The sequence below is a fragment of the Xanthomarina sp. F1114 genome, assembly GCF_026410255.1.
Lineage (GTDB): Bacteria > Bacteroidota > Bacteroidia > Flavobacteriales > Flavobacteriaceae > Xanthomarina.
Genome location: NZ_JAPMLL010000003.1, coordinates 57,672 through 173,014, shown reverse-complemented (window position 1 = coordinate 173,014; position 115,343 = coordinate 57,672). Strand labels below are relative to the sequence as shown.

Sequence of the window (115,343 nt, the reverse complement as noted above, 5' to 3'; positions counted from 1 at the left end):
TATAATGGATATGTCCATCTGCACCAGTTCCAGGATTTCCAACTACAAAGTTTTGAACGCTAAGTTCTACATCAACATCAGAACTAGGAATAATTGCTCCGTTTGCTGGAGATGTTACACCTAAAGTTGGTACAGCACCAGCTTCTTGGAATAAAGAAAAATCATCCCAATAAACTACAGCACCTGAATAAGTTCTAACTTCAAAATAAAACTCGTTAGCAGTGGCTGGGGCAGTAACTGTTACCGAATATTCGGTCCAAACATTTCCATTATTATCGAAATAACCTCCAGGTCCTACGCCTTGGAGTACATCAGCGTCAGTTGTATGATCATTAGAGCCGTCAGTAGCCCATTTAGACCATATTCTAGCGTCTGTTCCGTCACCAGACTCCACTTTATACCATACCGTTACAGTATAAGAGTTTCCAGGAACAATACCAGTAACTCTTTGTCCCAAGTCTTTAGTTCCACCAGTACTAGATTGTTTTACAGAATAGCTGCCAGAATGTACCTCAGTAGCTTCTTGCTCTACATTTTCTACATGCGTCCAGCCTGTAGGAGTCGTTGCATCATCCCAAGACTCAAAGGTTCCATTAACTAGTAGCTCTTGTCCAAAAGAGAACGAAACTGTTAAAAAAGTGAATAATAATAAGTAAATTTTTTTCATAATTAATTATTTAAATAAGATTAATAGGATAACAAATATAGGGATTTATTGACAAATAAAAGTCCTAAATAACGATTAGTCAGCTAATTTACAATATGATAACTTTTAGGATATAATTACCTAATAACAAGCTTTCTAGTTGAGGAAATATTGTTTTCGGTAATCTTTATAATATAAACACCTGCATTGAGTTTAGAAACATTCAATTCGTTTTCTAATAGAGTAGCGCTTAGAATGTTCTTACCTAAAACATTGTAGATTTCAATGTGCTTTTCTGCATTGTGTTTAGAGGTAATATATAGTTTGCCTTGGCTTACAGGGTTCGGGAAAATAGAAAGTTCTTCTATGTCTGAAGTGTTTTGTAGTACTAAGTTGTTAGTTTGACTAAAACCATTTAAGCTAAAAAACAAACCTACAGCTAGTGAAAGTATTAATAAGTATTGCTTTTTCATAAAATTGAGTTTAAATAAAGTTACTAAATTTAATTCAAAAAACGTACCAAAAATTGTTAAACATGGTGTTTTAAATGTTAAACTAATGTAAGCACTTTATTATCTAATTGTTATTTGTTTTTTTGAATAAGCTATCTAATAATGAATAATAGTATCTTTACATTTAATATGGAAAAACATATGGTATGAATGAAAAGGATATTAAAATTCTTTTAGTAGACGATGAGCCTGATATTTTAGAAATTGTTGGATATAATTTGTCTAATGAAGGTTATCAAATAATTACAGCTAATAATGGAGTGAAAGCTGTTAAAAAAGCAAAAAAAGAAAAGCCCCAATTGATTATTCTAGATGTTATGATGCCAGAAATGGATGGCATTGAAGCCTGCGAAAACATCCGGAAAATTCCAGAATTAAATAATACTATTATTACCTTCTTAACCGCTCGAGGTGAAGACTACTCGCAAGTTGCCGGATTTGATGCTGGTGCAGACGACTATATTACGAAACCCATTAAACCTAAATTATTAATTAGTAAAGTAAAATCCTTACTAAGACGCTTAAAAGAAGAGGAAGTAGAAGAGCCTGTTGTAAAAATTGGGCATTTAGTTATTGACAGAGAAGCCTATAAAGTAACCTTAAATAATGAGGATATAGTTCTTCCAAGAAAAGAATTTGAATTATTATCTTTATTAACATCCAAACCAGGAAAAGTTTTTAAACGAGAAGAAATTTTAGATAAAGTTTGGGGTAACGAAGTTGTTGTAGGTGGTAGAACAATAGATGTACATATAAGAAAACTGCGTGAAAAAATTGGAAACCATTCTTTTAAAACAGTAAAAGGAGTTGGTTACAAGTTTAAAGACTAATGCGAAATATTAAAAAAACATATAAATTCGCCATTAAAACGGCGTTCTATATTACGTTTTCAACAACACTCCTTTTGGGTGTTTTTTTGTTCTTTGTGGGAGATTTAACCGCATATATTCTTTTGTATAGTATTGTTTGTTATGCAATTTGTTTTTTTATTATTCAATACCGTGCAGAACGATTTATCTACAGACGCGTAAAAAAAATCTATGACGACTTAACCTTGCTGGAGTCTGCATCCCTAGGGTCTAAACCTATTACCACAGATATGGCAACACTTACAAGAGAAATAGATAAGTATGCTAGAGATAAGAAACTGGAAATAGAAAGCCTTAAAATAATTGAAGAATACAGAAAAGAATTTATTGGCAATGTCTCACACGAATTAAAAACACCTTTATTTACCGTGCAAGGTTATTTGTTAACCTTAGCTGATGGTGCAATAAACGATGAGAATATTCGAGAAAAATATTTACAAAGAGCAAATAAAGGGGTGGAAAGGCTTATTTATATTGTAAAAGATTTGGATATGATTACCAAATTAGAGGTAGGAGATTTAAGGCTAAGTATTACAACCTTCGATATTGTAGAGGTAATTAAAAATGTTTTCGATTTATTAGAAATGAAGGCTGCCAAGAAAAAGATAACCTTAATTTTCGATGTAGATTATAAACAACCTATCATGGTAAATGCAGATATAGAGCGCATTCAGCAGGTGTTAACTAATTTGGTGGTTAACTCTATTAAATACGGAAGAGAAAAAGGAACGACGGAAATTAGTATTGAAAACTTAATTAAAAATAAGGTAATTGTTCGTGTAACAGATAATGGAGAAGGTATTTCGGGAAGTAATTTATCTCGGGTTTTTGAACGCTTTTATAGAGTAGATAAAAGTGGCTCTAGAAAGGAAGGGGGATCGGGATTGGGCTTGTCTATAGTAAAACACATTATAGAGGCTCACGACGAAAAAATTTATATAGAAAGCGAGCTGGGTGTAGGAAGTGAATTCTCATTTAGTATGGAAAAGGCTGAATAGATCGTTAAAATTTGTAGTTTCTTCAAATTTCCTCAATCCTTTATATTCTTTGGTTTTTTCTAGTTTAGCTAGGCTAAATTCATCTTGTTTGCAACTTGGTACTAATCTGGCATTATCCAGTCTTTCAGCTAAATATTCTTGCTCAAACTGCCCGGGAGTAGGAATAAAAAATGCTGATTTTTCCAATTTTGCCAAATCCATAATAGTCGTATATCCAGATCTAGAAATAATAAGCTTACTTTCGTTTAACGCTTTTTCTAAGCGTTTGCTTGTCATAAAATTATATACAGTTAAATTCTCTGTTTCTTGAATCGATTCGAGCTCTTCAACCACTCCTCTCACAAATAGGACGTTTCCGGAAAAATATTTTAATTCTTTTAGCAATTTTTCTTCAAGCATACTTCGTTGAGGCTCAGGACCAGAAAGCAAAACCATAATGTCGTTTTTGATGTCACTTTCTCTTTTTGAAAACCGACTTAAAACTCCCGTATATTTAATAGGAATATCTTTAAAATATATGTGACCAAGCTTTCCACTAAGATTTGGTGTGTTTTCTAAATCTGGCACCCAGCATTCGTCAAAATTCCTAATAAAACTCTCATGCAGTTTGCTACTTAACCATGTGCTATTTCCACTTAAAACTTGTAACTGATGTGTTATAAAAACAGAGGGAATATCTTTATGATAAACACCAAATCTGTTGTCTGAGATAATTCCATCAATATCATTATTTTTAACCAACTTTTCAACAAGTTTTTTTTCAGTACTAATAGCTTTAAGAATTTTTGGAGTTTGTTGAAGTAGTTTTAGTTTTAAAAGATGCTTGTTTTTAGGGTAGCTAATATCATACGAAGGAAGACTTATAAACTTTAAATTCTGAAATTCTTTTTTTAAGAGATCAAGTGCCATGCCATCGCTAGCAATTATTGGAGTAAAATTGTGTTCAATTAAGGCGTGAATAATAGGGATACACCTTGTGGCGTGACCCAATCCCCAATTTAAAGGCGCTACTAAAATTTGTTTGCTCATGTATATAAAAACAAAGATAAGAATATTCCCCTTGCATATATTTCCGTAATTTTGTCGAATTATATTTTAATAGAAAAAAAATCAGTGGGAAGTAAAAATAAATTAAAACGTTTTAACGAAAATGAAACCTTTGCTAATGTGTTTCAGCCATCAAGAGATGAATTAGTAAATGGTCAATTCAATTTAAAAGGTAATTGGAATCAGGCTTTTTTTAAAAATAATAACCCTTTGATTTTAGAGTTAGGTTGTGGAAAGGGTGAATATTCTGTGGCTTTAGCTAGAAAATATCCGAACAAGAATTTTGTTGGAATCGATATTAAAGGTGCTAGATTTTGGAGAGGTGCAAAAACCGCTCTCGAAGAAAACCTACCAAACGTAGCTTTTTTACGTACGCAAATTGAATTAATCGATCATGCTTTTGCAGCTAATGAGGTGGACGAAATTTGGATAACTTTCCCAGATCCTCAAATAAAATATAAGCGTACTAAACACAGAATGACCAATTCAGAGTTCTTAAAACGCTACAAAACTATTTTAAAAGAAGATGGCGTTGTTAATCTTAAAACCGACAGCGAGTTTATGCATGGTTATACCTTGGGTTTACTTCATGGTGCGGGTCACGAAGTGCTTTATGCTAACCATAATGTATATAAGCAAGAGGGAAGTCCAGAAGATGTAACTAGTATTCAAACCTTTTATGAAAACCAATACTTAGAACAAAACAAACCAATTACGTATATTCGGTTTAAAATAAAAAATTAGTGGATTTAGCTCTTGTATTATTTCTCGGTTTTTTGGCGACTTTTACAGCTACCATGCCTCCAGGTTTGATAAACATAACAGCTGCAAAAATTAGCCTTAAAGAAGGTCTTAACAGAGGAGTTATGTTTGCCTTAGGAGCCTGTACTATCGTTGTCTTTCAATCGTTAATTGCCACTATTTTTGCACGTTATTTAAGCAATCACCCAGATGTTATTGGGGTTTTACGTACTGTGGCTTTAGTTATTTTTGCGTTGCTTAGTATTTACTTTTTATTTATAGCTAAAAGTTCCGATGTAAAAAATCAAGAGGTTGACTCTAGAAGTAAGACCAAACGCTTTTTTCATGGTATGTTTCTTTCAGCAATCAATTTTTTTCCAATTCCGTACCAGGCTTATATAGCTGTTACAATAGCCTCTTTTGGAATTTTAGAATTCGATAATTTCGGTATTGGAGCCTTTGTAATTGGTTGTACTTTAGGTACTTTTTTTGCTTTGTATTTATATATTCGTTTTTTCGAAAAGATAAAAGATCACAAAATAGCATCGCAAAAAAGCATGAATTATTTAATAGGTATTATTACAGGTGTAGTGGCAATAATTACTCTTATTAATATTTTAAAAGATCTATATGAAGCCTGAAACGTTAAGTTTTTTTGACAAGGTATATGCTGTTGCACGTCAAATACCTTTTGGCCGTGTTACAAGTTATGGGGCAATAGCTATATATCTTGGAGCAGCAAAAAGTGCTAGAATGGTTGGATATGCTATGAATGGGTCTCATAGTAAAGATGTTCCAGCACATCGGGTAGTTAATAGAAAAGGCTTATTAACTGGGAAATATCATTTTGAGGGTACAAACTTAATGCTGCAATTGCTGGAAAATGAAGGTATTGAAGTTATAGATAACCAAATTCAGAATTTTGAAGCTAAATTCTGGGATCCATCTAAAGAACTGTAAGTTCTTTTAAACTTTCCAAGAATTTCATTTTCACTGTTACTAACCAAAATTCAATGACAATTCTTTAAATTGTGAAAACAATTTCTAATTGTGGCTTCTAAAAATTTAGAGTTTTTTCTTATGTTAATTAGAAGTCAAGAACGAGGTGTTTCGTTCTAATATTTTAATTATCATTTTCAATTAATCTATTTCAAATTCTAAACAATTCGCTGTATATTTGCATTTTAGAATGATTCTTAATAACTAGAAGAAAGCTAAATTGAAATAGGATAAAAATGTCTAGCTTAAAAACATTTATTTCGTTTGTCTTCTTCTAATATCTTAAAAAACATGAAACTTAATAAACAAGACATATTAAAAGCTCTTGAAACAATTTCTGCTCCAGGAGAAGGACAGAATATGGTAGAAAGTGGTGCTGTAAAAAACGTAGTTACTTTTGCCGATGAGGTAGTTGTAGATATTGTAATAAATAATCCTGCATTACAGGCAAAAAAGAAAACAGAAGTGGAGATCATGAAAACCATTCATGATTTGGTATACGAAAAAGCAAAAATTACAGTCAATGTAAAAGTGGAAGCAAGTACCCAACCAAAAAACGAAATTAAAGGAAAACAGATTCCTGGAATCCAAAATATAATTGCCGTTGCTTCTGGTAAAGGTGGAGTAGGAAAATCTACAGTAACCTCTAATTTAGCTGTTTCTTTAGCAAAAATGGGCTTTAAAGTTGGAATTCTGGATGCCGATATTTATGGACCATCAATACCTATGATGTTTCAGGTAGAGAATGAAAAACCTTTAGCTGTAAATATTGAAGGGAAATCTAAAATGAAACCTGTAGAAAATTATGGGGTTAAGATTTTATCTATTGGATTTTTTACCCAACCAGGTCAAGCTGTAGTGTGGAGAGGTCCTATGGCTTCAAAAGCATTAAATCAAATGATTTTCGATGCTCATTGGGCAGAACTAGATTTTATGTTAATCGATTTACCACCGGGAACAGGAGATATTCATTTAAGTATTATGCAAGCTTTGCCAATTACAGGAGCAGTTGTGGTTAGTACACCTCAAAATGTGGCTTTAGCAGATGCCAAAAAAGGAGTAGCAATGTTTCAGCAAGAAAGTATTAATGTTCCTGTTTTAGGAATTATTGAAAACATGGCATATTTTACACCAGAAGAATTACCTGAAAATAAATATTATATCTTTGGAAAAGAAGGTGCTAAGCATTTGTCTGAAGATTTAAATGTACCGTTTTTAGGTGAGATTCCTTTAGTACAGAGCATTCGTGAAGCTGGAGATGTTGGTCGCCCAGCCGCTTTACAAACAGCAACACCTTTAGAGGAAGCTTTTGAAAAAATAACGCAGAATGTGGCCCAAGAAGTGGTAAGAAGAAATACAAATTTACCGCCAACCGAAGCTATAAAAATTACAACCATGGCTGGATGTTCAGCAGTTAAAAAATAACATATTACTTTATGTGCTTTCATAGTTTCAGGCAGGTTGCGGTTAAACTAAGAGAGCCTTAGAGAAAAATAAATAGAAGATGACTACAGAAGAATTAAGAATTAATGTTGAAAAAGCATTAGACGAAATACGTCCATTTTTACAAAGTGATGGTGGAGATATTTCTTTATTATCCATTGAAGGTGATAAACTTGTTAGAGTGCAATTAGAAGGTGCTTGTGTAGGTTGTAGTGTCAATCAAATGACCTTGAGATCCGGTGTGGAAATGACCATTAAAAAATACGCGCCTCAAATTGAGGAAGTCATTAATGTTGAAGCCTGATTTCTGCATTCCGGTACTTGTTCCGACATAATTTTATCTAGATCTGATATGTTGGATAAAACTTCGCTTAAAATGATAAAAATCATAAATATTTTAAAAGAATTATCGGAATTTTGCCACTTAAAATCAAAGTTAAATTAAAGATTTTCCCACTGTTGTGGGCTATTATATGATTAAAACAGATATACTTATTATTGGAGCTGGTCCAACAGGATTGTTTGCCGTATTCGAGGCAGGATTATTAAAATTAAAATGTCATTTAATAGACGCTTTACCACAACCTGGCGGACAGTGTTCAGAAATATATCCTAAAAAACCTATTTACGATATTCCAGGTTTTCCAGAGATTCTTGCAGACGATTTAACCCAGAATTTATTAGAGCAATGTAAGCAGTTTGAGCCGGGGTTTACTTTGGGAGAACGTGCAGAAACTATTGATAAACAAGAGGACGGAACTTTTATTGTAACTACCAACAAAGGGACTAAACATCACGCTCCTATAGTTGCAATTGCTGGAGGTTTAGGAAGTTTTGAGCCTAGAAAGCCTCTAATTCACAATATTAATTTTTTTGAAGATAAGGGCGTGGAGTATTTTATAAAGAATCCAGAAAAATACCGAAACAAACGTGTAGTTATTTCTGGAGGAGGAGACTCTGCCTTAGATTGGAGTATTTTTTTAGCAGATATAGCTTCAGAAGTGACTTTAATTCATAGAAGAAATGAATTTAGAGGAGCATTAGATTCTGTTGAAAAAGTACAAGAATTAAAAAATTCAGGTAAAATAAACCTAATTACCCCTGCCGAGGTTACCAGTATTGTTGGAGATCGTCATGTAAAAGCAGTGGTTGTTACCCAGGCAGAACATATAGAACGTGAGTTTGAGATAGAATGTGATCATTTTATTCCATTATTCGGACTTTCTCCAAAGCTAGGTCCTATCGCAAATTGGGGATTAGAAATAGAAAAGAATGCTATTAAGGTAAATAACGCTTTAGATTACCAAACTAACATTCCAGGTATTTTTGCTATTGGAGACATAAATACTTATCCAGGAAAATTAAAGTTAATTCTATGTGGGTTCCATGAAGCGACTTTAATGTGCCAGGCAGCTTATCAAATTCTTAATCCTGGTAAAAAATACGTGCTAAAATATACAACAGTTAGTGGAATAGATGGCTTTGATGGTTCTAGAAAAGAAGCGCCTAAAGCAGTTGTTAAAGCTATAGAATAAGGTTATTGAAACCAGAATAATAAGACGGAAGAATTAAATGTATTTCAAACTTAGATTAAAGTAAATTATACTTTTCTTGTTTTAAATAATATCAACATATGAATCAGCAGGATGTAAATTTAAAAATAACGGATAGAGATGGGGTTTTGCACGAAATTGTTGCTCCAACCGATATGGCTATGAACTTAATGGAGGTGGTTAGAAGTTATGAGTTAGCTCCAGAAGGCACCATAGGTATTTGTGGCGGTATGGCAATGTGCGCATCTTGTCAATGTTATGTGCTAAGTGAAACAGAATTACCAGAAAAGCAAGATGACGAAGAAGCCATGTTAAGTGAAGCTTTTTATGTTAAAGATAATTCTCGTCTAGGTTGTCAAATACAAATAACACCCGAAATGGAAGGCTTGGAAGTGGAGTTAGCTCCAGAAAGTTGATTTGTTTCTGCGAATTCAGGAATTACAAAGTCGGAAAAAACTATATAAATCCTATCAAGTTGTAAAACCTGATAGGTTTTTTTATGCCTTTCAAAAACGAGTCTAAGTAATTCCTAACTGTATGTTTAAGCTACTGAAATGCATAATGATTTATTACGAATCCAATACAGGTTATTTTGAAATTATACCAAATTTTGGTATATTTGAGTAAATTGTATAAACATGAGTAAAAACACATCCATCTCCCTTGGTGTTTATTTTGATCAATTTATTCATAGTCGGATTAGCGAAGGGAGGTATAAAAATGTAAGTGAAGTTATTCGAGCTGGATTACGACTTTTGGAGAAGGAGGAAACTAAGGTTACTGTATTGAAAAATGCTATTCAAGAAGGTATTGATAGTGGAATTAATCATAACTTTAATTCAAAGGAGCACCTTAAGTCTCTAAAATTAAAGAAAGATTCTAATGGCTAATTTAAATATAACTACAAAAGCCATTGAAGATTTATCCAATATTTGGAAAGATACTTTTTATAAATCATCAGAATATCAAGCTGATATTTATTACAATCTGTTAATTCATACTTGCCAAGAAATAACACAAAACTTTTCTTTAAGTAAAAAACACACTGAAATTGCTCCAAGCATATTTAAATTAAATAACTTTCACCATATAATTTTCTTCAGAATTACTGAAGATAGTAATGCCATTATTCTTAGAATTTTACATAACAACATGAGGTTTAAAAATATAGAAATAGAAATCTAAATATGTTTTTTTATCTAATAAAGTATCTTTAATAACTAGATTTGGCGCAAAAGATTAGATAACTACAGAATGAATATAACAACAGAAAACATACTTTTAATTGGTTCTATATTACTTTTTATAAGTGTAGTAGCCGGAAAATCTTCTTATAAATTTGGAGTTCCAACCTTATTACTTTTCCTAGGAATAGGTATGCTGGCAGGAACAGATGGAATTGGAGGTATTTATTTTGATAATCCAAAAATTGCTCAATTTATTGGAATTGTTTCTCTTAATTTTATTCTGTTTTCAGGAGGGCTGGAAACTCAGTGGAAATCTGTAAAACCCATTCTTAAAGAAGGTATTGTATTGTCAACTCTGGGAGTGTTGCTCACGGCAATAACATTAGGAACATTTGTTTGGTCTGTTACAGATTTTACTATTTATGAAAGTATGCTTTTGGGCTCAATTGTCTCCTCTACAGATGCTGCAGCTGTCTTTTCAATTTTACGTTCTAAAAGTCTGGCTCTAAAAAAAAATATTAGACCTACCTTAGAGTTAGAAAGTGGAAGTAACGACCCCATGGCTTATGTACTAACTATTGCATGTTTGTCTTTAGTAGTTAATCAAGATAAAAGTCTAGCCTCTGTTGTGCCGTTATTTTTTCAACAGATGTTAATTGGTAGTGTTTGCGGGTTTGCATTTGGAAAACTGAGTAAGTTAATTATTAATAAAATTAAATTAGGTATTGATGGGCTTTATCCCGTTTTAGTAATTTCGCTTATGTTTATCACTTTTTCAGCCACAGATTTTATTGGAGGAAATGGATTTCTAGCAATTTATATTTGTGCGGTTTTCTTAGGAAATCAAGACCTTATAAATAAAAAAACAATCTTGAAAATGTTTGATGGCTTAGCTTGGCTCATGCAAATTGTCCTGTTCCTTACTCTAGGGCTACTTGTGTTTCCTTCAGAAATAATTCCATATATGGGTATTGGGTTGCTTATTTCTTTGTTCCTAATTTTAATAGCAAGACCAGTAAGTGTTTTTATTAGTTTGATGTTTTTTAAGATGAAACTAAGGCGAAGGTTTTATATTTCATGGGTAGGATTACGTGGAGCAGTACCTATTGTATTTGCAACTTATCCACTTTTAGCAGGAATTGATAAAGCAAATATGATTTTTAATATTGTATTTTTTATTTCGGTAACTTCTGTACTTATTCAAGGAACAACCTTGTCTGTAGTAGCAAAATGGTTAAATGTAGCTCTACCTGAAGAAAAAAAGCGAATAACAGAGATTGATAAGCTTATTTTAAATATGCCTAAATCTTTTTTAGAGGAAGTTAAAATTCCACCAGATTCTTTTTCAGTAGATAAACGTATAGTAGATTTGAACTTTCCAAGTTCTGCTTTTATAGCTATGATAAAACGAAACGGAGAATTTATTCGACCCGGAGGGTCAACAGAAATTAAAACAAATGATATTTTAGTGGTGCTAGCAGACAAAGAAACAGATTTTTCGGAGGTAAACGACTGTTTGAACAAACCAATTAAAGCAATAAAAATGTAAAGACATGAGAAAACGATTTATTTTATTAATTGACTTTTCAGAATATTCTAGAAATCTGATAAAATACGCATACGAGTGGAGTATAGAAGCCAATGCTAGAATTTTATTGCTTCATCAATCAAACGCACTAGTGCCTACTCTTGCAGATAGCGAAACAAAAGAACAAATAATACAACAAACCAATAACGACGCTCTTCGAGAATTAAAAACATTGGCACAATCTATTATTCCAAATACAGCTAACTTTTCTTATTCTGTTTCAGAAAATCATTTTCAAATATCTCTTTCAAAGTTACTTTCAGAGCCCTTTGACAACCTGGTTTTTGTTGGTTTAAAAGGCACTGGAATGTTTAAAAAATTATTTCTTGGGAGTGTTGCATTAGAAATTATTAGAAATACAGAGAATATTGTTGTTGCCATGCCTAAGGAGATTGATAGCTATACCCATGAGAAAATATATATTGCAGTAAATGAAAAAAAACCATTAAATATTATAGAATTGAATAATTTTTTAAGGTTTATAGATAGTGAAAACACTCATATTACATTTTTTTACTTGGCGTACCCAGATGAAGAAACAAAGCAAATAGAGAACCAATTGAGGGAGCTGTCAGAAAAATTTGCAAACAGATTTAATACAGATTTTGCTATTTACGAAGGGAAAAACAGATTGGAAGATATCAAGAAAGTAATTAATAATAAAATTGACGAAATTCTAATTGTTCAAAGAGGATCACGTTTTCTAACCGATCAGATTTTTAGACGATTTTTAATTAACGATTTAGTTCACGAAGGACAAACACCTTTAATTGTTTTGCCATAATCGCGCTAAATCTTGAACCTGCTCGCCCGTCTCTAGCATAACGAAAACAAGAGGGTGAAGTAGAAAGCGTAGAGCCTTTATGAATAGAATTGCCGTTTTTTTTTTTTTTGAGTATATATTCTATTCTCTCAGTTCTATTTTACTACCCACTATCCACTACCCACTACTTTACTCCGTCTTATAGTCCATCAGCTTTCTTGGTCCTTCTAGTAAAACTCTAACAATTTGAAGCATGCCAGTTTTAGTAGTGTCTATATACCATTTTATTAAAGATATTTCACCGTTTTCTATTTCTATTCCAGTTATACTTCTAGGGTGTACACAGCTACCATCGTTAAAATAAGCAATCTCTCCAGGATTGGGAAACCTTGGTCTGTGTGTATGTCCAACTATAGTAATTAAGTTATTATTATCTGTTATCCAGTTTTTAGTTCGACGTTCAATTTTAATTAATTCCTTATAGTTTTTGGCAGGACTTGTAGGGTCTGCAATTCCCATAACGTTTAATGGTTTCCATAATGCACGAACCATAAAACGACTGATTTTCCAAAACGTATAATTCCACGAGTCTGCTTGATGGCCATGCGTTAAAAATAATTCTTGCTGCGTGTCTTTATGTTTTAAAATAATGCCTTCATAATACTTGACATTGCAAAATAAATCGACATCTTCTCCTAATTTAGGATCGAAATAAGTGGATAGGTTTTTGTCAATATATTCCTGATTTCTATAAACCATATCATGATTTCCCCAAATTAAATGTAGTCTTTCTTGCTCGTGAAACAGTTTCATAAGTAAGTAAACATTCTTATGAGCTTCAAATATTGGTTGAAAGGATAGGTTTTCCCAGAGCTCATCACCATCACCAATTTCACAGTATTGAAATCCTTGAGAATAATAATGTTGTAGAGCATGAAAATAAATATTTCGATTATTAGCAAAATCATCTGCAAAACTATTATCTCCCCGATGGCAATCGCTAAAAAGAATAAACTTACTAGAATCGTCAAAAGGAATGATTTTAGCGTTTTTGAAAGCTCTGTCTAATCGTTTTTTACTGGAAAGCATATAGTAAAAGTAAACAAATTTCAATAAAAAATGCTCCTCAATTATGAAGAGCATTTTAGGTTTTTGTTTTATAAATCTGATGGCATTTGAATTGTACCAAGAGATTCCCACTTTCGTGGGAGTTTTATTTGAAGGCATTTAATCCTGTAACATCCAATCCAGTAATTAATAAGTGTATATCGTGAGTTCCTTCGTAAGTAATTACACTTTCTAAGTTCATAGAATGACGCATAATCGAATATTCTCCAGTAATCCCCATACCGCCTAACATTTGTCTAGCTTCTCGGGCAATATTAATTGCCATATCCACATTGTTACGTTTAGCCATAGAAATTTGCGCAGAGGTTGCTGTGCCGTTTTCACGCATTACACCAAGTCTCCAGGCTAATAATTGTGCTTTCGTTATTTCAGTAATCATTTCAGCTAGTTTCTTTTGTTGTAGTTGAAATTGTCCAATTGGTTTTCCAAATTGCATACGTTCTTTACTGTAGCGTAAAGCTGTATCGTAACAGTCCATGGCAGCACCAATAGCTCCCCAGGCAATTCCAAAACGTGCAGAATCTAAGCATCCAAGTGGAGCACCAAGTCCAGATTTGTTTGGTAATAAGTTTTCTTTTGGAACTTTTACATTATCAAATATTAGTTCGCCAGTAGCTGAAGCTCTTAAAGACCATTTGTTATGTGTTTCAGGAGTTGAAAAGCCTTCCATGCCACGTTCTACTACTAAACCATGAATTCTACCCTCTTCATTTTTAGCCCAAACAACTGCTATTTCACAAAATGGAGCATTAGAAATCCACATTTTAGCACCATTTAAAAGATAATGGTCGCCCATATCTTTAAAATTTGTGGTCATGCCTCCAGGATTAGATCCATGGTCAGGTTCTGTTAATCCAAAAGAACCTATCCATTCGCCAGATGCTAATTTTGGTAAGTATTTTTTTCGTTGTTCTTCGTTTCCGTATTTCCAGATTGGATACATTACTAAAGACGATTGGACAGAAGCCGTACTACGAACTCCAGAATCTCCTCGTTCAATTTCTTGCATGATTAAACCATAAGATATTTGGTCTAATCCAGCCCCACCATATTCGTGTGGAATATATGGGCCAAAAGCACCAATCTCGGCTAATCCATTGATAATTTGTTTTGGGAATTCTGCTTTTTGTGCATACTCTTCTATAATAGGAGATACATCACGCTTTACCCATTCTCTAGCCGCATCACGTACTAATTTATGTTCGTCGGTTAATAATTCGTCTAAGTTATAATAATCAGGAGCTTCAAATAAATCAGGTTTCATCTGTTCGTTTTTATTGTTTTAGAGGACAGATGTTTTTCGCAAACTTGCTCGGTTCATCTGTTCGTTTTTATTGTTTTAGAAGTTTAGTTGAACTTTGCATAAGTGCTCATTTCATTCATCCTTCAACATAATTTTAAAAATAAATAATTAAAATATGAATATAAAAGCAAATGTAACAATTTGTTACATCTTAAGATAAAAATCTTTTGTCAAATTTATATAGTCTGAAGTGTATTGATGCCTTGAGGTTTCTATAATAAGCTCCTCCGTGTTTATTTCTGTTTTATAAAATGAAAACTCTATAAGGCTTCGCTTAATTTTTGAATTGGGTGTTCCTTTTATGTGTAAGACACTATTTGGGAATAATCCAGTTTTTAAAGCTAAAGTAATAAAATGCTCCTCCTCTTTAAAGGGAATAATAACAGAAAACAAACCGTTCTCCGATAATAGTTTTGAAACCCCATCAATAAGATGATTAAAAGGTAGAGCATCTGTAAAACGCGCTAGATCACGTTGACTGTTTTCAGTTTTGTAATCTTCAGAATAAAATGGAGGGTTAGAAATAATTAGCTCGTATTTATCATCAATATCAAGAACAAATTCCTCTAAAGAAGCATGATAACAAAAAAGCCTATCTCCCCAGGGAGAGTTTTCAAAATTATCAACACATTGTTCGTATGCTTCGTCGTCAATTTCTAGTGCATCAATAAGTTCTGCATTACTTCTTTGCGCTAACATTAAGGCTAAAACTCCCGTGCCAGCACCAATATCTAAAATAGAAAATGGTTGTTTTTTTATAGAAGTCCAAGCTCCAAGTAATACAGAGTCTGTGCCAATTTTCATGGCGCAACGTTCTTGATTTACTGAAAACTCTTTAAATTGAAAAGGACCCATTGATATAGATGTTTAAAAATTAAATAATTTGATTGCTAAATTATTCTTAATATAGAAATATGCGAAACTTTATTGCGTAAATTTAAACACTCAAAATTTATTTATGAAAGTTCCTGCTTTACCGGAAAATGAAAAATTAAGACAAAATGCTGTCAACCAATATCAACTATTAGATACTTTACCTGAACAGAGTTATAATGAAATAACCGCTTTGGTGTCTTTAATTACAGATGCGCCTATTTCTTTAATTACCTTGCTGGACCAAGACAGAAACTTTCTTAAGTCGCATCATGGAGTTCCATTTAATCAATCTCCAAGAGATATTTCATTTTGTGGACACGCCATTATTTCCGATGATCCAATAACTATTATTGAAGATGCTAGAACGGATGAACGGTTTAAAGATAACCCCTTGGTTACAGAGCAAAATGCGGTGTTTTACGCCGGAGTTCCTTTAGTAAATCCAGACGGATATAGACTTGGAACCTTGTGCGTTTTTGATGTTAAACCTAATTCTTTAAACGAAAAACAAATTCAAACTATAAGAGTTTTGGCTAATCAAGTTGTCAGTTTATTTGAACAAAGATTAGTTAATTTGGAGCTTATTAAATTGCAAGAAGAATTACTGTTGCGCAATGAAAATCTTAAGAAATTTGCCAATGTAGTGAGTCACGATTTAAAGTCGCCATTAGCAAATATTACTTCTTTAATCGATTTGGTTGAAAAAGATTTAAAAAATCAACTTACCTCAGAGTCTTTAGAATATTTGGAATATTTAAAAGGATCATCAGATTCTCTTCGTGAGTATATTGACGGATTATTAGTTTTTTACATGAATTCTGAGTTGGTAGAAAGCAGTAAAGAGCTGGTTAGTTTTAAAGAATTCATGGAGCATATTAAAAAACTCTGCCTAACTAAAGGGGAAGAAGTTGTATTTAACTACACAAAAAATGTAGGTGATGTTTTTATTAATAAATCGGCTTTGTCACAAATTTTAGTAAATCTAATTACGAATGCCATTAAATATAATGATAAAGACAAAGTTGTTTTAGATATAGTTTTTTCGGAGAATGACAGCGATTATATTTTTGAAGTGAATGATAATGGTCCGGGAATTTCACAAGATAAATTAGAATATATTTTTGAATTATTCTCATCTTTTGGAGAGGATAGAAATAACAATAAAGGTACAGGAATAGGTCTGGCTACAGTAAAAAAGCTAATTGTAAATTTAGGAGGTCAAGTAGAAGTGAAAACTTCGGAAAACGGAGGAGCTAGTTTTGTGTTTAATTTGAAAAAATAATAGAATCTTAACTTAGAGAAGAGTTTCAATACCTATTAAAAAGATAGAACTTTAAACCGTTTGTTTAACTAGGTAATCTAATTTCTCCTATAAATACAGATCTATAAGTCCTTCAGGAGTTTCAACAAAAAGTGTTTTGTTCGGTTTATCTAATTTGTTTATAAACTCGTCATTTACAGGGATTAATATTTCAGTTCCATCTCTATCTATTTCAAAAAGAGCTTGAGCCGTAGCGTCGTTTATAGATACAATAGTTCCAACTAGTCCGTAATTGATATCTTCTACTTTATACCCTATAATTTCATGAAAATAGAACTTGTCTCCTTCAAGTTTAGGTAGGAATTCTAATGGGAGATAAATATCGCATTTCATTAAGGCATCAGCATCAGCTTCTGTATCTACGTCTTCAAATCTAACACGAAGTAAATCGGATTTATGCAATTGCGAAGATTCAATAAAAAACGGTACCAGGTTATTTTTTAAGTCAATAAACAAAGCATCTAGGTTTTCATATAAATTGGGTTCGTCTGTATCCAGTTTAATAAGGAGTTCTCCTTTAAAACTATATTTTGAAACAATTTTACCTAAATAAAAGCAGTCTTCTTTTTTCATGTCTATTTTCCCATAAGAAAGGGAATATAATTAAAATTTATAATAAATATATGAGCTTCCCATCTAGGTGAGAATTATAACCTAATACTTTTCAGGCTTTATAAAATAAAAAAACCCAGATGGATAGCATCTGGGTTCAAAAGTATAAAAAATTTGATTTTTATTCTTCTTCTTTAGAAGCTTCTTCCGTAGTAGCTTCTGCTTCTGTTGTTTCTTCAACAGCTTCTTCTGCTACTTCCTCTTCTACTGGTGCATTTGCAGCAATACGAGCTTCGTTAGCAGCTTTTTCAGCTTCAAAAGCTTTTTCTTTTGCTTCAGCGTCAGCTTTTGCTAAATCTTGAGATTTTGCATCTACTTTTTGCGCTTTTTCTTCTAACCAAGCAGTGAATTTTGCTTCAGCTTGCTCTTCTGTTAAAGCACCTTTTCTAACACCACCGGCAAGGTGATTTTTAAGTAAAGCACCTTTGTAAGATAAAATACCTCTTACAGTGTCTGTAGGTTGTGCTCCATTTTGAAGCCATTTTACAGCACTATCAACATCTAATTCAATAGTTGCTGGGTTTGTGTTTGGATTGTAAGCACCTATTTGTTCTAAGTATTTACCATCTCTTTTAGACCTTGCATCTGCTGCAATAATCCAATAGTAAGGTTTCCCTTTCTTTCCTCGTCTTTGTAATCTAAGTTTAACTGACATATAAATTAATTAGTAAGGTTCTCGACCTCTGTTATTAATAAGGGTGCAAAGATACTATATTTTTTTAAATATCAACTTTTTATATAAAAACTAATTCGTTGTTTTTTTTTATCCTATTTTTGATTTCTTATTATAAGTTATTAAAATAAAATATGAAATGTCTACGTTTCTTTTATAATTAGAAAGAAAATATGTTGTAGAGTTTCATGCGACAAATAAAAAACATAATATAAACACATGAAAAAGTTATTTGTATTTGCAATTACTATGCTGATTATGTCAAGCTGTGCAGACGATATTGAATTTAACAATCCAGCCATGCTAGGTAAAAAGGACGGTAATTCATGGAAAGCCGTTTTATATAGTGGGTATTTTGACGAAAATGGAAAAGCCATCATCTCTGGAAATAATAATTATGACGTTATTAATTTACAGATATCGTCTTTTTCTGTTGGAACTTATTTGTTAGGAGAAAACAATATTAACGAAGCCATTTTAATAGATGCTAGTGATGAGGTGTATTCGACTAATAATTTGCCAGATATGGATGCCGAGTTGTATCCGCCAGATGGAATTGTAGAAATTACAGAGTACAATCAAGAAAGAAGTACTGTTTCTGGAAAGTTTTGGTTTAATGCCTATTCGGATAGCGGAAGCAAAACGGTTAATTTTAGCCAAGGTGTTTTTTACGAAATCCCTGTACCATTTAATGCTGGTCCACCTATAGTGTCTTGCGATGAGGCTGTAGCTGCAACAGCAACAGCAGCCCAATTGTATGAGGAAACAGACCCAACAGATACAAATTATACCACAGTTTGTAATGCATACAGAGCAGCATTGATAGAGCAGCAAATAGCTTGTGGAGATGAAGCAGGTGTTTTACAAGATATAATTGATGGTTTAAATTGTGAAAGTGTAGAATCTGATTATTGGCCAAGAGCTATTAATAATTCATGGACTTATAACACCACAACTAGCGGGGAGCAGACATATACTATTACTGGAACTGAAACATTTGATAGTTTAGAATATTATGCTTTCGACGATTTATATGGAGCACCATCGTGGTTAAGAAAGAGTGGTCCAAATTATTATGTAAGAACCGAAATGTCGGGTTCTGTTCCTGGATATCAATTTTCTGCAACGCCCTACACGGTTAATATGTTAAAAGATGATGCAATTGTTGGAGAAACATGGGAATCTAATGTGGCTTATACTATTTCTTATACTCCAGAACCAGGGCAGCCAAGTATTCCAGATACAGATGTGGTGGCAGATTATACATTTGAAATGAAAGGGCGCGATTTGTCAAGAGCGGTAGAAGGTGTAAATTATGATAATGTTCTTCATATTGAATTAATAACAACAGGAGCAGGAGTTACAGTAGTTACTCAGTATTATTACGCTAAAGATGTTGGTCTTATTGAATATATAACAGAAGAAGGTGCTAATACACTGTCTAATTATGTGTTGAATTAAGTTATTTTAAAATAAAATTATAGGAAACCAGAGAAGCTAACTTCTCTGGTTTTTTGTTTACAACTGTTTGTGATTTTAACATTCTGAAAGAGCATTTTTTCATATTTTTATCATTCTTATTTACTCTCAAGAAAACACCATATGTATTTAATTTTCGATACCGAAACCACAGGATTACCAAAACGTTGGGATGCACCAATTACAGATACAGATAACTGGCCAAGATGTATTCAAATTGCATGGCAGTTGCATGACGACATGGGTGCATGTATAGAGCATCAAGATTATTTAATCCAACCTGAAGGTTTTAATATTCCTTACGATGCTGAGAAAATTCATGGAATTTCTACAGAGCTAGCTCAGGAACAAGGTGTGCCTTTAAGAGAAATGTTAGAGAAATTTAACGAAGCTCTGTCTAAAGCAAAATTTGTTGTTGGACAAAATGTTAAATTCGACCTGAATATAATGGGAGCCGAATTTGTTCGGGAAAACATAGAAAACCCTTTACAAGAATTACCGGTTTTAGATACGTGTACAGAGCATACGGCTAGCCTTTGTCAGCTGCCAGGTGGGCGTTATGGAAAGTTTAAACTGCCAACTTTAACAGAGTTGCATCAATATTTATTTAATCAACCTTTTGCTGAAGCGCATAATGCAACAGCCGATGTAGAGGCAACCACACGTTGTTTTTTAGAATTAATCCGAAGGCAAGAATATACTAAGGAAGCTTTAGATGTTCAGCCAGATTATTTTAAGAACTTCTCTGAAGCCAATCCGCAAGAAATTAAGCTCATTGGTTTAAAGCATATCAACCTAAAACAGGAAAGTGCTAAAATCAATAAACGTTTACAGGAACAACAATCAGTTGATCTTACTGAAGACGAAATAAAAGAGAATATTTCAGAATTAGAAGAAGTTGAGTTTGTTCATCTTCATAATCACTCCCAGTATTCCGTTTTACAATCTACAATAAGTATTCCTGCTTTGGTAGCTGCTGCAGCCGAGCAAAATATGCCTGCAGTTGCTCTAACAGACCATGCAAATATGATGGGGGCTTTTCACTTTGTAAAAGCTGCTGGTAATCATAATAAAACGGTACGAGCTAAAAACGAAGAAGCTATTGAAAGAGGTGAAACTCCAACTTTAAAAGAAGTAAAGCCTATATTAGGATGTGAGTTTTTTGTATGCGAGGATCATTTGGATAAATCCAGAAAAGATAATGGCTACCAAATAGTGCTTTTGGCAAAAAGCAAAAAAGGATATCATAATCTAGCAAAACTATCTTCTCATGCTTTTACAGATGGATTTTATTACGTACCTAGAATTGATAAAAAACTCATTCAACAATATAAAGAGGACCTCATTGTTTTAACAGGAAATCTATATGGCGAAGTACCAAGTAAAGTCTTAAATATTGGTGAAAATCAAGCAGAAGAAGCTTTGCTTTGGTGGAAAGAAGCGTTTGGAGACGATTTGTATATCGAAATAATGCGTCATGATCAAGAAGATGAAAATCGCGTAAACCCGGTATTAATCTCATTTTCTAAAAAGCACAACGTTAAACTTGTAGCATCTAATAACACCTATTATGCTAAACAAGACGATGCCAATGCCCACGATATTTTACTATGTGTAAAAGATGGCGAAAAACAAGCTACTCCAATTGGTCGTGGTCGTGGATACCGTTATGGCTTGCCAAACGAGGAGTATTACTTTAAATCTTCGGAAGAAATGAAGGAAATCTTTAAAGATATTCCTGAAGCTATAAGTAATATCCAGGAAGTTATTGATAAAGTAGAATACTATGAGCTGGCTCGTGATGTCTTATTGCCTGCTTTCGATATTCCAGAAAAGTTTAAAGATGCAGCCGATTTAGAGGATAATGGTAAACGAGGGGAAAATGCATTTTTACGACATATTACTTACGAAGGCGCAAAAAAGCGCTATGGAGAAGAACTAACAGAAGAGATAAAAGAACGATTAGACTTCGAGTTAAGCGTTATTGAAAATACTGGATACCCAGGGTACTTCTTAATTGTAGAAGATTTTATTCGCGAAGCTCGAAAAATGGATGTGTCTGTTGGTCCTGGTCGTGGTTCTGCAGCCGGTTCTGTAGTAGCTTATTGTTTGTGGATTACTAATATTGATCCTCTTAAATACGACTTACTTTTTGAGCGTTTTCTAAATCCGGATCGTGTTAGTATGCCGGATATCGATATTGATTTTGACGACGAAGGAAGGTCTCGCGTCATGGATTACGTTATCGAAAAATATGGAAGTAATCAAGTGGCACAAATTATCACTTATGGTACCATGGCTGCCAAGTCTTCTATTAGAGATACCGCCCGTGTACTAGATTTACCACTTTTTGATGCCGATAGGATAGCCAAATTAATTCCTACCATGTCTAAGTTGCGCAAAATTTTTGGTGCAGATGAGAAAGGGTTGAAAAATATGTTCAGATCAGAAGATTTGGAAAAGGTTAATCAGCTTTTAAATATTTCTGATGGAGACGATTTGGAAGCAGAGACAGTTAACTTGGCAAGAATGCTGGAAGGATCTGTTAGAAATACCGGAATCCATGCCTGTGGAGTTATTATTACGCCAGACGATATTACCAAATTCGTTCCAGTTTCTACTGCTAAGGACTCCGATTTATATGTAACCCAATTCGACAACTCAGTGGTGGAAGATGCTGGTTTATTAAAGATGGATTTCTTGGGTTTAAAAACGCTGACTTTAATAAAAGATACCGTAAAAATTGTAAAAGCCAAGCATAATATAGATCTAGATCCAGATAGTTTTCCGTTAGATGATGAAAAAACATACGAGCTTTTCCAAAAAGGAGAAACTGTTGGTGTATTTCAATACGAATCTCCTGGAATGCAAAAACACCTTAAAGAACTAAAGCCATCGGTTTTTGAAGATTTAATTGCAATGAATGCCTTATATCGTCCGGGACCTATGGAGTACATTCCAAGTTTTACTAAACGTAAGCACGGCTTAGAGGAGATTGATTACGATTTGCCAGCCATGGAAGAATACCTTAAAGAAACCTATGGAATTACGGTTTATCAAGAGCAGGTGATGTTGCTTTCTCAGAAATTGGCAGATTTTACAAAAGGTGAAGCCGATGTTTTAAGAAAAGCTATGGGTAAAAAGCAAATAGCCGTTTTGGATAAAATGAAGCCAAAATTTATTGCTCAAGCCGAAGCAAACGGACACGATGCTAAAAAATTAGAGAAAATCTGGAAAGACTGGGAAGCCTTTGCAAGTTATGCCTTTAATAAATCGCATTCTACTTGTTACGCATGGATAGCCTACCAGACAGCTTATTTAAAAGCACATTACCCTGCCGAATATATGGCGGCCGTACTTTCTAATAATATGAATGACATCAAGCAAGTAACCTTCTTTATGGAAGAATGTAAACGCATGAAATTAAATGTACTTGGACCAGATATTAATGAGAGTTATTATAAGTTTTCTGTAAACCAGGATAATGCGGTTCGGTTTGGAATGGGAGCCATAAAAGGAGTAGGACATGGAGCCGTACAAACCATAGTAAATAATAGAAAAGAGGATGGTCATTATAAATCGATTTTCGATTTTGCCAAACGTATAGACTTAAGAGCAGCCAATAAAAAAGCTTTTGAAAATTTAGCACTTGCTGGAGGTTTCGATTGTTTTGAAAACACACATAGAGCACAATATTTCCAGGATGAAGGTGATGGGATTACCTTTTTAGAAAAAACAATTAAATATGGTGCTAAACATCAGGAAAATGAAAATTCTGCACAGGTAAGTTTGTTTGGAGAGTCTAGCGATGTTCAAATTGAAGAGCCTTTAGTGCCACCTTGCGAAGAATGGGGAACCATGGAAAAACTTGCAAGAGAGAGAGAGGTAGTTGGAATTTATATTTCTGGACATCCGTTGGATGATTTTAAAATTGAAATGAAAACCTTTTGTAATTCTAATTTAGCTTTATTAAGAAATCTAGAAACCTATGTAAATAGAGAGCTAACATTTGGTGGGGTTGTAGTAGATGTGCAACACAGAGTGAGTAAGCAAGGAAAGGGGTGGGCTATATTTACCATTGAAGATTATACAGATAGTTTTGAATTTAGAATTTTTGGAGAAGAGTACTTAAAGTTTAGACATTTTCTTGTAAGTAATTCTTTTGTTTATGTTAAGATATTTATCCGCGAAGGATGGGTAAATAGAGAAACTGGAAATAAAAGCGATCCTAGAATTCAGTTTAATAATTTTCAGTTGTTGCATGATGTTATGGAAACTTATGCAAAAAAATTATCCATACAATTAAAGATTAGCGATCTGCAGGACAATCGTATTTCAGAATTAAAAGATTTACTAACCATGCACAGAGGTGATAATTTATTAAATTTTATTATTTACGACTCTGAAGAGCAGATAAAACTAACCATGCCAAGTAGAAAACAAAAGGTGAAGATTTCTCAAGAATTGTTAGAGGAGTTAGAACTAAATGATGTGTTTTATAAATTGAATTAACGAATTAAAAAAAGCTTTTTTAGATAGAGTTTTCAGGTATGATTTTTTTAATTAAATTTAAAAACTGATAAATGCAGGCCTCGTGTAAAGGATTGAGTACTTGTTGGAGCTCCTCGAAGAGAGCGACGTACGAAAGCCTGACCCTTTGTAGCGATTGCGAAAAAGGGTTACACCCAAATTGGCAGTATAACTTCAGTTAATTCTATGATAAAGAAAACAAATTGTCAGGTTGTAAGTTTTGGCAAAGTTTTTGACTAATATTGCATAGTAGACTGCCAAACAGGCTAGTTGATAGAATTTAGAAGAGATTAAGTAGAACATATAAAATTAGAAATTATGGCATTAGATATAACAGATGCATCGTTTGAAGAAACAGTATTAAAAAGTGATAAACCAGTAATGGTAGATTTTTGGGCCGCTTGGTGTGGACCATGTAGAATGGTTGGACCAATCATTGAAGAAATTAGTAAAGAATACGAAGGAAAAGCCGTTGTTGGAAAAGTAGACGTAGATGCAAACCAAGAATTTGCAGCTAAATATGGTGTACGTAATATTCCTACCGTATTGGTGTTTCAAAACGGAGAAGTAGTTGGACGTCAGGTTGGTGTAGCTCAGAAAAGTGCTTACACAGAAGCTATTGATGCGCTTTTATAAAATACAATTTAAAAGAAAAGATAAAAGGTTTGCTTTAAAGGCAAACCTTTTTTAGTTTAGAGACTTCATGGATTTACAACAAGAACTCAATAAAACAGGAGGCTTTAAAAATTTAGACTTACTTGCTAAGCAGGTGGTTGAAGGTTTTATTGCGGGGATGCATAAAAGTCCGTTTCACGGATTTTCGGCCGAATTTGCCGAACATAAAATCTATAATCAAGGAGAAAGTACCAAACATATAGATTGGAAACTTTATGCAAAAACCGATAAGTTGTATACAAAGCGATACGATGAGGAAACTAATTTGCGTTGTCATTTAATTATAGATAATAGCACCTCCATGCACTATCCGGAATTAAAAACTTTTTCCATAGATAATTTAAATAAGATTGCTTTTACGGCTTTAGCATCAGCATCATTGATGCATATTTTAAAAAAACAACGCGATGCTGTGGGCTTAAGTATTTATAGCGATTCCTACGACTTTTATTCTCCAGAAAAAGGAAGTGAGAGGCATCATCATATGTTATTGAATCAGTTAAGTGAAATGGTGCTGTCTAAACCGGTACAAAAACAAACAGATACATATACTTATTTACATCAAATTGCCGAAAATATTAAAAGACGTTCTTTAATTTTCTTTTTTACAGATATGTTCCAAACAAAGGTGGAAGAGGAGAAGTTATTTGATGCCTTGCGTCATTTAAAATATAATAAGCATGAAGTAGTATTGTTTCATGTGTTTGATAAGCAAAAAGAATTGCTTTTCGATTTTGATAATGTACCTAAGCGATTTGTTGATGTGGAAACAGGAGAACATATAAATTTATACGCCGAAAATATAAAAGACACGTATAAAAAGGCTGTTGGTGATTATTTTGAGGCTATAAAATTAAAATGTGGTCAATACAAGATAAAATATGTGGAAGCTGACATAAATAATAAATTTGATAACATCCTGACAACCTATATGATAGAGCGTGAAAAATTTATTTAGATAAAAAAATGTAAAATATTAGAGAAAAATGTTTGTCATATAGAAAAAGCCTCTTATATTTGCACCCGCTTGGAGGCTTAAAGTCTACGGATTTTTACTAAAAAGCATTGCACAAAGCAACGGTCTGGTAGTTCAGCTGGTTAGAATGTCGCCCTGTCACGGCGAAGGTCGCGGGTTCGAGTCCCGTCCAGACCGCAAACCCGATAGATATCGGGAGCTAAAAGCTTCAAGAAATTGAAGCTTTTTTTTGGCAATAAAACTGCCGTAGGTAGTTAAAATTTAGTTGTGTTGTTTGGCAGATGTAGTAGTCTGTCATAGGTAGTAGAGTTGAATCTTTCAACTTTATCCAATGGAAAGCTTTCCTTTTTTCTTTATTGAAAATTGGGATGCTTTTTTGTTTTGGGGAATTAATTTTATATTAATTTATAGCAGCAGCTATATTACTTGTTTTAGCTTCTTTACAGTTTTTATAAAATGTTCTAATTAACTCTTCTTTCTTAAATGGTTTGGTAATAAAATCGTCAAAACCATAAAATTTAAGTTTCTTATATAACTCTTCGTCAGGAATACTGGCAGTAAATGCAATTATGGTTTGGTTTGGATTAATTGCTTTTAATTTCTCAATAGCTTCGAAGCCATTTAATCTTGGCATATCTAAGTCTAAAAGAATAAAATCTATGTCTTTATGTGTTTTTGCTATTTCTATAGCTTCCATACCATTATTAGCTAAAAACACCTTTGCATGATAGCTTTTAAGTAATGTGTCTGTATAAAGTAAAGTTACCTTATTGTCGTCTGCGATTAGGACATTTTTACCTTTTAAACAATATTCATTTTGAATTAAAAGTTTTATCGGTTCAATATTAGTTTTTATACTGGTTTTATCAAAAGTGATTTTAAACGAAAATATACTCCCTTTATTAATATTGCTCTCTATCTCTATAGTAGAGCCCATATTGTTTAAAATGGTTTTAGTTAATGTTAACCCTAGTCCTGTACCTCCATAAATATCTGAGTTTTCACATTTTATTTGCTGGAAACTTTCAAATATCTTAGAATAATTTTCTGCCAAAATTCCTATTCCTGAGTCTTCAATTTTAAATAATACAGACACATTGGTTGAAGTTTCCTCTACTATAATTACTTTAAAGGAAATAAAACCTTCGTCTGTGTATTTTACTGCATTAGATAACAAATTCTTAAAAATCTGTTGTAGTCTCATTTTATCAAAGACTAAATTAAGATCTGTAATTTTTGTGTCTATTTCGGTCTTAAAAAAGATGCCCTTAGCATTAGCAGCCAAGACATATTCATTAGCAATTTCTATTAATAGATTATTTAGAGATTCTGGTTTTTCTATTAATTCAAATTTACCAGACTCTATTTTATGAATATCTAATACGTCGTTAACCAAACTAAGCATTTGGTCGTTACATGTGTCTAAAATGGTAGCATATTTTTTAAGTAACTCGTTATTGGGTTTTAATTCCTTTTTTTGTTCAATAATGAGTTGAGTAATTCCATTAATACTAGTTATTTGTGTTCTTAACTCATGACCAAGACTGGTTAGAGCAACCATACGATTATCCTTTTCTTTTTCGGCACGCTTTTTATCTTTTAAAAATGAAATGAAAAAATTACGACTAACATAAACTATAATTACAGCAAACATTACAACAGTTATAAAACTAGTTGTAGAATTAATCAACATTTTTATATAGATATCTCTATCCTCTATAATTGAATACATAGGAAGTTCCGGTGCTATAAGTAGGGTAGAGACTGCTATAAGTGCAACAATTGAAAATAGAATATAATTGTCTCTAACATAATTTTCATGTCTTTTTACTAAGAAAGGAATAGCTAGTATAATAGCAAAATAATAAAGAAAATTAAAGGATATACGCCCTTCTATTACTAAGATTCCCGATATGCTAATTGAAGTACCTATAACAAAGATAAATGCACCTAATAAATGTTTTTTAAATTTAAAATAAACTAACATTGCAAGTAGTACAGATACTAGTATGAGTGTACTAAAATATAAAGATTCCATATGATCTATTGAATAATTATATATAATGTTAATTACAGTAATAGCCAAAGCAAGAATGTGAATTATAAAAGTAAAAGGATCTACATACTTTTCTTCTTTTTCATATAGGTTTTTCTTTATGTTTTCCATTATAAGTGTTTGTTTAAAATTGAAAACATATTATCATTTTTAAATGGTTTGGCTAAAAAATCATCAAAATGAAATTTACTAATCCTATTTAACAATCCGAAATCTGGAATGTTAGCAGTAAAGGCAATAACTTTTAAAGAGTTGTTTATTTCTTTTATATGCTGTATTGTTGTAAATCCATTCATTACTGGCATTTCTAGATCTAATAAAACAATGGAGATGTCAGCATTAGCTTCTACTAGTTCTACAGCTTCTACACCATTGTATGCCTTAAGAACTATAGCGCCGTTTTTCTCTAATAACTTACTAGCATAAAGCATGCTAATTTTATTGTCTTCAGTTACTAGTATTTTCTTACCCTTTAGGAAAGAAGGTGAGACTTGAAGGTTATTGTCTTTGTTTTGTTGAGACAAATATGGTACTTTTTTTAACTTGAGTGTAAAATTAAAATCACTTCCAACACTTTCTATGCTGTTAACATTAATTTGAGAACCCATTTTCTCAATAATTGTTTTTGAAATGGATAGACCTAAACCTGTTCCACCAACATTTGCAGTGTCTTTATCTCTAATCTGCTGAAAACTATCAAAGATTTTTAATAAGTTTTCATTAGAAATTCCCATTCCCGAATCCTTTATAGAAAATATAATAGAAGACTCCTCTTCATTCTCAGATTCCATTTTAACCGTAAATTTAATGAATCCATTGTCCGTATATTTTATGGCATTAGAAATTAAATTTTGTAATACCTGTGTTAGCCTTGACGAGTCAATATCCAGATAATCATTTTTTAATATAGGATCTATAGATACATCAAAAATTAAGTTTTTTCCTTCTGCTTTATTTTTAAAAGGAATAACAACTTGATGAAGGAGTCCATAAATATTTTCGGGTTTACAATTAAGATTGAAATTTCCAGACTCAATTTTATGAATATCTAAAATATCATCTACCAAGAAAAGCATTTGCTTACTGCATAACTCTAAAGTATCGGTATAATCAGAAAACGTTTGCTTAGACATACTTCCTTTTTCATTCTGCACTAATAGCAATTGTGTAATACCATGTATACTACTTAATTGTGTTCTTAATTCGTGACCTAAATTAGAGAGTACTCGTGTTTTAGTGTCCTTTTGTTTATTAGCATTTATTTTCGCTTTAATTAATGCCGTAATAACATTATTGAACGCGGCAATCATTATAAAGGCAAATGCTAAAAATAATATAAATGTGATTAAGGAATTACTTAGTAGTTTATCGTTAGCAGCCTCTGTTAATAGGTTTTTTATATTGTATTGAGGAGATAAAATGAGGCTTAAGGTTGTAAAAACAAATGTAATAAGTGCTAAAACGACACCATTAATTAAATAGTTTCTGTTTCTTCTAATTATAAACGGAATCGTGCATAATAGCGCATAATTGTACATAAAATAAGAGCTTGTTAAGCCTAATTTATAACACAAATAAAATATTGAAATATTTAAAGATGTAATTAGTAAAACACTTGAATGAAAATACTTTTTCAAATTAAAATATAAGTAAAAACTAAGTAGTAATGAAACCAGTGAAAACCAGGTTACATTTCTGGAAATTTGATAATTTGAAATGGAATTAAATGCAAGGACAAGTATACAAGTAATTATTCCAATAGTATAGGTAGTAAAAGTGAGTTTATCGGCAGAGTTAAGGCGCTTAAATCTTGTTTTCTTTATAAACGAACTTATATTTAATGATTTGGGTTTCATATAATATGTTAAGTAAGAATCTCTTATGTAATAATCTCTATTATGGTTTAGTTAACAAAATAAAGATGTATGTTACAATATTATGCTTTTTATCGACAAAACAAGCATTTAATCGTGCTTTTATGTGTTATTTTTGATATTTCTATAGAACATTAACTTTTATGTGTTTGTGTAAAACTAATATGCAAAATTGAAACAACTAGACTAGAGTTGCAATTATTAAAGTTGAGAATCCATAATTTGTTTATCTTTTTAGCTAGAAGATTTAGTTGTGTTGTCGAACTTTATTACTGAATATATAGATAAGCCTATGAAGGTCTTTTCTCTAAAAAATAAACCTTATAAAAAGCATTGGAATTATCTGAAAATTCCCTAATTTTGAATCATTCTAAATAAGGAATTAATTTTAAAACTTTTTAATATGAAATTAGCATCATTAGTAAACAACCTAGAATACAATGAAACTAGACCAACCATTCAAGTTCTATTAGAAACAGAAACTGGAAAAGAAATTAGAATAGCCTTTAAAGAAGGGCAGTTAATGAAAGAGCACAAAACCCCTTTCCCTATTGTTGTTGAAATTTTTGAAGGAGCCATCGATTTTGGAGTAAATGGCACAGTACATCAATTAAAAAAAGGAGATTTAATAGCTCTAGAGGGTAATGTGCCTCACGATTTAACAGCCTTACAGACGAGTACAGTTCGTTTAAGTCTTAATAAATTAGACTCGGCTAAACGTGTGGAAGGGGTTATCAATAAATCCTAAAATAAATACCAGAGCACTAAAACATTAAGGATAGATTTATTTTTAAAATTGAAAATTATGTATTCAGAAAAAGATATTGCAAGTTTTGTTTACAAAGAACCACTTCTAGATAAAATTATAGGCTTAAAACCAGTTACATGGATTAATCCAAATAGGAAAACCATGTTAGAGATGCCCGACTTTTCAATTAGTATGAAAGATATTTTAGAATCAGAAGGGCTTTGGGAGCGTTTTGCCCCATTTTTTATGGAAGCTTTTCCTGAAACTAAAAACACTCAAGGAATCTTAGAGTCTCCATTAAAAGAGATTTCAAGTATGAGAAATTTTTTGAATAAACAAAACCCTAAAATAGAAGGGCGACTATTCTTAAAATGCGATAATAAGCTTCCAATAGCCGGGTCTATTAAAGCTCGTGGTGGTTTTTTTGAAGTTTTAAGTCATGCCGAAAAACTAGCTTTAAAAGCTGGATTGTTAAAAGATGATTATCGAGCCTTCACTTCTTCTGAGTTTAAAGAATTTTTTAATAAGCATAAAATTGGCGTTGGCTCCACTGGAAATTTAGGGTTAAGCATTGGAATAATAAGTGCGGCCATAGGTTTTCAAGTAACTGTTTATATGTCGGCCGACGCCAAACCATGGAAAAAAGACTTACTTAGAGAAAAGGGAGTTAGGGTGGTTGAGTTTTCGGGAGATTTTAGTGAAGCTATTTTAGCAGGAAGAGAACAAACTAAAAAAGATCCTACAGCCTATTTTGTTGACGACGAAAATTCCAACGATTTGTTTTTAGGATATTCTGTTGGAGCTTTAAGAATTGCTAGACAGTTAGAAGCAGATAATATTCAGGTAGATGCCCAACATCCATTATTTGTGTATTCTCCTTGTGGAGTAGGAGGGTCGCCAGGTGGCACTGCGTTTGGTTTAAAACAGATTTATGGAGATCATGTGCATTGTTTTTTTGTAGAACCAACTCATTCTCCTGCCGTGTTAGTAGGACTTCTTACCGGAGAGAATAGTAAAATTAGTGTTCAAGATTTTGGAATTGATAATAAAACAGAAGCCGATGGTCTTGCTGTTGGACGTCCATCAAGCTTTGCTACTTCAATAAGTTCGCACCTTATAAGCGGTCTTTATACCATGGAGGATCAAACACTTTACAATTTGCTTACCCAATTAATGGATACTGAAAATGTTTTCTTAGAACCTTCGGCTACTGCCGGGCTAATTGGTCCTCATCGGGTTTTAAGCACAGATTATGCAAAAATTAATAACTTGAATATGAAAAATGCAACTCATATTGTTTGGGCTACCGGAGGCAATTTAGTGCCGGAAATAGAACGTAAAGAGTTTTATGAACGCGGTCTTGCAACAGTAGGGAATAAATAAAACACCCATCTAATAAATTGTTTTTACTAAAAACTACTTCGCTTTAGTCAGATTTTGTTAATTCTTATTTTTTAAAACACCTAAAGTAGCTTTTAATTAACTAGTTACAATTTTTGTTTATACAGGAGACAGCGGAATTTCTTACTAATTAAGACGACAAATACTGTCAAAAACAGCTTTTTATCGATGATATATGTATTTAATCGATTAAAAAATTGTTTTATCTTGACTTATAACTATATTAGCAGTCCTTCTTAAGTCCCCAACTCGAAAGAATCAACTTAAAAAGGTAATTAATTCATTTTTAGACATATTATGTCTTATTCCCTCACGATCAAAAAGATATGTTTATAACATTGTTGTACACATTTTTTTAAAATTAATAATCCATTTTTCCCTCCCTTAAAGTTTTGCAAAAAAAAAAGCAAAGCAGGCTTATTATTGAGAATTAATTAATAACTAAATAGAATACTTATGAAATCCCTATCAATTACATTATTAGCAGCATTATTTTTCGCAACCGCTTTTGGCATTAACCCAGAAGTTAACCAAGTAACTAAAAGCCCAAAAGAGACTACTATTTCAAAGGATACTGATATTCAGTACAGTTTTGAAGTAAATAGACATATTAAAAAAGGAGTTAAAGTTCCTACTCACGCTTAAAATGTATGTCATTTTATAGATAAACTTACCTTTTATTTTTTAAAAGGTAAGTTTATCTATGTTTTTATCTGCCTTAATTTTGCCATTAAATCTGAGACTTGCCTTTTATGTCATAAAAAATTTTAAATTTGAAAGACTTTGAAATGAACAAGTATTGTATCAAAAAATAATAATCATACTCGTATTATTTTTTCTCTTACCATTAAATGCGCAGAATACGTCTTTTAATAGGCAATTAGACAGTATTTATTTTTATCGGAATCTGGCAAAAGAAGCGGTAGGTTTTGATAAAAAAATAGAATATGCTCAATATGCTATAAAACTATCTGAAGCAACCCATCAGGATTCTACAATTCTAAAAAGTAAACGCTTACTTGCAACTCTTTATCTGAGAAAACTAGATGTGAATTCTCTATTCAATATCAATCATGAAAATTTAAAACTTGCAACTAAGTTAAAAGACTCCATGGCTATTGCAAGCATTACGACCGTTTTAGGGTATTACCATCAGCAGAAAGCCCAAATTGACAGTTCTTATTATTATTACTACACCTCTTATAAGGTTTATAAAGCTTTAAATGAAGAAAAGAGAGAAGCAGATGCACTGTTCAATATGGCAAGTATTCAATTTAGTCAAAGAGATTATATTGGATGCGAACAAAGTGCTATAGATGCTATTAGATTATTTCAAAGCTTACCTAGAACAGATGAGAATCTTGATAATCTATGGGCTCTATATAACCTTATTGCTATAGCATCTGATAAATTAGGAGCCTATGATAAAGCTATAGAATATCACCATAAAGCTTTGACATATAGCGATCAACTTTCAGATAATTACCTATATACCTTATATTCTAACAGTAATATTGCTTTAATCTATAAAGAATTAAAAGACTATGATAGAGCTTTAGAAATCTATCACGATTTATTTAAAAATAAAGAGCTTTTACTTGAGGAGCCAGTTAATTACGCATTAATTTTAGGAGATTATGCTTATATAAAATACTTGTCTAAAAATTATAAAACACAAGAAATATCTCAAATGTTTACAGAAGCATATAAAATTAGTGATAGCTTACAAGACCATTATAGTATTATGTCTGTTAGTTTAAATGCTTCAGAATATTATAATAATCTAGAAAAAAAAGATTCGGCACTTTTTTTTGTAAATAGAGCTTATACTATTGCAAAAGAAACTAATACAAACGATGTTATTTTAAAGTCTCTAATGTTAAAAGCTGAAATAGAGGAAGAGTCTAAAGCTAAAGTCTATTTAACAGATTATGTAAAATTAAGTGATAGTCTTCAAAATAAAGAGCGTAATATTCGAAATAAATTCGCTAGAATTGAATTTGAAACAGATCAAATAGTAGAGAGGAATAAGCAGATGGCTAAAGAAAGACTTTGGCTGTTAATCCTTTCTATTGGGTTAATGTTTACCTTATTGTTGTTATATATTATAGTTTCTCAACGGAATAAAAACAAAGAATTAAAATTTAACCAACAGCAACAAGAAACAAACGAAGAAATATATAATTTGATGCTTTCTCAACAGGATAAAATTGATGAAGCTAGAGTTGCTGAGAAAAAACGAGTTTCTCAAGAAATACACGATGGTATTTTAAGTCGACTATTTGGAATTAGGCTAAACCTGGACTCCTTAAATATGAGTGTCCAACCAGAAGCAATTAAAACCAGAGAAAAGTGCTTAGGCGATTTAAAAGAAATAGAAGTCGATTTAAGACAGGTTTCTCATGAGTTAAATACCGATTTTGTGTCTGGTTCTAATTATATTAGTATTATTAGAACTCTTGTTGAGACACAAACAAAAGCTTATAAATTAAAATACGACTTGATTAATGATGATAATATCGATTGGGATGAGATTTCTAATAAAACAAAAATTCACTATTACAGAATTATTCAGGAATCTCTTCAAAACATATATAAACATGCGGGTGCTAGCTTTGTAAATATTAGCTTTAAACAAAAAAATAATGTAATTTGCTTAACCATTGCAGACAATGGTTCTGGTTTCGATGTAAACAAAGCTAGAAAAGGTATTGGTTTAAAGAATATATATACTAGGGTTCAAGAAATTGACGGAAAACTAGACATCCAATCCACTGCCGATTCTGGCACTAAAATAAGTATAACAGCTCCAAATAACTAGCAAAAACTAATGCAAACTACCATTCGTATATTAATGACGGACGATCATCCAATGATTATTGAAGGATATCAAAACACCTTAATTGCAACGAAAAAACCTAATCAAAACTTAAAAATAGATATTGCTAATAACTGCGACGAGTCCATAAAATTTATGGAAAATGCTGTGGCAAGAAACAATCCATACGATGTGTTATTTATGGATATTAGTTTACCTCCCTCTACTGATGGTAAATTTAATAATGGTGAAGACTTAGCTATGCATGCTAAAAGTATTATGCCTAAAGCCAAAATCATTATTCTAACCATGTTTAATGAAGTATATAGAATTCACAATATTGTTAGAACAATAAATCCAGAAGGCTTTTTAATTAAAAGCGACTTAACTTCTAAAGAACTGGCAAATGCCTTTCAGGCAGTTTTAAGTAACCCGCCATTTTATAGTGGTACTGTAAACAGTTTAATTAGGAAAACAGTTTCTACAAACATTGTACTAGACGATGTAAATAGAAAAATACTTTATTTGTTATCTCAAGGTATCAAAACTAAAAACTTAAAAGAGTATATAGATCTTTCTTTAAGCGCTATTGAAAAACGAAAAAAATACATGAAAGAAGTGCTTTTTGTTGAAGATGGTAGCGACGAATCTCTATTAGATAGTGCTAGAGATAAAGGAATTATCTAGTTTTTAGATCAAATACTGTTAAAGTTTTCGTTTTTTCAAATTTTTAAAAACGTGTTATGTCACGGTATAGTTGCTAATTACGGTTTTCCCGTAAAACTTTTGTGGTTTTCCCGTAAACAAATTCAAATGCTTCGTTCTATATTTGAAGTATCAACAACTGATTAATTGATCCCTCAAAAGAAATAGTTGATAATAGCATTTACACTAGCCTCATGACTGTATATTATTTGTATTAGTCATGAGGTTTCTTTTTTTTACTAAAAGCTAAAAATTCCACTTTTGTATTCCCAGAACTTCCAAATAAATAACCCAAAGTAGATAACGGCTACAATAAACTTTAGAAAAGTTCCTGTTAAGAAACCTAAAAACGAACCAAAAGCTGCTTTTACAGCTGTTTTAGAATCGGTTCTATTTAATAATTCTCCTAAAAACGCCCCAATAAAAGGCCATACTATAATCCCAAACACACCTAATATTGGAAATATAATAGAAACTAATAAGCCAAGTGTAGTCCCAATAACTCCGTATCTGCTGCCTCCAAATTTTTTTGTACCAAGAGCAGGAATAAAATAATCTGCAGCAAAAACTATTAGAGCTATAATCAGAGTTGTAATCAAAAATGTCCAATTAGTTGGGATTGCACTGGTTAAATGGAGTAGTAATAAACCAATCCAACTTAGTGGAGGTCCGGGAAGTATGGGGAGAAAGCTTCCTATAATGCCAGCTATCATAAATAGAAACCCAAGAAAAAATAATAATAAGTCCATAAATTTTTCTTTATAAGACGAAGATATAAAACGATTGTTACAAATTAATAACTAAAAAATTAGTTCAAACTATATTTTTAGTTATATTTGTATCAAACTAAAACTTTAGTTAATAAATTATGCAACAGAAAAAGCAACTTACAAAAGCCGAAGAAGAAATTATGCAGGTGTTATGGCAGCTTGAAAAAGCCAATGTTAAACAAATAATAGATGTTTTGCCAGAACCTAAACCAGCTTATAATACAGTTTCTACTATAGTTAGAATATTAGAGACTAAAGGTTTTGTGGATTACGAAAAACAAGGAAAAGGACATATTTATTTTCCATTGGTAAAAAAACAAGATTATAGCAATCAAAGTTTAAACACTTTAGTAGACAACTACTTTCAAGGATCATTTAAAAGTATGGTATCCTTTTTCGTTAAGAAAAACGATATTAGTTTACAAGAGCTAGAATCGGTTTTAAAAGACATGAACAAAAAGGACTAATTATGGCACATTATATCATTCAAACAATCGCATTTCAACTATTCTTTTTAATAGTTTATGATGTTTTCTTAAAAAAACAAACGTTTTTTAACTGGAATAGGGCCTATCTTTTAATTACAGCAGCTTTATCATTTATTCTGCCAACCATAAAAGTTGAGATGTTTAAAAACATTGTGCCACAGCAATATATTATCACCCTTCCAGAAGTTGTTATAGGAAAACAAAACCCAATTGTTTTAGATGAAGTTTTAATTGAAGGTGCCAATCAAGCATCAAGTTTTTCGTGGTCTTGGATGTATCTTTTCTATATGGGCTCTGCTTTTGCATTGATGATTTTTGTCTTCAAAATTATTAAAATATCCCAATTAATTATTAATAATCAAAAACATCGAGAATCTAATTTACAAATTGTGAATTTAGAAAACAGTCGGGATGCCTTTTCATTTTTCAACTATATTTTTATTGGAAAACAATTAGAAAATGAAGAACGAGAAACCATATTTAAGCACGAACTGGTTCACGTAAAACAAAAACACAGCTTCGATATGTTGTTTTTCGAAATCCTTCGCATATTATTTTGGTTTAATCCGCTAATTTATATGTATCAAAATAGAATTTCGGTGGTGCACGAATTTATTGCAGATGCCGAAGCTGTAAAGCACAATAAACAACAATATTATCAAAACCTGTTATCGCAAGTATTTCAAGCCAAGCGGGTATCATTCATCAATCCATTTTTTAAAGAATCATTAATCAAAAAACGAATCGTTATGTTACAAAAATCAAAATCAAAACAAGTCCAATTAGTAAGGTACGCACTTTTAATTCCAATGGTATTTGGGATGTTAGTTTATTCTTCTTGCAGTGATGCAAGCCAAGATAGTATGACTGTGAGTGAAGTATCTCAAGAAGATCAATTAAAAATGATTATCGAATCTTTTGATAAGGAAGGGAAATTAAACGAATCTGAAAAAGAAGAGCTAACAACCTATTTTTTAGATGTTATTAAAGCAAATGTTGAAGGTCAGGATGTTTCGACTCTTCCATTAAATTCTTCAGAATTTGATGGAAACGGCGAAGTTCCATTTACAGTAATAGATCAAGTTCCAATATTTCCAGGTTGTGAAGACGGAAGTTCTAACGAAGAGAGGAAACAATGTATGATTGGAAAAATTAGTAGTGTTGTGGCCGAAAATTTCAATACAGATCTAGGAAAAACATTAAACTTAACTGGTGTTGTGAAAATATTTGTTTTCTTTAAGATTGATAACCTAGGAAATATTGTTGATGCCAAAGCAAGAGCAGAAAAGCCAGAACTTGTTGAAGAAGCGCTGCGAGTGATTAGTATGTTGCCAAAGATGACACCTGGAATGCAGGATGGGAAAACAGTAACAGTACCATACTATTTACCAATAAAGTTTGAAATAAAAGAGTAATTATAAATATTGAATAAAGAACCGAAGCTTTGTCTTCGGTTTTTTTATGTTTAAACACCTCCATTTATGTAGAATAATTAAAAATATTGTACTTTTCCGTTTCAATTCTGTGTATGAAACATTTGTACCTTTTTATTGGTTTTTTGTTGCTTGTTTCTTGTAATTTTTTCAATGTGAAGAAAACAACGTCTGATGCTATTTTAAATGAAGAATTAAAAACATTTAATTGGAGTAATGTAGATGAATATCCTTCTTTTGCATCCTGTAATGATGCTATTTCTAAGGAAGAAAAAAAACGCTGTTTTCAAAACACCTTAACAGCTATTATTACTAACAAAATACAGAGAGACACTATTGTTGTTAGCCAGAATATTGACGATACCATTTATATAAAATTCCAAATTTCAGAACAAGGCGTTTTATCCTTTTTAGAAGCCAAAGTGGATTCAGTTACGCGTCACGAAATTCCAAACATAGACGAGATTCTTACAAGTAGTCTAGATTCCTTACCAGAAATATATCCAGCCATAAAACGTGGGCAGCAGGTAAAAACAGCATTTACTTTGCCTGTTATTATTCGTGTTAACTAGATGATTTAAACAAAAGCTACAGGTTAAATTTAAATCCTAAAGCAAAATCTATTGGAAAACTCCCTTCATTTTTAGTAAATAAAGCAATTAGATTATCATAGGCAAGTGTAATATATCCGTTCTCAGTCACTTTTATGTCGCTACCCAATCCAAAACTGAATGGAGCCTCCAATCTTGAACCACAGTCTTTTTCTATAATGTAAGTTCCAGGATTTAATTCGTTTTCATAGCTTAAAGTTTCGTTATAAAAAGTATAGGTAACAAAGGTTATATTTCCATAAATGCTAAAATTATTCCTATAAATAAAACGGTACCTGTATCCTAAACCTAATTGTGTGGATGAATATTTAAAATCGTCAGTTTCTAAAGCTGTTCTAAGATTAAAATATCCGGCATGGCGTTTTAATCGCTTATTGCTATAAACTTCAAATTCTGCTCCAAAAACTGGAGCTAAAGAGTTGTTTGGATTATTCACGAATGGTTGATTAGTAAGTCCTAAAAGTCCACCCAAACGCGCTTTAATTTTAGGCCTCGGCTCGTAGTTATAATTGAGATCGCTGGTAGAATTATACATGTTTATGTATTCTTTTAAACTACCAAGTGTTAAATTAATCTTCTCTGCCGAAAGACCGTAGTCCTGAGTCAAATTATTCAAAACTGTTTTATATTCTTCTCTATACTTTTTAGTTTCTAGGTTTTTAGTGTTTATTAACTCTTGAATAGAGCCATTTTCTGTTCTAACAAAATAACGATATTTTCCATCGAAAATATTCCAAAGTAAATCTAGGTTTCCTTCAACTTCTATTTTCAACTGAAGCGCTTCGCCATTGACTATATAAGGTTCCTGTGCGTTTAGTGATAAACAAGGTAGGGAAAGGCATAACAAAAAGATAAGGTTTTTCATTAGTCTTAGGTTTTGGGGTTCTTGTAAATCTAGCAAAAATAAATGATTTTGGCACTATTTTCTGTAGGCTCGATCTTTCCATTTATAACTTGAAAAAATAGAAGTAACGGCAATATAAACCGAGAAGAACGGATAGATTATAGCACTCAAGAGATAACTGCTAAACAGTTCTTTCTGATTAAAAAATGAAGCTGTTTTAAAAAGTAAAATAAAATCAATACTAATTTTAAGCGAAAAAATAAGTAATAAATAGATCCAATCCAGTTTGCCAATACCAACAAATACTAAGGAAGCAATTAAGGTAGTATTCATTAATAGAACAAGCAGGCCTGTAAACTTGCCAAAACTGTTTTTATAATGAGTAGTTTTGGATGCCCATCTTACTCGCTGAGACTTTAAACTTCTGAAATCTGGCTGAGGTTTGGTAAAAACAAAAGCTTCTTTGGCTTTTAAAAATAGTGCAGAATCTTTATGTTTTTCTATAGCTTTTTGTAATAAAAATACATCGTCTCCACTAGCAATGTCCGCGTTTCCTTCAAAACCATTTAAACTTTTAAAAAAATCTTTTTTATAGGCTAAATTAGCGCCATTACTTAAAAAAGGTGTTTTTAATCCAAAACCACCGATAGTTGCGCCCATTAAACTTAAAAAATCGAAAGCCTGAAATTTGTCTAAAAAACTATTTAGCTTATAATAAAGAACTGGCCCAGAAATCATGCTAGCATTGGTTTTATAGATAAAACTGTTATAGCATTCAAGCCATAACTTGGGCAATAAACAATCGGCATCAGTGGTTAGAATCCAGTCGTATTGAACCTTATCAATAGCTGCCGAGATGGCATCTTTTTTAGGAGATTTCGTCCTTCTTTTATTTTGAAGTACTTTAAAATCTATCTCAGAACCTGCTAAATAATGTTCAATAATTTCTAAGGAAGCATCTTCAGAAGCATCATTTATAAAAATAACTTCAAAGTTTGTAACAGGATATTTTAATTTGGAAATAGAGTTTAATAATTCTGGTAGATTTTCAGCTTCATTTCTAAAAGGAATAATAACAGAAAACTTTATTTTTGTTAAGGAATCTTTAGGTTGAAACTCAATAACTTTTTCGAAACCATAAATAAAAGTGCTTATTAAAAACAGATATAGAAACGTGATTACAAAAATAAGTATAATCATGAAGTTATAGGTTTAGGGAGTTTAAACCGTAGTACGAATACGCTTCCAACCATACTTGGGAAAACAAAATTGAGCAGCCACATAAGTGTAACAATGCTCAAAATTGTCAGTTCGTTAACTCCAATTATCGAAAACAAATAAACGGCGACACTCCCTTTTATTACAACATCAAAAATAAAAATAGAAGGAATTACCGAAGCCAATAAGTACATAGAAGTAATTATGGTCATAGCATTTAGATAGGATATTTCAACGCCAAAAAGTTGGAGTAGGAAATAGAACTGAAAAGAAAACACAAGATACCTCAGTACAGAATAGAACAAACAAATTGTATAATGATTAATAAGTATATGTTTAAAAAAGCGTAACAGTTTTTCAATAGAAACCCCTTTAATTGTAACTTCTTTTTTCTTCCATCCAAAATAGCCCAAGCTTAAGATAAAGAGCAAAACAATTAAGACCTGGAATGTTTGCGGAAAGTTCATATTTAAAGGGTGTACTAAAATAAAAAAGTACAAACCAATGCATCCAAAAATGGTTGTTACAAACATTTGCATACTGTTTCCTAGAAAATTTAGTAATACTATTTTCTTCCTTAAATTAGAGCTATAGAAAACAGCTTTAGCGCCATATTCTCCAATTCGGTTTGGTGTAAATATAGAAGCTGTTAAAGAACCAATACTTTGGTCAAGAGCTTCCTTTAAGCTTATTTTTTTAAATACTGAAACTAAATTACGCCATTTTAATATTTCCAAAAACCAGTTAAAACTACTTAAAACAAGCAGGAAAATGATGTTTTGCGACGAAAAAACGTTGTTTTTGGTAATAAACGCAGAAAAAACTTTAAAATCTAGTTGATTGTTTGTTGTGAGCTTGTGGTAAATAAAATAAAATGCAGCAAGTACCAAGCTTATTTTTAGAAGCACAAATAAGAATTGTTTAATTTTGTAAAATAAGGTTCTAAGCATTTATAGAGAACAAATTATTTGCCGCAAATTAAACAATATTGTTTTATGAATACATATTTTATAAACTTAAAACTGGTCTGGGTTTCTATTATCTTTATGTTTGTCTCAGTTTTAGGTTTTAGTCAAGCCGAAACTAGTAAATGGAAAGCACAAGTTGCATTAGGGATTAATGTTCCAAACTCCAGTGGGTTTGTTACGGGCTTTGAAGCTAAATCTGTTAATTTCCCAACTATAAACTTAGGAGTCCAACATATGTTTAAAAGACAGTTTGGAGTTAAATTAGATTATGGTTTTAACCGGTTGGCACATAAAGACGATTCACCGTATTTTAAAGTAAATTATTCTAGAATAAACGCACAATTTGTCTACGATCCTACTCCAGTATTTACTTTTTTGCCACTTGGAATGGGAATTGTTGCACATGCTGGACCAGGTTTTAGTATGATAAAACCTTTGGGAGAATATGGAGAAAATAAAACCTCGTTCTTGAATGCTATGGCAGGAATCGAGTTTCATTATAATATTACAGACATATTATCTGTTTATTTAGATACCTCCTATATTTATGGGTTTAGTGGCGATTTTGATCCGGTTTCAGATGGTTTTGGATCGTTTAACGGGAATTTGTTAACTGCAACTATTGGAGTTTCTTACTCTTTAAGTGGTTGTTATTATTGCGACTAATGAGTAAAGATAAAATTATTTTAGGTATTGATCCAGGAACAACTATTATGGGGTTTGGTCTAATAAAAGTGGTTGGAAAAAAAATGATTTTTTTGCAATTAAATGAGTTGGATTTAAAAAAATACGACGATCATTATTTAAAGCTAAAAATTATTTTTGAAAGAACTATTGAACTTATTGAATCGCATCATCCAGATGAGATTGCCATTGAAGCTCCCTTTTTTGGAAAAAACGTGCAAAGTATGCTTAAGCTGGGAAGAGCTCAAGGCGTAGCCATGGCAGCAGGGTTAAGTAGAGAAGTTCCAATTACAGAATATGCACCAAAGAAAATTAAAATGGCGATTACTGGAAATGGAAATGCCAGTAAAGAGCAGGTGGCTAAAATGCTCCAAAGCATGTTAGGAATTAAAACCTTACCAAAAAACTTAGATTCTATGGATGGCTTGGCAGCTGCTGTTTGTCATTTCTATAATGCAGGTAGAATTGAAATTGGAAAAAGCTATTCTGGTTGGGATAGTTTTGTAAAACAAAATCAAGATAGAGTAAAGAAATAAACTGCGTTTATTAGTATTTGGCAGACTGATAGTGTTTAAAAATATGAAAAAGAGTAAGGATTCTAATCGTTCGAGTACCAATTCTTCCCTTTCTAAGACCTTAGAGGGAGTAGGTATTTATATTCATATTCCGTTTTGTAAACAAGCCTGTTTTTATTGCGATTTTCACTTTTCTACTTCCCTTAAAAAGAAAGATGAACTAGTCCAGGCTTTAGCAAAAGAGTTGTTTTTACGAAAAGATGAATTTACCAATCAAATAATTGAAACTATTTATTTTGGAGGAGGAACGCCAAGCTTATTGAGCCTTGAAGAATTAAATTTTTTAATTGCAGAAGTTTATAAAAATTATGAAGTTATTGAAAACCCAGAAATTACTTTAGAAGCCAATCCAGACGACTTAAATAAAAATCAAATAGTAGAGCTTTCTAAAAGTCCTGTCAATCGTTTAAGTATTGGTATTCAATCTTTTTTTGAAGACGATTTAAAAAGTATGAATCGCGCACATTCATCAGAAGAAGCAAAAAATTGCTTGTCTTTTGCAACACAATATTTCGATAATATTACCATTGATTTAATTTATGGTATTCCCAACATGAGCCTAGAAAAATGGAATGAGAACCTTAAAACGGCATTTGGTTTTGGTATCAATCATATTTCGAGTTACGCTTTAACAGTAGAACCCAAAACAGCCTTGGATTCCTTTATAAAAAAAGGAGAATATCCACCTGTAGACGACGAGTTAGCTCAGCTTCATTTTAACCATTTAATAGCAGAAACAGAAAAACAAGGATTTGTTCATTATGAAGTTTCAAACTTTGGAAAACCTAAGTATTTTTCAAAGCATAATACCAGTTATTGGCAAGGAAAACCTTATTTGGGAATAGGGCCTTCGGCGCATTCATTTCAAGGTCGTGTTAGAGGTTGGAATGTGTCGAATAATACAAAATACATAAAAAGTATAGAAGAAAATAAGTTGCCAAGTACCAAAGAAACATTAACTCTTCAAGAGCGATATAACGAATATGTTATGACGGGTTTAAGAACCATCTGGGGAGTTTCAGTAGAAAAAGTACAAGAAGAATTTGGCGAAGATTATACAACATATTTATTAAAAACTTCAGAGAAATTTATTAAAAAAGACTTACTAATTATTTCAGAAGAAATGGATGCACAGGGAAACAGGATTAAGAACTTAAAAACCACTCAAAAAGGATGGTTTTTAGTAGATGGAATTGCTGCAGACCTGTTTATGATTTAGTATCTTTGTTGAGAACAATTGAGTAAATAATTACAGAATATATGCTAGCAACCATAAAATACAATTCTAAAAAACATCAAATTGATTTGTCAAAACCCTTGGATATTTCCATTCCCTTAAAAGCTTCAAAAAATAACGTGAATGCTTGGTATTTAGACGAACCGAAAATTGAACCGGTTAAAGATGGCGAATGGGTTGCAAGTGTGGCAGAAGGCGCAGATATTAACTTTAATAGTATTTGGTTTAATCCTCATGCCCACGGTACACATACTGAATGTGTTGGTCATATCACCGAAAAAGTTCATTTTATTAACGACACTTTAAAGCAATTTTTCTTTTTAGCCGAAGTAATTACAGTTGCTCCAGAGAAAAAAGGAAAGGATTTTGTTATTTCTAAAAAACAAATTCAATTTGCCTTAGGAAATAAAAAACGAGATGCGGTTGTTATTAGAACAATTCCTAATACTAAGGAAAAGTTATCGAATCAATATTCACATACTAATCCGCCATATTTATTGGAGGAAGCAGCCATTTATTTACGTGAAAAAGGTGTAAAACATTTGCTTGTAGATTTACCAAGTGTCGATAAGGAAAAAGACGAAGGTGAATTGCTAGCTCATAATGCATTTTGGAATACAGAAGGAAGAACAAGAATGGATGCCACCATTACAGAATTTATTTTTGTTCCTAATGCCGTAGTAGATGGCACGTATTTTTTAAACATTCAAATTGCACCTTTTGAAAATGATGCATCGCCAAGTAAGCCTGTCTTATACCAAATAATTGAAAAGACATGAAAGCCTCTCTAAAGTTTGAAGAATTAATGATGTTTATCTTAGGGATCCTAGCTTTTAATCAGTTGGATTTTGCTTGATGGTGGTTTTTGGTTCTTATTTTAACACCAGATATTGGTATGTTAGGTTATATAGTAAATACTAAAGTTGGAGCCTTTACCTATAATTTGTTTCATCATAAAGGGCTTGCTATTGCTATATATTTATTGGGAGTTTATTTTCAAAACTCACAGGTTCAGCTTATAGGAATTATCCTTTTTTCTCACGCATCGTTAGATCGATTTTTTGGTTATGGTTTAAAGTTTAGCGACAATTTTAAACACACTCATCTGGGGAATATGTAATTATTAAGATGGTTTTTTCAAATAGGTATTTATATGCTAAATAAAAATTCTGTAATTAAGACTTAAGCTTCTTTTGTGTTTTCCACTTTTTCTTAGTTCTATGTTAACTTTTTTGGTTTTTTACCATTAAAGAGAAATCATTCTAAAACTATTAAAAATTATGGAATCAATTGAAAATACTACAACTGCTGAAAACACCACTAGAATTAGTGAAGGAAAAAATATAGCAACCATTGCTTATTTAACCGTTATCGGACTCATTATTGCTTTTGTTTTAAATAACGACAAAAAGAACCAATTTGCTAGTTTTCATATTAAACAATCCTTAGGATTGGCCTTGACTGGCTTTGCATTGGGAGTTATTGGTTTAATACCTATTATAGGTTGGCTAATTAATATAATTGGAATTTTTGTTTTAATCTATATGTGGATTATGGGACTAATGAATGCCATTAATGGAAATAAAAAAATGGTTCCTATTTTGGGAAACAAATATTCTGAATGGTTTAAGAATTTATAAAATATTTGTAATTTTAAACACGTTCAATTATCAAACCTGAACGTGTTTATGTATGAATATTGAACAAATTCGCGACTATTGTTTAAGTAAGAAAGAAACTTCAGAAGGTTTTCCATTCGATGCAGATACTTTGGTATTTAGGGTTCTGGGAAAAATGTTTGCCTTAATTGGACTTAAAAAATGGGAAGCTGGCGAAAAAGCCATAAACTTAAAATGTAATCCAGAATATGCTCTGGAGCTTCGTGAGGCATATTCCAGCATACGCCCAGGTTATCACATGAGTAAAAAGCATTGGAACACACTTTATATCAACGAAGGAGAATTATCTCCAAAATTTATCTGTGAACTTATTGATCACTCTTACGATATGGTTGTAAAAGGAATGCCTAAAAAAATGCGAGACTCACTTTAGACCCAATTATTTAATATACCAGATGTCTTTTCCAAAAAGGAAGGCAATTATTTTTTAAAAATCATCTATATTTTTTAAACTTCGGTTGTCGGAATAAAAGAGTAAATTTGCAGCTCAGAAATTTCACTTCTGAAATTACTAATCAACAATCGTAAATTATAGATCCATGAGTGTATTACAAACATTACAAGAAAGAAGCAATAATACTTGCGAATTATGTACTTCTACCGAAAACTTATCTCAATATACCTTACCACCTTCTTTAAATGAAGCTGTAGAAAACAGCGTATTGGTTTGTAAAACTTGTTTAGATCAAATAGAAGAAAACACCGATATGGACATCAATCATTGGAGATGTTTAAACGATAGTATGTGGAACGAACATATTGCTGTACAAATTCTATCTTGGAGAATGTTGCAAAGATTGCGTAACGAAGGTTGGCCAAAAGATTTAGTAGACATGATGTATCTAGACGACGAAGCGCTGGCTTTAGCAAGAGCAACTGGCGAACATGAAGATGAGGCAAACAAAATAATTCATAGAGACTCTAATGGAGTTGTACTAGAAGCTGGAGATTCTGTAGTTTTAATAAAAGATCTTAAAGTAAAAGGCTCTAGCATGGTTGCAAAACAAGGAACAGCTGTAAGAAACATTCGTTTAGATCATGAAAATTCCGAATATATCGAAGGAAGAGTGGATGGTCAGAACATTGTAATTATTACACAGTACGTAAAGAAAAGCTAATTATTAACTATTGGAATTTTAGTGGTTTGTCGTAAAATGATGACGTAACTATGCATTTGTCTGATACTTAGGTTTTTTATCGAATTTATTGTAGATAAGTAGATAATCGATATATATTTACGGTCTCAACCCTGATTAATAGCATAAACAGATTGATTAACTATAAATTTATGTTATTATGAACCTTACAATTACTCACTACAATAATTTTTTTAAAGTTACAGGCATTTTAAACAGACATACTATTGATGTGTTTCAACAAGAATTTCAAGATGTTTTTGAAAGACTTGCTTCAGTAACAATTAGTATAGAAGGTTTAGAAAGTATAGATAAAGATGGTGTAAAAGCTTTGGCTAAACTTCATAACGAATCTATAGCTCGAAATAAACAACTATCTATAATTGGTTTTGGATGCAAAGATCTATACGATCATTTTAAAGCTAGCGATGCGGCTTAATTAGCAGGACATATCAGCAACTATTTTCCATTCACCTTGGATTTTTTTAAAGACAATCATAAATACACCATTGGCGTTTCCAACATCTCTGGTTAAATGATATTCGCCCATTACCCAATAGCTGTTGTCTTCTATTTTAGAAATATCGTTTATTACAAACTTTAAAGTGCCAGTTTCAGCTTTGCTTGGGTAAGCTCTTTTATAGTTGGCTAAAGTTTTTTTCCAACCAAGAGTTAAGCCATTTCCACCATAAAACTTGAGAGAATCGCTTTTCCAGTATCCTTGCATATAGCTCTCAAGGTCGTGTTTATTCCATGCCTTTTCTTGAAAGGACATCACCGACAAAATGGCTTCTTTATCTTTGTCTTCTGTAGTTTGGGCTGTGCAAATTGTGAATCCGAGAAAGAAACATATTAAGAATAGATTTTTCATGGTTTTATGTTTTTTTGAATTATTAATTAAAGTCAAAATTGGTTTATCGTAGAATAAATCCGTTTTTCATAGGATCTTCAGGGTCAATAACAAAAGTATGCATTCCGGTTATGTTGGCTGTTCCTTCAACTTCTGGAATTACAGCAGTAAATGGGCCATAATCTGCTTCGGAAACAATGGAGCCTGTAAAAACAGAATCAGTAATACTTTCAATGCGCATTTTTTCGCCAAAATCTAATTCTTTTCTCGCTTTATGGATAGCCATTCTCCCAGAAACACCAGAACCTGTAGGACTTCTGTCAACTTCTCCTTCGGCAAAAATGCAAACATTTCTATTGTGATTGGCTTTGTCTAAAGCCTCACCAATAAAAATAGTTCCGTATAAAAAACTTAAATCGTTTTCAAAAGGATGTAAAATTCCCTTGTCTTTTTTCATGACAGCTTCTTTTATAGCCATTCCTTGACTTATTAGAGCTCGGTAGGAATTTGGTGTTAAGTCGAAGTCGAAAGAGTTTTTCCTCATATCAACATAAGCGTAAAATGCACCGCCATAGGCTAAGTCGTAAGTAAGCTTTCCTAATCCTTCTACATCAACTGTTCTATCTAATCCTACAACAAAACTTGGCACACAATGAAAACGAACACCCGTTACTTTTCCGTTTTTAACTTGAGTAAAGGAAGTAATCCTACCACAAGGCGCATCAATTTTTAGAATATTTTCGCCATCTTTTACCTCAATCCAATTCATTTCAACAGCTAAAGTAGAAATAGCAATAATGGCATGACCGCACATGGTAGAATAGCCCTCGTTGTGTAAAAATATAACTCCAAAATCTCCTTCCTCATCATTTGGAGGTAATAAAATACAGCCATACATGTCTGCATGGCCACGAGGCTCAAACATTAAAGCTGTTCTTAAATAATCGTAATTATCTTTGCAATATCTTCTGTAGTCTAAAACCGAATTTCCTTTTAATTCAGGGAAGCCACTAACAATAACACGTAAGGGTTCGCCTCCAGTGTGCATGTCTATAGTTTTAATTTGCAGCCAATCTTTGTTCGGTGTAAACGTAGTTTTGGCTAATATGTTTTTATAAGTCTCAGTCATTTTTAAATATTTTATAATAATAAGATGCAGCAGCTAAGTCTTCCAAGGCATGTCCCACAGATTTAAAAAATGTTATTTCTTCTTGGTTTTGTCTGCCTTGTTTTTTTTCAGAACATAATTCAAATAGGTCGGCTTTAATATCGCTTTCTTGTATTGTGCCAGAATTTAAAGGAATGGCAATATCGCCGCTTTCCTTTAATCCTCCTTGATAGGTGTCTATAAATACACTTGACTTTATTAGTGCTTCATCATCTGCTTCGCGCATATCTTTTTTATAAGCTCCCACCAAATCAATATGTTGTCCTGGCTTTAGGTGTTTCCCTAAAACTAATGGGGTTTTAGAGAGAGTAGCTGAAGAAATAATATCTACTTTAGAAACAACTTCAGAGATCTCTTTAACAGCTGTAATGTTGAAGTCCTCTTTAATTAACTCCTTGCAAATAGCTTGTGCTTTTTGAAAATTACGTCCCCAAATGTACACCTCTTTTATTGGTCTTACACTGGCATGCGCCAAGATTAGATTTGTAGATAAGGCTCCTGTTCCAATCATTAAAAGCGAGGAAGCATCTTCTCTGGATAAATAGCTGGATGCTAAAGCAGAAGCTGCAGCTGTACGTTTTGCAGTTAGAGCTTTTGCTGCTAAAATTGCTTTAACCGAGCCCTTGTGAGCGTCCAAATATAAATATGTCCCTTGAATTGCAGGTAGGTTGTATTTACCATTATTCGGACTTACAGTTACCATCTTTACTCCAGCTTCCTTTCCAGGGTTCCAAGCTGGCATTAATAATAAGGTAGAGTCTATATTTTCTTTAGGATTTGGAAAATCATGGTGATGACGCATTGGAACTTGAATTGTCGAAGATGCAAACGCATCTTTCAATTTAGAAATTAAAGTAGGAAAGTGCGTGTTTTGTTCTATAAAGGCATCAGGTATTAAAGCAATATCTTTCATCTTAAAGTTTTCTTTTTATAAAGATAATAATAAAGTTCTCGAAAGCAGTTGTTATAAAGTTTATTGTTATTTAAGAGAGATTATAATCTCAAAAATGTAAATAAACAGTCATTTTTACCACGTTAATCTGATGTTTTGTCATTTTAACGAATAGTTTAAAATACAGTTTTTTTGTTCCCTAAAATAGGATTATATTAGACTCTGTAACTTACTGTTATCTAATCTATTTAATTTCTCCCTAGCCATAATTAATAGTAGAATAGATAGAGGATTTCTGTCTATTGATATGAATCGTATAATTTATTAATTACTATATATTAAAAATGGAAAATCAAAACGACGTAAAAAGCGATATTAAAAAATACATTTTGGAAGCCTCTTTATCAGATGTGAAAGATGTAGAAGACGATGCCTTAATTTTTGAAAATGGTTTGCTAGATTCAATGGGATTATTGTTTTTAATTGAATTTTTAGGAGAAACCTTTAATGTTGAGGTTAATGACGACGAGTTAAACCCAAAAAACTTCGAATCTATAAATAGTATTGTCTCCTTTGTAAACAATAAGTTAGCCGTAAAAGTCTAATTTCATCAGCAACCAACAACTAATCTTATATGTGTGGCATAGCTGGTTTTTATGGAAACCTAAACAAAAAGCAATCTGTTTCAACATTGCAAAACATGCTTACTAGAATTAAACATCGCGGTCCAGACCAAAGTGGTGTTTATATAACTAATAAAGTAGGTTTAGGTAGTGTGCGTCTTAGTATTATTGATTTAAGTTCGGGCACAATGCCTATTGCTAATCAAGATGAAACTCTGTGGATTGTATTTAATGGTGAAATATATAATTATATCGAGTTAAAGGAAGATTTGCTTAAAAAAAATCATGTTTTTAAAACAACCAGTGATACGGAGGTTATTGTTCATTTATATGAAGAATACGGGCCAGGCTGTCTTAATATGTTAAACGGACAGTTTGCATTTGCTATTTGGGATAAAACAAAAGAGGAATTATTTCTAGCTCGAGATCGCGTTGGAATCAGACCTTTATATTACACTCAAATAGAAGAGACTTTTGTTTTTGGTTCAGAGATAAAAGCATTTTTGGAGTATCCAGAAATTAATCTGAAGTTTTCTGAAAAAGCGCTTACCGAATATGTTACTTTTTGGACAGCTCTATCACCAAATACAGTTTTTGAAAACGTTTTTGAAGTGCCACCAGGAAGTTATATGCTTGTTAATTCTGAAAATATTAGTACGACATCTTATTGGGAATTGCCAATTGTAAAACCAGACCATTATAAGTTTACGAATGTAGAAGAAGCTGCCAAGGAATTTGAAAGTATTTTTTTAGATTCCATAAAATTAAGACTTCGTGCCGATGTGTCTGTAGCCGCATATTTAAGTGGAGGTATAGACTCAAGTATTACAACATCTTTTATAAAACAGGTGTCACCAGAAAAATTAAGAACCTTTTCCATTGGGTTTACGGAAAAAGATTTTGATGAGTCTTCTTATCAGAATATTGCTGCTAAATATTTCAATACAGAACACTCGAGTGTAACTTGTAGCGATAAGGATATTTCAAAACATTTTAAAGATGTTATTTGGTATGCCGAAGCTCCTTTATTACGTACAGCGCCAACACCAATGAGTTTGTTAGCTAAAAGCGTAAAGGACCAGAATATAAAAGTAGTGATAACAGGAGAAGGTGCCGATGAGCTTTTAGGAGGTTATAATATTTTTAAGGAAACTAAAATTAAACACTTTTGGGCCAAGGATCCCAAATCGAAATACAGACCTTTATTATTAAAAAAACTTTATCCTTATTTGCCACAAATTAGCAATTCGAGTAGTAATATGCTCAAAATGTTTTTTGGCTATAAACTTAACGAAACGCAATCGCCAATATATTCGCATATGTTAAGATGGCATAATACGAGTAGAATAAAAAACTATTTTTCAGATTCTATAAAGAATATAGTAAAGGATTATACACCTATTGAAGACTTGGAAAAGCAATTGGAAACTAAGTTGTCGGGTTATGATTATTTAACAAAAGCACAATGGTTGGAAATACAATTGTTTATGTCGGGCTATTTGTTATCCAGTCAAGGCGATAGAATGGGAATGGCCAACTCCATAGAGGGGCGTTATCCGTTTTTAGATCATCGCGTTATAGAGTTTTGCATGAAATTGCATCCAGATTTGAAACTTCATGGATTAAACGAAAAATATCTGTTAAAAAAGATGATGGTAGGGAGATTACCTGAGCAAATTTTAAACAGATCCAAGCAAGCTTATCGTGCACCAATAAGAAGCTTGTTTGTATCAGAAGATTTACCAGACTATTTAAAAGTTATGCTTTCAGAAGAATGCATTAAAGAGTTTGGTGTTTTTAATACGGAACATGTAAAAACCTTATATTCAAAAATTACATCGAATAAAGGTGTTTCAGAAATTGATAATATGGCAATGACAGCTATTTTATCCATTCAAATTTTATACGATTTATTTGTGAAGAGATCCATCTCAGAACTAACAACTAGCGATTTAATTACATTAGATAAAATTATTATAGAATAAAACCATAAAACTATGAAATCAGAACCACGTAAACCTTTTTCGAAAGATATTATTCATATAGAGAATATAGATCAAGTTTGTAACGATATTATAGCCAAATTAAAAACAGATGTTGCCAAAAAGTTGCAACGTCGTGGCGGTGTAATAGGTATTAGTGGAGGAATTGACTCCTCTGTTTGCTTGGCTTTGTCAGCCAAAGCTTTTGGACCTAAAAATGTTTTAGCTATCATGCTTCCAGAACAAGATTCCAGCGATGACAGCCGAGAATTAGCCGAAAAATTAGCCAAAAAATTTGGAGTAAGCACATTAATAGAAAATATTACCGAAGCTTTAAACGGATTTGGATGTTACGAAAGAAGAGATGAAGCTATTTTAAGAGTTATCCCTAGTTTCGATAAAGATAAAGACAAGGCAAAAATTGAAATTAAGCAGAATATTGCCGAAAATATACCTGCTATTTTCTCTATTACAGTAATTAAGCCAGACGGAGAATCTATTAGTAAACTCTTGCCAGCAAAAGAATATTTACAAATTGTAGCCTCTACAAACTTTAAACAACGTAGTAGAATGTCTATGTTGTATTACCACGGAGAGCGTTTGCATTATGCTGTAATTGGAACACCAAATAAACATGAAGTTGAGCAAGGCTTTTTTGTAAAACATGGAGACGGAGGGGCAGATGTAATGCCAATTGGACACTTGTATAAAACTCAAGTTTATCAATTAGCACGACATTTAGGAGTTCCTCAAGAAATTATAGACAGAACACCAACTACAGATACCTATACTGCAGAACAATCTCAAGAAGATTTTTTCTATCAAATGCCTTTTGAATCTATGGATTTAATCTGGTATGGTTGGGAAAATGGTTACCCTGCTCAAGAGGTTGGAAAAGTTATGGACAAAACGACTAAAGAGATTGAAAATATCTATAAGAGTTTTGAAAGAAAAAGAAAAACAACCGAATATTTACGAATGCGTCCTATTTTTTAAATTATAACACATGAATGTTTTCGATTACCTTTTTGAAAATTCAAAAGACCTTGAAAAGAACTTTTTATTAGGCTCAAAAGAAACGGTTTCTTTTAAGGAATTCCATTCGGAAAGCCTAAAACTAGCCTCATTTTTAAATAGGTATTTTGGAGATAAACAAAATATAATCTTGATAAGTCCGAATTCTAAATTCTTTATTTCGGCTTATTTGGGAATTTTAAAATCGGGGAATGTCTGTGTGCCATTAGATTTTGCTATAGAACAAGAAAATCTCGATTTTATTATTGAAACAACTAGTTGTGAGACCATTTTTATGGCAAAAGGTGTTCGGGGTAAATATGATATTCCATCTCAAATCCATGTTATCGAAGAAGACGGACTGGAGCAAATTATCGAAATTCAAGCAGTAGAAGACTATTATGTCAATGTTGAAAAGGAGCAGTTGGCAGAAATTATTTTTACTTCTGGGTCTACTGGAAGTCCTAAAGGTGTTATGATAAGTCATCAGAATATTATTGCTAATACTAGGTCTATAATTTCTTATCTAAATCTATCAGATAAAGATATTATGTGTGTTGTTTTGCCTTTTTATTACTGTTATGGTTTATCACTTTTACACACACATTTAAAAGTTGGCGGGTCTCTTGTTTTAAATAACAGTTTTATGTTTTTAGGAGCAGTATTAAATGATATGAAAGATTATAAATGTACTGGGTTTGCTGGCGTTCCTAGTCATTTTCAAATTTTATTAAAGAAATCCAAGACATTTAAAACTACCGAGTTTCCAGATTTAAGATATGTTACACAGGCTGGTGGAAAACTACACGCTATTTTTATAGACGAATTTACTCAGGCTTTTCCCGATAAAGAATTCTATATTATGTATGGCCAAACTGAAGCTACAGCGAGACTGGCTTATTTAGAGCCGTCTATGATTCATGAGAAAACTAGTTCAATTGGCAAACCTATTCCAGGTGTGCAGTTCAAGATTGTCAATTCAAAAGGTCAAAGTTTGGGTGCACAAGAAGAAGGTGAATTATTAGCCAAAGGACAGAATATTATGTTGGGCTATTTTAAAGAGGAAGAGGAAACCAAAAAAACTATAAAAGACAATTGGCTGCATACAGGAGATGTAGCAGTTATGGACAAAGACGGATATTACTATTTAGTGGCTAGAAAAAAGGAGATTTTAAAAGTAGCGGGAAAAAGAGTGAGCCCTAAAGAAATAGAAGAAGTTATTCTTTCTGTTCCAGAAGTTATAGATTGTACCATTTCTGGTTATGACGACGAGTTATTTGGAGAAGCTATTCAGGCCGCTATTGTAGCTAATACACCTTTTGAGGAAGAGCAGTTAAAAGAAAAAATACTTAATGTGTGTTCTAAAAAATTAGCTCTTTATAAGATTCCTCAAAATATTCTTTTTGAAAAAACTATGAAAATGAGCGCAACTGGTAAGAAAATAAAATAATAGCAGTTTATTTTTTGGGTGTTTTTCTGTTGATAGACTTATTATAGAAAGCCATTTTTTCTTCAGAAAGCTCTTCATATTTAATGGATTTTATAAATAAGAAGTAAGAAACAGTTCTTACAATATAAGGTGTAAATCCAGCATAATCATAAGATCTTGAAGTGTTAATGTTTTTTACTTCCCCAAAAGTGATGGCGTATTTCGCTCCCAATTCTCTGCTTTTTTCAGCCACATCATATAAGAAAGCGGGAATAACGCCCATACCCCTATATTTTGGAACCGTAAACACGTTTTCTAAGAGTACTTCGTCTGCTTTTAATTGTGGAAACCTTTCTCCCCAAGTGTTTTTTAATGTTTTGTTTTGCGAGGAATCAATTAGCCAAACTCTAGCACAAGGGATTTCATCTTTTGTTATTCCTACATAACAAGTATGGAAATTATTAATCAAACCGTTATTAGGGTTATCTACGAAAAAGACTTCGTCTTCTTTTTTAAATTCACGAATAGTTATGGGCTTGAGGGTTCTAGGTTTTTTATAAGGAACACTTAAATCGCGTTTAAAACCAAATGCTATTTCTTTAGAGTTTAATCTATTTAGAAATGCGGTCCAAAGATATTTAGCTTTTCCATCTTTAATTAACTGAGGTAATAAAGCAATTCTACTAAATAAATTACTGCTCATAAATATATAATTATAAGGTTTAGAGGTGTTTGTAAAAATAAACATAAAGTTTATAATAGCATAAACTCTCACACCTTTTTCTGCTGCTATTCTAAAACCTTGTTTTTGCTTAAAATTTGTTACTAAATTTATTATCTATAAGCATGTTGGTTAGCAATAAGATTTATTTTGGTTTTAAGGTTTTCAGAATCTTTAAGTTTAATTTATACAGTCTAGTTTCAGATTAATAAGATATCTATTATTTCAGTTGTCCATAAATCTAATTACCTATAATAATTGGCTCCTTACTTAAGTAGACCTTAGGGTTTTTAGACATTGAATTTTTAGAGGATATATTCATAGCTTTATTCTCTTTTAAGAGTTTTATAGCATCATTTGAAGTTATTATTTTTTCTTCGTAATAAAACGTAGCGTTCTTTTTAGCCATTTCTACAACAAAATCTAAAGGCGATTTTGGTGGAGGTGGAGGAACCATTTCGTCTTCATCTGGTATAACTGTTACTTCTTTACAGTTTTTATTTTTATAGGTGTAACTAGCATCCCCATTATTATAGGCATCAATCGTTTTTTGATATTTTACTCTCTCTTCAGGAGAGGCATTGACTGGAATTGGAGGTGGTGGTGGCAAATCGTGAGCTGTTTTCATTTCTGGAGATTTTGGTGGAGCTGGAGGTGGAGGAGGGCAATTTGGGAATGGTTCTGCCGTAGCTTTTTGTTCCATAGTCATTTTCTTATAAATATATTCCATACGTTCTAAATCGTCTAACTTAACAACGCGCATGTTTTCAGGCTGAGCATTGTATTTCTTAGCCAGTTTATTGTATTCTGCAAGCTCTTTAGGACTTGCTTTTTGTTGCGTTTTATTAGTTATTTCACTTTGGACTTTAGTTTCTTTTTCAATAATTTTCTTTGTGCTAAAACTGAAAATTAAAAATGCTAACATTGGGAGAAGCACTAAGCCTCTTAGCCAAATAGATGTTTTTGATGATGTTGTTTTCATAACTGTAAATCGTTTTTTGATTGATGAATAATTAATGGCAGTTGCCAATTGAGGTTCTAAAGCATTTGATGAGAATGCCAATATAATTTCTTGGTATTTTGAAAGAGAGACTCCTTGCTCTATAACTTTTAGATCTGCTAAAAATTCATGATTTAATTTTATAGACTTTTTAATAAAATAAATAAGCGGATTAAACCATAATAAAATTTGGCAAATCTCTATAAATAAAACGTCTATGGTATGTTTTTGCATAACATGCGCTTCTTCATGAATTAAGACTTCTTTCGGGATTTTAGCTTTTTCAAAATTCGATTTATTTAAAAATATAAAATTGAAAAATGTGTGAGGAACAATTAATTCTTTTAGTAAAACATGTGTGGATTTTTTTGTTTTTAACTTCGGGTTTTGTTTTATTTTAAGTGTAATTTTAATTAAATTGAAAATAAATTTTATACTAAAAACACCAACTCCCAAAAGATATACGGTCCATAGAAAGTAAGGTATATAATTTATAGATTCTTTTGATGTAAACTGTGCAGCATTTGTAGAATGGTTAACTATCGATCCATTAATTCCAGCTGGGACTTCTACAAATTGTGTAAACGTTATAAATGGAATTCCCAAAGAAATCAAAACGGAAGCCAATAAGTAAAAACGCTTAAAAACATGCATGTTTTCTTTCTCTAAAAACAATGAGTAGAAGAGCATAAAAATACAAAGGCAAGCGCTGGATTTTATTAGGTATTCTATCATGAGTAATTAATTCGTTAATATTTTATTTTTAAAACTGAATTTCAATACAAATTTGCAGTCCTTGAGGGTATTATTTGCTTTTTATTTCGTTGTCGATTAATTTTTTTAAGTCTTCAAGTTCCTCTTTAGTAAGATTAGTTTCTTTTGTAAAAAATGATGCGAATTGAGACGCGCTATCATTAAAAAAGTTTTTTATTAATCCGTTTACGTGTTTAGAAAAGTAGTCTTTCTTTTTTACTACTGGAAAATACTCTCTTGATTTTCCATACAATTTGTAGTCAATAAACCCTTTCTCAGTCATACGTTTCAATAAGGTTGCTACTGTTGTGGTAGCAGGTTTTGGTTCTGGATAGGCTTCTAGAAGGTCCTTCATAAAAGCTTTTTTAAGATCCCATAAATGGTTCATTAAATCTTCTTCGGTTTTAGATAAGCTTCGCATTGTTCTACAAATTTAGAGTATGTTCTACAAATGTAGAGTTAAATTTAATTATTTCAAAAGATTATTTTACATATTTTATAAAAACTTATATTTGCGGTAGATTTAAAGGCTATATAAAATAGATGAAAAGACTTGTTATTGTTGCGTTGGTATTGTTTTATGGGAATTCTTTTGGGCAAACAGTACAAAACCTTATTGATAAAGTAGATATTGGAAAGTTGGAGCTAACCGTAAGTGAGTTTTCTGGAGAACAACCTACTTTGGTTAATGGAATGGATGTTACTATTATAAATAGAGAGCATGCAAATAATGATTTAGCAGCTGCATATATCAAAGAAAGACTGGAAGGTTTTAATAATTTAATTGTTGAAGAACAGGACTTTAATGCCACAGGTAAAAATATTATTGCTACACAACTAGGAAAAACTAATCCAAATAATATATATCTGGTTACAGCACATTATGATTCTATGGCGGATTATTGTGCAGATGATAACGCTACAGGAACTGCTGCTGTTCTGGAAATAGCGAGAATTCTTTCAACTCAATGTTTAAATAATACGATTGTTTATGCGTTTTGGGATGAAGAGGAAATTGGATTAAAAGGGTCTAAGTATTATGCGAATCAAGCCAGTATAAATAATATAAATATTCTTGGGGTTATTAATATGGATATGATTGGTTACGATGGTGACCAACCTGGAGAGCCTGGAGATAACGATTTTGATATTGACGTTAGAGATTTACACGGTTCTTTAGCTATTAAAGACGATTTACTAAGTATCTTAAATTCTTATACTTTCAATTTGAATCCAATTATTGTTAATCCCGGTACTTCTGCCAGCGATCATGCTTCTTTTTGGAACAAGGGTTTTCCTGCTGTTTTGGTTGGAGAATCTTGGGAAACGGACGATGAAACACCTTATTATCATTCTTCTGCAGATAGATTAAGTACTTTAGATTTGCCATATTTTCATGAATTAACTAAATTAGTCATGGCGTATATGGTTACGAAAGGGGATTTAATTTCTACAGATAATACGGTAACTAGTTCTTCAGGTTTTTTAACTGCAAATGAAGACTCTGCCAGCTATCAATGGTATAATTGCGATACTAATACAATAATTTCTGGCGAAACATATCAAACTTTTGCACCTGTAGCATCTGGAAGTTATGCGGTTGAAATTACTGTTGGATCTTGTACTGAAATGAGCGATTGTATTTTGTTTACAACTCTTGCTATTGAAGAATCCGTTTCCGATAAATTTAGAATTACTCCAAATCCGGTGGAATCTGTTTTAACTATAAACTCTTCTTTGAATTCTGTATTAACTATTCATCTTTATAATGTGTCTGGGCAGTTGATAGTAGAAAAATCTTCAAATAAGAAAATATCAAAAATAGATATGTCTGCTTTTGCTTCAGGAGTTTATTATTTAAAACTTAAAGGGAATGAGAAAATAACAACCTTTAAAGTAATCAAGGATTAAGTCTATTAGAATAATAGTACTACCAGAGTTGTAATTAGCTTTGGTTAAAACAATAAAACCCATTCATCTATTTTAAAATGAATGGGTTTGCTTTTTATATTTTACAAGAAAAGCTTATTTGCTTAACTCTGTAAAGTACTTATAGAATAAAGGAATAGTCTCAATTCCTTTGTAATAATTAAACAATCCAAAGTGCTCGTTAGGAGAGTGAATGGCATCGCTATCTAAACCGAATCCCATAAGAATAGTTTTACTTTTTAATTCCTGTTCAAATAAGGAAACAATTGGAATACTTCCTCCACTACGTTGTGGAATTGGTGTTTTTCCAAAAGTATCAAAATAGGCTTTACTTGCTGCTTGATACCCAATACTGTCTATTGGAGTTACATAACCTTGGCCTCCGTGATGAGGTTTTACTTCAACTTTAACACCTTCTGGAGCAATGCTCTCAAAATGCTTTTTGAATAGTTGTGTAATTTCTTCCCATTCTTGGTGTGGCACTAATCTCATCGATATTTTTGCAAAAGCTTGACTGGCAATAACAGTTTTTGCTCCTTCGCCAGTATATCCTCCCCAAATACCATTGACATCTAAAGTAGGACGAATAGAATTTCTTTCGTTGGTTGTAAAGCCTGCTTCACCATATACAGCATCAATATCTAAAGATTTCTTATACGCATCTAAAGAAAAAGGTGCTTTAGCCATTTCGGCACGTTCTTCTTTTGAAAGTTCTTCTACTTTGTCATAAAAACCAGGGATGGTAATATGGTTGTTTTCATCGTGTAAAGAAGCAATCATTTTTGTTAATACGTTTATCGGGTTGGCAACTGCTCCTCCATATAAGCCGGAGTGTAAATCTCTATTTGGTCCAGTAACTACAACTTCTACATAACTTAAACCACGAAGTCCGGTAGTAATAGAAGGTACATCTTTGGCAATCATTCCAGTATCTGAAATTAAAATCACATCATTCTTTAATTTCTCTTGATTGTTTTTAACAAAAACAGCTAGGTTCGAGCTTCCTACTTCCTCTTCTCCTTCAATCATAAATTTCACATTACATGGCAATTGGTCTGTTTTGGTCATAAACTCCATCGCCTTAACATGCATGTACATTTGTCCTTTATCATCACAAGCACCGCGAGCAAAAATAGCTCCTTCTGGATGTAGTTCTGTTTCTTTTATTACAGGCTCAAATGGTGGTGAATTCCATAAATTTAATGGATCTGGTGGTTGTACATCGTAATGGCCATAAACTAAAACAGTTGGTAAATTCCTGTCAATTATTTTTTCGCCATAAACAATTGGGTAACCAGCTGTTTCACAAATTTCAACATGATTGCATCCGGCTTCTTCTAATCTGGTTTTTACAACATCAGCTGTATTTAAAACATCTTTTTTATAGGCAGAGTCTGCACTAATAGATGGAATTTTAAGCAAATCTAGAAGCTCGTTTAAAAAGCGTTCTTTATGCTCGCCAATGTAGGTGGATATGTTATTCATTTTAAACTTTTTTTTTTGAATTTCATCAAAAATACGAAAACAAGTAGAATTTTTATGCTAAGATGCGATTGTATATTAAAAGTAATTTTTATATTTGCACCCTTATTGCGGGCGTGGTGGAATTGGTAGACACGCTAGACTTAGGATCTAGTGCCGCGAGGTGTGGGAGTTCGAGTCTCCCTGCCCGCACAAAATAAGAGAAGAGCTTCAGTGAAAACTGAAGCTTTTTTTATGCCATAAACTGAGCTTGAAAAAATGCTAAGACACTTGTCTTACTAGATTTTTTTGATAATTATAAAAAAAAGGAAAAGTTAAGCTCTTCTTTAATTACTTATAAGAAGGGAAAAAACTCTTTCTTGGAAGTAATTTATCACTCAGACATATTTGGTAATCCTCCAAAAGGAGACTTACAATATTTTTATAGACAAAATTTCACTGGCTAGTTTTTTTTCAAAATAATTCAGTAATTCCAATCCACTTCTGCATTTATATTCTAAAAGGATGTTTTTATAAGAATAACTACATTTTTTATTGTTATTGTCTAACTATTTATTATTTTTGTTAGACAAAATTTTTAAAGGTCAAACTATGGTTATAGCATTTATATTTCTAAAGCTGAATTCATTTTAGTTTTTTAGAAAAATATGTCGTTGCAGAAACTAAGATTATAAGGAATTTTAAACGGGGTTTTAAGATGAATTTTTCGCTTATCTGATTAATAATTAAAGAATGAAAATTTTACTAACTGGTACTACAGGTTATATAGGCAAGCGATTAATTCCATTGCTGTTGGAATTAAATCATAAAGTGGTGTGTTGTGTTAGAGACAAAGATCGGGTTCCAGAAGTAATTAAGAATAATGAAAATATTTCAATTGTAGAAGTAGATTTTTTAAAAAAAGAAACCTTAAATCAGATTCCTAAAGATATCGATATTGCTTATTACTTAATTCATTCTATGTCTGCCGATACTAAAGATTTTGAAAAATTAGAAAAGCAATGTGCTTTAAACTTCAAAACAGCTATCGAAAACACAAATGCCATACAGGTTATTTATTTGAGCGGAATTGTAAATGATGATAATTTATCCAAGCATTTAGCTTCTAGAAAAGAAGTAGAAACCACTTTGAGATCTAATATTTATGCTTTAACCACCTTTCGAGCAGGAATAATTGTAGGAAGTGGAAGTGCATCTTTTGAAATTATTAGAGATCTTGTAGAGAAATTACCCCTAATGATTGTGCCAAAATGGGTAAATACAAAATCGCAATACATTGCTATTAGAGATGTGCTTGCATTTCTTTCCAAGTCTATTGGAAAAACAGAATTGTACAATAAATCCTTTGATATTTTTGGTCCGGAGGTTCTCTCATACAAACAGATGATGTTGCAGTTTTCTGAAGTGCGTAATTTTAAAAGATATATTTATTCCGTTCCAGTAATGACGCCCAAGCTTTCTTCTTATTGGTTGTATTTTATAACTGCAACTTCGTATAAGCTAGCCATAAGTTTAGTAGATAGTATGAAGGTAGAGGTAATTGGAAAGCCTAGCGATATAAATAAGATTTTAGGCGTAAATCCTATGTCGTACAAAGAAGCTGTGGAAAAAGCGTTTAATATGATTGAGCAAAACAGCATTTTTTCTAGTTGGAAAGATTCTTTTGTTAGTGGACGTTTCAATAAGAAATTATCCCAATATATTGAAGTGCCCAATTTTGGATGTTATAAGGATATAAAAAAAAGAACAATTATAGACGAATCGAAAACCATTGAGAAAATATGGTCTATAGGAGGGGGAAATGGCTGGTATTATGGAAACTCTCTTTGGAAAGTTAGAGGATATCTAGACAAATTGGTTGGCGGAATTGGGTTGAGACGAGGAAGAACACATCCTTCAAAACTAAGTGCAGGAGACTCTTTAGATTTTTGGCGTGTACTTTATGCAAATAAAAAAGAAAAACGACTCTTGCTTTATGCCGAAATGAAACTACCAGGTGAAGCTTGGTTAGAATTTGCAATAATTAATAAAACACTCTACCAACGTGCCGTTTTTAGACCTAATGGCTTATTAGGAAGACTTTATTGGTACAGTGTTTGGCCTTTTCATGGCTTTATTTTTAACGGAATGATTAATAAATTAACTAAAGTTTAGAAAAAGAAGTTTTAGTTTAAATCTAAATCTAAAATTAAATAAGTTAATAGCGATTAAGAATATGAGAAAAATAATAATAATAGGTGGAACTAAAGGTATTGGGAAAGCTCTAGTTGAAAATCTAAAAAATGACTTTGAAATTATAAATATTAGTAGAACAGCTTCTGAACTAGAATATAAAAATATTAAACAATTTCAAATGGATGTTTTAGAAGATGAATTACCAGAAATACTTGAAGCAGATGCCTTAATTTATTGCCCTGGAAGCATCAATTTAAAACCTATTTCAAGGTTAAGTTTGGATGACTTTAAGGAGGACTTTAATATCAATGTTTTAGGGGCTGTTAAAGTGATTAAGAAGTATTTGCCTGTTTTAAAGAAGGGAAATACTCCCTCTATATTGTTGTTTAGTTCGGTTGCTGTTAAGTTAGGAATGCCTTTTCATGCAAGTATTGCAACGGCAAAAGGCGGTGTAGAAGGTCTTGTAAAATCTTTAGGAGCAGAACTAGCTCCATCAATAAGAGTTAATGCTATTGCTCCAACATTAACAGATACCAATCTGGCCAATAAATTATTACGTAATGATGAGATGAAGAAAAAAATGATTGAAAGACATCCTTTGAAAAAATATTTAGAGCCTCAAGAAGTTGCAGATATGGCCCAGTTCTTAATATCAGATAAAGCTGCTTCCATCTCAGGTCAAATTATTGAGTTGGATTGTGGTATCGTATCTTTTAAAATATAATTCTATGAAATTTTTAGTCACTATCACTATTTTCCTTATTATAAATTTTGGAGCCTTAGGTATTGGTAGTTACCTCATGGGTAATGGACCGCAAACCGAATGGTATTTGGGTTTAAATAAAGCACCATGGACTCCGCCAGGCTGGGTTTTTGGTGCAGCATGGACTGCGATTATGATTTGTTTTTCGGTATATATGGCAGAATTATATACCGTAGATAAATCCACACAAGTTATTGTTCTGTTTCTTGTTCAAGTGCTTCTAAATATTGGATGGAATTTTATGTTTTTTAATCAGCATCAAGTGGGCATTGGACTTATAATTATTACCTTACTGTCTCTTTTAATGCTCTATTTTCTTGTCGCCTTCCACAGTCAGCTAAATTTAATGAGTTTGCTCGTAGCTCCTTATATTTTGTGGCTATTTATAGCAACCTCACTCAATTTTTATGTTTACGCATATAACTAAATAATACAAAAAAGTAAATGGCATTTTATCAATTAATAAAAGAACAGAAAATCAATTGTACTATAGATGCATTATGGGATTTTATCTCCTCGCCATCAAATTTAAAAGTTATTACTCCGGAATATATGGGTTTTGATATTACTTCAGAAAACTTACCTGATAAAATGTATCCAGGCATGATAATCTCTTATAAAGTAAGTCCTATTTTAGGAATTAAAACCACCTGGGTTACAGAAATAACACATATTGAGGATAAAAGATTTTTTGTAGATGAACAGCGGGTGGGACCATATACTTTATGGCATCATCAACATATCATCGAGCCCATAGAAAATGGAGTTTTAATGAGAGATATCGTTAGTTATCAACCGCCTTTTGGTTTTTTAGGTGCAATTGCCAATCACTTAATTATTAAAAGTAAATTGAAGGAAATTTTTGACTATAGAACTGTCGCTGTGGAAAAGAGATTTGGACTTTATCAGTAATAATACAAATAACTATGATAAATAGTAAAAACAATATAATAGATTTTGGTAGCAGGAAAGATGGTCAAGATTGGATGATAGTCAATGATGATGTTATGGGTGGATTATCAAATTCAACAATGGCATTAACAGAAAACAGCCTCATTTTTAGAGGCGAACTTTCATTTAAAAATAATGGTGGTTTTGCATCGATACGGAGTAGTGACCAAAATTTTGATTTGTCAATCTATAAAACCATTCATATAAAATTTAGAAGTAATGATAGGGATTTTGCTTTCCGATTGGCTAGCTCCAAAGTAGATTCTAGAATAAATTATAAGCACTATTTTAGTTCGGAAACAACAGATTGGGAGATAATGGAATTAAAAATGAACGATTTTCAACAATATAATAGAGGTCAGATTACAAAAACTGAAGTGGATGTTAGTAAACTTAACAACATTATTAGAGTTGGAGTCATGATTAGTGATAAAAAAGAAGGACTCTTCGAAATTGAAATAGATACTATTGAATTTAAGTAATAATTGAGGATGCAACAGAAAAATGAAATTACAATCTTTTGGTTTAGGAGAGATTTACGGCTAGAAGATAATATAGGTCTAAATAAAGCCTTAAAACATGGCTTGCCTGTATTAGCTATTTTTATTTTTGATGATGATATTATAAACGACTTGCCCAAAAATGATGGAAGAATCACTTTTATATATAATTCACTTAAAAAAATAAACCTCCAACTTAATAAGTATAACAGTTCTTTAATGATTAAAAAGGGAACTGTAAACCAAGTATGGAAAGAGTTAATTGCTGAATTTAATATTAAAAATGTGTTTTTTAATAGAGACTATGAGCCTTATGCCATTAAAAGAGACCTAGAAATCAGTAGCTTGTTGAGTTTGAATAATACAAAGGTTTATCATTATAAAGATCAAGTTGTATTTGAAGAAAATGATATTCTTAAAAAAGATGGAAAGCCATATACAGTTTACACACCTTATAAGAATAAATGGCTGAGCAAACTAAAACAGGACGGATTTACAGAAATAATAGAAGAGAATTATAAAGAGAATAATTTTTATTTGTTTGAAACTGCTTTCCCAACGCTAGAATCTATAGGGTTTATTACGAGCAATCAGAAAGTATATCCCGCGAATTTCGATGTGATTTCAGACTATGATTTAAATAGAGATTTTCCAGCTAAAAATGGAACTTCTTATTTATCTCCACATTTAAGATTTGGTACTGTAAGTGTTAGAAAAATAGTAAACTTTGCGCTAAAAGAAAACGCTGTTTTTTTAAGTGAATTGATTTGGCGAGAATTTTTTATGCAAATATTATATCACTTTCCAAAAGTGGTTACTAATAGTTTTAAATCTAAATACGATGCTATAAAGTGGAGAGACAGTCCTAAAGATTTCGAACGTTGGTGTAAAGGTAAAACAGGATATCCATTAGTAGATGCTGGAATGCGCGAATTAAATGAAACGGGATATATGCATAACAGAGTTAGAATGGTTACCGCTAGTTTTCTATGTAAACATTTGCTGATTGATTGGAGGTTAGGAGAGGCATATTTTGCAGAAAAACTCCTTGATTACGAGTTGTCGTCAAATAACGGGAATTGGCAATGGGCAGCCGGTACAGGTTGCGATGCTGCACCGTATTTTAGAGTTTTCAATCCCACATTGCAATTACAAAAATTTGATAAAGAGTTGAAATATACTAGAAAATGGATTCCTGAGTTCGATTTTGGTTATCCAGAGCCCATGGTAGATCATAAGTTTGCAAGAGAACGAGCTTTGGAAGCTTATAAAATTGGTTTGTCTTTAGCTAAGGATTAAATTAGTTGTAATTTTCTAATTTCCTCTTTTTAAACCAAAGGGATTAGGCAAAACCCGCACAAATTTAACCCGTTTAAAATTATAGTTAAAGTATTGGTTTCTTGATCAATTGAATTTGATTTTTTACAATGATTTGCTTTCTGCTATTTGTACCCATTCTAAATTACTATATTTGCACTTTATAACAGAGAAAAAGAGATAAAATGAAAAGATTTGTATTAGCAATGGCTGCTTTTGCCTTATTAGCAGCATGTGGAAATGATAACAAGAAAAAAGATAATTCCACAGAAAAGGAAATGGTAAAGGACCAGGTTGTAAATGTATATACACACCGTCATTACGAGCCGGATCAAAATATCTTTAGAATGTTTGAAGAGAAGACAGGAATTAAAGTAAAAGTTATTAATGCCAGTGCAGACGAGCTCATTCAGAAAATGAAAATGGAGGGGAAACAATCTCCTGCCGATGTTTTAATTACCGTTGATGCTGGAAGATTAAGTCGTGCAAAGGATCAAGGCTTGTTACAAAGCATTGAATCGAATATTTTAGAAAATGCAATTCCTAAGCATTTACAAGATGAGGATAATCAGTGGTTTGGCTTAACAAAAAGAGCTCGTATTATCGCTTATTCAAAAGACAGAGTTAAACCGGAAGATCTTTCAACTTATGAAGATTTAGTTAATCCAAAGTGGAAAGGAAAAATATTAGTAAGATCATCTTCTAATATCTATAACCAATCCTTAATGGCTTCAATTATTGCTAATAATGGTGAAGAGGCTGCAAAAAGTTGGGCTGAAGGAATTGTCGCAAATATGGCACGTTCTCCAAAAGGTTCAGATAGAGACCAGGTAAAAGCTGTGGTTGCTGGAGAAGGAGACTTAGCAATTGTAAACTCGTATTATATAGGTAAAATGTTAAATTCTCCAGATCCTGAAGAAGTAAAAACAGCTAAGCAAATTGGTTTGTTTTTCCCGAATCAAGAAGATAGAGGAACGCATATAAACGTTAGTGGAGCAGGAGTTGCTAAATATGCTCCCAATAGAGCCAATGCTATTCTGTTTATTGAGTATTTAATTAGTGAAGAAGCACAAAAAGTATTTACTGATGCCAATTACGAATATCCAATTTTGGAAAGTGTAGAGCCAGTTCAGGATATAAAAGATTGGGGAGATTTTAAAGAAGATAATTTAGAACTAAACAAGTTAGGAGAAAATAATAAAAAAGCAGTTTTAATTTTTGATGAAACAAGTTGGAAATAAAAATGAGGCTTTCTCTTTAAAAACTAGGCTAAAAAGACTTAAAAGAGACAGTAACAGATGGTCAGTATTTACACTGGCCATTGTTTTTTTCTTGGCTTTACCTATTATATTTATTGGGGTAGAGCTGTTTTCTGGTCCAGGTGAAACGTGGAGTCATATTGTTAGATACCTATTACCAGAATATATAGGCAACTCTTTGTATCTTGTCTTCCTTTGTAGTATTCTAGTTTTAATCTTAGGGGTTTCTTCGGCATGGCTTGTATCGCGCTTCAATTTCCCTTTGCGTCAACAAATGGAATGGTTGTTAATTCTGCCTTTAGCCATTCCTTCTTATATTGTTGGCTATGCTTATGCCGGGATTTTCGATTACGGTGGAAGCATGAACTTACTATTTAGACAACTGAATTTAGATTTTATTAGAATCGATATTATGAATAGAGCCGGACTCGCATTCGTGTTGAGTATCTCTCTATTTCCTTATGTATATGTTAGTGCAAGAGCATTTTTTCTTAATCAAGCTAATAATCTTTTGGAAGCATCTAAAATGCTAGGTGTAGGAGAAGGAAAAACGTTTTTCAGACTCATGTTACCATTAGCTCGACCTGCTATTGTTGCAGGTTTAGTCTTGGTTTTAATGGAAGTTCTTAACGATTATGGGGCAGCCAGTTATTACGGGGTAAACACATTTACTACAGGTATATTTAGATCGTGGTTTTCTCTGGAAGAACCTGAAACTGCCGTATATTTATCAGCCTTATTAATCCTTATTATTTTCGCATTAATTCTTTTTGAAAAATGGCAAGTACGGAAGGTTAAGTTTTCTTCTTCCAAAACAAATAGTACCCAAATTCAACGTAAAAGGCCTAAAAAATCTATGCAATGGCTTATTTTTTCTGTCGTATTTTTGCCTGTTTTTTTAGGGTTTGTTTTACCTGTAACTCAGTTAATTTATTGGGCAGTATTAACGGCATCGACTGTTTTTGATATGCAGTTTCTCATTATTTCTCTTCAAAGTTTTGGAATTGCTATAACCTCCGCAATTATTACAGTTTTCTTTGCGCTTTTATTAATTTATTTTTCTAAATGGAGTACGCTTCTTTCCATTAAAAATATTGCAAGAGTCGGAGTTCTGGGATATGCTATTCCAGGTGCTGTAATTGCCATTGGTATTATGATTCCTACTCTAGCCTTAGATAAATGGCTAATTAAAATGTTTGGAAATTTCGGAATCGATTCGGGCTTAATTATTAATGGAACTTTAATAGCTCTTTTATATGCGTATGCCGTTAGATTCTTGGCTGTGGCATATAATCCCATAGAATCTACAGCGCTAAAAGTAGATAGCTCTATTCCAGATTCCTCTAAAGTTCTAGGGGTAGGAAATTTAAAAACATTTTTTAAGATTGAATTCCCCCTAATTAAAACGGGCGTTTTTAGTGCTGTAATTCTGGTTTTTATTGATGTCATGAAAGAATTGCCGTTAACATTAATCCTGAAACCTTATCATATTGATACTTTAGCAGTTAAAGCATTCGAATATGCAAGCGATGAAATGGTCATGGAAGCATCCATTCCATCTCTTTTTATTATCTTTACAGCTATGATTCCTGTGATATTTTTAAATAAATTATTGATTAAAAAATAACCATGTTAACAATAGATTCTCTTTCTAAAAGTTTTGATAAGGGCAAAAATTACGCCTTAGAAGATGTTACTTTCGATTTAAAAGCAGGACATGTGTGTGCAATTGTAGGAGAGAGTGGAAGTGGAAAAACTACATTGGTTCGTTTAATTGCCGGACTTGAAAGGCCAGATCATGGAAGTATTTCATTAGGTGATAAAGTAATTGCATCGTTGGATAAGTTTGTTCAGCCAGAGAAAAGAAAAATTGGATTGGTTTTTCAAGAATATGCACTTTTTCCACATCTAACAATTTTGGATAATGTGTTATATGGTATCTCAAAACTAAAGAATAAAAAAGAAAGAGCACAAGAAATGCTCGATTTGGTAGGTTTGAGCAATATGGGAAAACGATACCCGCATCAGCTGTCGGGAGGACAACAACAACGTGTGGCATTAGCTAGAGCACTTGCACCAAAACCCTCATTATTGATTTTAGATGAGCCTTTTAGTAACCTAGACGCCATGTTGCGTACGCAGTTAAGAAATGAAGTATTCGATATTATAAAAAAGACGGAAGTTACCGTACTGTTTGTTACTCACGACACTCAAGATGCGCTTTCTGTAGCCGATGAAATCTTAATTTTACAAAATGGTAAAGTCGTTCAAAAAGATGCAGCAGCAAACCTATATGTAAAGCCAAACACCTTATATGTAGCTTCATTATTTGGAAGCACTATCCATATTAATAAAAACCTACAAACTGCTTTTAGTTGTCCTTTAAAGGAATCTTGTTGTCATGCTATTAGAAACGAAAAAATTAAAGTGAACCCTTCTGCCAACGACCCTCATTGTGAATATATAACTAGAGCTGAAGTTGTTAAAAAGGTTGAACTGGGAGATTCTACCCAATTACTGTTAAAGTTAGAGTCGGGTGAGCAATTATCAGTAATGACTCAAGATAAAAATGTTGCAGACACAATTAATATTGGATTTAACTCTAAAGATATTTTAGAGTTTGATCATGAATAAAAATAGCTGGTAATACATCCCTAATTCAATCTATATTTTTACAAAAAAACCGTTTAAAAAACATGTTTATCCGTGTTTTTATAATGTAAGTTAGCAACTAAACTACCGACTAACAAAAGGTCAAAAAAACATTTTATTAAATAATAAGAAAGGAAAGCTATTATGTTAACTTGGAAAGATATTATTAATTTTTCGGTAAAAGGAAATCCAACACCAGACAAACGTGTGGAGAAATCTGATGCCGAATGGCAAGCTCAGCTAAGTCCAGAGCAGTATAGAATTACAAGGCAAAAAGGAACCGAGGCCCCACATAGTGGAGCGCTTTGTTCTGCACATGAAGCAGGAAAGTATAACTGTCTCTGTTGTCATACACCTTTATTTGATTCTACTATAAAATTTGAATCGAGTTCTGGATGGCCAAGTTTTACACAACCAATTAAACCAAACGCCATTAAATATGAAAAGGACTCTACATTTGGTATGGTTCGCGTAGAGGTTATGTGTAATACTTGCGATGCGCATTTAGGACATGTTTTTCCAGATGGTCCGGAACCAAGTGGACTGAGATATTGTGTGAATTCTGAGTCTATACTATTAGAAAGGGAGATAAATGACTAATAAAAATATTGAAATTGCTACGTTTGGTGGAGGTTGCTTTTGGTGTACAGAAGCCGTATTCCAGGAGGTGAAAGGAGTTGAGAAAGTAGTTTCTGGATATTCCGGTGGAAATGCTCCCGGAAAACCAACATATAGAGAGGTTTGTTCTGGTTTAACAGGTCATGCCGAAGTTATTCAAGTAACTTTTGATGCTGGAGTTATTTCATATAAAGATATTTTAATCATTTTTATGACAACCCATGATCCTACAACTTTAAATCGACAAGGTGGAGATAGAGGAACTCAATATAGATCTGTAATTTACTATCATAATCAAGACCAAAAAGAAGTAGCTGAAACTGTTTTTAAGGAATTAGCTCCGTATTTTGAAAATGAAATAGTAACTGAATTAAGTAAGCTAAACATTTTTTATGAAGCTGAAAATGATCATCAAGACTACTACAGAAATAATAAAGAACAAGGCTATTGTACTTTTGTAATTACCCCAAAATTGGCAAAACTTCGTAAATTACATGCAGACAAGTTGAAAGCTGTATAATACAATAATATATCACAGAAAAGATGCATACAATAAAACTCAATATTCAGAACAAAAAAGGTCATCAATTGCAAGCATATTTGGAATTGCCTGCTAATCAAAAACCCAATCATTATGCCATTTTCGCACATTGTTTTACTTGTAACAGTAATTTTAATGCTGTAAAAAACATTAGTAGATCTCTTACTAATCATGGATTTGGTGTTGTACGTTTTGATTTTACAGGATTAGGAAAGAGTGAAGGTAAATTTTCTGAAAGCCACTTTTCTGCAAATGTTGGTGATTTGTTAGCAGTAAGCGATTTTCTTAAAGAAAATTACGAAGCACCAGGTTTACTAGTTGGACATTCTTTAGGTGGCGCAGCTGTTATTGTTGCTGCCTCGAAACTCGATAATGTGAAAGCAGTTGCAACTGTTGGAGCACCAGCTACAATAGATCATGTCACACATTTGTTTTCCCATGGTATCGATGAGGTTAGAGAAAAAGGAGAAGTAGAAATTAATATTGGGGGAAGACCGTTTAAAATCAATCAAGAGTTTGTTGAAGATTTTAGTAAAACAAATTTACCAGAAATTACCAAAAATTTACGCAAGCCACTATTGATTATGCACGCACCTTTTGATAATATTGTTGGTATTGAAAATGCACAGAAACTGTATCTCGATGCACACCATCCAAAAAGCTTTATAAGTCTTGATCAGGCAGATCATCTGCTTTCAAATAAACAGGATAGTATGTATGTGGGGCATATGGTTGGTTCTTGGGGAGATCGCTATTTTAATGCCACAGATAATGATATGTTGTCTACCGAAGGAGAGCAGTTAGTAGCACATTTAAATTTGACAGAAGATAACTTTACTACCTCAATTCAAACTAAAAAACATCATTTTCTTGCAGATGAACCTGAAAGTGTTGGCGGGGATGATTTTGGACCATCACCTTATGATTTTTTAAGCGCAGGGCTTGCCGCTTGCACAGTAATGACTTTAAAACTTTATGCAGAACGCAAGAAATGGGATTTACAAGAGGTTTTTGCATACATAACCTATTCAAAAAAACATAGTGATGATTTAATGCTTGATGTTGAAAAACCAATGCGAATAGACCATCTTCAAAAGAGATTGAAATTTATTGGAAATTTAGACGAGACTCAAAAACAAAGACTTAAAGAAATAGCATCTAAATGTCCTGTGCATAAATCACTTCAAAGTGAAATTATTATTGAAACGGAGTTGTTAAATTAATCACTAATATTAATGGAATAAATATTACCGCCTATAAACCAAACTCGTTCGTCTGTTATATAAACAGTGTTTTCATCTTTAAAACAAACCCCTTCTTTTTGCGAAAAATGATTAAGTGCTATACTTTCAATAGTCGCATTGCAAAAATCACCTGTATTAAAATCGGTTATTTTCCAAAGCATATTACTATTTAGTAGAACAATAGTTTTGCCATCTTTACTGATGTCTGCCGAAGTAATTTTCTGATTTTCACTTTCAAGATTAAAGCTACAAACGTATTCAGCAGTATGATTTCCAATACGGTTAGGAACTTTAAAAAGCATGGTATTTTTCTTTTTCTTATTTATAAGATAAAAGTGTTTCTTGTAGATAAAGAAAGATTCAAAATTAAGAACTCCCACATCTGGCGGAAGATTAAATATTATCAACTCCGCAATGGCATGTTGTTTTATGTTTTTAAAATTTGAAATTTTATAAATAATAAAAGAATCTCTGTCCTTTCTATTATTGCCAAAATCGCCAATATAGATGTCTCCTGAAGCATCACTTGTTAAGTCTTCCCAATCGTTATTTGTGGCATTAATAACCTTAATTTCTCTTTCAATATTTCCATCTTCATTTACACCAAAAAGTACGGTTGGGTTTCTAGAATCTTCAATAGTCCAAATAAGCGGAGAGCCTATAACTTTTTCGGCTGCCGACGATTCTTTTAAAGATAATGGAAAGCTTCCTATTCTATTTAAACGACCTTTATGGCAAGAAGAAAGTAAGAGGAAGGAAAATAAAATAAAAATCGTTTTACGAATCATGAAACTGTAAAAAAATTAGATAATATTCAAAACTAATTATAAAAATAAGACCAACCCAAAAATGAATTTAATAGTTTTGATATATTATAGTAATTAATTCCATTATTTATGACATCTGTAAACGATTTATTAGATATTTTAATTTTAGAACAACGTTCTGAAAATCATTTTGAAGGAGCAAACGAAACCGTTGGGAGTCCTAATGTTTTTGGAGGGCAGGTTTTGGCGCAATCAATAAATGCAGCCTATAGAACCATAACTAACAATAGGATTTTGAATTCTATGCACGCGTATTTTTTAGAGGCAGGAGATTTAAAACAGCCTATAGATTATAAGGTAAGCGCCATGAGGGATGGTGGTAGCTTTTCGGTAAGACGTGTTACAGCTAGTCAAAAAGATAAGGTTATTTTTATATTATCGGCTTCCTTTCATAAAGAAGAAAAGGGTTATGAGCACCAAATTGCAATGAATGCAAATGTGCCTCTTCCGGAAAATTTAGCTAGTTGGAGCGATATATTGGAACAATATGGAAGTATGTTACCAACAAGAACAAAAATCTTTTTGGAAATTCCTAGGCCAGTAGAGTTTAAGCCTACGGAAATAATGAATCCTTTTGAGAAAAAAGACTTGCCACCAAGTACAAATGTTTGGTTTAAGTTAAAAGGAGACTCTTCAAAATTAGATTTGCCAACAAAACAGCAGATTCTAACGTATATTTCCGATTATAATATTTTATCAGTAGCACTGCATCCGCATGCAAGCAAAGCACATTGGGGGAATTTACAAACAGCGAGTTTAGATCATTCCATGTGGTATTTTCGGGATTTCGATTTAGACGATTGGATGCTTTTCTCCTTAGAGTCTCCAAGTACTAGTAATGCCAGAGGATTTGCTAGAGGAAATATTTACACAAGAGATGGTAAACTCGTGGCTTCTGTAGCTCAAGAAGGATTAATGCGCCCAATAATAAAGTAAAATGGCGGATTCTTGTTTAAAAATTGGTCATCGTGGTGCTAAAGGATATATAGCAGAAAATACATTGGAAGCCATAAAAAAAGCTATGGATTTTGAGGTGGATGGTATTGAAATAGACGTGCATATATGTGCATCGGGCGAGTTAGTTGTTTTTCATGATTTCACTTTAGATAGAATGACTAATGGAGCAGGTGAAGTTGGAAAACAATCGCTTTCAGAATTAAAACTTTTAAAAATAAATAACCAATTTTCAATTCCAACTTTAGAAGAAGTACTCGATTTAATTGATAAAAAATGCTTTTTAAATATTGAATTAAAAGGAAGACATACGGCGTTAAAAACTTCGGAAGTCATTCAAAAATATATTAAAGAAAAAGACTGGAAATACAGCGATTTTCTTGTGTCTAGTTTTCAGCATTTAGAGCTTGAAGAAATTTATAAAATAGACAAGAATATTCCTTTAGGGGTATTAACTAAAGCCAGTGTTACTGAAGCTTTAGAGTTTGCAGAAACCATCAGGGCCGTAGCTATTCACCCTAATTTTGCTTTACTGACAAAAGAAAATGTCCATCGTGCACAAACCGAAGGTTTTAAAGTGTTTACCTGGACTGTTAACGACGAAAAAACTATAAAACGTATGAAGAGTTATGGAGTAGATGGTATAATATCGGATGTTCCAGATAGATTATGATTAAAAAAGATGTCATTATAATTGGAGGAGGCGCAGCTGGATTTTTTGCAGCAATTAATATTGCTGAACAAAACCAGAAGTTAAGTGTTGCCATACTAGAACGTGGAAAAGAAGGTTTACAAAAGGTGAAGATTTCTGGAGGCGGACGCTGCAATGTAACACACGCCGAATTTATTCCACAAGAGTTAGTTTTAAATTACCCACGAGGTGACAAGGAATTGTTAGGTCCTTTTCATCAATTTATGACAGGAGATACCATTGAATGGTTTGAAAAACGAGGTGTTCTTTTAAAAATTGAAGAAGATGGTAGAATGTTTCCAGAGTCTAATTCGTCTCAAACAATTATAGATTGTTTTTTAACTGAAGCAGAGAAATTCAAAGTTGAGGTTTTGTATAATCATGCTTTAAAAACCGTAAGCAAAAAAGACTCACTTTGGAATTTAGAAACATCACAAGGGACTTTTTCTGCTGAAAAACTGGTTATAGCTACCGGAAGCAATCCAAAAATATGGAAACTACTTGAAAATTTGGGACACAGCATCATTCAACCGGTTCCTTCACTTTTTACTTTCGATATAAAAGACGAACGGATTAAAGATATTCCCGGAGTGGTAGCTTTAAATGTTGAGGTTAAAGTGTTAGGAACAGATTTATGGAGTGAAGGTCCTTTGCTTATTACCCACGTAGGAATGAGCGCTCCAGCTATTTTAAAACTATCAGCTTTTGGAGCCATTGAATTGGCAAAACAGCAATATAAATTTGAAATTGAAATTAATTTTATCAGGCAATCTTTAGAAGATTGTATGGAAAGGTTAAAAGAATTAAAACAGGATCTAGCTAAGAAAACTGTTTTTAAATCCACTCAGTTTGAACTGCCCAAGCGCTTATGGCATAAGTTAGTTTTAGCTTCTAAAATGGATAAGAACACACGTTGGGCCGATTTAAACAAACAGCAATTAGAAAACTTAGCGTCACAATTAACACAAGCTGTTTTTCAGGTAGATGGAAAAAGTACTTTTAAAGAAGAATTTGTTACAGCTGGAGGTGTCGATTTAAAAGAAATCAATTTTAAAACCTTTGAAAGTAAACGTCATAAAAATCTTTATTTAGCAGGAGAAGTCCTCAATATAGACGCTGTTACTGGAGGTTTTAATTTTCAGAACGCCTGGACAGGTGCTTTTATTGTGGCTAAGTCTATATGTAATTAATATATTTTATATATATTTACTATATATGATTTATGTATTATGGGAAAGACAAAAAAGTTAATCGAATTAGATAATAAAGCCATCGAAATCCTCGAAAAGCAAGCAAAACTTCAAAAGCGTTCGCTAAAAAACTATCTAGAATATACTTTGGAAAACACTGCTATGCGCTATAGTGAACCGTCTGAAGCGTATAAAGCAATGATTGATGATATGATTGAGCGAGATGAAAAAGGATTGTTGAAAACATATTCATTCGATCAAGTTCTTAAAGAGTATGGAAGAAAATTATGAATTTTCGGAAGAGGCGAAACTAGAGTTGTATCGTGCTCAATGTTATTTTAAATTAATTAACAGAGAAGAGGAGTTTTTAGATGATCTGGTTAATCAATTAAGGTTAATAATTTCTATGCCCAGAGCTTTTCAAGAGCGATACAAGGCTGTAAGGATTATCAAATTTGAGCATTTTAATTATACGATCCACTATAGAGTTAAGGAAAACAATAACATTATAGTTTATAGAATCCTAAACCAAAATCAAGACTTTTAATTGAATAATTACATCATTTTTCTAAAAGGAATTAACGTTGGGGGACATAAAAAAATCCTCATGGCAGATTTGCGTGAATTACTATCTAATACAGGTTTTAAAAATGTAGAAACGTATATACAAAGTGGAAATATTGTTTTACAGTCTTCAGAAAAGAGTCTATTAGATATAGAAGAAATTGTCAAGACTACCATTTTTAAAAAATTTGGATATGAAGTATCTGTTTTAGCAAAAACAAGACAGGATTTGGAATGTATTTTTGATACCTGTCCATTTTCGGAAGAAAAAAAGAAGTCAAGTTATTTTGTCATGCTGCACAACACACCAAGTCCAGACTTAATTAAAGTTGCTTCTAAGAAAGTTTATGAGGACGAAGAATATAAAATCATAAAGAATTGTATTTATTTTTTTAGTGAGAAAGGTTTTGGAAAGGCTAAATTCAATGTAAATTATTTTGAAGGTAAACTCAATACATTTGCAACCGCTAGAAATTATAATACGATGCTAAAGTTAATAGCAATGTCTTTGAAAAGTGAAAAAGAACCTTAGATATTCCTTATTTTTGCATCTCATAAGTAAACAAATAAAAAACCTGTCCTTAGACAGTCTTTTTTTTAGAATAAAAACAGTAAATGACAGAGACAGATTTTATACCTAGCGCATATTCAAAAACACTTGAAAACGGAAAAGTTACTTGGGAATCGCCAAGTAATATTGCTTTAGTAAAATACTGGGGAAAAAAGGAAAACCAAATTCCGGCAAACCCATCTATTAGTTTTACTTTGAATAACTGTAAAACCATTACCGAATTATCATATAGAACAAAAGTGTCAGACACTGATTTTTCATTTGAAGTATATCTAGACGGCGAAAAGAAAGACGATTTTAAACCAAAAATCGAAACCTTTTTAAAACGAATCCATGTTTATTTACCTTTTCTGAAGAATTATCACTTTAAAATTGAAACCACAAATACCTTTCCTCATAGTTCTGGAATTGCATCTTCTGCTTCGGGAATGAGTGCTTTGGCTTTATGCTTCATGAGCACAGAAAAGCAATTAAATCCAGAAATGACAACCAATTATTTTAATCAAAAGGCCTCATTTTTAGCGCGTTTAGGTTCGGGTTCTGCTTGTAGAAGTCTTGAAGGCGATATAATAGTTTGGGGACAAACAGATGCAATATCGGGAAGTAGCGATTTATATGGAACAAAATATCCATATCAGGTTCATGAGAATTTTAAAGAGTATCAAGATACTATTTTACTAGTTGATAAAGGCGAAAAACAAGTTAGCAGTACCGTTGGGCATAATTTAATGCATGCGCATCCCTATGCAGAAAACCGTTTTAAGCAAGCGCATGAAAATCTTGAAAAACTAAAACCCATTCTTGAATCTGGAGATTTAAACAAGTTTATAGCTTTGATGGAAAGTGAAGCTCTGACCTTGCATGCCATGATGATGACAAGTATGCCGTATTTTATTTTAATGAAACCCAATACACTTGAAATTATCAATAAAATCTGGAGTTTTAGAGAAAGTACAGGTTTGCATATTGGATTTACCTTGGATGCTGGCGCAAATGTGCATGTGCTTTATCCTAAAAAAGAAGCTAAGGTTATCTTAGACTTCATTAAGAATGAATTAGTTGCATATTGTCAAAACGAACAATATATTTGCGATCAAATTGGATTTGGTGCAAACCAATTATAATTTTATTACGTATATTTGAATAACAGTTGTTAATTATTGTACGCTGAGACTGAATACTATTTTATGAAAGGACCCCTTTTTTACTCAAAAATATTACTCTTCGGAGAATATGGAATCATCAAAGATTCCAAAGGTTTATCAATACCTTATAATTTTTATAATGGTGCATTAAAAATGGGAGATGGCACTTCTGAAGTTGCTATTAAATCTAACGAAGGTTTGCGTCGTTTCGTGGCTTTTCTTAAAAATGTGGATGCCTCTTTAGTTAGCTTCGACTTTGAAAAACTTCAGCAAGATGTCGATGCTGGAATGTATTTTGATTCTTCAATACCTCAAGGATACGGAGTTGGAAGTAGTGGCGCATTAGTAGCTGCTATTTACGATCAATATGCCTTCGATAAAATTACAGTTCTAGAGAATTTAACTAGAGAAAAACTATTAAAATTAAAAGCAATTTTCTCTGCTATGGAGTCTTTTTTCCATGGAAAATCTTCAGGATTAGATCCTTTAAATAGTTATTTAAGTATTCCAATTCTTATTAATTCTAAAGATAATATAGAAGCTACAGGAATTCCTTCTCAAAATACCGAAGGTAAAAATGCGGTTTTTTTAATTGATAGTGGTATTACAGGAGAAACCGCTCCAATGGTGAGTATTTTTATGGAAAACATGAAGCAAGAAGGCTTTAGAAACATGCTTAAAAATCAGTTTATAAAACATACAGATGCTTGTGTAGACGATTTTCTTAAAGGCGATATTAAATCCTTATTTGGGAATACTAAAAAATTGTCAAAAGTGGTGTTAAGTCACTTTAAGCCTATGATTCCGCAGCAGTTTCATGAACTATGGAAAAAAGGTATCGAAACAAATGAATACTACCTAAAACTTTGCGGTTCTGGAGGTGGCGGATATATTCTTGGTTTTACGGAGGATATTGACAAAGCAAAACAATCTCTTAAAGATTATAACTTAGAAGTGGTTTATAATTTTTAGGTAACCAATACTATTCTTACCAATGTCAGAGAATCTTATTTTACTTTAGACAAATGTTTACCAGAAGACAGAAACACATTCTACTTAAGTTTTTCAGCATGTTTTCTGTAGTTAGAGGATATAATATTCTTATTGTTGTTTTTGCTCAGTATTTAACAGCTATTTATATTCTTGCTCACGATTTACCCTTACGGGAAGTTGTTTTAGATGTAAACCTTTTAATGTTGGTGCTGGCATCTGCTGCTACTATTGCAGGTGGTTATATTATTAATAATTTCTACGATTCGGAAAAGGATTTAATCAATCGGCCACAAAAGTCTCAATTAGATAGATTGGTTAGCCAGAATACCAAATTGTCTCTGTATTTCGTGCTTAACTTTATGGCTGTAATTATGGCTAGTTATGTTTCGTTTAGAGCTGTTGTCTTCTTTTCGTTATATATTTTCGCTATTTGGTTTTATTCGCATAAATTAAAAAAACTACCATTTATTGGAAATTTAACTTCGGCAATCTTAACCATTACACCATTTTTTGCCATTTTTATATATTATAAAAACTTTGAACATGTAATTTTTGTCCATGCAGCCTTTCTGTTTCTAATTATTTCTATGCGAGAATTGACCAAAGATTTAGAAAATATAAAAGGAGATTTGGTTTTAAATTATCAAACCATTCCTATTGTTTATGGCGAAAATGTTTCAAAAGTCATGTTAACTATCTTAGCTTTATTAACTACTATTCCAACTTATTATTTATTGTTTCACTTTCATGTGGGACAAATGGTATATTTTTTTTATTTGAGTGCTTCCTTATTACTTCTGTTTATTATTCTGCTTTGGGCATCGAAAACTAAGACTCACTATTTATTATTACACAACATTTTAAAGTTTATTATTGTAGCAGGTGTTTTCAGTATCATGCTAATAAATATAGACTTAGTACTTAATAGAATTTAATATTTATGGCTTAGTTGCTTGAAAGCAAAAGGTCTTTCTGTATCTTTGTGCCAACATTTAGTAAGTTTTAATTAAAAAAATATTCCCGTTTTTATGGGAAAAGAATATGAGTAGACATCAAGGTAGCAGTAGTAAGAGAAAGTCTTCTGGAAGAGGACAGGAAAAAGGAGGAGCTAGCCAATCAAGTCGTGGAGCCGGTTCGGATAAGCAGAAAAGTTATGCTAGAGGAAATTCGCCTTTAAAAAAACAAGCGTTTTCTTCTTCAAAAGCTCAGGAGAATAAAAAGTCAGCGCCAAAGAAATCCAATTCAAACGAAATTCGTTTAAATAAATATATCGCTAATTCTGGTATTTGTTCTCGAAGAGAAGCAGATGAGCATATTGCTATTGGTTTAGTATCTGTAAACGGGAAGGTTGTAACCGAAATGGGTTATAAGGTGAAGTTGGAAGACGACGTTCGTTACGACGGTAGAAGAATAACCCCGGAAAAGAAAGCATACGTATTACTTAATAAACCTAAAGGTTTTGCAACAACTACGGCAGAAGGTAAGGGAAGAACGGTTATGGACTTAGTTGCCAATGCAACAGATTCAAGAATAAAACCAATAGGACGTTTAGGTAGAAATTCTAAAGGACTTCTATTGTTTACTAACGACGACAATGTGGCAGCAAAATTTACTAATTCTAAACATGGTGTACCGCGTTTATTTCATATTGAATTAGATAAAAATTTGAAAATGGACGATCTTAAAAAAATTAGAGAAGGTTTTAAAGTAGATGGAAAATTAATTGCTGTTGAAGAGATTAGTTATATTGAAGGAGCCTCTAAAAAAGAGATAGGTCTAAAAATTAAAAATACAGGAAACACCATTCTAAGAACTATTTTCGACGAGTTAAAGTACGATATTATTAGTGTAGACTGCGTGGCTATTGGGCATCTTACCAAAAAAGATATTCCTAGAGGACATTGGAAACACCTTACAGAGCAAGAATTAAATACTCTGAAAATGTTGTAGCTCCTTTTCCCTCTTAATTATAAAAATCAACTAATTAGAATTCAATTACTTCTAATTAGTTGATTTTTTTTATGCATTTTTTTAATTATTTCCAATAATTATTGGCGGCTGCAATAGTAGCAAATTCGGTTGCTACGGTTTGGCCTACAGCTAGCAACATAGCAGCGTCTTCGGCATAAACAGGACGTAATCTCTCTCTTACTTTAGCATCTGGCTGAGTTACTTTAATAATAAGTCTTGCCATTTTTACAGCTAATTGTCTGCCTTCTTCAGGTGTTTTTGTAATAAGGGAATTGTTTGGTACTAATTGAACTTGTTCTGACATTTTTAATGTTTTAAAATTATAAATTCATGTTTGTTTTTAACTATTTAAGCTTTTAAAAGCAAACAAACTCTTTTGCTAAAGCTCTAAATTACGAATTTTTATATTGATGTTGTAATTATGTTTTAACCAGTTGTTTAGCGTCTGATTATGAGGGGGTTTTTACAAAAAATAAAAACCCAAAAATTTTTTAAAAAAAGAATAGTTTTATAAAAAAAAGTATTTCTTTTGCAACTTATTAAGCTGAACAATTGAACTATGTTTTTACGTTCGGGCCTTTGATTAATAGGAAGTCATTATCAAAAGCAGCTTACAGATTAAGCAACCGAATTTTAAAGCTATCTTCCATCTTATCCATATGTGCTAGTCAGCATATCTATGGCTTTATGCCTACAACCCATAATCAAATTCAAGTTTGATATGTTTTTATTATTGTTTACCTTTAAAAGGTTAGTTTAGTACAAGATTTGAATAATCACAATTTTAAAAACAAAAAATGAATACAAAATATATTGATTTAATCAATCAGACTTTTTATTTCCCTCAGGAAGAATTTAAACTAGAAGATAAACATCTTCAATTTCATGATATAGACTTAATGGGTTTGGTTGAAGAATACGGAACTCCGTTAAAATTCACTTATTTACCACAGATTTCTAATAATATTGGTCGAGCAAAAGAATGGTTTGCAAAGGCTATAAAAAATCATAAATATAAAGGCAAATACCATTATTGTTATTGTACAAAAAGCTCGCATTTTAAGCATGTTTTAAACGAAGCTTTAAGTAACGATATTCATATTGAAACCTCTTCTGCTTTCGATATTGATATTGTTGAAAACTTAAAATCCGAAGGAAAAATCACAGACAAAACATATGTAATTAGTAATGGTTTTAAACGTGCACAATATGTTACAAATATTGCCAGACTAATAAATAATGGACATAAAAACTGTATTCCAATTATTGATAATTACGAGGAGATTGATTTGCTTTCAGAAGAAATTAATGGTAAATATAATATTGGAATTCGTATCGCTTCAGAAGAAGAACCAAAATTCGAATTTTATACCTCTCGTTTAGGGATTGGATATAAGAATATTGTTCCGTTTTATAATAAACAAATTAAAGACAATAAGAAGGTAAAGCTTAAAATGCTTCACTTTTTTATCAATACAGGAATTAGAGATAATGCATACTATTGGAATGAGCTTTCTAAATGTTTAAAAGTTTATACCAGTTTAAAACAAATTTGTCCGTCTTTAGATAGTTTAAATATTGGAGGAGGATTTCCAATTAAAAACTCTTTAGCATTCGATTACGATTACGAGTATATGGTAGACGAAATTATTAATCAGATTAAAATGTTTTGCGAGCAAGAAGAAGTTCCTGTTCCAAATATTTTTACCGAATTTGGTAGTTTTACTGTAGGTGAAAGTGGTGGTGCTATTTATGAAGTACTTTACCAAAAACAACAAAACGATCGTGAGAAGTGGAACATGATTAATTCGTCTTTTATTACAACTCTACCAGATACTTGGGCTATTAATAAGCGCTTTATAATGTTGCCAATTAATAGATGGCATGAAAGTTACGAGCGTGTTTTATTAGGGGGATTAACTTGCGATAGCGACGATTATTACAACAGCGAACAGCATATGAACGCTATCTATTTACCAAAATACAATAAAGAAAAACCTTTATATCTTGGCTTCTTTAATACTGGAGCTTACCAAGAAACTATTGGTGGATTTGGAGGTTTGCAACACTGTTTAATACCTTCACCAAAACATATTTTAATTAATAAGGATGCAGATGGAAACATCTCGACCGAATTATTTAGCGAACAACAAAAAAGTGAAGATTTACTTAAAATTTTAGGTTATCAAGACAAGAGCGAGAAATAACCAAACGATAAAAATTAATAATTAAGACATCGCGATTGGCATGTTACACCAAAAAAATAAAATTAAAAAATGAGTAAAAAAACTTACGCTGGGATTCCAGAAGAATATTCAAAATTAGATAGTGCTAAAATAGTTTTGATTCCTGTGCCTTACGATGGTACAAGTACTTGGCAAAAAGGAGCCGATAAAGGTCCGGAAGCTTTTTTAAACGCTTCAGAAAATATGGAGCTTTACGACATTGAAACTGAAACTGAAGTGTATCAACAAGGCGTTTATTTAGCAGATGCCGTTACAGAAAATTCATCGCCAGAAGCTATGGTAGAAGCCGTTCATCAGGCAACAAAAAAGTATATCAAAAGAAATAAATTTGTTACTGCCTTTGGAGGAGAACACTCTATTTCTATAGGAACTATTAGAGCATTTAACGAGTGTTTTGATAATCTAACCGTTTTACAAATTGATGCTCATGCAGATTTACGCAAAGAATATCATGGTTCAAAATGCAACCATGCTTGCGCTGTGTATGAAGCTAGCCAAAATACAAACTTAATTCAGGTAGGAATTCGATCTATGGATGTTGTAGAAACAACTGTTATGGATAAAGAAAAAACTTATTTTGCACACGAAATGGCAATAGATGATACCTGGATGGACTCGGCTACCGATCAAATGACAGAGAATGTATTTATAACTATAGACTTAGATGCTTTCGATCCGTCCATTATGCCAAGCACTGGAACTCCAGAGCCAGGAGGACTTTTATGGTATGAAACACTAGATTTTTTAAAACAAGTTTTTGCCGAAAAAAATGTAGTAGGTTTCGATATTGTCGAGTTATGTCCTAATGAAACTGAAAAATCTTCAGATTTCTTAGCTGCAAAATTGTATTATAAAATGTTAAGTTATAAATTTAAAAATGAAGGTGTGGAGGACGAATTTGATAATTCTTTCGATAACTCAAACCTAAATAAAAATACTAATTCTAAATTCAACGAAGAAGATGAGTACTAAAGGAGCAATTTCAAATTTTATAGAAAAATATTATTTACACTTTAATGCAGCAGCCTTGGTGGATGCAGCAAAAGGGTACGAAGACCAATTGAACTCTGGAGCTAAAATGTTAGTGTCTCTTGCAGGAGCAATGAGTACGGCGGAGATAGGAAAGATTTTTGCCGAAATGATTCGTCAAGATAAAGTGCATATTATTTCATGTACTGGAGCTAATTTAGAAGAAGATATTATGAATTTGGTAGCGCATTCTCATTATAAACGTGTGCCAAACTATAGAGATTTAACTCCTCAAGAAGAATGGGACTTAATGGAAAAAGGCCTTAACAGAGTTACAGATACTTGTATTCCAGAAGAAGAAGCTTTTAGACGTTTACAGAAACATATTGTAAAAATCTGGAAAGAAGCCGAAGCTAAAGGAGAGAGATATTTACCACATGAGTATATGTACAAAATGCTGCTTTCTGGTGTTTTAGAAGAGTATTATGAAATAGATTTAAAAGACTCTTGGATGTACGCTGCTGCAGAGAAAAATTTACCAATTATTTGCCCGGGATGGGAAGATAGTACTATGGGGAATATTTTTGCAAGCTACGTCATTAAAGGAGAGTTAAAAGCAAGTACCATGAAATCGGGAATTGAATATATGACTTTCCTTGCAGATTGGTATCCAAAAAACTCTGACAAAGGAATTGGCTTCTTCCAAATAGGAGGAGGCATTTCTGGAGATTTTCCAATCTGTGTAGTTCCAATGTTATATCAAGATATGGAACAGCCTGAAACTCCTTTCTGGAGTTATTTCTGCCAGATTAGTGACTCTACAACAAGTTATGGGTCTTATTCTGGAGCCGTTCCAAATGAAAAAATTACTTGGGGAAAACTAAATATTGACACTCCAAAATTTATAATTGAAAGCGATGCAACCATTGTTGCACCATTAATATTTGCGTATTTATTAGACATGTAACCTATTTAAAATGAAACGAGTAATAGTAGATTATCAAAAATTAAACGAAGACATATTAAATCTTCTAGTTGAAAAATTCCCTGATGGCTATGATGATGAGGATATTATTTCCTTCAGAAACATCAAAAATGAAATGGTGGAAGCTGTTGAGGTTAAAACCGAAGACACCATTTATTTGGTAAAAGTAGGAGTTAGATTGGTGCAAGCCATGGAAGACTTTTCTGAAGAGGAGGAGGATGTAGAAGAAGAAGCTGTAAAAGATTTAGACTTTGACGATGACGAAGCCGATGATGACGATATTATTGACGAAGTGGATGAAGACGACGACGAAGATTAAAAAAAAAATATTACCATGAGAGAAGCTGAGTTTTTAGAATATAAAGATGGCTTTTATACTTTTTTGTTTGAAAATGGAGAAGAACTCGTATTCGACGAGATACATCCAAGAGTTCTAAGCCAGTTCGATTTAAAAAATGACGAAAGCTATATTAGTAAGTCTTTTAAAGTCAGATTTATTGAGGTTAATGGCAGCCACGACGATTCTATAATTTATAGAGTAGAAAGCTTAAAGCCGCTTTAGTTTTAAACGGGATTTGTTTTTGCAGTTAATTCACATAGAATGTGTCTCTTAAACAAAATCTTTAGTATTTAGCTACAGTATTGTTTTTAAATATTGATAGTATTGCCTTGTAATATGCAGGCCATTATGTCCTGCATCTACAATGGCAAATAATTTAATATTTTCTGGCTGTAATACTTGAAGTTTTTTAGCATTTGTTTCTGGGTGAATTAAAAAATCTCTAGTCCCGTAAAAAATCTTGATCGGACAAGTTACTTGTTTCACAAATTGATATGTTGGAATATTATATTTTATAATAAATTCTGGGATAGGAGGCGCAATTTCTTCAGAAATTAAGGTTTTCCATGAGTAGTAAGGGGCATTTAAAATAAGCATTTTCGGATTGTTGTTGGCCGCTAAGTAGCTAGCCAATCCAGAGCCCAAAGAAAAGCCTAAAACAACAATCTCATTTTCATTGTAGCGTGTTTTTGTGAAATCGTAAACCTTTTGTATATCATTAAATAGCTCTTCAGAACAGCTATAACTTCCGTCGCTTTTTCCATAACCTCTATAATCTACAAATAAAATATCGTAGTTGTTTTCCAAATATAAATCAGCGCGTTTTCCCCAATCGTGAATAGCTCCAGCGTTTCCATGTAAATATAAAATAACACCTTTCGGGTTTTCAGCTTTAAACAAAACCGCATTTAAACTTATGTTTTCTGCTACTGGAATATTCAGTTCTTCAAAGGTTTCCTTAAATTCAAATTTATAATTTTTAGCTAGTAATTTCGGATTGAAAAAGAAACGCTCTTGTTTAAAATAAACAAAAACCAGGGAGAGCGAATATAAAATAAAGAGTGCAGCAATAACGCGAGCTACTCGTCTAAGTATTTTAGGAAAATTTATTTTCAACAGGTTTTGTTTTTAAAATTTCGTATAAAAATACACTATAAACTATAATATATTCCAATGCAATAAGCCATAAGTTTTCTAAATTGTTTGGATTAGCATAGGCTAAATAGCTTAAAATAATGATTAAACTCCAAACCAGAGGGAACTTATATTTTGTAAAAACACTTAAAAATAATAATGTTGCTAAATACCAAGGATGAACGGTAGTAGCTGTAAAATAATAGAAAGATAAGACGAAAAGCATGGCTGTAATAAGCTGTTGCATAGAAGCATTTTCTCTAAATAAACTAAGTCCAATTACAAAAACAAACACCAATATGGCCGAAACTGTCCCAATAATAGCTATCTGATTATAACCCGTTATCATATAACCAAGCTCTCTAGCTATATAATATAAACTCCCATTAAACTCAAAATTCTGAAACCATAAACCAACGGTTTGCGCATAGTTATTTATAAATTCTGAAGAGTAAAAGGGTAAAAATAACATTAAGGTAACGATGCCAACAATAGAATAAAAACCAATAAGTTTTGCGATTTTTAAACGATTTGAAATATTATCATCCTGTGGCTTTATAAACCATTGCCATACTAGTGGGAGGAATATAAGTGGAATAAGTTTTATAGAGACGGAACACGCAAAAATTACTGCTGCTAGTTTCCATTTATGAGTTTGTAGTAAATATAAACTCCAAACCAGGAAGAAAATCATAACACCTTCAAAATGAAGATTCCCAGTAAGTTCGATAATAATAAACGGATTTAACAGATACCAAAAGATGTTATAAGTTGGGAGTTTTAATTTCTTAAGTAGTTTTTTTCCGAAGTAAAGTGTGCCAAAATCGGCTGCAATAATCAGTATTCTAAGCCCAATAACAGCACTTAAAATACTCTGACCAGGAAATAGATTAGCCAATGCAAAGCACAGCTGATTTAAAGGAGGGTAGTTTGAGAAGTGACTGGCGCTTAAACTTCCCATCCCATCATGTAGTTCCTGGGCTTGAGAAATTGGAAACTCTCCTTTTAAAAAATATGAATCCGGTGTAAAAAGATATGGGTTTATACCTTCTAAAATTAGACGTCCGTCCCAAATAAACCGATAAAAATCCTGTGAAAGATTCGGGATAGCTAAAATAAAAACAGCTCGAAATGCAAAAGCCAGTAGCGTTAAAAACTTCAAATTGCTTTTATTAATTTGAACTAGTTTGTAGAATAAAAAAAACAAAGCTAGGTACAAAGAAATTAGCTTGATGGAGTCTGTTCTTTGCAAATTATAAGCAAAACTACCATAGAAAAGCATGCTTATAAGTCCAAAGATTATAGGAATCTTATTTAGTTTTAAATAAGTAGGGTTTATCAGCATTATTCAAAGATAAATAAAATAGACAATTCGTTTAATAAAATAGTTTTTAGATGTTATCTTACCAACTGTTTTTTAATAAAAATGAATCATGAAAACTTGGAAAAAAATTGCTCTAGGACTACTCTTTGTACTTATTATTTTTGCTGTTTGGTTTTACCCGAAATTCAAAATGCTAAACCTAAGTATGCATCTTTTTGAGGAAGATCAAATTGTACATAATTTTAGGTCTTTTGATGCTGTTTGGCCAGTTTCAGAATTAGAAGCACCATCAACTAAACACCCCTATGCAAAAGGAACTGCTTTAGACTTGCCAAAAAGTTTTCAGTTTGATGGAGAGACGTACAATACTAATAAGTTTCTAGAAGATTCGTGGACAACCGGTTTCTTGGTAATTCAAAACGACAGTCTTGTTTATGAAAATTACTATTTAGGCAATACAGAAGCTACTAGAAATATTTCTTGGTCTATGGCAAAATCTGTGATTTCAGCTTTAATGGGAATAGCCGTTGAAGAAGGAGATATCAAAAGTATTGAAGAGCCAGTAGATAATTATGCTCCAGAATTAAAAGGTTCTGCCTATGAAGGTGTAAGGATTAAAGATGTTTTGCAAATGTCTACTGGTGTTAAATTTAACGAGGATTATGGCGATTTTAATAGCGATATTAATCGTTGGGGAAGAGGTTTTGCTTTGGGAGATTCTCAAGACGAGTTTGCAACTACTTTAGAGCGCGAACTAGAGCCAGGTACAGTTAATCATTATGTAAGTATAAATACACATGTACTAGGAATGGTTCTTAAAAGAGCTACCGGAAAAACTATTACAGAATACATGCAAGAAAAATTATATAATCCCTTAGGCATGGAATATAATGGCTATTGGTTGTTAGACGGCGAGAATATGGAAATGGTTCTTGGTGGTTTAAATTTAACTTTAAGAGATTATGCCAAAGTGGGTTCTTTATTTATAAATGAAGGGGTTTTTAATGGCCAGCAAATAGTACCAAAAAGCTGGGTAGAAGCTTCCACAACTCCAGATGCACCGCATGTACAACCGGGAGAAGGTTTTGGTTATGGCTATCAATGGTGGATTCCTTCAAGTGAGCAAGGGGAATATATGGCAATGGGAGTTTACGGACAGTATATCTATATTAATCCAACTACCAAAACAGTAATTGTAAAATTATCTGCCAACCCAAAATATAACGATGATTCTTATATTCCAAGTAACGATACATCACATATAGAAATGTTTAGAGCTATTGCTTCGTCGTTTAAAAAAGATGAAGCTGATCAAGATTTAGTTAGTATAACGGAATAGTAAGAAATGAATTCAGAATATGATAATAGACGTACATACCCACATAAACAATTACCATGAAGATAGAGTTGTTTCTCTTGAGGATTGTTTAAATCTTCTTACTGAAACAATGATTAAAAACAAGGTTGATTACTCTTTGGTTTTGACCTCTTATAAAGTCAATGAACATAGACCTAGTACCAAACAAGTCGTTGAGGCCATTAAGGGGCGAAATAATTTAGGTGTTGTTTCTGGAATAAGTTATCTTAATTATAATCATAGAGATATTAGAGAAATAGGCGAATATCTTGAAAAAGGACTGATAAAAGCATTAAAATTTTATCCAGGTTATGAGCCATTTTATCCCAACGATAGCAGATTGAAGGTATGGTACGAAATGGCTATAGAATATGATGTTCCAGTAATGTTTCATTCAGGAGATACTTATGCGCCAACTGGTAAAGTGAAATATTCGCATCCATTGCATATAGACGATTTAGCTGTAGATTTTCCAGATTTAAAGATTGTTATCTGTCATGTTGGAAATCCTTGGATTAGAGATTGTATGGAAGTAGTTTATAAAAACAAAAATGTCTACGCTGACATTTCAGGTTTAGTACTTGGAGATTTTTCCGATAAGTTTGAGCGTTTTATGAAGAAGGAAATTGAAGAAATGATTACTTATGCAGGAGATCCAAATTACTTGTTATATGGAACAGATTGGCCAATTTCTAATATGAAATCTTATTTAAAATTCATGGATCAATTAGAACTTGAAGACGATAAGAAAGAATTAATACGTTGGAAAAATGCAGCCGAGCTTTTTAACATTGATGTTGCAAAACTTTAAACTCGAGAAGTTATAGATTTAAAGAATACAAATCCAAAACCAAGAAACAACATGAAGTGAAAAGGGAATAATCCAAAATCTCCTCCATGATCTCCAACAACAAAAGCTAAGTACATGCCAAACGCAAAATAGAGAGTTAGCAGACCTTCAAAAACCACATAAATAGGAATGTTTTTGTTGAGGTATTTATTGCTTTTCCAAGAATCTGAAACCGAATTAATATTGAATTTTGGGGTTCGTATAAAGTCACTTCGTTTTCCTAAATGACCTTCAATTACTGCTATAGAATTATGCAATGAAAACCCCATGGCTACTGAGAAAAATGTGAAAAACATGAACATGTACTTCATGAAATTTTTAAAACCACTTCCATAAATTTTCTTGTACATAAACCAATAACATATAAAGAAAATTAAAGAACTTAATACAAAAAAACTCATGACATAAAAGTATGGCTTAAGCTGCATATATTCGTTTTTAATATATAACATTGGAATACTTAAAATAGCTACAATTAGCACGTTTAAGAACATGGTGGAGTTTAATAAATGTAACAAGCCATGTACTTTTGTTTTAGTGGAAATATGTTTATTTGAAATCACTTTTCCAGCCATTTTCTTAAAATTCTCGGCGCCACCTTTGTTCCATCTAAATTGTTGAGAACGTGCAGCGCTAATAACTATTGGAAGTTCTGCTGGAGTTTCAATGTCTTCCAAATATTTGAATTTCCAGTCTTTTAATTGTGCTCTATAACTTAAATCTAAATCTTCTGTTAGCGTATCTCCTTCCCAGTTTCCGGCATCTATAATACAGGTTTTTCGCCAAACTCCAGCAGTTCCATTAAAATTAATAAAATGCCCTTTGCTATTTCGGCCAACTTGTTCTAAGGTAAAATGCGCATCTAAGGCAAAAGCTTGTATTCTTGTTAACACGGAATAATCTCTGTTTAAATGTCCCCATCGGGTTTGAACCACACCAAGTTTTTTATCTTTAAAATATGGGACAGTTTGTTGTAACCAGTTAGATTTTGGAAGAAAATCGGCATCAAAAATGGCTATAAACTCTCCCTTAGCAACTTTTAAACCTTCTTTAAGGGCACCAGCTTTAAAACCTGTTCTATTAGTTCTACAAATATGAACGATATCTATACCTGTTTTCTTTAGGTTTTTAATAAGTAATCTTGTGGACTCTAAGCTTTCGTCTGTTGAATCGTCCAACACCTGGATTTCTAATTTGTCTTTTGGATACTCTATTTTAGAGATGTTTTCCAGCAAACGTTCCATCACGTATATTTCGTTATATACAGGAAGTTGGATAGTAACTAAAGGAATTTCATCTGGTTTTGAAAAATCGAATTTAGCTTCGTTGGTTTTTGTTTTTTTGGCGGATAAATAATTTGATAATAAATTAAGTTGGGCCAAAGCATATAGAAATATAAGCACTAAGGAGATGGTGTAAATAACAATAATAAGCCCTATTAAAAACATCATTTAAAACTGTATTTAAAAATCCACCCTAATATTTTAACACCTGCCATAACCGCTCCTTTTAGGGTTCCTGATACTTTAGAAACACCAATTCTATTTCGGTAATTTACAGGAATTTCAATATAAGTCATTTTTTGTTTCAATACTTTCAATTGCATTTCCACGGTCCAGCCATAGGTCTTGTCTTCCATATTAAGCGCCAATAATTTATCGTATTTAATGGCTCTAAAAGGGCCTAAATCTGTAAAAGTTGACTGAAACATAAACTTCATTAAAGTTGTGGCCAACCAATTCCCAAAAATTTGAGGTTTGGTCATAGATCCATTTTCTCTAAGGCCCTTAACACGTGCTCCAATTACAAAATCTATATTGTCTTCAACAATTGGTTGAATAAGTTTGGTTAGTTCTTCAGGATAATCGCTATAATCGCCATCTAGAAACACAATGATATCCGGTTTGTTCTCTAATTTAGAAATATAATCCATTCCCTTTAAACAGGCATAGCCATATCCTTTTCTGTTTTCAGATAAAACAGTAGCTCCAGCTTGTTGTGCATTAGTTTCAGTTTGGTCTGTTGAATTGTTGCTGACTACAATAATTTTATCAACAATTTTAGGAATATCGTTAATGACCTTAGCAATAGATTCGGCTTCGTTAAAAGCAGGGATAATAACTTTTATTTGGTTCATGGAATGTTTTAAAAGACTGTGCAAAAATAAGTATAGTTTTGCTTTATTTTTGGTTAATTAGGTCCATTAAATCTACATCATTTCCTAATAAAATTTCGGTTGGATTAATGCGTCCTTTCATGGAGTCATTCTCTAATTTAAGAACACCACGAGGACAAACTGCAGAGCAAATTCCACAACCAACACAACTTGATCGAACAATGTTTTCTCCTTTTTGAGCATAAGCTCTTACATCAATTCCCATTTCGCAATACGTAGAACAATTGCCGCAAGAAATGCACTGTCCGCCATTGGTTGTAATTCTAAATTTAGACAATAAACGTTGTTGAAACCCTAAAATAGCCGCCATTGGACACCCAAATCTACACCAAACTCTGTTTCCAAAAATAGGGTAGAAGCCAGTTCCCACAACTCCGGAAAAGATGGAGCCAATATAAAATCCATAAGCCGATCTTAAGTTGCCACTAGTTATAAAAAAGACTTCATGCGTTGTTCCTGTAAAATATAAGATTAACAATAAAGCTATGGTTATAAAATATCCTATAGCTCCGTATTTAGCATCTTTACCCAAAGCGTCTCTTTTAAAAATCATTGTTAATAAAAACACCAGACTTAAAAAAGCAATAGCTAAACTAATAAAAACACCTTTGGTTAACCAGAAATCATTACTATCATAACCTAGATATGTGTAAACTGTGGCAATAGTCATTACCACTGAAAATACTAAAACAGTATGAACTAACCAGCGCTCAAGTCGCCATGCTTTTAAGCTTTTGTCGCTTAATTGTCTAAATGAATCTCCTGCTGTTTCAGCTAAGCCACCACAACCACAAACCCAAGAACAATACCAGCGTTTACCATATTTATAGGTTAAGATGGGTGTTATTATAAAGATGGATGCAATTCCAAAGAGTAATAATGCCAAGCCAATATTTCCACTAGAAAGGAAGCTTTTTACAGACCACTCGTCAAAAAGATAGTAATTCAATGGCCAGATATTTTTCAAGTCGTAATATGGTAAACCTGAATTTAAACGATACATGAATTCAGGAATTAAAAAAGCAAATGCTAATTGAAAAAACATGACGGATCCTGTTCTAATTTGCTCGTATCGATTATGTCTGTATTTTAATAGAAACTTATAGCCAAAAATTAAAATGGCTAAGGTGTAAAAGGTTCCGTAAACAAACCACTGACTGGCAGGTCTGCCGCTTAATAATTGGCTTAATGGATCGAATAAGGAGATTAAACCCGTGTTTGCAGCACCATCCATTCCCAGTCCAAGATATTGTGGGTAAAAATATAAAACAATATAAAATGCAGTTAAAATAATTCCGGTAATCCAACCTAAAATTCCGCGTGACGAAATAGATTTAAACCAAACCCCATCGTTTTTTATCCCTTCAGTTTTTTTAAGATATGCACTATTTGCAAATACAATGGTTCCAATGGTAATAAGGCCTAGGGCTGCGCTAAGAAATAGAACTCTGTTTGGGAAGTCTATATTTAAAAATGCTAAAAACAAAATAAAAAGCCCAATAGCTCCTAATCCAACAGCAACTTTTTGTTTGGTTGAAAGGTCTTGGTCTGGTTTTGCCAAGGATAAGCTAAAATTTAATTTAGTGCTCATGCTTAGATGGTTTGTAGTGTTTTTTTAAATGAAGCCTGAATGTCTTTTTCAAAATGCTTATAAAATTCCGGATCAAAATTAGCTGCTTCTAAATGAGAAATGACATAATCTATATTTTGTTTTTCGGATAACCAGGTATCAAAAACCTCATGACGCATTCTAATACCAAAAGTGTTAATTCCTAAAAACTCATTAGTAATGGTATTATATTCCATGGTAATGCATTTTGAATCGTCTTGATGTATCCAATGAAAATGCGCGTGATTCTCTTTTGGTTCCGGAAACACCCAACCGTATGTTTGGTATTCTATATCAAAAAACTTGGCAGAATTAAACCAATGTCCAGGCTTGTATTCTAATTTGTTTCCACAAAGGGTTTGTGCTAAAGTTTCTCCCATCATTCGTCCTGTATACCAAACGGCTTCAATTACCGGACGATTGCCAATAGCTTCACGTTGCTCCGCACAATCTCCAATTGCATAAATGTCTGGAATGCTTGTTTCCAAAAATCGATTCACTAAAACTCCTTTCTTAGTTTCTATTTCCGACTCTTTAATAAAATCAATATTAGGTGAAACACCAGTTGTTAAGCCTACAAAATCGCATGAAATTTCTTCACCGGTTTCTTGAATGATAATAGATTTAACTTTTCCGTTTTGGTCTGAAATTATTTCTTTTAGGTTTGAAGATAATCTTAAGTCTATATGATGATTTTTAATATGTTTATTAAGCATTTCACTTTCGCTTTGGGGTAAAACACCATTCCAAAAACTAGATTCTCGAACTAAAAAAGTAACAGGAATATTTCTGGAATTTAGCATTTCTGCTAATTCAATTCCAATAAGACCGCCACCAACAATTACGGCATGCCTGCAAGTTTTGTTATTGGGCGCGTAGATTTCTAAATTCTCTAAGTCTTGCTTGCTATATAAACCTTGAACTCCATTCAAGTCTTCACCTTTCCATCCAAATTTATTAGGTTTACTACCGGTAGTAATTACAAGTTTATCGTAAGTCATGGTGAATCCTTCTGTAAAATGGAGCGTTTTAGACTTCACATCAATAGTTTTAACAAATCCTTGTTGAAGTTCTATTCTATTTTTTTTCCAGAACCAGTCTTCGTAGGGTTTAAGATGTTCAAATTTCATATGTCCCATATACACATACATTAAAGCCGTACGAGAAAAAAAGTGCTCCGTTTCTGAAGAAATTATAGTAATTTTTTTATCGGATAGCTTCCTTATATGTCTTGCAGCAGTAACTCCGGATATTCCGTTGCCAATAATAACAATATGCTCCATGTTTGTGCTTTAGTTGAATGCTTGGTCGAAAGTTCTATAAAACCTTAATAAAAACATCTCAATTTGTTTAAATTTAGAGATAAATTAACACTTATGCGCTATATTTTGAAGTTTTGTTTTTTAAGTCTAAAGAGATGTATTTAAAATAGAAATATCTATTATTGAAACACAAATAAGGTTTCAATAATAGATATTTTCTTAGTTTCTACTTTTATGTTAGCTTAGAGTAATCACCAAATCTTCCGAATTTACCATAACGCCTGGTTTAAGAACAAGGCTTCCTATTATAGCAGCCTCGTTAGCCGTAATGGTGGTTTCCATTTTCATGGCTTCTATGATAAATAATGGTTGATTTTTAGCAACTTTTTCTCCTTCTTTTACTAGAATATTTGAAAGCATTCCTTGTAAAGGAGCTCCAATTTCTTTTGAATTTGATTTATCTGCTTTTACATGTTCTACTTTATCAACCTTAATGGATTCGTCTTTTATTTGAACAGCTCTACCTTGGCCATTTACTTTAAAATAAACAGTAACCAAGCCGTCTTCATTAGATTCTCCAACGGATTCTAAATTAATAAGAAGCGTTTTACCTTTGTCGAGCTCTACAATAATCTCTTCGCCTACTTCCATACCATAAAAGAAATTTTTGGTAGGTAAATTCATCAAATTATCATATTTAAGATGCTTATTATAAGAATCTGTAAATACCTTTGGATATAATTTATAGGATAGGAAATCGGTTATATTGATAGGTCTGCTTAAATCCTGTTCAAATTTAGATCTAAATTCTTTGTATTCGGTTTCAATATTTAAAGGCTCCATATGAGCATTTGGTCTTTCGGTATAAGGTTTTTCATCTCTTAAAATTAATTTCTGAAGATCTTTAGGGAAACCTCCTACAGGTTGGCCCAAATCGCCTTTAAAGAAACTAACAACAGATTGTGGAAAGGAAATCGAGTCTCCACGCTCTAATACGTCTTGAACTGTTAAATTGTTGCTGACTAAATATTGCGCCATATCTCCAACTACTTTGGAGCTTGGTGTTACTTTTATAATGTCGCCAAAAAGCATATTTACATCGGCGTACATAGCCGTAATTTCATGGAATCTGTCTTCTAATCCCAGAGCTTGAGCTTGAGGTTTTAAATTTGAATACTGACCTCCTGGAATTTCATGCTTAAAGACTTCCCCAGAACCTGCTTTAAGTCCGGATTCAAACGGGTAATAATGGTCTCTTACGGTTTCCCAGTAATTTGAATAATCATTTAAAGAATTAATATTTAAAGGATTTTCACGTTCGTGGAATTTCATCATTTCCACAATTGAATTAAAATTAGGTTGAGAAGTTAAACCAGATAAGCCACCAAGAGCAACATCTACAACATCTACTCCAGCTTCTATAGCTTTTAAATATGTAGCAGATTGTATCGAAGAGGTATCGTGTGTGTGTAGATGGATTGGAATATTAACTTCTTGTTTTAAAGCTGAAATTAATTCGTATGCCGCATATGGTTTTAGTAAGCCTGCCATATCTTTAATAGCCAGAATATGTGCGCCAGCATTTTCTATATCTTTGGCTAAATTGGTATAGTATTTTAGATTGTATTTTTTGTTTTCTGGATTTAAGATATCTCCCGTATAACAAATAGAACCTTCGGCTAAACCTTCAGTTTTAGTTCTAACATATTCGATGCAAGGAGCAATAGATTTCATCCAGTTTAGAGAGTCAAAAATTCTAAAAAGATCGACACCATTTTCCCAAGACTGCTCGACAAATTTTTCAATTAAATTATCTGGATAAGCTGTATATCCAACCCCATTAGAACCTCTAAGTAACATTTGAAGCAGTAGGTTTGGCATAGCTTTACGCAATAGTTGTAAGCGTTCCCACGGGTTTTCTTGTAAAAAACGTAGGCAAACATCAAAAGTAGCACCTCCCCAAACTTCCATACTAAAAACGTCTGGATTGTTTTTGGCATAACCTTCAGCTACTTTTAGCATATCGAAAGTTCGCATTCTAGTCGCTAATAAGCTCTGATGCGCATCTCGCATGGTAGTATCTGTAAAGTGAATTTTCTTTTCGGCTTTTAACCATTCGGAAAATTTGTCAGGTCCCAATTTAGTAAGTAAGTCTTTTGTTCCTTGTGGGTAACCACCATTAGCTTCAAACTTAGGAACTATTGGTTTTACGAAGGTTTTGGTAGGGTCTGGTTTTTTAACATCCTGATTCCCGTTTACAATAACATCTCCTAAATAAGTAACTAGTTTTGTCGCTCTATTCCTAGGAGCCTTGAATGTAAATAAATCGGGGTTTTGTTTTATAAAATTAACGGTAACGTCTCCTTTTCTAAATGTTTCATGTTTTAAAATGTTGTCCAAGAAAGGCATATTTGTTTTTACGCCTCTAATTCTAAACTCTGTTAAGGCACGACGCATTTTTCTACAAGCTCCATCTAAAGTTCTACTATTTGCAGTGATTTTTACTAACATAGAATCGAAGAAAGGAGATACTACAGCACCTTGATAAAGAGATCCTGCATCTAGACGAATTCCAAAACCAGCTGCACTTCTATAGGTTGTTATTTTACCATAATCTGGTTTAAAGTCGTTTTGTGGATCTTCGGTAGTAATTCTACATTGTAACGCATATCCGGTAACTTTTACAGCCTCCTGATTTGGAATTTTTATTTGCTGATCGGCTAATTTATAACCTCCGGCAATAAATAATTGTGTTTTTACCAAGTCTATATTAGTGACTACTTCAGTGACGGTATGTTCCACTTGAATTCTTGGATTAACTTCAATAAAATAGATAGAATCATCGTCGTCTACTAGAAACTCAACGGTACCAATATTGTTATAATTCACTGCTTTACAAATATCAATGGCATATTTGTATAAAGCATCTTTGGTTTGTTGCTTTAAATCGTATGAAGGTGCAAATTCAATCACTTTTTGATAGCGACGTTGCACCGAGCAGTCTCGTTCAAATAAATGGACGGTATTTCCAAAGTTATCTGCTACAATTTGAATTTCGATATGCTTTGGATTTTCAACAAATTTTTCTAAAAAAACAGTATCATCTCCAAAGGCGTTTAAAGCTTCTCTCTTACTGGAGTTGAAAGCACTTTTTAACTCTTCGGCTTCTCTTATAACTCGCATCCCACGACCTCCACCACCCGAAGCGGCTTTTAGCATGATTGGGTAGCCAATTATTTCGGCCTCACTTAAAGCCGTTTCAATATCTTTTAAAGGTTTGTCGTTACTTCTAATAATGGGAATATTATTAGCTACAGCCACTTCTTTAGCTGTTATTTTATCTCCTAAGGCTTTTAAAACCGAGACTTTTGGACCAATAAAAACAATTCCATTTTCTTCACAGGTTTTTGCAAAATTTGCATTTTCTGATAGAAAACCATATCCAGGATGGATGGCGTCTGCTCCACATTCCAGAGCCACTTTTACAATTTCATTAATGTTTAAATAAGGTTTTAATGGATCGTTGTCTTCGCCTATCTGGTAAGATTCGTCTGCTTTATATCTATGTAAGGAGTATCTGTCTTCATAGGTGTAAACACCAACGGTTTTGACATTAATTTCTGTACAGGCTCTAAAAATCCTGATAGCAATTTCTCCTCTGTTTGCAACTAATACTTTTTTTATTTTCATTTTTGGTTGTGTGTTTTGGAAATCCGTTTGTGTCTGAATCCTTCAAAAGTAAGAAACCAAATTAATAAATCAATTGATTTTAAGTGAGAATATTAGAGCTTATCAACAAGTTTTAAGCAATGTGTTTTTTATAATAGCTGTGAAGTTCTTGAGCTGAAGCTCCAAACCATTTTTTTACATAAATAGCCCAGAAGTGATATTGTAACTTCCAGATTCCGTGATTTTTATAGCGTCTATCGGAAGTTGTTAGCCATTCTTGAATAACAACAAATTGCTTCTTAGCATATAATTTATTAATGAGATCGTTGTCTTCGTAAATGATAAATTCTTCATTAAAACCACCAATTTCATTGAAAAGCCTTTTTGTTATAAACTGACTTTGATCGCCACCTCTACATGCGCGCCATGAAAATTGGGTGAGCCAACTGGCTAATTTTAACCACCAATGATTGCTGTTAAAAGTCATTTTAAAACAACCCGCTAAATGAGATTCCTGGACTTGCTGGATAATTAGTTTGTCGAAGTTTTTCGGAGGAAAAGTATCGGCATGAAGAAAATATAAGATGTCTCCAGATGCATTTTTAGCTCCTAAATTCATTTGTCTGGCTCTGCCTTTTTGAGAATTTAAAAGTTGTAAATTGTGTTTAGTTGCTTTTGAAGAAATAATGGTCTTTACAATGTTTTGTGAGCCATCTGTGCTTCCTCCATCTACCACAATAATTTCTGAAATGTTTTCTGGATGGGAACTCTGAGTAAGATGCTGAAGCAGGTTTTTGATGTTTTCTGCTTCGTTTAACATGGGAATTATTATTGAAATTTGATGTTTACTCATTCAATTCCCAATTGTAATTCATGAATTTCTTTTTAGCTTTTTTCGAAATTTGAACGCTAGTATACTTGTTTAAAAATTCTATGAGACTTCCGTTTTGCGTGAAATCTTCAGAAAACCATTTAAAAATCTTCGAAATAGTAATTTGGTCTTTAGAAATATTGTTTTTGCTTTCGTCTGAAAGAAAATCTTCTGTAGCAACTGTTAATTGCAAATCTAATTTGGATGGGAGGTAGGCTTCATTTAATAATTTAGGACAAGATTTTGAGGCACAAACGATGGCAAAATGAATTCTGGGTTCATTCATTTTTCTAAGAATTTCGTGTTCAATTTCATTTAAAGACATAGATTGTTTTCCAATAGGAATGAATCTTTGATCCCACGGATTTTTAATGTCTTTAATGCTTTTAATCGGGTAATTATCTATAATCAGTTTTATGGTAAAAGCATTATAGGCATTAATCCAATAAGCCAAGGTTTCGTCTTTAGACCAGGAACTGTCTGGTTTCGTTTTAGAGAACGATTTTAAGCTAGCTTCTAATAAATCTTGATCTGTCTGAATGGCTTGATAGTTGACTTCCCCAAAACTATTTACGTGTTTTTCAAGAAATGTACTCCAGGTGTTGTAATTAATTATTTGAGCCTCGACTTTCTGAAAAAAGACAAAAACCATAAAGAGCAACATTGACAGGATTTGTTTAGTTTTCATCTTTTTCTTTGAATTTAATCGGGTATATTTCTTGACTTACAAAGTCTTTAGGGAAGGTTTCGTCTCCAGAAAAACCTAGTTCTATGTCGCGACCATTCTCCGGAATGTAATTGGTTTTAAAAATATAATCCCAGATACTTAGAGTTAAGCCGTAATTTACGCCATATCGTGCATGTTTTGGTAGTTCTTTGGCATGATGCCAAATATGCATTTTAGGATTGTTGAATATGTATTTTAGTTTGCCATAATCCCAACCTAAATTTGCATGATTTAAATGTCCAATCGTGATATTAAAAAAATGAACAAAAGCGACATCTTGAGCTTCAAAGCCTCCGATTATTGCCAGAGGAATGTATAAAATAGATTTATAAACTACAGGTTCCATCCAGTGATAGCGCAAATGCGCTGCAAAGCCCATTTCTTTAACGGAGTGATGTACTTTGTGAAAATTCCATAACCAAGGCACACGATGTAATAGTCTGTGGGTATTCCATTGGACAAAATCTGCCACAATAAAAAAGACAAATAATCCCAAGGGTTTTGGAAGCGCATTGACTTCTATTAATTTAAAATTATCAAGCGATATTCCAACAAGTCCCAGGAGATCGTCAAAAATTTCCGCTACGGTATTGGATAAGGCTATAAAAACAATCAAATTCAACAAAAAGAAGTTGAAAAACATATAAAAAGTATCTAACCAAAAATCCTTTCTAAAAACACCCTGATTTTCGCGCCATGGAAAAGCTATTTCAAGCATCCAAACAGCTAAGGAAATAATTATTAATCCATAGAAGTAATTATCCCAATAGCCATAGGAAAGAATCTCAGATTTAAGATAATTCCAATAGCCCGAGTAAGAGTTAGCTATTATGTCTAAATACTTTTCCATGTCTTGTTTAGAACTAAAGTGTTTTGATTAATTCTTTAAATAAAACAATCATTTGCGGCTCGGCTTTTCCTGCCATTTCAATAATCTCATCAATATTTACTGGTTTTAAATTGTCTGGGTCACATTCATCTGTTAAAACTGAGACAGCAGCAGCTTTTAGTTTTAAATGATTGGCAACAATAATTTCCGGAACCGTACTCATGCCTACTGCATCTGCCCCGATAATTTTTAACATTCTATATTCTGCTCTGGTTTCTAGTTGAGGTCCAACCACACTAGCATAAACACCTTGGTGCAAAGCAATATTATTAGTCTTGGCAATATCTTTAAATGTTGTATTTAATTTTTTATTATAGGGCTCGCTCATATCTGTAAAACGTTCGCCTAAAAGTTCTACACCTCTAAATGCCAGAGGAGAGCTGCCTTGAAGATTAATATGATCTTCAATTAGCATTAATTCTCCTTTTTTAAAGCTATTGTTTATAGCGCCAGAAGCATTGGAAACCAGCAAGGTTTTTATACCTAATTTTTCCATAACCCGAACGGGGTAGGTAACGTCTTGCAAGGAATAACCTTCGTAGATATGAAAACGGCCTTGCATGACAATCACTTTTTTACCCTCTAAGTTTCCGTAAATTAGTTTTCCTTTATGGAACTCTACGGTTGCCGTTGGAAAGTTTGGAATGTGGTTATAGCTAACTTCGGCAATAATGTCTATATCGTTAATTAATTTGCCTAAGCCAGTGCCAAGAATGATGCCTATTTCAGGGTTTTTAAAACCTTTTTCTTCAAGGTATTCTGCTGTTTCTGTAATAAATTTAATCATTGGTAATTAATTCTTTAAGTATGTTATTTTTATTGAGGTCTTCAAAAGTGTCAATGTCATTTAATGTTTCTAATTGGTAGGTGTTTAACTGTTTTAAATCCTCTAAAGTATCTTTTAAAACTGTATGGGTTCCCCAGCGTTTATTTTCAAAAATATGAGGATGAAGTTGTTTCATTCCCAGTAAATAATACCCTCCGTCAAAAGCTGGACCAATAACAACATCCTGTGTGTCTAATGTATGAAATGCTTTGGAGATATGTTCTGATTTTAAATCTAAAATATCACTTCCCAGAATAACTATTTTCTCATATCCGGAATTAAATAGCTCCAAAAAAGCATTTTTCATTCTTACACCTAAATCTGAGCCTTGTTGGAGTTTTTTTATAAAGATATCTTCATCCCAAATATCGTTTTTATGAATATGTTCGGAGTAAAACACAAATTTATCTGCTGTTACTTTTTCGGTGATATTAGCCGTATGTTGTAATAAATATTTATATACGTTTAAAGCAGCATGGTCTCCAATAGTTTCTGCTAAACGGGTTTTACATTTTCCTAGTTCAGGATTTCTAGCAAAAATGATGATGGCTTTTTTAGAGGTTGGAAAATGAAAATCGAAATTCATATCATTAGCACTATTTGTGTCTTTTGTACTTAATATTCCCATGGATTAAATTATTTAAAAACTTTTTTTCCTGAAGTTAGCCATTTACTCCATTCGGGAGAAAAAGCATGAACCTTTTCAGTTTTGGTTTCATTGGTATCATAGACATCAAAGCCTTTGTTTTTCCATTCAAAAACACCTCCGTATAGATTGTAGATGTTGGTATAGCCTGCTTTTGAAAGTTTTTCAGCAATATTTTCGGAGCGAATTCCTAGCGAACAATAAACCACTATAGTCTGTTGTTTGTTTTTAATTTGTTTGCTGGTGTTTTCTAAATTAAAATCATTAAAGCCAACAAAAACAGCATTTTTTAGATGACTTACTTGGTATTCTTCATACTCGCGGGCATCTAAAATAATGGCTTTTGTTTTAGGCATAGCTAATTCTTCAACAGAGATATAAGGGATTTGATGTGTATTGTGCTTTTTTAATAATTCAGACAGGGATTCCTGAGAAAAGCCTATCTGAATAACTGAAAAGAGTGTTAATATAAAGACGATTTGTGGTTTCATACTTATGAGATTAGCTTCGCTAAGCTAAAAGTTTTTCCTATCTATCCGAAACGGGTAGACTGGAATAAGGGTTTCTGTGAGCGTGTTTTGTGTAATCATAGCTAAGAGATTCCTGCTTTTGCAGGAATTAGATTCCCTTGGCAACTGCTTCCAGCACCAGCCGTACAGCCGTAACAGTGTTGGGAAATAACAATGTTTCGTCCTTCCAATAGTTCTTGGTTAAACTCTGAAACATGTTTCGATTTACTGTTTACAGGTAGTTCCAGCATTTGATTGAAATCGCAATCAAATAAATAACCATCCCAGCTAATGGATAATGTGTTTTTACACATAAGGTTTGAAACAGCTGCAGGATTATAGGCTTCCACTAAGGAATACATATAATCTTCGTAATTGTCGCTTGCAATTAGATAATCTAAAAAACGTGCAATTGGTAAATTTGTAATAGCAAACAGATTGTGGAATTGAATATTAAAATCTTCAAGTAAAGCTTTTTTGAAGTCTTTTTCCATAGCTGCCTGATTTCCTGGTAAAAATGCACCTGAAGGATTGTAAACTAAATCTAATTTTAAATGGCTACCTGGCATTCCGTAGCCAACGGCATTTAAATCCTGTAAAGCTTTAATCGATTTATCAAAAACGCCAGAACCTCTTTGCTTGTCTGTTTTTCCTTTAGTCCAATGTGGCATTGAGGAGACTACGTGAATATTGTGTTTTTTAAAAAAGTCTGGTAAATTGTAATATTTTTTGTTGGCTCTAATAATGGTTAGATTGGAGCGTACAATAAAATCTTTGATTCCAACTTTTGCGGCCTCCTCTACAAACCATCTAAAATCTGGATTCATTTCTGGCGCGCCACCAGTTAAATCTAAGGTATGAGCTTCAGATTTTTTTATAAGCTCAAGACACTGTTTCATGGTGTCTCTTGTCATGATTTCTTTTCTGTCTGGTCCAGCATCTACATGGCAATGATCGCAAACTTGATTACACATATAGCCAACATTAATTTGTAAAATCTCTAATTTTTTTGCTCTAAGAGGGAATTGACCCGACTCAGATATTTTATTTTTAAACGTTGGTAATTCACCATTTTTAAAGATACCGTTAGAGAGTATTTTTAATTGCTTATTACTTTGTGCTAAATCACTTCCTAGTTTATGTAGGGATTTTGTTGCCATTAATTGGAATGTCTTTTTATAATTCTTACTAAATAAATGAAGAAAAGGTTTTAACCTTAGCCATCTAATTTATTCACTTTATTCATCATTTGGACGCCATGAACTAAAGAAGCGCCACCACGAATAGCCGAAGCTACGTGTAGAGATTCCATCATTTCTTCTTTGGTAATTCCTCTTTGTAAACCATCTCCAGTATAGGCATCAATACAATAAGGGCATTGAATGGTATGGGCTACAGCTAAGGCGATTAACGATTTTTCTCTTTCTGAAAGTTTTCCTTCTTTAAAAACAGAATTATAATATTCGAAAAATTTTGAGCCAAGCTCTTCGTTCCATTCTGAGATTTTACCAAATTTTCTAAGATCAGCTGGATCGTAATATGTCTTTTGCATAGTTTTTACTTTTGGAAGATGAATGTACCAATTTATGTCGGAGTTGTCTATTAAAGTTTACATAAAAAAAGTAAAGATGATGTAAAAAGAAAAATCTAATAGAATAAAGTTCGTAGATTTATATGTCTGTAACTTTATCAATCATAGCAGATTTAATTTACATTAAAATAAAAACTAAATCTTAATTTAAGGAATAAAAAAAGCCATTTCAAACTTCTTGTTGAAATGGCTTTTTCTGTATGGTTGCTGTTTTTATTCCTTAACAAAGGTTCCAATAGTCCCACTAATATTTACTACAAGTTCAGTTGTGGATATGGATTGAATGTTCCAAATATCAGTATTGTTGTTTATTGTAACTTCAAATTGAAATTCATCAATAATAGTATAAGTCCCGTTTTCGCTATTCATTAAAACACAATCTCCATTTGTGTTTTCGTCATAATTGCTTAATTGAAAAGATAAGCTATCCGTGAAATTAATGAATGAGTTTTTTTTGCATTCAGAAGGTGCTGGTGCACCGGCCTGACCTTCAAAATACCATTTTCCTACAAGGATTTCACCAGTAGTCAGTTCTCTAGTTTTAAAGCTATCTATATTGCTTTGTGTTGTATTTCCATGAGTATCTTTTGCCACAACCATCCAGTAATACGTGGTTTCAGGTTGTAAGTCTGTTTGCGTGGAATATGATGTTGTATTCAGGTTACTAGCAATACTTGTTTGTGGTGGGTTTTGTGTATCTAAATACACTTGATAAGTTATGGCATCATTTTCTGGGTCGGTTGCTGATTCCCAAGATAGTTGGGGTTGTAAATCGGCATCATTAGACACATCTGTAACATTAAATATATTTGGTGCTTGGTTTGCAGGAGCGCTATCATCATCACTACTGCAGCTACTAAAAGCGAAGCCAACTAATAGTAAAAGTATTAAAGGCTTGAAAGTTGTTTGTAATTTTTTCATAATTAATTTTATTTGGGTTAATTTATTTTTTTTAGGAATATATAATCGTTCATGCTTTTATAGATATAAAAAGAAAGGGTTAACATAGTATCTTGTTAATTTTTAAATCACAAGTGAAAAAAAACTCAGTTATTTATATAGTTCAAAAAAATAAGCATCTTAGTTTTTAGAAGTAAATATGTATTACTTTAAATACTAGGATGCTTTAGTTTAGAATTGTTTATTGTTTTTTAGTCACTTTATTTTTCATTTTATAAACCGAAAAAAGTTTCATGCTTTAATTACTCTCCGCAAAGAAGTCCGCCACTTACATTTTCTGTTGTATTATTGCTTTGTGTAAGATTGGGATTTGTTGGATTATATTTGTTGAATAAAGCACAACCATTTATATCTTTAAAGGTTGTATTAGTAACGGTTAGGACAGGATTTACCCACATGCCAATAGCGCCACCAGCTCCAGAACCACCAGCGTATTCAATTATAACATTGTTAAATTCAGTAAATAAAGATGACGTGCGTCGAATTGAAAGTGATTTCCACGCTCCTGCTTGTTTTGTAGCGCCAGTAAAAGTAATAGGTTCTGTTGGAGTACCTACAGCAACTATTGAACTCCCATCGTCAAATATCTTATCTAATTCTAAGCCTATATTATCTTCAAATTCTAAAGTTAAACCAGGCTCTAGAGTTAACTGAGCTCCATCTACAATAATAATATCATGTGCAGTACGATATGGTACACTTAAGTTTTTCCATGTTTGGCTTGTTCCAATAGCACCATTTGTACCAGCACTTAATCTAATGACATCTGTTGTGTTTCCTGTAAAATCTCCTCCAGAGATATCACTTACAACATTTGTAACTACATAAGCAGGTATGTCACAGTCGGAGATTGTAACATTATTTAACTCCATGTTATAACCTCTAGAAGTTGCAACAAAACCATAGTTTAAACTGTTTTTAATGGTAACATTATTTAATTTAAAAGTCGCATCTCGTTCAAGAGTTAAAATGGCCGGTTCAAAGTTACTAGATAATTGACCGCCTCCAGCATATTCCATAGTTACATAATCTAAACGATTTCTGACACTTTGGCTAGAAGAAATAACACCTTTCCAAGCACCTTTTTGTTTCGTTTCTGCTGTAAAGGTTATCATCTTGTTTTGTGTTCCTTCTGCAATTAAGGAACCGCCAGATCGAATATTCATTCCTGATCCATCGGTAAACTCAATAACAACGCCTGGTTCAATTTTTAGGTCGACTTCTACAGAAACAACGCAATCAATAATATAATCAACGCCATCATTTCTATTTTCTAGTAAGAGAATAGCATCTACATTATTACTCTGAAAGGAGTTGCAGGCTAATAGTTTGGTTTCTAGTCCAGTTGTGGGTTCGTCTATCGGGTCATCATCACTACTACAACTACTAAAAGCAAAGCCAATTAATAGTAAAAGTATTATAGGTTTAAAATTCATTTGTAAGTTTTTCATGTTTATTTATTTAGGTGATTAATATTGTGTTTTTCTAATTGTATTTGTTGTAAATCAATTTAATGATCTGTCTAAAAGATTTGTCATATATTGATGCCCGCTTTACGGGCATGTACCCCAAACTGGTTTATTATTATTGGTTAGTGCGCTGTTTGATGCAAAATTAGTGGGTTCAGTGACTATGTTGGTTACACACCAACCAGAGAGGTCTTGGTTAAAGTTGGTTGCAGAAGAAAACATATAAGCCATGTTTGATACATTGCTTACATTCCAGTTTCCAATATCTTGGTTAAAACTGGAAGCTCCCTCAAACATACTACTCATACTTGGTATGTTGCTTACATCCCATTGGCTAATATCTTGGTTAAAGCTGCCTGCAAAGAAAAACATACTATACATATCAGTAACGTTACTCACATTCCATTGGCTAATATCTTGGTTGAAACTGGAAGCTTCTCCAAACATAGTACTCATATCTGTTACGTTGCTTACATCCCAATGGCTAATATCTTGGTTGAATTCATACGCAAAATAAAACATGCCACTCATATCTGTTACGTTGCTCACGTCCCAATGGCTGATGTCTTCATTAAAAAAAGCTTCAGTATCAAATAAACCACGCATATCTTCTATGCCACTGGTACAGGTAGTCGCTGCATTTTCTGGGGTAATTTGGTCGGCGGTACGTTTGGTATAAACTATACCGTTTATTATACCTGAATCTCCCACGGCAGCCTCAGGAGCCATTATAGTAACGCCGTTATCTGCTAGATAAAATAAGTCTCTTTCAAATACGGCCGTTATGTTTTTAGCTGCATCAACTGTTATTTGTTTAGGATTTTCAGCACCAGTTACATCGCCCTGCCATTCTTTAAAATGCCAACCGTCTGCTGGTATTGCGGCTAAGTCTATTAGTTGATCTTTTTCAAAATCACCACTTTGTGGTAGTGTAGTTCCACCTTCACTTGGCGAAGCTGTTATATCAATTTGGTAAGTGGTTGTTGGCGCAGAATTATCATCATCGCTACTACAACTTGTAAAAACAAAAGCCATAGCAAACATTAAAATTAAAGGTTTAAAGGCTGTTTGTAGGTTTTTCATAATTTTATTTTTAAGTTATTCATATTAATTTTTTGTTTTAAACGTGTTTATTGGATACCGTTCTTGTTTAAGGACAAGTCCCCCAAACTGGTTTGTTACTGTTAGTTAAGGCACTGTTTAAGGCAAAATCTGTGGGTTCGGTAGCTAAATTGGTTACGCACCACCCAGTTAAGTTTTGGTTAAAATTGGTTGCATTTCGGAACATCCATTTCATGTCAGTAACATTACTTACATCCCAATTACCGATGTCTTGATTGAAACTGGTAGCTCTCCAGAACATGTATTGCATCATTGTAACATTGCTTACGTCCCAGTTGCTTATGTTTCCGTTAAATTCTTCGGCATTAGAAAACATACTAGTCATTTCCGTTACATGGCTCACATCCCAGTTATTGAGGTTCTGATTAAAGGAGCTGGCATCGTAAAACATTGCAGTCATATTCGTTGCACTGCTTACGTTCCAGTTGCTGAGGTCACTGTTAAAGATACTAGCATCATTAAACATACTTTTGAAAAGCGTTACGTTACTCACATTCCAGTTGCTAATATTTCCGTTAAAGCTATTAGCATGACGGAACATGTGCTCCATTGTCGTTACACTACTTACATTCCAGTTGCTAATATTTCCGTTAAAAGCGACAGCACCACTAAACATTCTATCCATTTGCGTTACATTGCTCACGTTCCAGCTATTGAGGTCTTGATTAAAGGTGCTAGCACCACTAAGCATTGCGCGCATGACTGTTACGTTGCTCACGTCCCAATGACTGATATCTCCGTTAAACGTAGTTTTGTCTTTAAATAGTTGTGACATATCAGTAATGTCAGTGGTACATGTTGTTTCAGCATTTTCTGGAGTAATTTGGTCTACTGTACGTTTGGTGTAGGTTATGCCATTAATAACGCCAGTGTCCCCAACGGCAGCCTCAGGAGCCATGATAGTAACGCCGTTATCTGCTAGATAAAATAAGTCTCTTTCAAAAACAGCTGTTACGGTTTTTGCTTCATCTACGGTAAGTTGCATGGGGTTGTCGGTACCAGTAACATTGCCTTGCCATTCTTTAAATTGCCAACTCGTATTTGGGGTGGCAGTTAGTTCTATTTGTTGGTTTTTTTCAAACGCACCACTTTGTGGAGAAACGGTTCCACCTTCACTTGGCGAAGCTGTTATGCCAATTTGGTATGTGGTTGTTGGCGCAGGGTTGTCATCATCGCTACGACAACTGTTTAAGGCAAAGCCAGCACAGAGTAATAGTAGTAGAATTTTAAAATAATTTTGTTGTGCTTTCATTTTTCAATTATTTTTAGTGATAGTTTGAGGTTTTGTTTGTTCAGTATTAATTCCGACTTGAACCAATTTACTAGTCGCATTTCTACTTTTAATTATAAAGCAGATTATTGGTTTTGATAAAAGTTAGTATTTACTCTGGAGTAATTTTGCGAATTTTGTTATTATTTCTATCCGAAACATAAAGATTGTCTTGGCTATCTATTATTATTTTAAGAGGGAAATAAAATTGTGCACTTGCTCCTGTTCCGTCTGTATAACCTGGGGAACTACCAGCTATGGTGCTAACAAGACCACTAGGCGTGATTTTTCGAATTCTGTGATTATAGCTGTCTGCTATATAGAGGTTGCCTTGACTATCCAAAGTTATTCCAAGTGGAGTAGCAAATTGTGCATCAATTCCCGTTCCATCTGCATTACCTTCGATACTTCCAGCTATAGTCGAAACTTCACCACTTGAGTTGATTTTTCGTATTTTATGATTACCAGAATCAGCTATGTAGAGGTTTCCTTGGCTATCTGCGGTTATTTCTTGTGGACCATTAAATTGTGCGTTAGTTCCTGTTCCATCCGTATCACCAGAATTATTACCTGCTACTGTACTAACCACCCCATTCTGGGTGACTTTGCGAATTTTATTGTTATTATTATCCGCTACATAGAGATTGTCTTGATTATCAACAGTTATTCCTGTCGGGCCGTAAAATTGCGCATCTGCACCGGTTCCATCAGCGTAGCCAGCTGTATTTCCTGCTAAAGTCGTGACTGCTCCATTTGGTGTGATTTTTCGTATTTTATTATTGTCTCTATCAGCGATATAGAGATTACCTTGACTATCTATAGCTATTCCTTCTGGAGCATTAAATTGTGCATTAGTACCTGTTCCATCAGCATCACCTTCGATACTTCCTGCTATGGTACTGACCGTTCCATTAGGATTTATTTTTCTAATTTTATGATTTCCAGTGTCTGTAATATAAAAGTTTCCTGCATTATCGATGGTTATTCCCCTTGGATAATCAAATTGTGCATCAATTCCTGTTCCATCTGCAAAACCATTAGTACTTCCTGCAAACGTACTTACCTGAAATTCTGAAATAATATATTCGAATTCGTGTGCTATTATTTCCGTGCTATTAACCATTACTTTTACCATTCCTGTATAAGCTCTTGGTGGAACAGTAACAGTAATCTCTGTATTGGATACTGTCTGAACAGCAGCTTCCATATTATTAAAAAATACTTTGATGTTATTTGTGTTACTACCAAAATGGTTACCACTAATGGTTACAACGGTGCCTTTTGGTCCACTTACTGGTGAAATGTTATTCACAGTAGCAGTTGGAGTAGGTTGAGTAGGGGTATCATCATCGCTACTACAACTTGTAACCGCAAAAGCCATGGCAAGTATTAAAATTAAAGGTTTGAGTGTTGTTTTTAAATATTTCATGATCACATTATTTTTTAGTAAAATTTAATGGTGTATCTTTTTTAAACAGTAATTAACTTAACTGTTTTTTGGGTGTGCTCAATATCCAGGAGGTAGGTTTATTTTAATAGTACCAGAGGCCGTTGTTGATTGCAAATCATCATTGTTATCACGATAGGTAAACGTACCATTAAATTCAATGGTGAGTTCGGAAAATATTGGTATTCCTAAAACAAAAACCTGTTCGCGAATGGTTAGGTTAGCAGTTCCTGAATCTGAGCTATAGTTTAATCCAGAATCCGTTGGAAATGTAAAATATATCTGAGCATCTCCACTAAACGGGAGATTGGTACTCTCTCCTATTGGGAAATCAAAAAGACCTTGTGCCGTAATATCATTGTTTTTTAGTGTAAAAGTAACGTGCGTTACGCCGTCCTCGTTAATAGCGAGTGATGAGGCTTGAACAGCACCATTCTCGCCTTCTCCGTCAGAAACGTTTTCTACTGTTCCAGAATATGATTGTCCGTCAACGGTAATATTATAGGTGTGTGCTACTCCAGAATTTCCAGTTGGGTTTGGATTTGGATTGTTTGGATTCGTTATATTGTCATCACTGCTACAACTTGCAAAAGCGACAATGAGTATGATTGGAGCAAAAAAGGTCTTAAAAAAGTCTATTTTTGTTTTCATGATTAATAATTTTTAATTGTGTTACAAAATTGCAATTAAGTGTTTGGTTTTTTTTAATTTATAGCTAAATGTGGTAACTAATAAAATGTGTTGAACCACATTGATTACCAGTTTATTCTAAACTTATTTTAATATTATCCATTCCACCTGTATCTGGCCCCGACTGAAATTCTCCACGAATGGAAAACTCGGTTACATTAGATAATATGGCTTTAATTTCGGCTTCAGTTGCTGGAGTGCCACTATCGAAATCACCTTTTAGCCAGCCGCTTTCTGTACTAATTTTTAAGCTATAATCAGTCCATTCGCTTGTTGGGTAATCAGTTAATGCATGAACGTAAGTTATTTGGTCAGAACCATTTCTAAAAATAATATCAGCATTTTCAAATTGATTGTCCATAGCAGAGGTTTGGAACAAACTAAAACTAAGTGTAGCATTATAATAAACAGACTTGTTTCCGTGATATAAATCTGGTGCTGTAAAGTACCAAACGCCTCCAGCGACATCGTCGTCTGCATAAATATAGCCATCGTTTACCCCGCCATCCGGAGAGTAAGAGGCTTCTACATAACCACCTTGTGCATCGCCAGTAATTCGCCAACCTTGTGCATCTGTTTGAAATTGGCTTATGTTAATAATGTTGTCGTTATTCACCGGAGGTTCTGTTGTGTCATCATCGCTACTGCAACTGGCTATTGTAAATAAAAAAAGGGTGGATAATATGAAATAAATGAATGGTTTGTTGCTTTGGGGTGTTTTGATTTGATTTTTCATTTTTTTTAAAATGTTTTATATTGATTTGTTTAATGTATGAATGCATCAAAAGTTAACATGTATTATGTACAAATTTGGAAATCGTACATATTAATGCTTAAAATTGCTGCCTGCTTGTGTGAATCTTTTGTGCTTAGGTATTATAAAATAAGATTTATAATGTTAATGAAGGATATAGAGTTTTTGAGAATTTATAATTACTATAATTTATCTAGAACATCATTTACTTTGTAATTACTCAAATCGAAGTATTTAGCATCTGATTTATTTTCAAGAGAAGTTATATCCATTTGCATACTTGGTGTTTCTCTGTTTTTTTCGAAGTGCACACTTCTTACCATCATACCTTGTGGATAGTTTTCGTCTAATTTTGAAGATTTGGTTAGCACAGAACTGTTAGAGAAATCTTTAATCTGTCCACCAAATAGGTGATTTCCACTTAGGTCAATACTAATTTCTTTAGTTACCCAGGCATGCATAGTAGTTTTTTCTTTGCTGTTAGTGTAAATGTACTTTCGGCAATTATGACCATAAATAGTTTTAGTTTCGTCCGTTCGTTGCCATACGCCATTACTGTCTTCAAGGTCTATTTGATCTCCTGCAAGCTTTTCGGCCATTTTTTGAAAGTTAATCATAGGCATTTTTGTGGCTGTGTTTTCTTTAGGATCTATCATATACATTGCAGCGCCTTTATAATCGAAAAGTATGCGATTTTCATTTTTAGTACCTTCATTCATAATCATACACTCTCCAGTGTTTCCAAAAACCATTTTAGCCGTGGTGGTCTCTTTCACTTTCCCATTGTTTTTAAAAGTTGTTGTTTCCATTGAAAGAGTTGCTTGTACCGGATTTTCTGGAACAGGATAACGACTGTCATTTTCGTAAGTAACATCTTTAAGTGCTTCACGTCCCTTCTCTTTTTCGGGCTCAGCATATTTTTCTTTCATATCTTTTTTTACCTGTCTCTTTATCCAACCGCGTTGGGCATTAACAGGTCCTGCAAATGCGAAAATGAGTAAAGTTGTTATTGAAAATAAATATATCTTTTTCATGTTTTTAAGGTTTTAGTTACATTACTTAATAGTAATAATGATCAAAGGTTAACATGAATTTATAAATCAATTATAGAAACATTAATTTTCATTTCCTGCATGAGTGTAATTGTTTTATTTCGAGAGTATTATATGTTTTTTGTTTAAGAGCTATTTTAGTGTATGCTCGAATAAAAAGATTGTCTTCTTTAAGTTTCTAGGTTAATAATACGATTGAAGAATTAGTTTAACTATGGATTAGAGTCAATTAAAAAACAAAAAAATAGCAAGCCTAATTAGGACTTGCTATTCTCTATTTATTAAAATAATATTTTTTATTCAGGATTCTCAGTATTGGCCTCTCTAGCTAGAGAAACAGAATCTGGTTCTTTTCCTAATTGAGTGTCTAAATTTAATAAGGATTCATCACTTGCTTTCGGGCCTCCGGCAATTTTTAATTTGTCTAACAGTTCAAGAACCAATTTCTCTTCTTCTATTTGTTCTTTAACAAACCATTGCGCAAAATTATAAGTTGCCCAATCTTTTTCCTCATGAGCTAAATTTACAATTTCATAAATAGCGTTGGTGTTGTCAACTTCATGTTTAAAGGTTTTTTCAAAACAGTCTTGCAAATTTTTTGGGTTAGCTGGGGGAGCTTTAACTGCATCAATTTTTGCTGTTCCTCCACGCTCCATAATGTATTGC

At 32.7% G+C, this 115,343-nt stretch carries 116 protein-coding genes and 2 tRNA genes (2 of these 118 cut by a window edge); 71 read left to right on the top strand and 47 right to left on the bottom strand.

The window, feature by feature from the left end; genetic code table 11:
* Window positions 1–667, bottom strand: the 5' end (the start) of a protein-coding gene (locus OS188_RS03450) for a T9SS type A sorting domain-containing protein (RefSeq protein WP_267147422.1). Its footprint begins 989 nt before the window's first position; 667 of the gene's 1,656 nt are visible here — the first part of the coding sequence; it begins with the start codon at window positions 665–667; its stop codon lies beyond the left edge, outside the window.
* A 116-nt stretch (window positions 668–783) separates the two neighbouring features.
* On the bottom strand, window positions 784–1,119 hold the full coding sequence (locus tag OS188_RS03445; RefSeq protein WP_267147421.1) for a T9SS type A sorting domain-containing protein: 336 nt from the start codon (window positions 1,117–1,119) through the stop codon (window positions 784–786).
* Window positions 1,120–1,304: 185 nt separating this feature from the next.
* Between OS188_RS03445 and OS188_RS03440 the strand changes: the two genes are divergently transcribed.
* Window positions 1,305–1,988 carry a response regulator transcription factor gene (locus tag OS188_RS03440; protein WP_267147420.1) on the top strand — a complete coding sequence of 228 codons (684 nt, stop codon included), beginning with the start codon at window positions 1,305–1,307 and terminating at the stop codon, window positions 1,986–1,988.
* Window positions 1,988–3,025: a sensor histidine kinase gene (locus OS188_RS03435; RefSeq protein ID WP_267147419.1), complete on the top strand. Its 1,038-nt coding sequence runs from the start codon at window positions 1,988–1,990 to the stop codon at window positions 3,023–3,025. The genes OS188_RS03440 and OS188_RS03435 overlap by 1 nt, the downstream gene beginning before the upstream one ends.
* Here OS188_RS03435 and OS188_RS03430 read toward each other — a convergent pair.
* A complete protein-coding gene (locus OS188_RS03430) occupies window positions 2,999–4,054 on the bottom strand; it encodes a glycosyltransferase (RefSeq protein ID WP_267147418.1) in 1,056 nt (351 codons plus the stop codon). The two genes, OS188_RS03435 and OS188_RS03430, sit on opposite strands and share 27 nt — an antisense overlap.
* Window positions 4,055–4,138: 84 nt before the next feature.
* Between OS188_RS03430 and trmB the strand changes: the two genes are divergently transcribed.
* The 11 genes from trmB (at window position 4,139) to OS188_RS03375 (ending at window position 12,367) form a co-directional block, all read left to right on the top strand.
* The gene (gene trmB, locus OS188_RS03425) at window positions 4,139–4,816 is read left to right on the top strand and encodes a tRNA (guanosine(46)-N7)-methyltransferase TrmB (protein ID WP_267147417.1); all 678 of its coding nucleotides are present in this window, start codon (window positions 4,139–4,141) and stop codon (window positions 4,814–4,816) included.
* On the top strand, window positions 4,816–5,454 hold the full coding sequence (locus tag OS188_RS03420; RefSeq protein ID WP_267147416.1) for a LysE family transporter: 639 nt from the start codon (window positions 4,816–4,818) through the stop codon (window positions 5,452–5,454). Before trmB ends, OS188_RS03420 begins: the two co-directional genes overlap by 1 nt.
* On the top strand, window positions 5,444–5,773 hold the full coding sequence (locus tag OS188_RS03415; RefSeq protein WP_267147415.1) for an MGMT family protein: 330 nt from the start codon (window positions 5,444–5,446) through the stop codon (window positions 5,771–5,773). The genes OS188_RS03420 and OS188_RS03415 overlap by 11 nt, the downstream gene beginning before the upstream one ends.
* A 330-nt stretch (window positions 5,774–6,103) precedes the next feature.
* A complete protein-coding gene (locus tag OS188_RS03410) occupies window positions 6,104–7,237 on the top strand; it encodes an Mrp/NBP35 family ATP-binding protein (RefSeq protein ID WP_267147414.1) in 1,134 nt (377 codons plus the stop codon).
* A 79-nt stretch (window positions 7,238–7,316) separates the two neighbouring features.
* On the top strand, window positions 7,317–7,559 hold the full coding sequence (locus OS188_RS03405) for a NifU family protein (protein WP_267147413.1): 243 nt from the start codon (window positions 7,317–7,319) through the stop codon (window positions 7,557–7,559).
* 169 nt (window positions 7,560–7,728) lie between these two features.
* The gene (locus OS188_RS03400) at window positions 7,729–8,790 is read left to right on the top strand and encodes an NAD(P)/FAD-dependent oxidoreductase (protein ID WP_267147412.1); all 1,062 of its coding nucleotides are present in this window, start codon (window positions 7,729–7,731) and stop codon (window positions 8,788–8,790) included.
* Between the two features lie 98 nt (window positions 8,791–8,888).
* Window positions 8,889–9,224, top strand: coding sequence for a 2Fe-2S iron-sulfur cluster-binding protein (locus OS188_RS03395; protein WP_267147411.1), 336 nt, complete (start codon window positions 8,889–8,891; stop codon window positions 9,222–9,224).
* 222 nt (window positions 9,225–9,446) lie between these two features.
* Entirely contained in the window at window positions 9,447–9,698 is a 252-nt protein-coding gene (locus tag OS188_RS03390; RefSeq protein WP_267147410.1) for a type II toxin-antitoxin system ParD family antitoxin, read from the top strand.
* A complete protein-coding gene (locus tag OS188_RS03385) occupies window positions 9,691–9,993 on the top strand; it encodes a type II toxin-antitoxin system RelE/ParE family toxin (protein ID WP_267147409.1) in 303 nt (100 codons plus the stop codon). The genes OS188_RS03390 and OS188_RS03385 overlap by 8 nt, the downstream gene beginning before the upstream one ends.
* Window positions 9,994–10,062: 69 nt before the next feature.
* On the top strand, window positions 10,063–11,544 hold the full coding sequence (locus tag OS188_RS03380; RefSeq protein ID WP_267147408.1) for a potassium/proton antiporter: 1,482 nt from the start codon (window positions 10,063–10,065) through the stop codon (window positions 11,542–11,544).
* 4 nt (window positions 11,545–11,548) lie between these two features.
* The gene (locus tag OS188_RS03375) at window positions 11,549–12,367 is read left to right on the top strand and encodes a universal stress protein (RefSeq protein WP_267147407.1); all 819 of its coding nucleotides are present in this window, start codon (window positions 11,549–11,551) and stop codon (window positions 12,365–12,367) included.
* Between the two features lie 168 nt (window positions 12,368–12,535).
* Here OS188_RS03375 and OS188_RS03370 read toward each other — a convergent pair whose 3' ends face one another.
* From OS188_RS03370 to OS188_RS03360, 3 genes are all read right to left on the bottom strand, one after another.
* The gene (locus OS188_RS03370; RefSeq protein WP_267147406.1) at window positions 12,536–13,489 is read right to left on the bottom strand and encodes a metallophosphoesterase family protein; all 954 of its coding nucleotides are present in this window, start codon (window positions 13,487–13,489) and stop codon (window positions 12,536–12,538) included.
* Window positions 13,490–13,559: 70 nt separating this feature from the next.
* Complete coding sequence (locus OS188_RS03365; protein ID WP_267147405.1) at window positions 13,560–14,738, bottom strand: acyl-CoA dehydrogenase family protein; 1,179 nt, start codon at window positions 14,736–14,738, stop codon at window positions 13,560–13,562.
* Between the two features lie 183 nt (window positions 14,739–14,921).
* On the bottom strand, window positions 14,922–15,632 hold the full coding sequence (locus OS188_RS03360) for a tRNA1(Val) (adenine(37)-N6)-methyltransferase (protein WP_267147404.1): 711 nt from the start codon (window positions 15,630–15,632) through the stop codon (window positions 14,922–14,924).
* Between the two features lie 103 nt (window positions 15,633–15,735).
* Here OS188_RS03360 and OS188_RS03355 point away from each other — a divergent pair, with 103 nt between their 5' ends.
* Window positions 15,736–16,935, top strand: a complete 1,200-nt coding sequence (locus OS188_RS03355; protein WP_267147403.1) for a sensor histidine kinase — start codon at window positions 15,736–15,738, stop codon at window positions 16,933–16,935.
* A gap of 87 nt (window positions 16,936–17,022) precedes the next feature.
* On the opposite strand, the gene rimM is transcribed toward OS188_RS03355, so the two are convergent.
* Both rimM and OS188_RS03345 read right to left on the bottom strand, forming a co-directional pair.
* Window positions 17,023–17,547 carry a ribosome maturation factor RimM gene (gene rimM, locus OS188_RS03350; protein WP_267147402.1) on the bottom strand — a complete coding sequence of 175 codons (525 nt, stop codon included), beginning with the start codon at window positions 17,545–17,547 and terminating at the stop codon, window positions 17,023–17,025.
* 160 nt (window positions 17,548–17,707) lie between these two features.
* Window positions 17,708–18,241: a 30S ribosomal protein S16 gene (locus OS188_RS03345; protein WP_267147401.1), complete on the bottom strand. Its 534-nt coding sequence runs from the start codon at window positions 18,239–18,241 to the stop codon at window positions 17,708–17,710.
* Window positions 18,242–18,478: 237 nt separating this feature from the next.
* On the opposite strand from OS188_RS03345, the gene OS188_RS03340 reads away from it, so the two are divergent.
* The 5 genes from OS188_RS03340 to OS188_RS03320 all read left to right on the top strand — a co-directional run bounded on the left by OS188_RS03340 (window position 18,479) and on the right by OS188_RS03320 (window position 26,096).
* Window positions 18,479–19,720, top strand: coding sequence for a DUF6252 domain-containing protein (locus tag OS188_RS03340; protein ID WP_267147400.1), 1,242 nt, complete (start codon window positions 18,479–18,481; stop codon window positions 19,718–19,720).
* Window positions 19,721–19,861: 141 nt separating this feature from the next.
* Complete coding sequence (gene dnaE, locus OS188_RS03335; RefSeq protein WP_267147399.1) at window positions 19,862–24,250, top strand: DNA polymerase III subunit alpha; 4,389 nt, start codon at window positions 19,862–19,864, stop codon at window positions 24,248–24,250.
* Window positions 24,251–24,586: 336 nt separating this feature from the next.
* Window positions 24,587–24,904, top strand: coding sequence for a thioredoxin (gene trxA, locus OS188_RS03330; RefSeq protein ID WP_267147398.1), 318 nt, complete (start codon window positions 24,587–24,589; stop codon window positions 24,902–24,904).
* Window positions 24,905–24,971: 67 nt separating this feature from the next.
* The gene (locus OS188_RS03325; protein WP_267147397.1) at window positions 24,972–25,901 is read left to right on the top strand and encodes a DUF58 domain-containing protein; all 930 of its coding nucleotides are present in this window, start codon (window positions 24,972–24,974) and stop codon (window positions 25,899–25,901) included.
* A gap of 121 nt (window positions 25,902–26,022) precedes the next feature.
* A tRNA-Asp gene (locus tag OS188_RS03320) sits at window positions 26,023–26,096 on the top strand.
* Between the two features lie 223 nt (window positions 26,097–26,319).
* Here OS188_RS03320 and OS188_RS03315 read toward each other — a convergent pair.
* Window positions 26,320–28,086 carry an ATP-binding response regulator gene (locus OS188_RS03315; RefSeq protein ID WP_267147396.1) on the bottom strand — a complete coding sequence of 589 codons (1,767 nt, stop codon included), beginning with the start codon at window positions 28,084–28,086 and terminating at the stop codon, window positions 26,320–26,322.
* Window positions 28,086–29,513: a hybrid sensor histidine kinase/response regulator gene (locus OS188_RS03310; RefSeq protein WP_267147395.1), complete on the bottom strand. Its 1,428-nt coding sequence runs from the start codon at window positions 29,511–29,513 to the stop codon at window positions 28,086–28,088. Before OS188_RS03310 ends, OS188_RS03315 begins: the two co-directional genes overlap by 1 nt.
* Window positions 29,514–30,252: 739 nt before the next feature.
* Here OS188_RS03310 and OS188_RS03305 point away from each other — a divergent pair.
* The 5 genes from OS188_RS03305 to OS188_RS03285 all read left to right on the top strand — a co-directional run bounded on the left by OS188_RS03305 (window position 30,253) and on the right by OS188_RS03285 (window position 35,503).
* Window positions 30,253–30,597 carry a cupin domain-containing protein gene (locus OS188_RS03305; protein ID WP_267147394.1) on the top strand — a complete coding sequence of 115 codons (345 nt, stop codon included), beginning with the start codon at window positions 30,253–30,255 and terminating at the stop codon, window positions 30,595–30,597.
* Window positions 30,598–30,654: 57 nt separating this feature from the next.
* Window positions 30,655–31,980 carry a D-serine ammonia-lyase gene (gene dsdA / locus OS188_RS03300; RefSeq protein ID WP_267147393.1) on the top strand — a complete coding sequence of 442 codons (1,326 nt, stop codon included), beginning with the start codon at window positions 30,655–30,657 and terminating at the stop codon, window positions 31,978–31,980.
* Window positions 31,981–32,454: 474 nt separating this feature from the next.
* The gene (locus tag OS188_RS03295) at window positions 32,455–32,643 is read left to right on the top strand and encodes a hypothetical protein (RefSeq protein ID WP_267147392.1); all 189 of its coding nucleotides are present in this window, start codon (window positions 32,455–32,457) and stop codon (window positions 32,641–32,643) included.
* Between the two features lie 154 nt (window positions 32,644–32,797).
* Window positions 32,798–34,819 (top strand): tetratricopeptide repeat-containing sensor histidine kinase, encoded by a 2,022-nt coding sequence (locus OS188_RS03290; RefSeq protein ID WP_267147391.1) that lies wholly within the window; start codon window positions 32,798–32,800, stop codon window positions 34,817–34,819.
* Window positions 34,820–34,828: 9 nt separating this feature from the next.
* The gene (locus tag OS188_RS03285) at window positions 34,829–35,503 is read left to right on the top strand and encodes a response regulator (protein ID WP_267147390.1); all 675 of its coding nucleotides are present in this window, start codon (window positions 34,829–34,831) and stop codon (window positions 35,501–35,503) included.
* A gap of 257 nt (window positions 35,504–35,760) precedes the next feature.
* Here the strand turns inward: OS188_RS03285 and OS188_RS03280 are convergent, their stop codons facing one another.
* Window positions 35,761–36,270, bottom strand: coding sequence for a DUF456 domain-containing protein (locus OS188_RS03280; RefSeq protein ID WP_267147389.1), 510 nt, complete (start codon window positions 36,268–36,270; stop codon window positions 35,761–35,763).
* A 119-nt stretch (window positions 36,271–36,389) separates the two neighbouring features.
* Here OS188_RS03280 and OS188_RS03275 point away from each other — a divergent pair, with 119 nt between their 5' ends.
* From OS188_RS03275 to OS188_RS03265, 3 genes are all read left to right on the top strand, one after another.
* On the top strand, window positions 36,390–36,758 hold the full coding sequence (locus OS188_RS03275; protein ID WP_267147388.1) for a BlaI/MecI/CopY family transcriptional regulator: 369 nt from the start codon (window positions 36,390–36,392) through the stop codon (window positions 36,756–36,758).
* A 2-nt stretch (window positions 36,759–36,760) separates the two neighbouring features.
* Window positions 36,761–38,194 carry a M56 family metallopeptidase gene (locus OS188_RS03270; protein WP_267147387.1) on the top strand — a complete coding sequence of 478 codons (1,434 nt, stop codon included), beginning with the start codon at window positions 36,761–36,763 and terminating at the stop codon, window positions 38,192–38,194.
* A 173-nt stretch (window positions 38,195–38,367) separates the two neighbouring features.
* Entirely contained in the window at window positions 38,368–38,784 is a 417-nt protein-coding gene (locus OS188_RS03265; RefSeq protein ID WP_267147386.1) for a hypothetical protein, read from the top strand.
* Between the two features lie 16 nt (window positions 38,785–38,800).
* Here OS188_RS03265 and OS188_RS03260 read toward each other — a convergent pair whose 3' ends face one another.
* The 3 genes from OS188_RS03260 to OS188_RS03250 are packed head-to-tail and all read right to left on the bottom strand — an operon-like array spanning window position 38,801 to window position 41,835.
* The gene (locus OS188_RS03260; RefSeq protein ID WP_267147385.1) at window positions 38,801–39,688 is read right to left on the bottom strand and encodes a hypothetical protein; all 888 of its coding nucleotides are present in this window, start codon (window positions 39,686–39,688) and stop codon (window positions 38,801–38,803) included.
* A 54-nt stretch (window positions 39,689–39,742) separates the two neighbouring features.
* The gene (locus OS188_RS03255; protein ID WP_267147384.1) at window positions 39,743–40,867 is read right to left on the bottom strand and encodes a glycosyltransferase family 2 protein; all 1,125 of its coding nucleotides are present in this window, start codon (window positions 40,865–40,867) and stop codon (window positions 39,743–39,745) included.
* Window positions 40,864–41,835: a lysylphosphatidylglycerol synthase domain-containing protein gene (locus OS188_RS03250; RefSeq protein ID WP_267147383.1), complete on the bottom strand. Its 972-nt coding sequence runs from the start codon at window positions 41,833–41,835 to the stop codon at window positions 40,864–40,866. The genes OS188_RS03255 and OS188_RS03250 overlap by 4 nt, the downstream gene beginning before the upstream one ends.
* Before the next feature lie 45 nt (window positions 41,836–41,880).
* Here OS188_RS03250 and OS188_RS03245 point away from each other — a divergent pair, with 45 nt between their 5' ends.
* The 9 genes from OS188_RS03245 (at window position 41,881) to OS188_RS03205 (ending at window position 47,603) form a co-directional block, all read left to right on the top strand.
* Window positions 41,881–42,519 carry a cell envelope biogenesis protein OmpA gene (locus OS188_RS03245; RefSeq protein ID WP_267147382.1) on the top strand — a complete coding sequence of 213 codons (639 nt, stop codon included), beginning with the start codon at window positions 41,881–41,883 and terminating at the stop codon, window positions 42,517–42,519.
* Entirely contained in the window at window positions 42,519–43,073 is a 555-nt protein-coding gene (gene ruvC / locus OS188_RS03240; RefSeq protein WP_267147381.1) for a crossover junction endodeoxyribonuclease RuvC, read from the top strand. Before OS188_RS03245 ends, ruvC begins: the two co-directional genes overlap by 1 nt.
* Before the next feature lie 43 nt (window positions 43,074–43,116).
* The gene (gene hemW / locus OS188_RS03235) at window positions 43,117–44,331 is read left to right on the top strand and encodes a radical SAM family heme chaperone HemW (RefSeq protein ID WP_267147380.1); all 1,215 of its coding nucleotides are present in this window, start codon (window positions 43,117–43,119) and stop codon (window positions 44,329–44,331) included.
* A gap of 41 nt (window positions 44,332–44,372) precedes the next feature.
* Window positions 44,373–45,128 (top strand): cyclase family protein, encoded by a 756-nt coding sequence (locus tag OS188_RS03230; RefSeq protein ID WP_267147379.1) that lies wholly within the window; start codon window positions 44,373–44,375, stop codon window positions 45,126–45,128.
* 86 nt (window positions 45,129–45,214) lie between these two features.
* Window positions 45,215–45,469 (top strand): DUF4260 domain-containing protein, encoded by a 255-nt coding sequence (locus OS188_RS03225; RefSeq protein ID WP_323370441.1) that lies wholly within the window; start codon window positions 45,215–45,217, stop codon window positions 45,467–45,469.
* A 160-nt stretch (window positions 45,470–45,629) separates the two neighbouring features.
* On the top strand, window positions 45,630–45,989 hold the full coding sequence (locus OS188_RS03220; RefSeq protein ID WP_267147378.1) for a DUF4870 domain-containing protein: 360 nt from the start codon (window positions 45,630–45,632) through the stop codon (window positions 45,987–45,989).
* 52 nt (window positions 45,990–46,041) lie between these two features.
* Window positions 46,042–46,401 (top strand): MmcQ/YjbR family DNA-binding protein, encoded by a 360-nt coding sequence (locus OS188_RS03215; protein ID WP_267147377.1) that lies wholly within the window; start codon window positions 46,042–46,044, stop codon window positions 46,399–46,401.
* Between the two features lie 166 nt (window positions 46,402–46,567).
* Complete coding sequence (locus OS188_RS03210) at window positions 46,568–47,146, top strand: PhnA domain-containing protein (protein WP_267147376.1); 579 nt, start codon at window positions 46,568–46,570, stop codon at window positions 47,144–47,146.
* 178 nt (window positions 47,147–47,324) lie between these two features.
* Complete coding sequence (locus OS188_RS03205) at window positions 47,325–47,603, top strand: hypothetical protein (protein WP_267147375.1); 279 nt, start codon at window positions 47,325–47,327, stop codon at window positions 47,601–47,603.
* Here OS188_RS03205 and OS188_RS03200 read toward each other — a convergent pair whose 3' ends face one another.
* Genes OS188_RS03200 through lhpI form a run of 3 tightly spaced genes read right to left on the bottom strand, consistent with a single transcriptional unit; the run spans window position 47,604 to window position 50,095 of the window.
* A complete protein-coding gene (locus OS188_RS03200; RefSeq protein ID WP_267147374.1) occupies window positions 47,604–48,035 on the bottom strand; it encodes a YybH family protein in 432 nt (143 codons plus the stop codon).
* A gap of 43 nt (window positions 48,036–48,078) precedes the next feature.
* Window positions 48,079–49,143: a proline racemase family protein gene (locus tag OS188_RS03195; RefSeq protein ID WP_267147373.1), complete on the bottom strand. Its 1,065-nt coding sequence runs from the start codon at window positions 49,141–49,143 to the stop codon at window positions 48,079–48,081.
* The gene (gene lhpI, locus OS188_RS03190) at window positions 49,136–50,095 is read right to left on the bottom strand and encodes a bifunctional Delta(1)-pyrroline-2-carboxylate/Delta(1)-piperideine-2-carboxylate reductase (RefSeq protein ID WP_267147372.1); all 960 of its coding nucleotides are present in this window, start codon (window positions 50,093–50,095) and stop codon (window positions 49,136–49,138) included. The genes OS188_RS03195 and lhpI overlap by 8 nt, the downstream gene beginning before the upstream one ends.
* Window positions 50,096–50,418: 323 nt before the next feature.
* Between lhpI and OS188_RS03185 the strand changes: the two genes are divergently transcribed.
* From OS188_RS03185 to OS188_RS03170, 4 genes are read left to right on the top strand one after another with little or no spacing between them, the layout of a single operon-like run.
* The gene (locus OS188_RS03185; RefSeq protein ID WP_267147371.1) at window positions 50,419–50,679 is read left to right on the top strand and encodes an acyl carrier protein; all 261 of its coding nucleotides are present in this window, start codon (window positions 50,419–50,421) and stop codon (window positions 50,677–50,679) included.
* A gap of 29 nt (window positions 50,680–50,708) precedes the next feature.
* Complete coding sequence (gene asnB / locus OS188_RS03180) at window positions 50,709–52,682, top strand: asparagine synthase (glutamine-hydrolyzing) (protein ID WP_267147370.1); 1,974 nt, start codon at window positions 50,709–50,711, stop codon at window positions 52,680–52,682.
* Between the two features lie 12 nt (window positions 52,683–52,694).
* The gene (gene nadE, locus OS188_RS03175; RefSeq protein WP_267147369.1) at window positions 52,695–53,675 is read left to right on the top strand and encodes an NAD(+) synthase; all 981 of its coding nucleotides are present in this window, start codon (window positions 52,695–52,697) and stop codon (window positions 53,673–53,675) included.
* A 10-nt stretch (window positions 53,676–53,685) separates the two neighbouring features.
* The gene (locus OS188_RS03170) at window positions 53,686–55,143 is read left to right on the top strand and encodes an AMP-binding protein (protein ID WP_267147368.1); all 1,458 of its coding nucleotides are present in this window, start codon (window positions 53,686–53,688) and stop codon (window positions 55,141–55,143) included.
* A gap of 7 nt (window positions 55,144–55,150) precedes the next feature.
* On the opposite strand, the gene OS188_RS03165 is transcribed toward OS188_RS03170, so the two are convergent.
* The 3 genes from OS188_RS03165 to OS188_RS03155 form a co-directional block, all read right to left on the bottom strand.
* Entirely contained in the window at window positions 55,151–55,825 is a 675-nt protein-coding gene (locus tag OS188_RS03165; protein WP_267147367.1) for a hypothetical protein, read from the bottom strand.
* A gap of 259 nt (window positions 55,826–56,084) precedes the next feature.
* Complete coding sequence (locus tag OS188_RS03160; protein WP_267147366.1) at window positions 56,085–57,578, bottom strand: M56 family metallopeptidase; 1,494 nt, start codon at window positions 57,576–57,578, stop codon at window positions 56,085–56,087.
* Window positions 57,579–57,648: 70 nt separating this feature from the next.
* Window positions 57,649–58,017, bottom strand: a complete 369-nt coding sequence (locus OS188_RS03155; RefSeq protein WP_267147365.1) for a BlaI/MecI/CopY family transcriptional regulator — start codon at window positions 58,015–58,017, stop codon at window positions 57,649–57,651.
* Window positions 58,018–58,139: 122 nt separating this feature from the next.
* On the opposite strand from OS188_RS03155, the gene OS188_RS03150 reads away from it, so the two are divergent.
* Window positions 58,140–59,507, top strand: a complete 1,368-nt coding sequence (locus OS188_RS03150; RefSeq protein ID WP_267147364.1) for a M28 family peptidase — start codon at window positions 58,140–58,142, stop codon at window positions 59,505–59,507.
* A gap of 114 nt (window positions 59,508–59,621) precedes the next feature.
* On the opposite strand, the gene OS188_RS03145 is transcribed toward OS188_RS03150, so the two are convergent.
* The gene (locus OS188_RS03145) at window positions 59,622–61,010 is read right to left on the bottom strand and encodes a dipeptidase (protein ID WP_267147363.1); all 1,389 of its coding nucleotides are present in this window, start codon (window positions 61,008–61,010) and stop codon (window positions 59,622–59,624) included.
* Window positions 61,011–61,117: 107 nt separating this feature from the next.
* On the opposite strand from OS188_RS03145, the gene OS188_RS03140 reads away from it, so the two are divergent.
* From OS188_RS03140 to OS188_RS03080, 13 genes are all read left to right on the top strand, one after another.
* A tRNA-Leu gene (locus OS188_RS03140) sits at window positions 61,118–61,199 on the top strand.
* Window positions 61,200–61,739: 540 nt separating this feature from the next.
* Entirely contained in the window at window positions 61,740–63,161 is a 1,422-nt protein-coding gene (locus tag OS188_RS03135) for an SDR family oxidoreductase (protein WP_267147362.1), read from the top strand.
* Between the two features lie 61 nt (window positions 63,162–63,222).
* Window positions 63,223–63,906 carry an SDR family NAD(P)-dependent oxidoreductase gene (locus tag OS188_RS03130; protein WP_267147361.1) on the top strand — a complete coding sequence of 228 codons (684 nt, stop codon included), beginning with the start codon at window positions 63,223–63,225 and terminating at the stop codon, window positions 63,904–63,906.
* Between the two features lie 4 nt (window positions 63,907–63,910).
* On the top strand, window positions 63,911–64,372 hold the full coding sequence (locus tag OS188_RS03125) for a TspO/MBR family protein (RefSeq protein WP_267147360.1): 462 nt from the start codon (window positions 63,911–63,913) through the stop codon (window positions 64,370–64,372).
* A gap of 17 nt (window positions 64,373–64,389) precedes the next feature.
* Window positions 64,390–64,857, top strand: a complete 468-nt coding sequence (locus tag OS188_RS03120) for an SRPBCC family protein (RefSeq protein ID WP_267147359.1) — start codon at window positions 64,390–64,392, stop codon at window positions 64,855–64,857.
* Window positions 64,858–64,871: 14 nt separating this feature from the next.
* The gene (locus tag OS188_RS03115) at window positions 64,872–65,378 is read left to right on the top strand and encodes a CIA30 family protein (protein ID WP_267147358.1); all 507 of its coding nucleotides are present in this window, start codon (window positions 64,872–64,874) and stop codon (window positions 65,376–65,378) included.
* A 9-nt stretch (window positions 65,379–65,387) separates the two neighbouring features.
* Window positions 65,388–66,695 (top strand): cryptochrome/photolyase family protein, encoded by a 1,308-nt coding sequence (locus OS188_RS03110; protein ID WP_267147357.1) that lies wholly within the window; start codon window positions 65,388–65,390, stop codon window positions 66,693–66,695.
* Between the two features lie 203 nt (window positions 66,696–66,898).
* The gene (locus OS188_RS03105; protein ID WP_267147356.1) at window positions 66,899–67,954 is read left to right on the top strand and encodes a Fe(3+) ABC transporter substrate-binding protein; all 1,056 of its coding nucleotides are present in this window, start codon (window positions 66,899–66,901) and stop codon (window positions 67,952–67,954) included.
* Window positions 67,935–69,599, top strand: coding sequence for an ABC transporter permease (locus tag OS188_RS03100; RefSeq protein ID WP_267147355.1), 1,665 nt, complete (start codon window positions 67,935–67,937; stop codon window positions 69,597–69,599). Before OS188_RS03105 ends, OS188_RS03100 begins: the two co-directional genes overlap by 20 nt.
* A 2-nt stretch (window positions 69,600–69,601) precedes the next feature.
* Window positions 69,602–70,606: an ABC transporter ATP-binding protein gene (locus OS188_RS03095; protein WP_267147354.1), complete on the top strand. Its 1,005-nt coding sequence runs from the start codon at window positions 69,602–69,604 to the stop codon at window positions 70,604–70,606.
* Between the two features lie 162 nt (window positions 70,607–70,768).
* Window positions 70,769–71,224 (top strand): peptide-methionine (R)-S-oxide reductase MsrB, encoded by a 456-nt coding sequence (gene msrB, locus OS188_RS03090; RefSeq protein WP_267147353.1) that lies wholly within the window; start codon window positions 70,769–70,771, stop codon window positions 71,222–71,224.
* Window positions 71,217–71,762 (top strand): peptide-methionine (S)-S-oxide reductase MsrA, encoded by a 546-nt coding sequence (gene msrA, locus OS188_RS03085; RefSeq protein ID WP_267147352.1) that lies wholly within the window; start codon window positions 71,217–71,219, stop codon window positions 71,760–71,762. Before msrB ends, msrA begins: the two co-directional genes overlap by 8 nt.
* Window positions 71,763–71,785: 23 nt before the next feature.
* Window positions 71,786–73,006, top strand: coding sequence for a bifunctional alpha/beta hydrolase/OsmC family protein (locus OS188_RS03080; RefSeq protein WP_267147351.1), 1,221 nt, complete (start codon window positions 71,786–71,788; stop codon window positions 73,004–73,006).
* On the opposite strand, the gene OS188_RS03075 is transcribed toward OS188_RS03080, so the two are convergent.
* A complete protein-coding gene (locus OS188_RS03075) occupies window positions 73,003–73,815 on the bottom strand; it encodes a YjiK family protein (RefSeq protein WP_267147350.1) in 813 nt (270 codons plus the stop codon). The two genes, OS188_RS03080 and OS188_RS03075, sit on opposite strands and share 4 nt — an antisense overlap.
* Window positions 73,816–73,923: 108 nt before the next feature.
* Here OS188_RS03075 and OS188_RS03070 point away from each other — a divergent pair, with 108 nt between their 5' ends.
* From OS188_RS03070 to OS188_RS03030, 10 genes are all read left to right on the top strand, one after another.
* The gene (locus OS188_RS03070) at window positions 73,924–74,790 is read left to right on the top strand and encodes an acyl-CoA thioesterase (RefSeq protein WP_267147349.1); all 867 of its coding nucleotides are present in this window, start codon (window positions 73,924–73,926) and stop codon (window positions 74,788–74,790) included.
* A gap of 1 nt (window position 74,791) precedes the next feature.
* A complete protein-coding gene (locus OS188_RS03065) occupies window positions 74,792–75,481 on the top strand; it encodes a glycerophosphodiester phosphodiesterase (RefSeq protein WP_267147348.1) in 690 nt (229 codons plus the stop codon).
* On the top strand, window positions 75,478–76,689 hold the full coding sequence (locus tag OS188_RS03060; RefSeq protein ID WP_267147347.1) for a BaiN/RdsA family NAD(P)/FAD-dependent oxidoreductase: 1,212 nt from the start codon (window positions 75,478–75,480) through the stop codon (window positions 76,687–76,689). The genes OS188_RS03065 and OS188_RS03060 overlap by 4 nt, the downstream gene beginning before the upstream one ends.
* A gap of 39 nt (window positions 76,690–76,728) precedes the next feature.
* Complete coding sequence (locus OS188_RS03055; RefSeq protein WP_267147346.1) at window positions 76,729–76,980, top strand: hypothetical protein; 252 nt, start codon at window positions 76,729–76,731, stop codon at window positions 76,978–76,980.
* Window positions 76,964–77,236, top strand: a complete 273-nt coding sequence (locus OS188_RS14800) for a type II toxin-antitoxin system RelE/ParE family toxin (RefSeq protein ID WP_416236490.1) — start codon at window positions 76,964–76,966, stop codon at window positions 77,234–77,236. Before OS188_RS03055 ends, OS188_RS14800 begins: the two co-directional genes overlap by 17 nt.
* Window positions 77,237–77,785, top strand: a complete 549-nt coding sequence (locus OS188_RS03050; protein ID WP_267147345.1) for a DUF1697 domain-containing protein — start codon at window positions 77,237–77,239, stop codon at window positions 77,783–77,785. It begins immediately after the preceding gene.
* Between the two features lie 83 nt (window positions 77,786–77,868).
* Window positions 77,869–78,948 (top strand): diphosphomevalonate decarboxylase, encoded by a 1,080-nt coding sequence (locus OS188_RS03045; RefSeq protein ID WP_267147344.1) that lies wholly within the window; start codon window positions 77,869–77,871, stop codon window positions 78,946–78,948.
* A 63-nt stretch (window positions 78,949–79,011) separates the two neighbouring features.
* Window positions 79,012–79,941 (top strand): mevalonate kinase family protein, encoded by a 930-nt coding sequence (locus OS188_RS03040; RefSeq protein ID WP_267147343.1) that lies wholly within the window; start codon window positions 79,012–79,014, stop codon window positions 79,939–79,941.
* Between the two features lie 53 nt (window positions 79,942–79,994).
* Window positions 79,995–80,897: a geranylgeranylglycerol-phosphate geranylgeranyltransferase gene (locus OS188_RS03035; RefSeq protein ID WP_267147342.1), complete on the top strand. Its 903-nt coding sequence runs from the start codon at window positions 79,995–79,997 to the stop codon at window positions 80,895–80,897.
* Window positions 80,898–81,003: 106 nt separating this feature from the next.
* Entirely contained in the window at window positions 81,004–81,912 is a 909-nt protein-coding gene (locus OS188_RS03030; RefSeq protein WP_267147341.1) for a pseudouridine synthase, read from the top strand.
* Window positions 81,913–81,997: 85 nt separating this feature from the next.
* On the opposite strand, the gene OS188_RS03025 is transcribed toward OS188_RS03030, so the two are convergent.
* The gene (locus tag OS188_RS03025; RefSeq protein WP_267147340.1) at window positions 81,998–82,237 is read right to left on the bottom strand and encodes a hexameric tyrosine-coordinated heme protein; all 240 of its coding nucleotides are present in this window, start codon (window positions 82,235–82,237) and stop codon (window positions 81,998–82,000) included.
* Window positions 82,238–82,730: 493 nt separating this feature from the next.
* Between OS188_RS03025 and OS188_RS03020 the strand changes: the two genes are divergently transcribed.
* From OS188_RS03020 to OS188_RS03000, 5 genes are all read left to right on the top strand, one after another.
* Window positions 82,731–84,140 carry an arginine decarboxylase gene (locus tag OS188_RS03020; protein WP_267147339.1) on the top strand — a complete coding sequence of 470 codons (1,410 nt, stop codon included), beginning with the start codon at window positions 82,731–82,733 and terminating at the stop codon, window positions 84,138–84,140.
* 69 nt (window positions 84,141–84,209) lie between these two features.
* Window positions 84,210–85,151, top strand: a complete 942-nt coding sequence (gene speB, locus OS188_RS03015) for an agmatinase (RefSeq protein ID WP_267147338.1) — start codon at window positions 84,210–84,212, stop codon at window positions 85,149–85,151.
* Window positions 85,141–86,115, top strand: a complete 975-nt coding sequence (locus OS188_RS03010; RefSeq protein WP_267147337.1) for a deoxyhypusine synthase family protein — start codon at window positions 85,141–85,143, stop codon at window positions 86,113–86,115. Before speB ends, OS188_RS03010 begins: the two co-directional genes overlap by 11 nt.
* Before the next feature lie 10 nt (window positions 86,116–86,125).
* Window positions 86,126–86,452, top strand: coding sequence for a hypothetical protein (locus tag OS188_RS03005; protein ID WP_267147336.1), 327 nt, complete (start codon window positions 86,126–86,128; stop codon window positions 86,450–86,452).
* Window positions 86,453–86,467: 15 nt separating this feature from the next.
* Window positions 86,468–86,695: a hypothetical protein gene (locus tag OS188_RS03000; RefSeq protein WP_267147335.1), complete on the top strand. Its 228-nt coding sequence runs from the start codon at window positions 86,468–86,470 to the stop codon at window positions 86,693–86,695.
* 72 nt (window positions 86,696–86,767) lie between these two features.
* Here OS188_RS03000 and OS188_RS02995 read toward each other — a convergent pair whose 3' ends face one another.
* Window positions 86,768–87,589, bottom strand: coding sequence for an alpha/beta hydrolase (locus OS188_RS02995; protein WP_267147334.1), 822 nt, complete (start codon window positions 87,587–87,589; stop codon window positions 86,768–86,770).
* The gene (locus tag OS188_RS02990) at window positions 87,570–88,952 is read right to left on the bottom strand and encodes an MptA/MptB family glycosyltransferase (protein ID WP_267147333.1); all 1,383 of its coding nucleotides are present in this window, start codon (window positions 88,950–88,952) and stop codon (window positions 87,570–87,572) included. The genes OS188_RS02995 and OS188_RS02990 overlap by 20 nt, the downstream gene beginning before the upstream one ends.
* An 88-nt stretch (window positions 88,953–89,040) precedes the next feature.
* On the opposite strand from OS188_RS02990, the gene OS188_RS02985 reads away from it, so the two are divergent.
* Together OS188_RS02985 and OS188_RS02980 are read left to right on the top strand one after the other, a co-directional pair.
* Window positions 89,041–90,270: a serine hydrolase domain-containing protein gene (locus OS188_RS02985; protein WP_267147332.1), complete on the top strand. Its 1,230-nt coding sequence runs from the start codon at window positions 89,041–89,043 to the stop codon at window positions 90,268–90,270.
* A 19-nt stretch (window positions 90,271–90,289) separates the two neighbouring features.
* Window positions 90,290–91,099, top strand: coding sequence for an amidohydrolase family protein (locus tag OS188_RS02980; protein WP_267147331.1), 810 nt, complete (start codon window positions 90,290–90,292; stop codon window positions 91,097–91,099).
* Here the strand turns inward: OS188_RS02980 and OS188_RS02975 are convergent.
* The 22 genes from OS188_RS02975 to OS188_RS02870 form a co-directional block, all read right to left on the bottom strand.
* Window positions 91,096–92,586, bottom strand: a complete 1,491-nt coding sequence (locus OS188_RS02975) for a cellulose synthase family protein (protein WP_267147500.1) — start codon at window positions 92,584–92,586, stop codon at window positions 91,096–91,098. The two genes, OS188_RS02980 and OS188_RS02975, sit on opposite strands and share 4 nt — an antisense overlap.
* The gene (locus OS188_RS02970; protein WP_267147330.1) at window positions 92,586–93,275 is read right to left on the bottom strand and encodes a glycosyltransferase family 2 protein; all 690 of its coding nucleotides are present in this window, start codon (window positions 93,273–93,275) and stop codon (window positions 92,586–92,588) included. Before OS188_RS02970 ends, OS188_RS02975 begins: the two co-directional genes overlap by 1 nt.
* A gap of 43 nt (window positions 93,276–93,318) precedes the next feature.
* Window positions 93,319–94,905, bottom strand: a complete 1,587-nt coding sequence (locus OS188_RS02965; protein ID WP_267147329.1) for a 4Fe-4S binding protein — start codon at window positions 94,903–94,905, stop codon at window positions 93,319–93,321.
* 2 nt (window positions 94,906–94,907) lie between these two features.
* Window positions 94,908–96,206, bottom strand: coding sequence for an NAD(P)/FAD-dependent oxidoreductase (locus OS188_RS02960; RefSeq protein ID WP_267147328.1), 1,299 nt, complete (start codon window positions 96,204–96,206; stop codon window positions 94,908–94,910).
* 216 nt (window positions 96,207–96,422) lie between these two features.
* Window positions 96,423–99,875, bottom strand: coding sequence for a pyruvate carboxylase (locus OS188_RS02955; protein WP_267147327.1), 3,453 nt, complete (start codon window positions 99,873–99,875; stop codon window positions 96,423–96,425).
* A gap of 112 nt (window positions 99,876–99,987) precedes the next feature.
* Window positions 99,988–100,707, bottom strand: coding sequence for a TIGR04283 family arsenosugar biosynthesis glycosyltransferase (locus OS188_RS02950; protein ID WP_267147326.1), 720 nt, complete (start codon window positions 100,705–100,707; stop codon window positions 99,988–99,990).
* The gene (locus OS188_RS02945) at window positions 100,700–101,413 is read right to left on the bottom strand and encodes a DUF547 domain-containing protein (RefSeq protein WP_267147325.1); all 714 of its coding nucleotides are present in this window, start codon (window positions 101,411–101,413) and stop codon (window positions 100,700–100,702) included. Before OS188_RS02945 ends, OS188_RS02950 begins: the two co-directional genes overlap by 8 nt.
* A complete protein-coding gene (locus tag OS188_RS02940) occupies window positions 101,403–102,302 on the bottom strand; it encodes a sterol desaturase family protein (protein ID WP_267147324.1) in 900 nt (299 codons plus the stop codon). The genes OS188_RS02945 and OS188_RS02940 overlap by 11 nt, the downstream gene beginning before the upstream one ends.
* A gap of 13 nt (window positions 102,303–102,315) precedes the next feature.
* Window positions 102,316–103,128: a purine-nucleoside phosphorylase gene (locus OS188_RS02935; protein ID WP_267147323.1), complete on the bottom strand. Its 813-nt coding sequence runs from the start codon at window positions 103,126–103,128 to the stop codon at window positions 102,316–102,318.
* Entirely contained in the window at window positions 103,121–103,795 is a 675-nt protein-coding gene (locus OS188_RS02930; RefSeq protein ID WP_267147322.1) for a TIGR04282 family arsenosugar biosynthesis glycosyltransferase, read from the bottom strand. The genes OS188_RS02935 and OS188_RS02930 overlap by 8 nt, the downstream gene beginning before the upstream one ends.
* 8 nt (window positions 103,796–103,803) lie before the next feature.
* Window positions 103,804–104,304, bottom strand: coding sequence for a rhodanese-like domain-containing protein (locus tag OS188_RS02925; RefSeq protein ID WP_267147321.1), 501 nt, complete (start codon window positions 104,302–104,304; stop codon window positions 103,804–103,806).
* 101 nt (window positions 104,305–104,405) lie between these two features.
* Window positions 104,406–105,482, bottom strand: a complete 1,077-nt coding sequence (gene arsS, locus OS188_RS02920) for an arsenosugar biosynthesis radical SAM (seleno)protein ArsS (protein WP_267147320.1) — start codon at window positions 105,480–105,482, stop codon at window positions 104,406–104,408.
* Between the two features lie 56 nt (window positions 105,483–105,538).
* On the bottom strand, window positions 105,539–105,874 hold the full coding sequence (locus OS188_RS02915; RefSeq protein WP_267147319.1) for an arsenosugar biosynthesis-associated peroxidase-like protein: 336 nt from the start codon (window positions 105,872–105,874) through the stop codon (window positions 105,539–105,541).
* A gap of 252 nt (window positions 105,875–106,126) precedes the next feature.
* The gene (locus tag OS188_RS02910) at window positions 106,127–106,834 is read right to left on the bottom strand and encodes a lipocalin-like domain-containing protein (protein WP_267147318.1); all 708 of its coding nucleotides are present in this window, start codon (window positions 106,832–106,834) and stop codon (window positions 106,127–106,129) included.
* A gap of 281 nt (window positions 106,835–107,115) precedes the next feature.
* A complete protein-coding gene (locus tag OS188_RS02905) occupies window positions 107,116–108,324 on the bottom strand; it encodes a hypothetical protein (protein ID WP_267147317.1) in 1,209 nt (402 codons plus the stop codon).
* 102 nt (window positions 108,325–108,426) lie between these two features.
* Window positions 108,427–109,425, bottom strand: a complete 999-nt coding sequence (locus OS188_RS02900) for a BspA family leucine-rich repeat surface protein (protein ID WP_267147316.1) — start codon at window positions 109,423–109,425, stop codon at window positions 108,427–108,429.
* Between the two features lie 67 nt (window positions 109,426–109,492).
* Window positions 109,493–110,716 (bottom strand): BspA family leucine-rich repeat surface protein, encoded by a 1,224-nt coding sequence (locus tag OS188_RS02895; protein WP_267147315.1) that lies wholly within the window; start codon window positions 110,714–110,716, stop codon window positions 109,493–109,495.
* A gap of 130 nt (window positions 110,717–110,846) precedes the next feature.
* Window positions 110,847–112,163, bottom strand: coding sequence for an IPT/TIG domain-containing protein (locus OS188_RS02890; RefSeq protein WP_267147314.1), 1,317 nt, complete (start codon window positions 112,161–112,163; stop codon window positions 110,847–110,849).
* Between the two features lie 78 nt (window positions 112,164–112,241).
* On the bottom strand, window positions 112,242–112,832 hold the full coding sequence (locus OS188_RS02885) for a hypothetical protein (protein ID WP_267147313.1): 591 nt from the start codon (window positions 112,830–112,832) through the stop codon (window positions 112,242–112,244).
* 112 nt (window positions 112,833–112,944) lie between these two features.
* Window positions 112,945–113,607 (bottom strand): laminin B domain-containing protein, encoded by a 663-nt coding sequence (locus OS188_RS02880; RefSeq protein WP_267147312.1) that lies wholly within the window; start codon window positions 113,605–113,607, stop codon window positions 112,945–112,947.
* Between the two features lie 200 nt (window positions 113,608–113,807).
* Window positions 113,808–114,659 carry a hypothetical protein gene (locus OS188_RS02875; RefSeq protein WP_267147311.1) on the bottom strand — a complete coding sequence of 284 codons (852 nt, stop codon included), beginning with the start codon at window positions 114,657–114,659 and terminating at the stop codon, window positions 113,808–113,810.
* 314 nt (window positions 114,660–114,973) lie between these two features.
* A protein-coding gene (locus tag OS188_RS02870) for a ferritin (protein WP_267147310.1) crosses the window boundary here: on the bottom strand, window positions 114,974–115,343 show its 3' portion. It continues 185 nt past the right edge of the window; 370 of the gene's 555 nt are visible here — the last part of the coding sequence; its start codon lies off the right edge, out of view; its stop codon occupies window positions 114,974–114,976.

Excerpts from the sequence above, each read along its gene's own strand:
- OS188_RS03445 (WP_267147421.1), bottom strand. The coding sequence starts at position 1,119 with ATGAAAAAGCAATACTTATTAATACTTTCACTAGCTGTAGGTTTGTTT.
- OS188_RS03440 (WP_267147420.1), top strand. The coding sequence starts at position 1,305 with ATGAATGAAAAGGATATTAAAATTCTTTTAGTAGACGATGAGCCTGAT.
- OS188_RS03435 (WP_267147419.1), top strand. The coding sequence starts at position 1,988 with ATGCGAAATATTAAAAAAACATATAAATTCGCCATTAAAACGGCGTTC.
- OS188_RS03430 (WP_267147418.1), bottom strand. The coding sequence starts at position 4,054 with ATGAGCAAACAAATTTTAGTAGCGCCTTTAAATTGGGGATTGGGTCAC.
- OS188_RS03415 (WP_267147415.1), top strand. The coding sequence starts at position 5,444 with ATGAAGCCTGAAACGTTAAGTTTTTTTGACAAGGTATATGCTGTTGCA.
- OS188_RS03410 (WP_267147414.1), top strand. The coding sequence starts at position 6,104 with ATGAAACTTAATAAACAAGACATATTAAAAGCTCTTGAAACAATTTCT.
- OS188_RS03405 (WP_267147413.1), top strand. The coding sequence starts at position 7,317 with ATGACTACAGAAGAATTAAGAATTAATGTTGAAAAAGCATTAGACGAA.
- OS188_RS03400 (WP_267147412.1), top strand. The coding sequence starts at position 7,729 with ATGATTAAAACAGATATACTTATTATTGGAGCTGGTCCAACAGGATTG.
- OS188_RS03395 (WP_267147411.1), top strand. The coding sequence starts at position 8,889 with ATGAATCAGCAGGATGTAAATTTAAAAATAACGGATAGAGATGGGGTT.
- OS188_RS03390 (WP_267147410.1), top strand. The coding sequence starts at position 9,447 with ATGAGTAAAAACACATCCATCTCCCTTGGTGTTTATTTTGATCAATTT.
- OS188_RS03385 (WP_267147409.1), top strand. The coding sequence starts at position 9,691 with ATGGCTAATTTAAATATAACTACAAAAGCCATTGAAGATTTATCCAAT.
- OS188_RS03380 (WP_267147408.1), top strand. The coding sequence starts at position 10,063 with ATGAATATAACAACAGAAAACATACTTTTAATTGGTTCTATATTACTT.
- OS188_RS03375 (WP_267147407.1), top strand. The coding sequence starts at position 11,549 with ATGAGAAAACGATTTATTTTATTAATTGACTTTTCAGAATATTCTAGA.
- OS188_RS03370 (WP_267147406.1), bottom strand. The coding sequence starts at position 13,489 with ATGCTCTTCATAATTGAGGAGCATTTTTTATTGAAATTTGTTTACTTT.
- OS188_RS03365 (WP_267147405.1), bottom strand. The coding sequence starts at position 14,738 with ATGAAACCTGATTTATTTGAAGCTCCTGATTATTATAACTTAGACGAA.
- OS188_RS03360 (WP_267147404.1), bottom strand. The coding sequence starts at position 15,632 with ATGGGTCCTTTTCAATTTAAAGAGTTTTCAGTAAATCAAGAACGTTGC.
- OS188_RS03355 (WP_267147403.1), top strand. The coding sequence starts at position 15,736 with ATGAAAGTTCCTGCTTTACCGGAAAATGAAAAATTAAGACAAAATGCT.
- rimM (WP_267147402.1), bottom strand. The coding sequence starts at position 17,547 with ATGAAAAAAGAAGACTGCTTTTATTTAGGTAAAATTGTTTCAAAATAT.
- OS188_RS03345 (WP_267147401.1), bottom strand. The coding sequence starts at position 18,241 with ATGTCAGTTAAACTTAGATTACAAAGACGAGGAAAGAAAGGGAAACCT.
- OS188_RS03340 (WP_267147400.1), top strand. The coding sequence starts at position 18,479 with ATGAAAAAGTTATTTGTATTTGCAATTACTATGCTGATTATGTCAAGC.
- dnaE (WP_267147399.1), top strand. The coding sequence starts at position 19,862 with ATGTATTTAATTTTCGATACCGAAACCACAGGATTACCAAAACGTTGG.
- trxA (WP_267147398.1), top strand. The coding sequence starts at position 24,587 with ATGGCATTAGATATAACAGATGCATCGTTTGAAGAAACAGTATTAAAA.
- OS188_RS03325 (WP_267147397.1), top strand. The coding sequence starts at position 24,972 with ATGGATTTACAACAAGAACTCAATAAAACAGGAGGCTTTAAAAATTTA.
- OS188_RS03315 (WP_267147396.1), bottom strand. The coding sequence starts at position 28,086 with ATGGAAAACATAAAGAAAAACCTATATGAAAAAGAAGAAAAGTATGTA.
- OS188_RS03310 (WP_267147395.1), bottom strand. The coding sequence starts at position 29,513 with ATGTACAATTATGCGCTATTATGCACGATTCCGTTTATAATTAGAAGA.
- OS188_RS03305 (WP_267147394.1), top strand. The coding sequence starts at position 30,253 with ATGAAATTAGCATCATTAGTAAACAACCTAGAATACAATGAAACTAGA.
- dsdA (WP_267147393.1), top strand. The coding sequence starts at position 30,655 with ATGTATTCAGAAAAAGATATTGCAAGTTTTGTTTACAAAGAACCACTT.
- OS188_RS03295 (WP_267147392.1), top strand. The coding sequence starts at position 32,455 with ATGAAATCCCTATCAATTACATTATTAGCAGCATTATTTTTCGCAACC.
- OS188_RS03285 (WP_267147390.1), top strand. The coding sequence starts at position 34,829 with ATGCAAACTACCATTCGTATATTAATGACGGACGATCATCCAATGATT.
- OS188_RS03280 (WP_267147389.1), bottom strand. The coding sequence starts at position 36,270 with ATGGACTTATTATTATTTTTTCTTGGGTTTCTATTTATGATAGCTGGC.
- OS188_RS03275 (WP_267147388.1), top strand. The coding sequence starts at position 36,390 with ATGCAACAGAAAAAGCAACTTACAAAAGCCGAAGAAGAAATTATGCAG.
- OS188_RS03270 (WP_267147387.1), top strand. The coding sequence starts at position 36,761 with ATGGCACATTATATCATTCAAACAATCGCATTTCAACTATTCTTTTTA.
- OS188_RS03260 (WP_267147385.1), bottom strand. The coding sequence starts at position 39,688 with ATGAAAAACCTTATCTTTTTGTTATGCCTTTCCCTACCTTGTTTATCA.
- OS188_RS03255 (WP_267147384.1), bottom strand. The coding sequence starts at position 40,867 with ATGATTATACTTATTTTTGTAATCACGTTTCTATATCTGTTTTTAATA.
- OS188_RS03250 (WP_267147383.1), bottom strand. The coding sequence starts at position 41,835 with ATGCTTAGAACCTTATTTTACAAAATTAAACAATTCTTATTTGTGCTT.
- OS188_RS03245 (WP_267147382.1), top strand. The coding sequence starts at position 41,881 with ATGAATACATATTTTATAAACTTAAAACTGGTCTGGGTTTCTATTATC.
- ruvC (WP_267147381.1), top strand. The coding sequence starts at position 42,519 with ATGAGTAAAGATAAAATTATTTTAGGTATTGATCCAGGAACAACTATT.
- hemW (WP_267147380.1), top strand. The coding sequence starts at position 43,117 with ATGAAAAAGAGTAAGGATTCTAATCGTTCGAGTACCAATTCTTCCCTT.
- OS188_RS03230 (WP_267147379.1), top strand. The coding sequence starts at position 44,373 with ATGCTAGCAACCATAAAATACAATTCTAAAAAACATCAAATTGATTTG.
- OS188_RS03220 (WP_267147378.1), top strand. The coding sequence starts at position 45,630 with ATGGAATCAATTGAAAATACTACAACTGCTGAAAACACCACTAGAATT.
- OS188_RS03215 (WP_267147377.1), top strand. The coding sequence starts at position 46,042 with ATGAATATTGAACAAATTCGCGACTATTGTTTAAGTAAGAAAGAAACT.
- OS188_RS03210 (WP_267147376.1), top strand. The coding sequence starts at position 46,568 with ATGAGTGTATTACAAACATTACAAGAAAGAAGCAATAATACTTGCGAA.
- OS188_RS03205 (WP_267147375.1), top strand. The coding sequence starts at position 47,325 with ATGAACCTTACAATTACTCACTACAATAATTTTTTTAAAGTTACAGGC.
- OS188_RS03200 (WP_267147374.1), bottom strand. The coding sequence starts at position 48,035 with ATGAAAAATCTATTCTTAATATGTTTCTTTCTCGGATTCACAATTTGC.
- OS188_RS03195 (WP_267147373.1), bottom strand. The coding sequence starts at position 49,143 with ATGACTGAGACTTATAAAAACATATTAGCCAAAACTACGTTTACACCG.
- lhpI (WP_267147372.1), bottom strand. The coding sequence starts at position 50,095 with ATGAAAGATATTGCTTTAATACCTGATGCCTTTATAGAACAAAACACG.
- OS188_RS03185 (WP_267147371.1), top strand. The coding sequence starts at position 50,419 with ATGGAAAATCAAAACGACGTAAAAAGCGATATTAAAAAATACATTTTG.
- asnB (WP_267147370.1), top strand. The coding sequence starts at position 50,709 with ATGTGTGGCATAGCTGGTTTTTATGGAAACCTAAACAAAAAGCAATCT.
- nadE (WP_267147369.1), top strand. The coding sequence starts at position 52,695 with ATGAAATCAGAACCACGTAAACCTTTTTCGAAAGATATTATTCATATA.
- OS188_RS03170 (WP_267147368.1), top strand. The coding sequence starts at position 53,686 with ATGAATGTTTTCGATTACCTTTTTGAAAATTCAAAAGACCTTGAAAAG.
- OS188_RS03165 (WP_267147367.1), bottom strand. The coding sequence starts at position 55,825 with ATGAGCAGTAATTTATTTAGTAGAATTGCTTTATTACCTCAGTTAATT.
- OS188_RS03160 (WP_267147366.1), bottom strand. The coding sequence starts at position 57,578 with ATGATAGAATACCTAATAAAATCCAGCGCTTGCCTTTGTATTTTTATG.
- OS188_RS03155 (WP_267147365.1), bottom strand. The coding sequence starts at position 58,017 with ATGCGAAGCTTATCTAAAACCGAAGAAGATTTAATGAACCATTTATGG.
- OS188_RS03150 (WP_267147364.1), top strand. The coding sequence starts at position 58,140 with ATGAAAAGACTTGTTATTGTTGCGTTGGTATTGTTTTATGGGAATTCT.
- OS188_RS03145 (WP_267147363.1), bottom strand. The coding sequence starts at position 61,010 with ATGAATAACATATCCACCTACATTGGCGAGCATAAAGAACGCTTTTTA.
- OS188_RS03135 (WP_267147362.1), top strand. The coding sequence starts at position 61,740 with ATGAAAATTTTACTAACTGGTACTACAGGTTATATAGGCAAGCGATTA.
- OS188_RS03130 (WP_267147361.1), top strand. The coding sequence starts at position 63,223 with ATGAGAAAAATAATAATAATAGGTGGAACTAAAGGTATTGGGAAAGCT.
- OS188_RS03125 (WP_267147360.1), top strand. The coding sequence starts at position 63,911 with ATGAAATTTTTAGTCACTATCACTATTTTCCTTATTATAAATTTTGGA.
- OS188_RS03120 (WP_267147359.1), top strand. The coding sequence starts at position 64,390 with ATGGCATTTTATCAATTAATAAAAGAACAGAAAATCAATTGTACTATA.
- OS188_RS03115 (WP_267147358.1), top strand. The coding sequence starts at position 64,872 with ATGATAAATAGTAAAAACAATATAATAGATTTTGGTAGCAGGAAAGAT.
- OS188_RS03110 (WP_267147357.1), top strand. The coding sequence starts at position 65,388 with ATGCAACAGAAAAATGAAATTACAATCTTTTGGTTTAGGAGAGATTTA.
- OS188_RS03105 (WP_267147356.1), top strand. The coding sequence starts at position 66,899 with ATGAAAAGATTTGTATTAGCAATGGCTGCTTTTGCCTTATTAGCAGCA.
- OS188_RS03100 (WP_267147355.1), top strand. The coding sequence starts at position 67,935 with ATGAAACAAGTTGGAAATAAAAATGAGGCTTTCTCTTTAAAAACTAGG.
- OS188_RS03095 (WP_267147354.1), top strand. The coding sequence starts at position 69,602 with ATGTTAACAATAGATTCTCTTTCTAAAAGTTTTGATAAGGGCAAAAAT.
- msrB (WP_267147353.1), top strand. The coding sequence starts at position 70,769 with ATGTTAACTTGGAAAGATATTATTAATTTTTCGGTAAAAGGAAATCCA.
- msrA (WP_267147352.1), top strand. The coding sequence starts at position 71,217 with ATGACTAATAAAAATATTGAAATTGCTACGTTTGGTGGAGGTTGCTTT.
- OS188_RS03080 (WP_267147351.1), top strand. The coding sequence starts at position 71,786 with ATGCATACAATAAAACTCAATATTCAGAACAAAAAAGGTCATCAATTG.
- OS188_RS03075 (WP_267147350.1), bottom strand. The coding sequence starts at position 73,815 with ATGATTCGTAAAACGATTTTTATTTTATTTTCCTTCCTCTTACTTTCT.
- OS188_RS03070 (WP_267147349.1), top strand. The coding sequence starts at position 73,924 with ATGACATCTGTAAACGATTTATTAGATATTTTAATTTTAGAACAACGT.
- OS188_RS03065 (WP_267147348.1), top strand. The coding sequence starts at position 74,792 with ATGGCGGATTCTTGTTTAAAAATTGGTCATCGTGGTGCTAAAGGATAT.
- OS188_RS03060 (WP_267147347.1), top strand. The coding sequence starts at position 75,478 with ATGATTAAAAAAGATGTCATTATAATTGGAGGAGGCGCAGCTGGATTT.
- OS188_RS03055 (WP_267147346.1), top strand. The coding sequence starts at position 76,729 with ATGGGAAAGACAAAAAAGTTAATCGAATTAGATAATAAAGCCATCGAA.
- OS188_RS14800 (WP_416236490.1), top strand. The coding sequence starts at position 76,964 with ATGGAAGAAAATTATGAATTTTCGGAAGAGGCGAAACTAGAGTTGTAT.
- OS188_RS03045 (WP_267147344.1), top strand. The coding sequence starts at position 77,869 with ATGACAGAGACAGATTTTATACCTAGCGCATATTCAAAAACACTTGAA.
- OS188_RS03040 (WP_267147343.1), top strand. The coding sequence starts at position 79,012 with ATGAAAGGACCCCTTTTTTACTCAAAAATATTACTCTTCGGAGAATAT.
- OS188_RS03035 (WP_267147342.1), top strand. The coding sequence starts at position 79,995 with ATGTTTACCAGAAGACAGAAACACATTCTACTTAAGTTTTTCAGCATG.
- OS188_RS03030 (WP_267147341.1), top strand. The coding sequence starts at position 81,004 with ATGAGTAGACATCAAGGTAGCAGTAGTAAGAGAAAGTCTTCTGGAAGA.
- OS188_RS03025 (WP_267147340.1), bottom strand. The coding sequence starts at position 82,237 with ATGTCAGAACAAGTTCAATTAGTACCAAACAATTCCCTTATTACAAAA.
- OS188_RS03020 (WP_267147339.1), top strand. The coding sequence starts at position 82,731 with ATGAATACAAAATATATTGATTTAATCAATCAGACTTTTTATTTCCCT.
- speB (WP_267147338.1), top strand. The coding sequence starts at position 84,210 with ATGAGTAAAAAAACTTACGCTGGGATTCCAGAAGAATATTCAAAATTA.
- OS188_RS03010 (WP_267147337.1), top strand. The coding sequence starts at position 85,141 with ATGAGTACTAAAGGAGCAATTTCAAATTTTATAGAAAAATATTATTTA.
- OS188_RS03005 (WP_267147336.1), top strand. The coding sequence starts at position 86,126 with ATGAAACGAGTAATAGTAGATTATCAAAAATTAAACGAAGACATATTA.
- OS188_RS03000 (WP_267147335.1), top strand. The coding sequence starts at position 86,468 with ATGAGAGAAGCTGAGTTTTTAGAATATAAAGATGGCTTTTATACTTTT.
- OS188_RS02990 (WP_267147333.1), bottom strand. The coding sequence starts at position 88,952 with ATGCTGATAAACCCTACTTATTTAAAACTAAATAAGATTCCTATAATC.
- OS188_RS02985 (WP_267147332.1), top strand. The coding sequence starts at position 89,041 with ATGAAAACTTGGAAAAAAATTGCTCTAGGACTACTCTTTGTACTTATT.
- OS188_RS02980 (WP_267147331.1), top strand. The coding sequence starts at position 90,290 with ATGATAATAGACGTACATACCCACATAAACAATTACCATGAAGATAGA.
- OS188_RS02975 (WP_267147500.1), bottom strand. The coding sequence starts at position 92,586 with ATGTTTTTAATAGGGCTTATTATTGTTATTTACACCATCTCCTTAGTG.
- OS188_RS02970 (WP_267147330.1), bottom strand. The coding sequence starts at position 93,275 with ATGAACCAAATAAAAGTTATTATCCCTGCTTTTAACGAAGCCGAATCT.
- OS188_RS02965 (WP_267147329.1), bottom strand. The coding sequence starts at position 94,905 with ATGAGCACTAAATTAAATTTTAGCTTATCCTTGGCAAAACCAGACCAA.
- OS188_RS02960 (WP_267147328.1), bottom strand. The coding sequence starts at position 96,206 with ATGGAGCATATTGTTATTATTGGCAACGGAATATCCGGAGTTACTGCT.
- OS188_RS02955 (WP_267147327.1), bottom strand. The coding sequence starts at position 99,875 with ATGAAAATAAAAAAAGTATTAGTTGCAAACAGAGGAGAAATTGCTATC.
- OS188_RS02950 (WP_267147326.1), bottom strand. The coding sequence starts at position 100,707 with ATGAGTAAACATCAAATTTCAATAATAATTCCCATGTTAAACGAAGCA.
- OS188_RS02945 (WP_267147325.1), bottom strand. The coding sequence starts at position 101,413 with ATGAAAACTAAACAAATCCTGTCAATGTTGCTCTTTATGGTTTTTGTC.
- OS188_RS02940 (WP_267147324.1), bottom strand. The coding sequence starts at position 102,302 with ATGGAAAAGTATTTAGACATAATAGCTAACTCTTACTCGGGCTATTGG.
- OS188_RS02935 (WP_267147323.1), bottom strand. The coding sequence starts at position 103,128 with ATGATTAAATTTATTACAGAAACAGCAGAATACCTTGAAGAAAAAGGT.
- OS188_RS02930 (WP_267147322.1), bottom strand. The coding sequence starts at position 103,795 with ATGGGAATATTAAGTACAAAAGACACAAATAGTGCTAATGATATGAAT.
- OS188_RS02925 (WP_267147321.1), bottom strand. The coding sequence starts at position 104,304 with ATGAAACCACAAATCGTCTTTATATTAACACTCTTTTCAGTTATTCAG.
- arsS (WP_267147320.1), bottom strand. The coding sequence starts at position 105,482 with ATGGCAACAAAATCCCTACATAAACTAGGAAGTGATTTAGCACAAAGT.
- OS188_RS02915 (WP_267147319.1), bottom strand. The coding sequence starts at position 105,874 with ATGCAAAAGACATATTACGATCCAGCTGATCTTAGAAAATTTGGTAAA.
- OS188_RS02910 (WP_267147318.1), bottom strand. The coding sequence starts at position 106,834 with ATGAAAAAATTACAAACAACTTTCAAGCCTTTAATACTTTTACTATTA.
- OS188_RS02905 (WP_267147317.1), bottom strand. The coding sequence starts at position 108,324 with ATGAAAAACTTACAAATGAATTTTAAACCTATAATACTTTTACTATTA.
- OS188_RS02900 (WP_267147316.1), bottom strand. The coding sequence starts at position 109,425 with ATGAAAAACCTACAAACAGCCTTTAAACCTTTAATTTTAATGTTTGCT.
- OS188_RS02895 (WP_267147315.1), bottom strand. The coding sequence starts at position 110,716 with ATGAAAGCACAACAAAATTATTTTAAAATTCTACTACTATTACTCTGT.
- OS188_RS02890 (WP_267147314.1), bottom strand. The coding sequence starts at position 112,163 with ATGAAATATTTAAAAACAACACTCAAACCTTTAATTTTAATACTTGCC.
- OS188_RS02885 (WP_267147313.1), bottom strand. The coding sequence starts at position 112,832 with ATGAAAACAAAAATAGACTTTTTTAAGACCTTTTTTGCTCCAATCATA.
- OS188_RS02880 (WP_267147312.1), bottom strand. The coding sequence starts at position 113,607 with ATGAAAAATCAAATCAAAACACCCCAAAGCAACAAACCATTCATTTAT.
- OS188_RS02875 (WP_267147311.1), bottom strand. The coding sequence starts at position 114,659 with ATGAAAAAGATATATTTATTTTCAATAACAACTTTACTCATTTTCGCA.